Below are 108,242 nucleotides of genomic sequence, written 5' to 3' on the forward strand. Positions count from 1 at the left end.
TATTTCATTACGCTCGATGTTCAGTTTTCAAGGAACAAGTCGAATCTTAACGATTCTATTCTTTTAACTCGCTGCCCCGTTACCGAAGCAGGAATTACATCTTACCGCATTCCGCCTTCGCTTGCAACCCACAATGTTTTCCAAGTTGTCGTCTTACCGATGATCTTGGAGTTTGTCGGTCGCATTCGCTTCAGCGGCGCGAGAAATAATGTACCACGGATCGGCAGGGGTTTGCAACAGGTATTATTTTACATCATTAAAGAAGGTTCGATGCCCGCTCTCTCCTACATAAATTGTTGACTTTTATATTCCGATAAACTAACTTGGTGTTAGAGTCTTTTATTTATGTCGGAGGTGTTCTCCATGCGCGAGAATCCTATGCCTTATATTAAAGCCAATCAAACGGGAATCGTTCTGTTCGTTCTCCTCGCGGCGGCATTCCAACAGCCTTGGGTTTTGGCCGTTCTGTGGCTTATTCAAATGACCGGTCTCGCCACGAGCGGCCGATGGAACCTGTTCGTCCGCATCGCGAAGCCGTTCCTTCGCACGGATGGACGCGAGACGCAAGCCGAGGAGCTGACGCGCTTCAACAATTCGCTGGCCGTTCTTTTCCTGACGCTGTCCATCCTTTTCTTCGCCGTAGGCTGGACCGTTGCCGGATACGTTTTTGCCGCGTTCCTGTTCTTGGCCGCCGGAGTCGCCCTTCTCGGTTATTGCGTCGGATGCACGATCTACTTCCAATACAAGCAAATACGACATAAGCTTAAGCACAGTTGATCTTTAACATAACAAGGCCCTCTTCGTTTCCAAACGTCGAGGGCCTTGTTGCTTGCCGCGGCACAATAATCCGGATCCATTATGCCGCCTCTCCCATTCGCTCAGGCATCCAAAGCCGAAGAGACGCTCCTCCTCCTCCTCCTCGATCCCCTTTCGCATCTACTGAGCGAAAGGGAGAGGCTCGCTAATGAGCTTGAAGCTCATGAGTAGCCCCCGCCCCTCCCACTCCGCCGTATACATAAAAGAGGCGGCTCGGGGCCTTCTCCCCGAACCGCCTCTTCCTTTATTCCAAGCCGAGCAGCCGCAGCAGCTCATCCTCGTCCTCAAGCACCGGCACGCCAAGATCGCGGGCCTTCGCCAGCTTGCTGCCCGCGCTCTCGCCGGCGATGACGAGATCCGTCTTCTTGGACACGCTGCCGGACACCTTGGCCCCGAGCGCTTCCAGGCGCTTTCCCGCCTCGTCGCGAGTCATCTTCGTCAGCGTGCCGGTCAGAACGACCGTCTTGCCGAATAGAGGGTGGCTCGCGTCCGCGGTCTCCGCGGCAGGCCGATCGGCCTCCGCCTTAACGCCGGCGGCCCGCATCCGGGCGATGCTCGCCTGCATAAGCGGATCGCGGAAAAAGCCCGCGATGCTCTCCGCGACGATGCCGCCCACGTCCGGCAGCGTCATCAGCTCCTCCGCGTCCGCCGCCATCAGCTTGTCGAGGTCGCCGTAATGATCGGCCAGCGTCTTCGCCGTCGCCTTGCCCGTGTTCGGGATGCCGAGCGCGTTCAGGAACGCAGCCAGCTCCCGCGACTTCGATTTCTCGATGGCCGCCAGCAGATTGGCCGCTTTCTTCTCGCCGAAGCGCTCCAACCCTACCAACTGCTCAAGAGTCAGGCCGTACAGGTCCGCCGGATCGCGAACCTCCAGCTGATCATAGAGCTGCTCCGCCGTCTTGCCGCTGAACGTCTCGATGTCCATGCAATCGCGCGAAGCGAAATGTGTGATGCGGCCGACGACCTGCGGCTTGCAGCCTAGACGGTTGTTGCAGAACAGATGAGCGCCGCGCATCTCCAGGGGAGAGCCGCAGCCCGGGCAGACGGTCGGATAAACGATCTCTTGGCCGACTTCGGATTCCTCCGCTTTGCCGAGAATTTCGGGGATGACATCGTTGGAACGACGGATGAACACCCGGGTGCCCAAGCCGTACTTGAGGTTTTTCCTCTCGATGTCCCCGATGTTGTTGAGCGTGCAGTTCTGCACCGTTACTCCGGCCAGCTCGACGGCTTCCACGCGCGCGAGAGGCGTGATTTTCCCCGTTCGTCCAACTTCCCAGGACACGGATTCGAGAACCGTCGTCGTCTCCTCCGCCTCGAACTTGTAAGCGATCGCCCAGCGCGGGAACTTGTCCGTATAGCCGAGCGCTTCGCGCGTGGCGAAGTCGACGATCTTGATGACGGCTCCGTCGATCAGATAGTCCAAGCTATTACGGCGTTCGGCGATTTGGGCCAGCTCCGCGGAAAGCTCCGCGAAGTCCTTGAAATAACGTACATAGGGATTGACGGGGAACCCGCTCCCGCGGAGAAAATTCATCATCTCCCGATGATCCCGGAAGCCGATGCCGTCCGTATAGCCGATATTATAGAAAAAAGCGTCCAGCTTCCGGGAAGCGGTCACGCGAGGATCGAGGTTGCGAAGCGCTCCGGCCGCCGCGTTGCGGGCGTTCTTCAGCGGCTCCTCGGCGGTCTCGTTGTACCGTTCCAGCACGGAGAGCCGCATAATCCCCTCGCCTTGCACTTCAACCGTTCCCTCCGTAAAAGGAATCGTAAGCGGCACCGAGCGAATGGTTTTCACTTGAGCGAGAATTCCTTCTCCGACGACGCCGTTGCCCCGCGTAGACGCTTGCTCCAAGCGTCCGTCCCGATAGGTCAGGTTCAGGGTTAGCCCGTCATACTTCAGCTCGACGACGTACTCCGGCTCCGGGAGAGGGCGATCGGGATTCTTCGCGTTGTAATCCGCGATAAGCTTCTTGACTCTCGTCTCCCAAGCCGCCAGATCGTCCGCGTCCTGGGCCTTGTCCAGACTCCACAGGCGCGAGAGATGGCGATGGGGCTCGAAGCCCTTCAGAATATCTCCCCCGACCCGGAGCGTGGGCGAATCCGGCAGCGTGACTCCACTCTCGGCCTCAAGGGCCGTCAATTCGTCGTACAGGAGATCATACTCCTTGTCGCTGATCGTCGGCTGGTCTTCCGTATAGTAACGGTGGCTATGCTCATTCAGAAGCTTGACCAGCTCCGTCATCCGCTCTTGCGAATCCGCCATGGGAAATAACCCTCTCTTCGAATAAGAATCGGTCCTAAATCTTCGTAACGGGAGCAAAAGCCGCCAGCAGCCGCTTCACTCCGATCGGAGCGTTAAAAGCAATGGTAAGCTCGGTGTCGTTGCCCGTGCCCTTCACCGCGACGACCGTGCCGACGCCCCACTTGGCATGCTGCACCTTGTCGCCCGCCGAAACGGCGAGACCGCCGCCGCCCGCGGCCGCCGGCTTAGAAGCTCCCGGCTGAGGCGCGACGCGCGCGCCGCCCGATGACGCTCCGCCAGCCGGCGCCCCGAAGCGAGGTCCGGCCGGCTGCCCGGAAGCAGGACGGCCGCCGAATCCGCCGCCTTGCGCGCCGAAGCCCGGAGCCCCGCCGGAACGCGCTCCCGCTCCGAAGCCGCCCGCGCCCGCTTGCCCGCCTTGCCCGTACGAGCCGAAGCGAGGCCCCGCTCCGCCGGTCGCCGCTCCGCCACCGCCTCCATAGCCCGGCCGCGCCCCGAAGCCGCCTCCATAGCCGCCGGATCCGCCTTGGCCGCGGCCCTCGGACATCTCCTTCAGCTCGTCCGGAATCTCCTGCAGGAAACGCGAAGGCAGGTTGTTGCTCGTGCGCCCGTAGAGCAGGCGCATTCTGGCGCAGGTCAGATACAGCTTCTTCTCCGCTCTGGTGATGCCGACATAAGCGAGCCGCCGTTCCTCTTCCATCTCGTCGTTATCCAGGAAGGCCCGGCTGCCCGGGAAGACGCCTTCCTCCATGCCGATGATGAAGACCACGGGAAACTCCAGTCCCTTGGCGCTGTGCATCGTCATAAGCACGACGGCGTCGCCGCCGTCCTCTTCCTCGTCGTTCATCGAGTCGATATCGGCGATAAGCGCCAGGTCCGTCAGGAACGCCACGAGCGACTTGTCGTCGCTGCGCTTCTCGAACTCCTGGGTAACGGACAGGAATTCCTCGATGTTCTCCAGCCGCGCCTTGGATTCCAGCGTATTCTCGCGGATGAGCTCCATCCGGTACTCGGTCATCTCCAGCATTTTCTCCGTGAGTTCGGTTACCGAGAGATAGTCCACCATGGCCGTCAGGTTCGCGATCAGATAGCGGAAGCCAGACAACGCCGTCTTGGCTCGGCCTTGAATATCGACCTGGAACAAGCCGTCCCCGAGAATTCCGTCCCCTTCGCTCAGCAGGCTATAAATAGAAATTCCGCGCCGGGTCGCTTCCTCCTGCACCTTCGCCATCGTCGTGTCCCCAAGCCCGCGCTTCGGAACGTTGACGATCCGATTCAGGCTGATGTCGTCGTCCGGGTTGGAGATAAGACGAAGGTAGGCCAGAATATCCTTGATCTCCTTGCGGTCGTAGAACTTCGTGCCGCCTACGATCTGATAGGGGATCTCCGACTTGATCAGAATTTCTTCCATCACCCGGGACTGGGCGTTCGTCCGATAAAGGATAGCATGATCGCCGTAATGCTTGCCGTTCTGCCGGCCCCGCTTGATCTCTCTGGCGACGAAGTACCCTTCCTCGTGCTCCGAATCGCCTTGGTAGACCGTGATCTTTTCCCCGCCGTCCTGATCCGTCCATAGGTTCTTCGCCTTGCGCCCCATGTTGTTCTTGATGACCTGGTTGGCCGCTTCGAGGATGTTGGAGGTGGAACGGTAGTTCTGCTCGAGCAGGATCGACGTCGCTTCCGGGTAGTCCTTCTCGAAGTTGAGGATGTTCGTGATGTCCGCGCCGCGCCAACGGTAGATCGACTGGTCGCTGTCGCCGACGACGCAGATGTTGTGGTGCTTGTCCGCCAGCAGCCGGCACAGCATGTACTGAGCCCGGTTCGTGTCCTGGTATTCGTCGACGTGGATGTACTTGAACTTGTTCTGGTAGAAGTCTAGCACTTCGGGAACTTCTTTAAACAGCTTGATCGTCATCATGATGAGGTCGTCGAAGTCGAGGGAGTTGTTGCTCATGAGCCGCTTCTGGTATTGGGTATAAATCTTCGAGACGATGGTTTGAAAATAGTCCCCGATGCGCGATTCGTACTGTTCCGGAGAGACGAGCTCGTTCTTGGCGGCGCTCATCATCGCTTGGACCGCCTTGGGCTCGAATTTCTTCGTGTCGACGTTCTGTTCCTTCATGATGGTACGGATTACGGACAGCTGGTCGCTCGAATCGAGGATGCTGAAGTTCGAGGTGAAGCCGATCCGTTCGATGTCCCGGCGCAGAATCCGCACGCACATCGAGTGGAAGGTGCTCACCCAGATATCCCGTCCCGACGGGCCGACCAGCTTCGAGACCCGCTCCTGCATCTCGCGCGCCGCCTTGTTGGTGAAGGTGATCGCCAGTATGCTCCAGGGCGCGGCAAGCCTCTTCGCGATGATGTAGGCGATCCGGTGCGTCAGCACGCGAGTTTTGCCGCTGCCCGCGCCCGCCATGATCAGCAGCGGCCCTTCCGTCGTGACCGCCGCTTCCTTCTGCTTCGGATTCAATCTTCTTACCGCATCGTCTATGTTCACCTGTTGATTCTCGGATGGATCCACCGGTTCAAAAAACATGGTCTTGCTCCTTTACGCTGAATTTCACCGCTTCGACCGTTCCGAGCGCCGCGGCGAGATCGTCGTAGATCGCGTTGCCCACGATGACCGTATCCGCGGCGCGGCCGGCTTCGCGCGCCTGCTCGGAAGTGCGAATGCCTCCCCCGTAGAAAAGCCGCGCCTGCCGAAGCTCCCCGCGGACCTTCCGGACCAGCTTCATGTCGCCGAAAGCTCCGCTGTACTCCAAGTATACGACCGGCACCCGCCACAGTCGATCCGCCAGTTGGCCGTAAGCGACGGCACGGGAATCCGAAATCCCGCAATCCGCCCCCGACACCCTGGCCGCCGTCGATTCCCCGTTCAGCACGATATAAGCTTCGCCCGCCACCGAATCCCAAGGCAGAAAAGCCCCGAACTCCTCGATGGCGCTCGTCTGGTGCCCAATCAGCCAGTCGGTATCCTTGGCATTCATTACCATCGGAATAAAATAGCCGTCGAAGCCCGGAACGGCGCACTCCGGATCGGTCAGCTCCAACGCGCAGGGCACCTCGTAGCGGCGTATTCTCGCCAGAAGGTCCACCGTATTCTCGTAGGTTACGCCGCTCGATCCGCCTACGAGGATGGCGTCGGTGCCGGATCGGCACACGGCTTCGAGCGCCTCGTCCGAAATCTCGCGATCCGGATCGAGCTTGAACACGTGCCGCCATTCGTTATAAAAAGAAGGGAATGCGATCATGCGTTCCTCCATGACGTTTACCCCTAGTCTACAGGAATTCGGCCGATCTTCCAAGACGGGCGCAAACGAAAAGCCGCCCGATCCCGCCGCGGCGGGAATTCAAGCGGCATGTGCTTCATGCGCGTATTCGTTTCGTATGTTTGCGCGAACGGTTTTACTTCTTCAAAGCCAGGTCGTTCCGCAGCTTCTCCAGCAAGTAAGCCCGAACGTCGCCGCCGAGATCCGGACGCTCCAGCGCGAAGTCGATGATCGTCTTCAAATAGCCGAGCTTCTCGCCCGTATCGTAACGCCTGCCCTCGAACGCGTAGGCGTAGATCGATTCTTGGCCGAGCAAACGGAAGATCGCGTCGGTCAGCTGGATCTCCCCGCCCGCGCCGGTATTCTGCGTCTCGAGCAGATCGAAGATGGCCGGAGTCAGAATATAACGGCCCATAATGGCAATATTAGAAGGCGCGCGCTCCGGAGCCGGCTTCTCCACGACCCCTTGAACGCGGATCATGGAGCCCTCAAGGTTCTCGCCGCTCGCCGGATCCACGATCCCGTAGCGCGAGACCTCGTCGTCCGGCACTCTTTTGACCGCGAGCACGCTGCTCTGGACTTCATTGAAGACGTTGATCATTTGCTTAAGGCAAGGCTCGTTATCCGATTGGACGATATCGTCGCCCAGCAGAACGGCGAACGGCTCGTTGCCGATAAACTTGCGGGCGCACCAGATCGCGTGCCCGAGCCCCTTCGGCTCCTTCTGGCGAATATAGTGGATATCCGTCAAGTCGGACGCCTTCTGAACCTCGGACAGCAGATCGTACTTGCCCTTGGTCAGCAGATTCTGTTCCAGCTCGAACGAGCTGTCGAAGTGATCCTCGATCGCTCTTTTGCCCTTGCCGGTAACGATAATAATGTCTTCGATTCCCGATGCGACCGCTTCTTCGACGATATATTGAATCGCCGGCTTGTCTATAATCGGCAACATCTCTTTGGGCATGGCTTTGGTTGCCGGCAGAAAGCGGGTTCCTAGCCCCGCGGCCGGAATAATCGCCTTGCGGATTTTCATATGACCTTGCACCCTTTCCTAACCTGTAGGCTCATTCGACGACGGGGACAGCGAGTCCCAAACCGTCGGAAGCTCGGACGGAACGGCCCGCGAATCGGGGAGCCGCCCCACTCCGATACAGACAACTCCTTGCGAATTTAACAATACAGCATCGAGCGCGTTGCGTCCATCCAGCAGGATCGGACGTTTCATCCATTGTTTGAACTGCTCCGGAGTAATCTTGCGGAACTCCGGCCATTCCGTGACGAGGATCGCGGCATCGGCGCCCAGAAGCGCCTCCTCCGCCGATCCGCATAGCTGCACGGCGTTCGGAAGCGCCTGCCTAGCCTCCTCGCCCGCAGCCGGATCGTACGCGGTCAACTGAATCCCGTTATGGCGCCGCAGCAATTCCGTGGCGAGACGGATCGACGGCGCCTCTCTCGTCTCCTCGCTGCCCGGCTTGTAAGCGACTCCGAGGAGAGCGACCCGTCGCCGAGAAGGCCCGGACAACGCGGCCTCCAGCTTGCGGACCATCCGCAGCGGAAGCGTCGCGTTGGCGCGAAGCGCGGAAGCGAGCAGCGTCTGGGGCGCTCCGGCTCCCTCCGCCATGCGCACCAACGACCGGGCGTCCTTCGGAAGATGGGGTCCGCCGAAGCCGAGACCCGCCCCTAGATATTGGGAGCCGATCCGAGGATCGAGACCGAGCATTCTCTCGATGGCCGGATAATCGGCCCCGGTCTGTTCGGCGAGCGCGGCCATCTCGTTCGCGTAGGACATCTTCACGGCCAGAAAACCGTTCGCGGCCAGCTTGCCGAGCTCCGCGCTTCTCCGATCCATTCCCAGAATCGGCGCCGAGAAGCGGCTATGGAGAAGGCGCAGCCTCTCCGCCGTGTCTTCGTCATTGGAACCTATCACGATAAAAGACGGATCGAAGAAATCCCGAACCGCCGTCCCTTCCCTCGAGAACTCCGGAACGGAAGCGACGCTGATGTCGCAATGCTCCGGCAGACGCCGGCGAAGCCGGTTCTCCAGGCGATCCCCCGTCCCGACGGGAACCGCGCTTTTGACGACGACGATTCGTTTGCCGCTCCCCTGCAAGTCGGGCAGCCTGTCCACTGCCGTCCAGAGCTGGCCCAGCTGCAGGTTGCCGTCGTCCCCGGACGGCGTGCCGAAGGCGAGGAAGATTACCTCCGCGTCGCTGAACGGCAAATCTTGCCCGGAACGGAAGCTAAGCCTGCCTGCCTTGACGTTCCGGATAACGAGCGGCTCCAGCCCCGGTTCTTGAAACGGGACGACTCCGCCGTCCAACTGATCGATTAGTAAGTTATCGTAATCAAAGCATTCTACATAATGCCCAAGCTCCGCGAAGCCTGCTCCCGTAGTCAAGCCGACGACATTCATGCCTACAACCGCCAACTTCATGCGGCCACCCCTCGTTCCTATTAGTATTGTAGATGAAAACAGCCGCAAATGCGACAAATTCTGGAACCCATTCTAAGATTCCGGCGATTATCCGCTTGTCATGTAACCATATCCGTTTAACGAATTGTATCATTCGCGAGTAGTCGGTTCTTTCGAGTTATGTAAACGCAACGTTAACTCTTGCTTTCGTTTATATTTCGCAAAAAAAAGAAGAGAGACTCGCCGCCGCAAGGCGCGTCGTCTCTCCTTCCGTATCCGTTCAGCCGAGCTGCGCCGTGTCCAGCAGCCGGGATACCCTGGCGGCAAACGTGTGATCTCTCATGGTGCGGAGCAGCGCCCTCCACGCAATCCGCTGCCTCTCCTCCTCGTGCGTCAGGTAATGCTCCAGCTTGCCGAGAAGCTCTTCCACGCTGCCATAGGTAACGATCTCTTCATCCGGGACATAGTAGCTGCCGATATCTTCCCTGGCATCCACCAGCTGCAGGGTCCCGCAGGCCGAGATTTCGAAGGTTCTCGGGTTGGGCGAGGCGGCGGGAATAAGAATGTCGTTCTCGTTCCTCTCATCGTCGATAGCGCGGTGAATGTTGATCGCGATTCGATTCGCGCTGTAATTCTCCGCGGTCTCGAGCGGATCCATCCAACGGCCGGGCCCGAACGTTCCGTTAAAGGAAGGGGGAATCTCCAGCTGCTCCCACCAGTATCCCGAGATATGAAGCTTGCGATGGGAGAGGGCCGGCAGAATCGTACGGAACAGCTCCAGACGATTGCGATAGGCGCTTCCGATAAAGCAGACATCGCCGCGAAGCTCTCTTCTCGCATTGCGCGGTCGGTAGGAGCCGGGGTGAATGCCCAGAGGGAGGTTAACGACGTTGGCGGCCCCCAATTGCTGATAAACGGGGACGCAATTCCTCTCCGGAGTGAATACGTAATCGAACAGCGGCGCATAACCGGAGGTAAAGCTCATGTAATAGGGATCGTCCGTCAGCCAGACCGCCGTTCGTATTCCGTGCATTCTTAACAGTTGCACGTTCTCGGCTTCGAAACGGGTGCCGTCCAGCACGAGCACGAGATCCGGGCGTTCCCCTATCGCAAAGGGTACGACCGGGTCCGTCGGCTGCATGACCGTCGTTCTCTCGGCCGCCTCCGCCAGAGCGGCGGCGATTCCTTGGTCCAGTGAGCTGTAAGGAAGCTCCTTGCCCGATGCGACATAAAGGATATGGACAGGGCGTTTCTGCACGGGAAGCTGGGTTGCCTGCATGATCGCTTCGCACTGCCCCTGCCACCTTCCGTCGCTTTTGCCCTGAGCAGCCCCTTCCAAAAATCCGGCATTATAGGAGCTGGATGTGCGGGAACGCTTCGTTTTTCCGATCGGCATCTTCATCCCCTCCAGTATCTCTGCGTTCATGGGGCAGCTGCCAGTGCCCATCGCGTCTCGTCATTAATATATGAACGTTTGCCCTATTAGGCATGGATACTCGCCCGCCCGCGAATATCCAATTGCTTCTCCTATGCCTCCTCTCCCTTTCGCTCAGGTCAGGGGAGACAATCGTTAAGCGCCGTTTAACGAAAAGAAGCTCTGCGGGTCAACCTGAGCGAAGGGGAGAAGAGAGCTAATCCCGCACCTCGCCTAATGGATTGCCTTCGCGACCACCCCGTATCTATTCAAAAAAAAGACCCCCGGGCACAACCAATGCCCGAGAGTCCCTGAATTTGTCCGGCTAGAGAAGACCCGCCAGCTTCTGGCGGCCTTCCTCCAACCCTTCGGCAAACCCGATCTGATAGTTCGGCTCATACGCGTCGTTAAAGCCCTGAAGACGCCTGCTCTCCAATAGCCGAGCGCGGGCGTTCGCCAGGGAGCGAGGTTTGCCCCTGCGGTTCGGACGAACTCTCCGCTTCCCGGCTTTGCCCTGAAGCGTCCGCCCCGTCCGCTGCCGCCGATTGTTCGGAAGCCGTTCGTTCCGCGGCGACGGCTTCCGGATACGCTCCCGCTTGCGGCTGGCCTGCGGAACCTTCTTGGCCGTACCGGCCTTCGCCGTGCCGGTCTTCTTCGCGCCGACGGCCCGGCTCGCCGTTCCGGAAGCCGTCGGGGCTCCGACGATCGGTTTCGCCGTTCGGACGACGCGGATCCGCCCTCTGTGAAGCAGAAGACCCGCCGATCCGCTCCAACTGGTCCCTTCCCTCTTCTTGGATAGGATATCGATTGCCTCCCCGCTTGAATATGCTACAGCATATGTCCGCGGCCATTCGGTGACACTCGCCTCTCCTTATTTAACGAGCTGTCCGCGAGTCACGCCGAGCTGATTGGTCGCCTTCAGCTTTTTCCATACCTCGGTGCCCGAGACGCGGCCCTCCATCGCATCGCGATAGAGCTTCAGCACTTCTTGAACCTTCTCTCCCGACTCCTCCAGAAACTCGACCCGGTAGGACGAAACTCCAAGCTCGAGGAAGTTCTGCAGGTATTCCGCGCCGGACTGCTCGATCGCGTTATACACCGTGTTGCGGCAGCCTTCGTCCACCCGCACCGGATGGTTCATGCCGATCCGGTCCTGCAGGGACGCGCGCGACTGCTCGCAAGGGCGGCCGCAATTCGTGTAGTCCGTCCCTTCGCTGAGGAACGTGCAGTAAACGCAATGCTCCGTATGGAACATCGGCATATGCTGATGGATGACCAGCTCCAGGCGGGACGTATCCGCGAGCCGGAGCATGTCGACCATCTGCTGGATGTTCAGGTCGTAGGACGGGGTCACCCAATCAAGGCCGACCTCGCGGAACAGCTCGACCGTCTTGTGGTTCGAGACGTTCAGCGAGAAGTCGCCGATCAGCATCGGGTGTTCCTCGTTCGGTTTCTCCGCCCGTTCCTTCAAGTAGTAGTAGAGCGCCCCCGTATTCCGGACGAGCACCGCGTCGGGCTTCAGGTTCAGAATGTTGCGGTGGTAGCCGTTCTCTCCCGGCATATGGATGCGCGGCGTCGCGAGAGCGATCGGCTTGCCGGCCTCGCGGCAGATCGCGATCGCATCCGGGAATTGCTTAATGAACTCGAAGTCGGCGTAGATCATCGAGACGTCGGTCTTCACGGCGGCTTCTACTTGCTCCAGGGTACGGCACAGCGCCGTCATCCTCGGAGACGTAACCGGAGCCGGCGCTTTCTCTATCGGCGTCTCCTCCATCGGCAAGCGGGTATACTTCGGAGGCTGTTCGCGCAGCAGCTCCAATTGCAGGGCCGCCTCCCGGCGAATCCGGTTCAGCTCGCTCTTCGGAACGATGACCTCGCCTTCCAGCGACACCTTGAGCTGGTCGAGCCAATAGAGAGTTCCGCCCAACCGTCCGAGCTGCTCTTCCAGCACCTCTTGGCCGAGAGGACGCTTCTCCGCCTTCTCCAATGGCATCTGCGACTGCACGACAACGGTCGTCCCCTTGTCGAGATCGGTCCACAACGTACGCAACGGAGCGCCTTCGCGTCCTTCGACCGTAACGGCCGCAGGGAACACGCGGTAAGGCTTATCGGTCTCGAACGTGCCGCGCAGTCTCTTGTCCAGCGCCGGGTCGCTCGTTTTCCAGATCCTGTCGCCCTCGTGAAGACGGGTAAGATCGACGTCGTTGCGCCCCATCACGATCTCGATCCGGCTTCCTTCCGTCACTTCCCCTTCCAGCTTCAAGCCGCCGCGGCGAAGGTCATAAACGCGGCCGCCTTCTTCCTTCTTCGTCGGATCGCCGGCGTCGAACACCAGGCCGTCACCGCGCTTCAGCGGGGCTTCGATCGAACAGATCACGCCGTCCCTTAGAATTTTCTCGACTCGGCCCAGGTAGACCCCGCGGCTCTTCGGGAACGTTCCGTCGACGAGCTTCTTGTTGTTCGTGCCTTCCAGGAAGCCGTGCGTAAAGCCGCGCGAGAAGCTCTGCTGCAGCTCGCGAATCTCCTCGGCCGTCGGGCCGGCGTCGTCGCCGTCGAAATACTTATCGATCGCCCGGCGGTACTTGCTTACGACGTTGGCGACGTATTCCGGGCTCTTCAGGCGGCCTTCGATCTTGAAGGACGTCACGCCCGCCTCGATGAGCTCGGGCACCAGATCGATCGCCGCCAGATCCTTCGGAGACAGCAGATACGCGATATCTCCCATCGGCTTGTGAACGCCGTCGACCATCAGATCGTACGGAAGGCGGCAGGCCTGCGCGCACTCCCCGCGGTTCGCCGAACGTCCTCCCCATACCTCCGAGGTGAGGCATTGACCCGAATACGAAACGCACAGCGCCCCGTGCACGAACACCTCCATCGGCAGCTTCGCCTGCTCGCCGATCTTGCGGATCTGCTTCAAGTTGTTCTCCCGGCCCAGCACGACGCGCTCCAGGCCGAACGGCTTCGTGAACTCGACCGCTTCCGGAGAGGTAATCGTCATCTGGGTAGAACCGTGAATCGGGAAGTCCGGTGACATCTCCCGAATCATTTTGACCAGGCCGAGATCCTGCACGATAACCGCGTCCACTCCGGCTTCGATGCAAGCGTCGACCAGAATGCGGGCGTCGCGCAGCTCGTCCTCGAACACGAGAATGTTGAACGTCAGGAAGCCCTTGACGCCGTAGCGATGCAGGAATCGCATGATCTCCGGCAATTCCGCCATCTTGAAGTTGTTCGCGCGAGCGCGGGCGTTGAACTTCTCCACACCGAAGAAGATCGCGTTCGCCCCGTTCGCCACCGCCGCTCTCATGCATTCCCAATCGCCCGCGGGCGCGAGCAATTCGATATCTTCACGCCGTATAACGGCTTTGTCTGTCATTGCGTACGTACCTCCATACCGCCCTATCGGCGGTTAATTACCCCTAGTATAGCAAACCGGAAGCCGCCGGGACAAAAGAAAAGTCCGGAAGGAGCGCCGGAAGCGCTCCGTCTGGACTTAGCAAGACAAATATCTTATTGAAACTGGATAGACTGGGCTGCCTTGTTCAGCAGATCGAGGTTAAAGGCGCTGCCGTTTGCGAGGTCGTAAATCTGTTCGATAATGAACAAGTTCCCGTTATGGTCGACCATCGTAAGAATATTGCGGTAAGGGGTTCCGTTCAGCTCTTCTTCGTATACGATTCTCTTGCCGCTCTTGCCGGCGATGGTCACGTTTCCGTTCTCGATCATTTTGAAGCCGGCGGCGGTTTGCTGCTTATTTTGCACGAGCGACTGCACCGATTGATAAGCGGCGGAAAGGTCGGCAGGCTGTTCGATTACCGTAATCGAGAAGGTGGTGCCGTAATCGTTATATTGAACGTTTCCGCCTTCGAAGTCCTTGCTCGTTCCCGTCCAATGCTGCGGAAGCGTCACGCTAAAGGCGAACTTCTTGCTTGTCTTGCTTGTCGTTGCCGTCGCATCGAGAATATCGGTGCTGTCCTCGATATAGCCGATATTTTCATCGATCACAGCCGGGTCGATTCGGATCGAGTCCAATACCTTCTCGGCCATCGGCTCGTATTCGCTTTTCTTAGTTTGGAAGTAGGAGAATTCCGCATAGAAACGATGATTCCCCGCAAGCGAGAACAATTGATACTCGTCCGACCAGTTCTTCGTATCGTTCGAATAGGAGATCTTCAGCAGGATCGCCGGTTGACCGTTCCAGGTCACGTTCTTCCTTTCGATCTCCTTGTAAAAAGGAGTATCGAATAAATGCTTCAGCCGTTCAACGCGGCGATCCACCCACTTCTCCAGCGTATCGCCCGATACCAGGGACGTCACCTTGGCATACAAATACGCGTCCTGATCGCCGGAATAGTAAAACGGGTACGCTCCTGCATCTTCGTCTTTCCACCAATCGACAGGGAGCTCGACGCTCATTCCGTAATCGTCGTGCTCAAAGGCGATCTGACCGTCCGCGACCGCCGTCAGATCCTTCACCTTCTCGTCCTTCGGGTCGAAGGTCGTCCGGAAGCTATTCAGGATGCCGACTTCCTTCTCCAGCTCGGCGGCCGATGTCGTCTTCTTGCCGAAGACGACCGTATACAGTTTTTCGTTCGCTTGAAAGCTGCGGTATTGATAGAAGTAGCCCGTGGTGCTGTCCTTCGAAACGGCCTTGCTGTAGTCCTCTCCCGTTTGGATTGCGGGTTCATAACTAATCAGAGTCTCTTTTTCAAAGAAGTAGCTCAACATCTCTTCCTTTACTTCGGAGGAGGACAACGCGTTGGTGGCCTCCTCAACAAGGATGGCAAGGTAATAATCCTTGGCGACATCCCGGAACTCCAAGGAATCTCCGTTCGCGGACTGGTAGCTCTGAACCAAACCGGTCGGATAATTCATCGTCCAGCCATAATAGCTGTCCCCGATCTTGGTCTTGCCCGCGTCGGAATCGATCCCGGAGGCGCTCCCTCCGCTGCCCGTTCCGGCGGATGAGGACGTTGCGACCGAGATGACGATCTCCTTCGTCGCGGCGTTCGGCGTCACCGTCGCTCCGAACGCTTGCACGACGCGGAGGGGAACCATCGTGACCCCCTTCACGACAACCGGCGCGGAGACCAGAGCGGATTTTTGACCGTCCACCCAAGCCGTCTTGCTGCCGATCGTCAATACGATCGTATGGGTCAAATATTTAAGAGTTATGACCTTATTGTCTTTAAGCTGCAGAGAAGCCCCGAAGCTTTTCGTGATGACGCTGAGCGGAACGAAGGTCGTTCCATCCTTCTGGAAAGGAGCCGTAATCGCGACGGGATTGCCGTTCACCGTCATCTGGGCGCTGCCGACCTTGAGCTTGATCGAAATCCCATCGGTCTGGGTCACGCCCTCCGCCGCCAGCGCCGGAACGGTCAAGCCGAACATAAAGGATAGAATGAGCAGGAAGGATAAGATTGCTTTTGAATTCTTGGCTGTGACCATAATGTGGATGGACTCCCTTCTTAGTTAGCCGTGCTTGTCGTTAAAACAACCTTGCGAGTAACGAGGTCTCCGTCGGAGAGTAGCGTAATGCTTACCGATTGGCCGGGAATAAAGGTTTTCAACAGCTCGTTCAATTCCACGAGGGTCGAAACCTGCTTGCCGTTCACCGAATACAATTGGTCGCCATCCTTCAGGCCGGCCGCGGTCGCTTCCTTCGAAGCAACCTTCGTGACGACCATCGGGTCCTCCGTCGGAAGCCCGACCACCGCCGACCAGCTCTCTTCGAGCTCGACGCCGAGGTCCGCCCTCATGACCTTCCCGTATTTGTTGATCTGATTGACGATGTGCTGAACGGTGTCGGCCGGGATCGCGAATCCCATGCTATCGATATCAACGTCCACGAACTTCATCGAGTTGATGCCGACGACCTCGCCCTTCAGATTGACGAGAGGACCGCCGCTGTTGCCCGGATTGATCGCCGCGTCGGTCTGCAGCAGATTGTAATAGGAGGAGACCGAACGGTTCATGCCGCTGATGACCCCGACCGTAGCCGTATTCCGCAGGGAGAAGGATACTGGGGTTCCGAGCGCGATCACCGTCTCCCCGACTTCGACCTTCAGCGGAGACGCGGCGAACGTTGCCGGCTTCAGTCCGATCGCGTTGATCTTCACCAAAGCCAGATCGCTGGTCGAATCCATATATTTGCGAGTTCCTTCATACTCCTTCCCTTCTGAGGTGACGACGACGATATGATCCATCTCGCTAACGACGTGGGCGTTCGTTAGGATCAGGCCGTCCCCTTTCAGAATGACTCCCGTTCCATGAGCCAAGCTGAACCGGTTGGAGGAGCTCTCATCTTGCGGCTTGCCGATAATGGCTACGACGGATGGAGCCACTTTCTTGACGACGGAAGGCACGGGATCCGGCGCCGTGTACGTGTACTTCTTAGTTGCGGCATCGTAGGAACCCGTTCCTCCGGTCTGAGCGACGAGGGAGGAAGCCTTCACGTATACCTCGCCGTTAATGACGGCGGCATCCAGCGATACCTTGGACGGAGCGACCGCCTGAGCGCTGCTTCCCGCGAGCGATGCCGAGATCGCCAGCAAGCCGACGATCCACCTTCTGTTCCTTGACGCATTCATCTCTATCCCACTCCCCAAGCAATCAATTCCGAAAATATGGTAACGATATTTCATGGAATAATTTATCATATAAATGGTTTCAATAGTATGAAAATCTGACGTTTTTGCCCCAAAGTCTTATGAACGCCAAACAGGCCGGAGATCGCTCTCCGGCCTGCCGTTCCGTTCCTATTTAAATACGCTTAGCTTACTTCGTTTACCAGCCGCTGACCATCTTCACGTCCGCGATGAGGAAGACCACCAATGCCACGAGCGTGAACGCGATCGCGAATACGTTCTTCTTGCCGCGGTTCATGACCAACCGGACGAGTCCGATAACGAGCAATACTGTGAAAATAACCATGAAAACGTCGAACGGAGTAAACGTGCTTGCCGATTCTTCCGCTGCATTCGCCGCCAAAAACATGGGTGCGACCTCCTTTTATTCATAAGCTTCCCATTATCCTATATGTTATATTCCCGAAGCCGTCCACGCAAGTGCGAACTCGTCCCCGCAACACTTTTGTCACAAGTTTGTCACGGAATGTCTATGGCCTTTTGCCCCGAATGGGCTTATTTATCCGCGTCCTCGAAAATAAAAGATGTCCAATTTCGCCATATTTTATAACCCCTCCTCGTTCGAAGCAAAAGAAACGGATTAAAAATATTCATTTGACAGCCTCCGAGCGATCGCCCTATGCTACAGGTAATTCTTGATAGGGAGGGTTCCACAATGAGAGCAAGACCTGGAGCAGACGAGTATGGCGGCCACTTCGGGACGTATATCGAGCAGACCCCCGAAGGAGATTTGATTGAGTTATTGGCAAAGCAAGGAGAAGAAACGGCAGCTCTCCTCAGAGGCCTGACCGAGGAGCAAGCCCTGCACCGGTACGCCCCTGGCAAATGGAGCCTCAAGGAAGTGTTCGGCCATATCGCCGACAACGAACGGATCATGAGCTATCGCCTGCTAAGGATCGCCCGGGGCGATACGACTCCGCTGCCCGGCTACGACCAGGATATCCTGGTGCCGGGAGGAAGCTTCGATTCCTGGACGGTACAGCAGCTTGCGGACGATTACTCGGCCGTTCGGCAAGCGACCCTTACCCTGCTTCGCGGCCTCTCCGAGGAAGCCTGGCTGCGCAAAGGAACGGCCAGCAACACGGCGATATCCGTCCGCGCGCTGGCCTGCGTCATCTCGGGTCACGAGCTTCACCATCTCCGGATCGTCAAGGAACGCTACCTGGCGTAGACGGTCCCGCCGGATCTGCCCCCGGCCTTCCGGACGGTTGCTCCCGCGCTTCGGCGCGGGGCAGCACCCGGTACTTGAGCTCCTTCAGCTGCACGACGATGATGATGCTGATGATCACGAGCATAAACCACGAGCTAAGCTTCCCCAGATGAACGACATTCCAATGCCTCTCTTGATTCGGGTACGTCCACGCCCCTAGGAACGTCGAAATATTTTCCGCCAGCCAGATGAAGAACGCGATCAACGCATAGGAGACCAACGCATGCATGCGCAGCGTTCGCCCTCCGACCTTGAAGGTCACGACCGTCCGGTAGAAAATAACGAGCAGCCCCGCAAGGATCGCCCAGCGGAGGTCCGCCATGTAGTGGTGGGTGAAAAAGTTGGCGTAAATGGCGACCGCGATTCCCATGCTCCAGACGGCTTTCGGCCACCTCTCGAACCTTAGGTCGAAGCGCCGCCACGCTTGGCAGATGTAGCTCGCCACGCTCGCATACATGAAGCCGCTGTAGAGCGGAACCCCTCCCAGCTTGCTCCACGCCTCCTCGGGGTACGACCAGGAGCCCATATGCACCTTGAACAGTTCAAGGCCAAGGCCGATGAGGTGAAATAGCGTGATGACCTTGAGCTCGTCCGCGGTCTCCAGCCTCAGGGCGACCATGACGATCTGCATCGCCACGCAGATCAGCAGAATGAAATCGTACCGGGGAATAAAGGGAATATCGACGACCTTCGTCACCGCCATCGCCGAGAAAATGGCGACCGGAAACAAGCAGCACAGCGCCTGCGTCCATCCGAATAACAGCAGCGTGCGGATGGCCCTGCGTGCTGTGCTCATGCCTGCCTTACCCGAGTCGTCTTCGGATCGGCATAGGCCGCGGTCCCTTGCGTCGTTTCCGCGGAGAGCCCCTCCGCTTCCAGCAAGACTCCGGCCGGGTTGCCCCGCTCCGGCGCGGCGGAGAAAGCATCGTATCGATGAACGAGATAAGTCGGCAAGCGCTGCATCCTCCCCATTGACCCGGGGCCGCAAGCTCCCGCCTGCGGGCCCGGGTTCGTTGCCCCTAGAGTAGCACAGGGACATCCGATTGCTCAATGGAAGGACGGTCATAATATCCTGATCGAATGGGAGAGGCGGCATAGGGACTCATTGGTTCATGATCACACGCTTTCTTCCGAATGGGATGGATCGCCGGCGATCCGGTCGATCGCCCGTACGATTCCGTACAGCGCGAGGCACAACGCGACGGCGACGAACTCGAGCTGAACCAAGTACCACGGCCACGGTCCCAGCAGATCGAGCAGGGAGCCGCCGGACGGCTTGCGGGCCAGGAACATGAAGTTCGTGCCCGCCAGCCAATTCGCGATCGCGGCTGGCACCGCCAGCAGGTTCAGCCAGAGCACCGCCCGGAACGCGGAGCCGAGCGTCGGCCGGTACCTCTCCACCGCGGTCATGTATACGCTCGCCGACACGATGGCGATGTGGGCGATGAAGAAGTGGAAGTAGCGGAATTCCGGGAACGACTCCCTGAGATCCGGAGTGAGCAGCGCCTGCATGGCCCCGAGAAGACCGAGGAAGAAGGTCACTTCGTACAGCCGCCGGTTTCCCGTCAGCAGGAGGGCGACCGAGAACCACAGCATGATGCTGCATAATTGAAATGGCAAAGCGCCGATTCCCCAGCCGTCCGATATCGCGTACGACACTTGCAGGGACAGCTCGCTTCCGATCAAAACCGCAACGATCGCGAGCTTCACGGCACGGCCGATCCTCGGCCCTCTCAGCCTCGCCCGCAAGGCGACGATCGCCGCGACCGCGATAGCCGCGGCCGCCAAAGCGGCCCAATGCGCCGCATGAAACGCCTCGAACTCCATCGTTCTCCCTCCTTCCCGCATCGATAATCGCCTCGCCGGTTACAACCCCATTTTAGAAAAAACGCGCAAAAAAAATAGTACCATCTTTATCTGGTACCATTCGTTAGCCCTTCTTATTCTCTCCCTCTCCTGTCCGTTCGAACAACCCCATCTCCTTCGCCTGCCGGGCCGCGTCCTTCGAGGACTCCGTCCTCAGCTTCCGGAGGATGTTGCCCACATGGTTCTTGACCGTTCTTAGCGATAAGAACCGCTTCTCGGCGATTTGCGATTGCGAGTACCCTTCGTCGATCAGCTCGAGCAGCTCCAGCTCCGACGGCGTAATCAGCTCCCGAAGCTTCTTGGCCTCGAACTCCCGCTCCAGCCGCTTCAGCCGGCGGAACTCCTCCCGCATCCGCTCCGCGGCCTCCGGGCTGATCGGCGACTGGCGGCTTGCGGCCGCCCGCACCGCTTCGGGCAGCGCGTCGAAGTCGCTCTTGATCCGGTAGTCGATCGCTCCCGCCTGGAACGAGCGGAGGATCAGCTCCTTCTCCTCCATCGAGGTAAGCATGATGACCCGCGCCCCGGTCGCCAGGGCCGCTTCCTCCGCGAGCCGGATCCCTTCGGGTACTCCGTCCAGCATGATGTCCATGAGGATGACGTCCGCCCCGAGACCGCCGGCAAGCAAGGTTCCGCGAACCTCCTCCGCAACGCCGAACGAATAGACGACCTCCATGTCCGGCTGCCGGTCCAGATACGCCTTCAGTCCCCGGAGCCAGTCCCGGTCATCCTCCACGATCCACACTCGAATTCGCTCCAACGGCTTCGCCTCCTTGTGCCTTAATCTGTCCGATTCTCTCCGCCCTAACGGCCCTCTTGGGAAAAGTCAGATACGCGCCGGTGCCCTTGCCCAATCGGCTGTCGAGGTGCAGCATGCCTCCATGCTTGCGCATCACATGATAGGCATACGGCAGCCCCAGCCCGAAGTTCGCGCCTCCGCCGCGCGTCGTATAGAACGGCTCCAGGGCCCGCGCCGATTGGCGGCGATCCATTCCCGGCCCCGTATCCCGAACCTCGACGACGAGCTCCCGTTTCGTCTCCGTCATCCGAACGGCGAGCTCTCCTTGGCCGTCCATGGCTTCGATCGCGTTCGCGATCAGGTTATTCAATGCCTCGGATACTTGAGCCGGGTCCAACCGGCACCTCCACCCCGCCGGCGCCGAGACCTCCATTCGGACTTGGCCGAGCCGAGGGAAGTATGCATCCGCCGTCTTCCGGACCAAGTCGCCGAGATCGACATCGCCGGGCCGCAGCTCAAGCTCCTCGGTCCGGCGATGCACGCGGGAGATCATCTCCTGCATGTGGCCGGAAGCCCCGAGCACCGTCTCGATATCCTCCAGCAGCTCCGGCTGCGAAGTGCTCTGCGCGTAGGCTTTCATTTTCTCCCCGAACAGTTTGATCTTGCCGGCATCGTTCTTGATCGCATGGTTAAGGATGGCGGTCCCCGACGTTACGGCTCGCATCGCGGAATCCAATCTCCTTCGTTCCACGAGCACGCTCAGCCCCATGAACCCGTACGTGAACAAACCGAGGACGAACACGACGACGCCGAGCCCGACGAACCACGCGTTGTACACCCACATCCGCATCATCCCGAGGCTGGGCAGGATAAAATTCATGACGGCAAAGAAGACAACCGGCGGAAGAACGGACAAGCAGACGATCCAATAGTCGGACGACCAAGCGGCATGACGGGGCTTGCGCGTCAGAACGAGAAGAACCCCGACCGCTATGTAAGGCACCGCCCACCAGACGGCGACCGTATAGGCGATCGGCATTCGCTCCGTATAAGTCGGCGTGAACAGCAAGCAGCAGGCTATCGGAACGAGCAGCAGCGCCGGCAGCGCGACCGACAGCTTGCGCGGCAGCCGTCCCCCCCGGTAAGAGATCGCGAACAGGAGGAAAAAGTAAGGGACTCCGTAATAGGAGGAGACCGAAGACGCCGCCTGCACGTGATAGAGAATTCGCGTCCATTCCCCATACCGGCCCAAGCCGTCCAGATAAGGAATGAATCGCTCGTCGAGGACGGCGGCAAGCGCTCCGGTGCCGCCGAAGAAGGCGACCCCGCTTAGCCGGCGAAGCTCCGCCGAACGCCGGTCGGCGAGCAGCAGGAACGCCGATACCGCCCATAACGCGATCCATACGAACAGCATGCAGTGACCCCTTCCCGCCGATAACGTCGAATTGGCTAATCTCTACCTTTTTCGACAGATTCCCGCCATCCCCTTCAAGAGCTGCCGGCGAGCCTCTATTCCTTCCCGCTTATCCCGTAGAAGAACAAGTGAATCATATCCCCCAGGAACCGATCCAGGTCTCCGCTCTTCTCCAGCAGGTCGAGCATCGGCGCCATCTTCTCCTTCATGAATTGAATATAGGCCATGATCGACTCCGTCGATACTTTGTCCGTTATCTCGCCCCTCGCCTTGCCTTCTTCGATGAACCGGACGACGAGGGGAATGACCCGATCCCGGTACAGCGTCTCGATGAACGCCGCGCACTCTTGGTCCTCCAGGACCATCGTCTTGACGAAGTCGGGCGGGAACGAGCGGTACACCTCCCGGTCCGCCACCAATATATGCTGAACCGCTTCCTTCATCGTCAATTGGTCGCCGATAATGGCCTCGAATTCGTCGGTCGCCCGGACGACGCCGTCTTGGAACGTCTCTCGCAGAAGGGCTTCCTTGCTCCCGAAATAATTGTAGATCGTTACCTGCGAGACGCTCGCCCGCGCAGCGATATCGGCGACTCTCAGCTTCTTTGGCTCCGTCTCCCGGAGCATCTCCAGGACGGTTCGCTTGATCCTTAGCTTGATCTCTTCCGCTCTTCTCTCGAATCCGTTCATTCCTGCCTCCCGCAATGCCGTCTTATTTAATGAAATTATAACACACCTATATTTCACAACCTATTGACGGCCTTCTTAGACGGGAGTATCATCATTCGTGAAATATAAGCATAACAATATTTCATAAAATGGACTGCGAGGTGCGGTATGCTCATCGTCGAGGGGTTAACGAAAAGGTTTCCGAGCGGCAGAGGAATCGCGGACATCTCGTTCGAGGCGAAGCAAGGGGAAGTGTTCGGCTTCCTCGGCCCGAACGGGGCCGGCAAGTCGACGACGATCCGGCTGATCATGGGCTTCATGAACCCGGACCGGGGACGCGTGACGATCGACGGACGCGACGCGGGACGGCGCGCGGGAGACGTGCGGAGCAAGGTCGGCTATCTTCCCGGGGAGATCTCCTTCCTGGACGGGATGAGCGGCCGAGGGTTCCTGGATTTTCTCGGGGCGATGCAGCGAGTAGACAGCAAGGCCAAGCGGGAGCGCCTGATCGAGCGCCTGCAGTTCGACGCCGATACTCCCATTCGCAAGATGTCGAAGGGAATGAAGCAGAAGGTCGGCATCGTCGCCGCGCTCATGCACGACCCCGCCCTCGTCATCCTGGACGAGCCGACGACGGGCCTGGATCCGCTTATGCAGAAGACTTTCGTAGAGCTGATCCTCGAGGAGAAAAGAAGGGGGACCACGTTCCTCCTGTCCTCCCACAGCTTCCCGGAGATCGAGCGGACGTGCGATCGAGCGGCGATCATCAAGGACGGGCGGCTCGCGGCCGTCAAGGACATTCGCGAGCTGAGATCGCTGCAGCGCAAGCTGTTCGAGCTCGTCTTCGACAATGCCGAGGATGCCCTCGCCTTCAGCTGCTCCGGGATCGAAACGGCTTCGGTGGACGGCAGCCGGGTGGTCGTCGCCGTTCAGGGCGATTACGACGCGCTGGTCCGCGCCGCGGCGCGATATCCGCTCCGCAGCATCGACGCGGCCGCGCAGAATCTGGAGGACGTCTTCATGCACTATTACGACCGGAAGGAGATCGCGCCATGAACGTTCCTCTGCTAAGAAGGATGCTGACGACCCATTCCCGCGTCTTCCTGAACTATGCCTTCGGCTCCGCCTTCTATATCGTTCTGATGTTCTGGCTCTATCCGAGCATGGCGGACAACAGCGAAGCGCTGGACGATCTCATGAACGAGCTGCCGGACGGCGTCGTGAACGCGTTCGGCATCCAGAACGGCTTCGGCACGCTCGAGGCGTTCATCTCGGGAGAGTTCTACGGCCTTATCCTTCCTATTCTGCTTACGATCTTCGCCGTGAGCCTGGCTACCCAATTGATGGCGAGACTCGTCGATCGCGGCTCGATGGCGTACCTGCTCTCGACCCCGACCACCCGAGCCCGGGTCGCCCTCACCCAAGCGCTCGTGCTCGTAATCGGCCTGATCCTGATAGCCGCTGTAACGACGCTCGCCGGTTTCGCCAGCCAAGCCTGGATCATCGGCGACGGCTATCCGCTGAACGCCGAACGTTTCATCTCGTTAAACGTCGCCGTGCTCGCCCTCTTCTTCGCCATCGGAGGCGTCGCCTTCCTGATCTCCTCGCTCGCGAACGACGAGAAGCGGGCGACGGGCCTTTCGGGAGCGATCGCGTTCGGCATGTTCACCCTGGATCTTCTCGGCAAAATAAGCGAGAAGATCGAGTGGCTGCGCAGCCTCTCTCTCTTCTCGCTGTTTCGTCCCTCGGACATCGTGTCCGGACAGGGGGCTATCGGATTGGAGTTGACCGTTCTCTTCGCGATCGGCCTTCTTCTTTACGCGGCCGGGATCTACGGCTTCGCCAAGCGGGATCTCCCCTTATAAGGGAGACCCGATTCGGAGCGTCACCCGCGTCCCTTGGCCCCGGGCGCTCTCGATCTCCAGCTCCGTCCCGTAGAGCGAGCGGAGCCTGCGCCCGATATTGGCGAGTCCGACTCCCGTTCCCCGGGAGTCGCCCTCCGTACGGGCGGCATCCTCCGGCCCGGGCATGCCCGGGCCGTTGTCCGCCACTTGGACGACGATCGCGCCCGGCCCCGCGTATCTTGCCGTGACGGACACGCAGCCTCCCTCCAGCCGCTTCGTGGCGCCGTGGCGAACGGCGTTCTCCACGATGGGCTGGAGAATGAGAGGGGGAACGGGGACGTCCAGCCCCTCCTCGATGTCGAACTCCAGCTTCAGCCTCTCCCCGAACCGGATTTTCTCGATGAACAGATACGACCTTGTCTGCTCCAATTCCCTGGAGAAAGGAATAAGCTCCTCGCGATTGTCGAAGTCGAAGCTATCGCGCAGGAACAGGCTCAAGTGGTTCAGCATCTCGCGGGACTGCTCGATATTCGAGTAGCTGACCGAGATGACGGTATTAAGGGCGTTAAACAGGAAATGCGGCTTGATCTGCGCCCGCAGGAAGTCGAGCTCCGACCGCACGAGCTCCTTCGCGGAATGCTTCATGTCCAGCAGCGTGCGCACCCGAGCCTTCAGCTCTTCGGCCTCGACGGGCTTGCCCAGGTAATCGTTCGCGCCGGATTCGAAGCCAAGGAGACGGTCCTCCGTCCGGCTTCGGGCCGTAAGGATCAGCACCGGAAGCTCCGACAGAGAATAGCGGGCGCGAATGGCTCGGCATACCTCGTAACCGCTCATTCTCGGCATCATGAGATCCAGCACGACCAGGTCGATCTCCTTCCTGTTCTCGAGCAGCCGCAGCGCTTCTTCTCCGTCGCGCGCCGCCAGGACCGCGTAATTTTCCATGGTGAGGAGGTTAAGCAGCACCTGGCGGTTCGCCGCGTCGTCGTCGACGATGAGAATCGTCCGCCTATCTGCGGGAGAGGAGCCTTCTCGCGCTTCCACCGACTCCGCCGCCGCCGCGACAGCCGCATAAGGCCATGACGGCTCGGAAGGCGGATAGGCGGCAGGGCGGGATTCGCCTTCTTCCGTCTCGGCATCCTGCTTGTCCGCGATCGGCACCGTGAAGGTGAAGGCCGATCCTTCCCCGAGCACGGAACGCACGGAGAGGGCTCCCCCATGCAGCTCGACCAGCTTCTTCGTCACGCTGAGGCCAAGCCCCATGCCGCCGTAATCCCGGGCAATCGAGCTGTCCGCCTGCTCGAACGACTCGAAGATCGCTTCCTGCCGGTCGGCCGGAATGCCGATTCCCGTGTCCGAGACGGTGACCGCCGCCCAGCCGTTCTTCGCCTCCGCGGTTACGACGATTTCTCCCTCAAGCGTAAACTTATAGGCATTGCCGATCAGGTTGTACAAAATTTGCGTGAGACGATCCTCGTCCCCCAGAACCGCGGGCAGCTCGTCCGGCAGCCAATCGACCAACCGCAGCTTTTTATTTTCCAGGGCGGCATGCATCTCCAGAATAACGTTCACGAGGGCATTGAGGTTGACGGGCCCCTTGCGCAAAACGATCTCCCCGTTCTTCAGCTTGGAGAAATCCAGAATGTCTCCGACGAGGTTGGACATTCGCCTGCCCGAATTGACGATAAGAGACAGGTTGTTCTCCTGGTGCGGGGTAAGCTGCCCCGTCGCACCGTCCATCATGGATTGGGCGATGTTGATCATGCCGTGCAGCGGAGTCCGGAGCTCGTGGGACGTATTCGCCATGAATTCGTCCTTCAGCTTGTCGAGCGATTTGAGCTTCTCGGAAAGCTTCGCCACCGTCGTAAAGGCATTGGAAAACCTACCGGAGAGAAAGAGTAATTGGCACAGCACGAAGCCTACGAACGAGATCGGCTGGAGGGAATAGGCGACCATGATTCCCTCGTTATACAAGAAAGAGCCCAAGTTGATGACGAACAGGAACAACGCGCTGAATGCCATGAACAACGAGCCTTCCAATCTCCGAAAGGCGCTTGCGGCCATGATCCCCATCGAATAGAACATAAGCACGAAGCTAAGCAAGTAATAAACCCAATCCATGCCCGAGTACACCGCGGTCGGAGCGACGAGGATCAAGACGAAACGGGCCGCCAATTCCCATTCGAATATTCGGACGATCCTTTTCCTCGCGATTTGGGGGAACGAAGCCCAAGTATACTTAATAAGAAAATATTCCGAGAGAATGCCCGAGAGGAATTGAAGCTTGGTAAACCATTCGTACGGCATGTCCGAAAAGATGAGCCCCAACAGCTTATCTCCGTGCGTGAGCAGGTAAACGGAGTTAGCCAGGCAAGTCAGCCCGAACCATATCAGAGCTCCTTGATTGTCCGACCGCATGTGATAAAGGACAAGCAAGTAAGCGCCCAGAAGCAGCATAATGAAGCCCGTAATGGCATCCAGGGCTACGGTGTTATCCCGGTAAGTGACGACGGAGTCCTGATCTCCAAAATAAAGAGGGTGCGTAATCCCGCCCGAGGCGTATTGGTAATTGGCCACCTGAACGAGCAGCTGCAAGGTCTCTCCGTTCGCTTCGTAATACCGCGCGTAAGGAACGTTCTTCGCTTCCGTATCGGACCGGCTCTCTCCCGGATGGCCTCCCGAACCGATCTGAACGCCGTCCGCGAACAAGCGGTGGGAGGTCTTGATATTGTTCACGACAATGCCGTAGCGAGGGTCGTCCGTATGGGGAAGACGAATCGTCAATCGATAGGTGCCAAAGCCGTAGGAGGACGCCTTCCCTTCCTCGTCGGCAACCTTCCAGGAGGATGGAATATCCGCGTACCCGGTCAAGCGAGGCGCGCCGCCGCCGGCGGAGTCCCCGGACGCGAAGTCTTCCGGCGCGAGAAGCTGGTTGCCGTAAAACTCCCATTGGCCGTTCAGGGGAAGGATCCCTTCAAGCTCCCGATTCCCCCCCGACAGATCCAGAGTTCCTTGGGTCGCTTCGGGAGCATCGCTGCTGATCATGCGGTTGGAGAAGGTAAGATACCAACAGCCGGCGGCCAGAAACAGAATCAGCAGAACGGGGATTAACGCTTGCTTTGCGCGATACATGGTGGGGGTCTGCTCTCCTCTGCCTGCTTATCGGCTCCGTACTTCGATGCTTCCGTCCTTACGCGCCGCGACGACGGAGGAGGTCATGCCGACGAACAGCCCGTTCTCCACGACGGCCGGTATTTGGTTCAACCGGACGTTCAGGCTTGCCGGGTCCTCGATCTTGCCGAAGCGGCAGTCCGCGATCCAGTTGCCGTTGTCCGTCACGTAACGCTGCCCGTCCGGGGCCAACCGGATGACGGGATCGCCGCCCAGCTCCCGAAGCCGGTTCAGCGTGAGCCGCTCCGCGAACGGAACGATCTCGACCGGCAGCGGGAACGTCCCGAGCGTCGGGACCAGCTTGGATTCGTCCACGATGACGATAAAGCGGTCGCTTGCGGCCGCCAGCACTTTCTCCCGGAGCAGGGCTCCTCCGCCGCCTTTGATCAGATGAAGACGCTCGTCCACTTCGTCGGCCCCGTCGATCGTAAGGTCGATGCGATCGATCTCGTCCAGGGAGACGAACGGAATGCCCCATTCGCGGGCGAGCTCCTCGGAACGCATCGAGCTGGCCGCCGCCCGAATGGACAGCCCTTCCTTCACCCGCTCGGCAATGCGGCGGATCGCCCAATAAGCCGTCGAGCCGGTGCCGAGCCCGACCGTCATTCCGTCTTCGATCCATTCGACCGCTTTCTCGGCCGCGATTTTTTTCAATTCTTCTGCGTTCATGAGGATGCGCCTCCGTTGATGTTATGGTGAAAATAGTTTGCGAGCTCCGTTCGGTTGCGAAGGCCGTACTTCGAGAGCATCGAATTGACGTGCTTCTTGACGGCCGCTTCGCTGATGTACAGGCGAGAGGCGATCTCCGCGTTCGTGAGCCCCTTCATCAGCCAGCCGGCGACGTCCCTCTCCCGCAGCGTCAGCTCCGGGCTTGACACCGGCGCGGCTTCGTCGGCGCCGATCGCGGCGGGAGTTTCGTTCGCGCCGCGATTCAACCGATCCAGCAGCCGCCGCAGCTTTTCTCTCCGCGTGTCGAGGACGTAGGTGGGAGCGAGCTCCCCGCCGTAGTCCGAGTGCTCCGCACCGGGGAGCGGTTCGAATCCCAGGCTGAGCTTGCCCAACCGGAAATAATCGTGCGGAGGAGGCGATTCGACCAGCAGATGCCCGGCCAAGATCGGATCCAGCAGCGCATGGATGAGGTCCGAGCGAAGCTCCTCCCTCTCCAGATGGGCGAGGTCCATCGCATACACGTAGCGAATCCCCGTGTCCTCCTTGGACTCCCGGATCCGCTTGCTCTCCTCCGCCGTCAACGAGGCGATGTAAGCCCGGGAGACCGGAGCCCGGGCCAGCCAATCGTACGTTCGGCCGCAAACCGGAATGACGGCGAACAACCCGACGATCCGGCCTGTCGGACTGCGCAGCAGCCGGATCGAATCCGCACCCGCCGCCATCAGCTCCTCGAGCGGAACGAGCGCCAGACGGGCGCGGCCGAGCTCCGCGCCGAGCTCGAACCGGAAGCTCTCTCCCGACACCGGATCGGAGCAGAGCACCTTGCTCGGCTTCTCCTCCCTCAGCCTGCGGCGAACGTATTCCTTAGCCTCCCCAAGGTTCTCCTCGGTAAGAGGCTCCGTATAGTTCCTGGATTCCCTTGCATGGCGATAGTGAGCCCGCAGAACGGCATTGTCCGCGTAGCGAAGCCACTCGGCGAATTCCCGAAGGACATCCTTGCCCGACGAGAGCCCTTCCTCGAGCTTGGATTTATAATATTCCGCCGCCCGATTGCGATAGGCATCGCTGGTATCGGGCATCCGCTCGCGGAACTGGCGCTGCAGCGTCTCCCGCACAAGCTCCTGCAGCTGCCACCCGGCGGCGGTCCGGACGACGAACGACAGATCGGTCAAGCTCTGGAACCGCGTAGGCGGCACTTCTTCCCCGAGCACATGGGAGAGCAGCTCCTGGTGGAAGGCATGCACGGACGACGCCGCGAACAGCAAGCGGCGCAGCTCGTCGCTCGGCGCTTCCTTCAGCCAGCCGTCCAGCAGGGCCTGAAGCGGCTCCCCCGACGGCTTGTCTTCCGGCGGGAACGCCGCCCGGGGCGATTCCGCCGGAAGCGGGGTCAGCAGGGACAACGCCAGCGGATGTCCCAGCGTGCGAAGCCAGACCGAATCCGCCGCCGTCTCCTCCTCGATTCCCCACCTGCGCAGATAGCTTCGGATATCCTCGTAATCGAGCGCCTGAAGCGGGAGCCTCACGATCAGTTTTTTCCAAGCCGGCGCATGCTTCCATGGCCCTTCCAGCGGGAATCTTCCCGAGATGAGCACGAGCGTGTTCTCGTGAAGCCCCGGAAGGAAAACCGTCCTCACCCAATGATCGAGCGCTCCGATCTCCTCATAGCCGTCGAAGGCAAGCACGACCCGCCGTTTCTCCGCCAAACCGTTCAATAGCCTGTGGCATTTAACGAGAAGCGGATCTTCCGTCCGGTCGTCCTCTTCCGACTGTTCAATCAAGCTCTCAAGCAACCGCTCGGGCCGCCCCATGGCGTCGCGAATGTCCACGGAGAGATAGACTGCCCCCAGCTCTTCCGAGATTCGGGCATACCGGCCCAGCAGATAGGTTTTGCCCATTCCCGTCGAGCCGAACAGGTTCAGAATCCGCTCGTTCCGCTCCTCGAGGTTGGCGAGCCATTGCCGGAAGTATTCCAATTCGAACTCGCGGCCGACGAAGTGAGCGTCCATCATCTCGGCGATGCGCTCCCCGAAGGTCTGGCCCATCTGACAACAACTCCCGTTCCACCCCATTTTATCGAAAAGTATACTACCAAAGTAATCGAAAGGATAGAGTGTTCGCGCTTTCCCGCGTGGTACGTTTAGAAGCGAAACGTAGCATACAGGGGGAATACCGCATGAACGGATTGCTGTCCCAGGAAGCAAAAGAGAAGCTTCTCCGGAAGGACGAGATTACAGGCTCGGAGATTTTGCTGCGCACGCTGCTTTTGGAAGGGGTCGAATGCGTCTTCGGCTATCCGGGCGGCGCGGTGCTTTATATTTATGACGCCATGCACGACAACCCGGATTTTCGGCACTTGCTGACGCGGCACGAGCAAGGAGCCATTCACGCCGCCGACGGCTACGCCCGTTCCACCGGCAAGATCGGCGTCTGCCTCGCCACCTCGGGGCCGGGAGCGACGAATCTGGTGACGGGAATCGCCACGGCTTTTATGGATTCGGTGCCGCTCGTCGTCATCACCGGCAACGTCCCGACGACGCTGATCGGCACGGATTCCTTCCAGGAGGCCGATATCGTCGGCATTACCCAGCCGATCACCAAGCACAGCTTCATGGTTCAGCGGGCGGAGGATCTCGCTTGGACGCTCCGGGCGGCCTTCCGCATCGCCGGGACGGGCCGCCAAGGCCCGGTGCTCGTCGATATCCCGAAGGACGTGTCGGCCGAACGGACGGCCTTCGTTTATCCGACGAGCGTCGAGCTGCCCGGCTACTCCGAGGCGCCCCGGCCCTCCGCGGCCGCGATCGAGGAGCTCGCCGAGGCGATCCATGCCGCCCATCGGCCCGTCGTCCTCGCCGGAGGAGGCGTCATCTCCTCGGGCGCTTCGGCGGAGCTGGAACGCTTCCTCCGCCTGACGGGATTTCCCGTCGCGACGACGTTGCTCGGGCTCGGGAGCGTCGCCTCCGCTTATCCCGGCTGGCTAGGCATGCCGGGCATGCACGGCACCTACGCGGCGAATCAGGCGCTTATCGGCTGCGATCTCTTGATTGCCGTCGGCGCCCGGTTCGACGACCGGGTGACGATGAAACTCGACGGCTTCGCCCGCAACGCCCGGATCGCTCACATCGACATCGATGCCGCCGAGCTCGGCAAGCTGGTTCCGACCTCCATCTGCATCGCCGGAGATGCCAAGCAGGTCCTGGGCGAACTGAATTCGGTTCTGGAGAAGGAAGAGGACAAGCGAGCTCGACGGCTCGAGCAAATCTCTTCCTGGACCGACCATGTTCACCTGTTAAGCGAACGATATCCGCTTCAGTACCGGGATTCCGACACGACCCTTAAACCGCAGTACGTCATGGAGATGATCGCCGACACGACCGGCGGAGAAGCCATCGTGACGACCGACGTCGGCCAGCATCAGATGTGGGCGGCGCAATTCGGCCGCTACGTCCGCCCCCGCTCCTTCCTCTCCTCCGGAGGGCTCGGAACGATGGGCTTCGGCTTCCCCTCGGCGATCGGCGCCCAGATCGGCAATCCCGATCGTATCGTCGTCTCGGTCAACGGCGACGGCGGCATGCAGATGTGCTCGCAGGAGCTCGCGATCTGCGCGATTCATAACATCCCGGTCAAGATCGCCGTGTTCAACAACCGAACGCTCGGAATGATCCGCCAATGGCAGGAGCTTATCTATGAAGGCAGGTACAGCCATATCGATCTGTCCGGCAGCCCGGACTTCGTCAAGCTGGCGGAGGCCTATGGGGTCAAAGGCTTGAGAGCCTCGAGCAAGCAAGAGGCCGAAGCCGCCTGGCAGGAGGCGCTGAGCACGCCCGGTCCCGTTCTGATCGACTTCGAGATCGATCCGAACGAGCTGGTATATCCGATGGTTCCGCAAGGAGAGAAGCTTGAGAACATGATATTGGGGGATTTCGAGGATGACGGATTCCGATAAAAATTACCTTTCGCTCCTGGTGAGCGATACTCCCGGGGTGCTTCAGAGAGTGTCGGGGCTCTTCTCCCGAAGGAGCTACAATATCGACAGCGTTACGGTAGGGGGCTGCGAGAAAACGAGCTTCTCCCGGGCGATCGTCGCCGTGCAGGGAGACGAGCAGCGAATGGCGCAGATCGGCAGCCAGCTGAACAAGCTGATCGACGTCGTGGAAGTGAACCGCTTCGGAGCGGCGTCGGCCATAGCGCGCGAACTCATGCTCGTCAGGCTGTCGCCTCCCGCGGAGAAGCGGGCGGAGCTGCAAAGCCTTCTCGACCTGTTCCGCTTCCCTATCATCGAAACGGCAGTGGACAGCCTTATCGTCCAAGTTACCGGGGACAAGGAGAAGAACGATGCCTTCTTGGCGATGATAGCCCGCTACGGCATCATGGAGATCGTCCGCACGGGAGAAACGGCGCTTGCCCGTCATTGACAATCTTCGGCTCTAATCTCATAGACCAATAAAAGGCTGGCCTCTTTGCGGAGGCCAGCCTTCGTATTAGTTGGAGGAAGCCGCCATCGCCGCTTCCGTCCTCGCGCGATCGCGTTCCAGTACCGGACCCAGGTAGCGTCCGGTATACGACTTCGCGTTCTCCGCCAGCTGCTCCGGCGTGCCGGTGCCGACGATCGTGCCGCCGCCGCTTCCGCCTTCCGGCCCGAGGTCGATCAAGTAATCCGCCGTCTTGATCACGTCCAGATTGTGCTCGATAACGAGCACGCTCTCGCCGGAATCGACGAGCTTCTGCAGCACTTGCAGCAAGCGGTCGATATCGTCTGCATGCAATCCGGTCGTCGGCTCGTCGAGAATGTAGAGCGTCTTGCCGGTGCTGCGGCGGTACAGCTCGGCGGCGAGCTTCACGCGCTGCGCTTCGCCTCCCGACATCGTCGTCGACGGCTGGCCGAGCGTCATGTAGCCGAGGCCGACGTCCAGCAGCGTGCTCACCTTTCGGTGAATGCGCGGGATGTTCTGGAAGAACTCCGTCGCCGCTTCGATCGTCATCTCGAGCACCTCCGCGATGCTCTTGCCCTTGTACTTGACCTCGAGCGTCTCGCGGTTATAACGCTTGCCCTTGCAAACCTCGCAAGGCACGTAGACGTCCGGCAGGAAGTGCATCTCGATCTTGATGATCCCGTCTCCCTTGCACGCCTCGCAGCGTCCGCCCTTCACGTTGAAGCTGAAGCGGCCCTTCTTGTAGCCGCGCACCTTCGATTCGTTCGTCATCGCGAACACGTCGCGAATGTCGTCGAAGAGACCCGTGTAAGTCGCCGGGTTAGACCGCGGCGTCCGTCCGATCGGAGACTGGTCGATGTCGATGACCTTCTCCAGGTGCTCGATGCCGAGCATCTCCTTGTACTCGCCGGGACGCGTCTTGGCCCGGTTCAGGTCGCGGGCGAGCGTCTTGTACACGATCTCGTTCACCAGCGTCGACTTGCCGGAGCCGGACACTCCCGTGACGGCGGTAAACACCCCTAACGGGATCTTGACGCTCAGGTTCTTCAGGTTGTTCTCCTTCGCGCCCTTCACCTCCAGCCACTTGCCGTTCGGCTTCCGCCGTTCCAGCGGGACCGGAATGAACTTCCGGCCGCTGAGATAGGCTCCCGTCAGCGAGTTCTCGTTCGCCATGACCTCCTCCGGCGTGCCTTGCGCAATGACTCGGCCGCCGTGAACGCCCGCTCCCGGTCCGATGTCGATCAAGTAATCCGCGGCCCGCATCGTATCCTCGTCATGCTCGACGACGATCAGCGTGTTGCCGAGATCGCGCATATGCTCGAGAGTCTGGATCAGACGGTCGTTGTCCCTCTGGTGCAATCCGATGCTCGGCTCGTCGAGAATATAGAGTACGCCCATCAGGCTGGAGCCGATCTGAGTCGCGAGCCGAATGCGCTGCGCTTCGCCGCCGGACAACGTTCCCGCCGCGCGAGACATCGTCAAGTACTGGAGACCTACGTTCACCAAGAACCCTAGCCGATTGTTGATCTCCTTGAGAATAAGGTTGGCAATCTGCAGCTCCTTCTCATTAAGCTCAAGGCCTTCGAAGAATCGTTGAGCGTCTCCGATCGAGAGAGAGGTCACGTAGGAGATGTTCTCGCCCGCTATCGTAACGGCGAGCGTCTCCGGCTTCAGCCGATGCCCCTTGCACTTGCCGCAAGGCTGCGCGCTCATGTACTCCTCGATGAACTCGCGGATGCCGTCGGAAGCCGTGTCCCGGTAGCGGCGTTCCAGATTGTGCACGATGCCTTCGAAAGGCACGTAAGCGTCGCGGCTATGCCCGAACTCGTTCTCGTAGCGGAAGCGAACCCGCTCCCCGCCCGTTCCGTACAGAATCGTGTTCAGCTGCTTGTCGCTCAGCTCGGACACGGGCTTGTCGGTCGGGATGCCATAATGCTCGCAGACCGCGGCGAGGAATTGCGGGTAGTAGTTCGACGTGCTGCCCGCCCACGCCTCGAACGCGCCTTGATCGATGCTCTTGCCGCGATCCGGAAGAAGCAGATCGGGGTCGATGACCATCTTCGCGCCAAGCCCGTCGCATTCCGGACAAGCGCCGAAAGGCGAGTTGAACGAGAACATCCGGGGAGCCAGCTCCTCGATCGAAAACCCGCACACCGGGCAAGCCAGCTTCGAATTGAAAAGAAGCTCTTCCTTGTCGATAACGTCCACGATAACCTGGCCGTCGGACAGCTTGAGCGCCGTCTCGAGCGAATCGGCCAGCCGCGTCGCCACGTCTTCCTTCACGACGATCCGGTCGACGACGACCTCGATCGAGTGCTTCTTGTTCTTCTCCAGCTCGATCTTCTCTCCGAGATCGCGAATCTCCCCGTTCACCCGCACGCGCACGAAGCCTTGCTTCTGCACGTCGGCCAGAAGCTTAACATGCTCGCCCTTGCGGCCCGAGACGATCGGCGCCAGAATCTGCAGCCGGGTCCGTTCCGGATATTCCATGATCCGGTCCACCATCTGCTCGACCGTCTGGGAAGTAATTTCCACCCCGTGGTCCGGGCAATGCGGACGGCCGATTCGCGCGAAAAGCAGGCGCAGATAGTCGTAAATCTCCGTTACCGTGCCGACCGTCGAACGCGGGTTGCGGCTCGTCGTCTTCTGATCGATCGAGATCGCGGGCGAGAGGCCGTCGATCGAATCGACGTCCGGCTTGTCCATCTGGCCGAGGAACTGGCGGGCGTAAGCCGAGAGCGACTCCACGTAGCGGCGCTGCCCCTCCGCGTATATCGTATCGAATGCCAGAGACGACTTGCCCGAACCGCTCAGTCCGGTCAGGACGACGAACTTGTCGCGTGGAATGGTCACGTCGATATTCTTCAGGTTATGGGCGCGGGCGCCCTTGATAACGATGCTCTCGTTGGCCAACGATAAAGCCCCTTTCGATACGGTCACAGCGAAGCCAGCGTCACGCCGCGATAATCCGTTCCATAAGAATATGTGTTCCCATTCATTATAGCGGAGCCCTGATTAGGTTGCAAATGGAAATGATACGTTGTCGCGTCGCCCGATTGTGGATTACAATCTGTAGGTAGAAGACGGGTCCGCCGGTCATGCGTCATATCAAAGGAGCGTCCGCATCATGAATAACGATCTAAACCTGATAATCTCATACGCCAGGCTATCCGATTTGCCTGCTATCGTTGATATTTACAACAGCACCATCGCCTCGCGCAAAGTTACGGCCGATCTCGAGCCCGTCACGGTCGAGCAGCGCCTGCCGTGGTTCGAGTCGCACACCCCGGAGCGCCGGCCGATCTGGGTCGCCAAGAGCGGCTCGGAACTCCTGGCCTGGGCGAGCCTGAGCAACTTCTACGGCAGACCTGCCTACGACGGAACGGCGGAGCTTAGCGTCTATGTCGCGGAGAATGCCAGAGGCACCGGAGTCGGCACCCGCATCGTGGAGCACGTCTTCTCGGAATGCCCCCGCCTCGAGGTAAACACGTTGCTCGGATTCGTTTTTGCCCATAATGAACCTAGCATCGGATTGCTTCGCAAGCTCGGGTTCGAGCAGTGGGGCTATTATCCGGAGGTTGCGGTGCTGGACGGCGTCGCCCGGGATCTGGCCATATTGGGTAAAAAAATACAGAGAGGTGGAACCGCATGAACTTGGGATTGGAAAACAAATCCGTCTTCGTCGCCGCTTCCAGCAAAGGTCTCGGCAAAGCGATCGCGCTCGAATATGCCCGCGAAGGAGCCAACGTCACGATCGCCAGCCGCGACATGGCGCAGCTGGAGGCCGCCCGGGACGAGATCGCCTCGGCAACCGGCCATGCGCCGCACGCGGTGCTTCTGGACGTCAGGAACGCCGGCGATATCCGGTCCGCCATCCGCTCGGCCGCGGAACGGCACGGGGGACTGGACGTTCTTGTGACGAATGCCGGAGGGCCGCCTCAAGGCGGGTTCGAAGCCTTCGACGACGCAGGCTGGCAAAGCGGCTTCGAGTTGACGCTGCTCAGCGTCGTTCGCCTGATCCGCGAGGCGTTGCCTCAACTCCGCTCGGCGGCGGACGGCGGCCGCATCGTGAACGTCGCCTCCATGTCGGTTAAGGAGCCGATCCCTAACCTGATCTTGTCGAACGTCTTCCGCGCGGGCGTCAACTCCCTGGCGAAGTCTCTCTCGCTCGAGCTGGCGCCGGACCGCATCCTGATCAACACCGTCGCCCCGGGCCGAATCGGCACCGACCGAATTACCCAACTCGACAGCCAGCGCGCCGAACGCGAGAATCGGACCCTGGAGCAAATCCAGCAAGCCGCCAACGCCGCCATCCCGCTCGGCCGCGCCGGCACGCCGGAGGAATTCGCCAAGGCCGCCGTCTTCCTCGGTTCCTTCGCCAACACCTACATTACGGGTCAATCCCTCCTTGTCGACGGCGGCACCGTTCGCGGTTTATAACCATAAACGCATGAGCAGCTTGGGGATCCCTTCCTCCTTGCTGCTCTTTATCCAACAATCCAACTCCACGCACCGACAACCCACACTCTCGCCTCAAACTTCCTCACTTTCCTTTTCTCCCAATTCCTAACATTTCTCTGCCGCTATCTCGTCTCTCCCCTTCGCTCCCTCTAGGGTCTGCGATTCTCTCTTGCATACTCGCTCATTCGCAGGATTTCACGGTCTATTGAAACGGATGTCGACGATGGTAAGGGGGAGGGAACTCCCCGTTGTAGTCGGAAGGCGTGCGGAAACAAGGGGAGCGAATGGATCCCCAATAAATTCCATCATGCTGCACGTTTCTCCACTCCGCCCTCAGGGGTTGACACTCCCAGGTCTCAGCGGGTCAGAGCCCTTACCTTCCTTCGTTACACCTACTCAAGGGGTGGAGGTCGATCATGTTCAGTAAACGGGTCAGAGCCCTTTAGCGAAAGGAACGCGATCCTCGGTGCTTTCTTTGTGAAATCCTGCGAATGAGCCAACCGGCAAAAGGACGTCCACGGATGTGCGACTTACAGCGACAATTGGATTACACGGCGCTTCGCAAGGGGAAAGGAGGTTCGGTTCGGAATGGCTCTCCCGTATGCGCCATGGCCACAAGGATCCGCGCCAGTTTGCCGATTAGCTTGAATAAGGATCGTTGCTTCTTCATCCTGCACACCTCTACGTTATACTGATGCCACGCCCGAAAAGCAGGATTATGTTTCACCAACGACATGCCAGCCAAATAGAGGTACTTGCGCAACTGCCTTCGTCCGCGTTTGGAGATGGTTATTTGTCCTTTTCGCTTGCCGGAAGTGCTCTCCGCTAGGTTGAGCCCCGCCATGGATAGAAGCTGACTCCCATGCGCGTACCGCCTTAGATCGCCTGCGTTAGCCATAATCGTCGAGATATACAGCGGGCTCAACCCTTTGACGGAGCTGAACAGTTTCACGGGCACCGGGTCTTCCGCAAGCAGCTTGTCGATGTGTTGCTCCAATTCTTCCAAGCGAGCGGTGAGTTGCTCATAATCGGCGACTAGGTGTTTGATCTCCAGTTTGGCCTCTGCGTCCGCTTGAGTGTCTCCTATGGAGCGCTTGGCCGCGGCGAGCAGCGCTGCTGCCTTGCCAAGCCCAGTTCTCCCGCCAGCATTGCGCATGTTCACCTTCCACAGCTCAACCATTTCAGCGGCTGAATATTGCTTCACATCCGCTGGCAACGCAAAGGACTTTAGTGTCGCTAGTGAACGCGGCTGATCCCAATATTTGAACACGCTTCGGAATTCGGGAAAGTAGATATCGATCCAGCGCACGAGCCGGTTGCTCACATTAGCTCGCGCATCAGCCCAGTACTCTCTTTGGTTCACGATAACGCGCAGACGTTTGTAATACGGGGCTTGCGGGCTGTAGGCGCTGTAAAAGCCCCGTGAGACGGTATCTGCGATGACCCAGGCATCTTTCGGATCGTTCTTGGATTGGCTGTTGTCGTAGTTCTCCTTGTTCCGTTTGACGGTAAGCGGATTAACGAGAACAACCTCGATGCCTTGTTCCACTAGCCAGTCGGCAAGCGCCATCCAATAGTGTCCTGTAGATTCAAGGCCAATGATCCGCTCAGAGAGACCGTGCTGTCGACATTAACTGATGGATCCACCGGAGTAAGCGCTCGAACCCTTCTCGGTCGTTCTTAAACGAGAGGCCGTTCCCCTTTTCCATCCCACGAAAGTTGACGGCTCGCGCCACATGGGTTTCTTTCGCGATATCGATGCCCACCACCAAATGGAAAGTCGTAATTCGTTCTACTCGTTGATTATGTGCTTCGGATTGTTTAAACTTCATAGTAGAGCATCTCCTTGTACAGTAGGATTTGGGTGGCTGACCCGTAGACCCTATTGTACGAGGGATGCTTTTTCTATTCAAAGCCCATTTTCTCGGCTCTAACAGGAATTTCAGTCTTGCATTCTCTAATGCCCTCTGACAACCCACTATCTCAAATAACTTACTATCTCAACAGCCAATTCCATAACGCTATCCCAACGCTCTTCTCCAGCACTCTTTTCCAGCACGCTATTCCCATCACGCTATCCCGCTCTCATCTCGCTATCCCGCTCTCATCACGCTACCCCGCTCTCATCTCGCACCCCGCTCTCACCTCGCTATCCCTCTTCTCCCCTTCGCTCAGTTCCAGGATTGCCTCTTCCGGCCTCGTCCAACTCAAAAAACGGTTGCCTTTTTCCAAAAATATGCTATTATAAAATAAGAACAAATGTTCGTATCGGAGGCGAATGCGTTGATCGATTCCTATGAGGCGTTCCTGCTTGAACAAGGGGGCGAGGAAGCTTGCTTTGATTATTTCTTGCGCTGCCGTTGGCCCAACGGCTACCGTTGTCCCGTTTGCAATCACCGGATAGCGTACACGATCCGAACCCGCCGATTGCCTCTTTTCGAATGCTCGCGTTGCCATTATCAGGCCTCCGTCACCTCCGGCACTCTTCTGGAAGGAACGCGGACCCCACTGTCTAAGTGGTTATTTGCCATGAAGCGAATCATCGATCCTGCCCAAGGAATCAATGCCGTACAATTAGCCGAATTGGTACACGTTACCTATAAAACGGCCTATGCCATGCTGGACAAGATCCGGCAGTGCCTGCGTTCAATCGAGACGGATAAGCTCGCGGGGCGAATCGAAGCGGGTTTGGCCTTTTTTGGTCGGCCCAGCCTCTCTTACTTTGAGACCGCTGCACAGCGACCCATTGCGGTCGGGGTTTCCTTCAGCGAATCCGACCGTCCGGCCAGCATCGCCGTGATGGAGATTCCAATGGAACACATGCATTCAGGGACGATCGCTTCGATGGGACGCGAGCTTTTTAAGAGCCATTGCTTCGCGTCGGACCCTCTTAGCCAACAGAATACCGTTCACCATACGAAGTACCTGACACGTCGCCATTGCAAAACCTTGGTACCCATCTATCAAGCCGGCTTTAAGAGAATCAATGCGACTTATCACGGGGTTCATCCTCGCCACCTGTCCAAGTACTTGGCCGAGTTCGCCTTCCGTTGGAACACATTGCAGAATGGGAGCGACGGTCTTCTTCGAATTGCCCAGGCATGCTCCTCCCCAACCCTTGCCGCCTAACTTTATATTGTTAACAATCACAGCATTCCCCTTTCAGATAGACGCCTTCGATTCTTTCGATTTTAATTGGATTTCCTTAATCTTCATCTACCCGCTAGCAATCACAATTAATTCATTAATGGGGAAAACTGGCTCAGGAGGGGCTCTGGCAGTCTAACCTGAGCGAAGGGAAGAAGCAGCATAATTGGGCGAAAGGGAGCAGCAGCATAATCGGGGTTACTCTAGCGGGTTAGTAAGAGAGGAAGAAAAAGCACTGAGGAGTTGCTTGGCTGATATTAACCTGAGTAAAGGGGAGAGGCGGCATAAGTAGAACTGCCGTGATGACCTAGTCCTGAGTGTGGAGGAAAACCGACGCTGAGAGAGCTGCTTAGGCTGCCTTAACCTGAGCGGAGGGGAGAGGCGGCATAGGTTATGCGTGGGGAGGATTGGTAAGGTTATCAGCGGGCACGGGCGTAGCGAAAAAAAGGCCGGCCAGGGAGGTTCCCCCGGTCGGCCTGCGACGGCATTTCTTACATACCTGCCTTCAGTTCGAGAAGAGCGTCGCGGAGTTCGGCGGCGCGTTCGAATTGCAGGGACTTGGCCGCTTCCTTCATCTCGGCTTCGATACGCTGGATGAGGGATAGGCGGTCTTTCTTCGTCATCTTGTCGACGTTCTCCGCGCCGGTTAGGTAAGTGCTCTTCTGCTCGGCGACCTTCGTCGCTTCGATGACGTCCCTTACCTTCTTGCGGATCGTCTGAGGAGTGATGCCGTGCTTCTCGTTGTAGGCGACCTGGATGGCGCGGCGGCGTTCCGTTTCGCCGATCGCCTTCTCCATCGATTCGGTGATTTTGTCGCCGTACATGATGACTCGCCCTTCCGAGTTGCGAGCCGCCCGCCCGATCGTCTGGATCAGAGACCGTTCGGAACGAAGGAAGCCTTCCTTGTCGGCGTCGAGAATGGCGACGAGCGATACTTCCGGCAGGTCGAGACCTTCGCGAAGCAGGTTGATCCCGACGAGAACGTCGAACGTTCCGAGTCGAAGGTCTCGCAGAATGGCCATCCGCTCTAGGGTCTTGACATCCGAGTGCAGGTAATTGACCTTTATGCCGACTTCCTTCAAGTAGTCGGTCAGGTCCTCGGCCATCTTCTTGGTCAGCGTCGTGACGAGGACGCGCTCGTCCTTCGCGATCCGGTCGTGGATCTCTCCGAGCAGATCGTCGATCTGGCCCTTCGTCGGCCGAACCTCGATAATCGGATCGACGAGGCCGGTCGGACGGATGATCTGCTGCACCATCGTCGGGCAATGCTCCAGCTCGTATGGACCGGGCGTTGCCGACACGTAGATGAGCTGCTTCGCTTTCTTCTCGAATTCCTCGAATTTGAGAGGACGGTTGTCCTTCGCGGACGGCAGCCGGAAGCCGTGGTCGACGAGCACGGTTTTGCGCGCTTGGTCGCCGTTGTACATCGCGCGAATCTGCGGCAGCGTCACGTGGGATTCGTCGATGATCGTGATGAAGTCGTCCGGGAAGAAGTCCATCAGCGTATAAGGCGTCGCCCCGCGTTCGCGGAACGTCATCGGCCCCGAGTAGTTCTCGATGCCGGAACAGAAGCCCATCTCCGCCATCATCTCCAGATCGTAGCGCGTGCGCTGCTCCAGACGCTGGGCTTCCAGCAGCTTGCCGTCCTCGCGCAGCTCGGCCAGGCGCTCTTCCAGCTCCCGCTCGATGTTGACGAGCGCCAGCTTCATCTTCTCCTCGGCGGTTACGAAGTGGGACGCCGGGAAGATGACGACGTGATCGCGGTCGGCGACGATCTCGCCGGTGAGCGTGTCGATCTCGGTGATGCGTTCGATCTCGTCGCCGAACAGCTCGACTCGGATCGCGCGGTCGCTCCGCGACACCGGGAAGATCTCCAGCACGTCCCCGCGCACGCGGAACGTTCCGCGGACGAAGTTCAAATCGTTGCGCTGATACTGAATATCCACCAGCTTATGAAGGATCGCGTTGCGGGACTTTTCCATCCCGACCCGCAGGCTGAGCCGCAGATCGCGGTATTCTTCCGGGGAACCCAAGCCGTAGATGCAGGACACGGAAGCGACGATGATCACGTCGCGCCTCTCGAATAAGGACGAGGTCGCGGAGTGGCGGAGCTTGTCGATCTCGTCGTTGATGCTCGAATCCTTCTCGATATACGTATCCGTCGAAGGAATGTACGCCTCCGGCTGATAATAATCGTAGTAGCTGACGAAGTATTCCACCGCATGGTTCGGGAAGAACTCTTTGAATTCGCTGCATAGCTGAGCCGCCAGCGTCTTGTTATGGGCGATGACGAGCGCGGGCCGGTTCGCCTTGGCGATCGTGTGCGCGATCGTGAACGTCTTCCCCGTTCCGGTCGCGCCGAGAAGCGTCTGATGGCGTACGCCCGCGTTCAGGCCCGCGACCAGCTGCTCGATCGCTTCCGGCTGATCCCCTTGGGGCGAATATTCGGACTCCACCTTGAAGTTAGCCGGCGCATATTCGTATGACGTCTCCGACATTCCTGAAGCACCTCCGCAAAATTTTCTGCCGATCGAATGTATGTTCCCATCCCATTATAGCCTTAGCAAGCGATCGCGTCAAAACGCCTACTGCAATAGTTCTCCGTAAAGTATAATAGATTCAGCCAGGAAAATGGAAATCGCTAACGGAGGTAAAGCAATGGGATTATTCTCTTTCTTCAAAGGCCAGTTTATCGAGGTCATCGAATGGCTGGGCGGCCAAGATTCGATGGTATACCGTTTCCCCGCCTACGATAATTCCATCAAAATGGGCGCCAAGCTCGTCGTCCGCGAATCGCAGGCGGCCATCTTCATGAACGAAGGTCAGCTGGCGGACGTTTACGGACCCGGCACTTACACTCTTAATACGCAGAATATGCCGCTGCTGACCGCTCTGAAATCGTGGAAGCACGGCTTTAATTCGCCGTTCAAGGCAGACGTGTTCTTCGTCAGCACCGCCAGCTTCCCGAATCTAAAGTGGGGCACGACGAATCCCGTCATCATGCGCGACGCGGAATTCGGCATGATCCGGCTGCGAGGCTTCGGAAGCTATTCGATCCGGGTGAACGACCCCGCCCTCTTCCTCAGGGAGATCATCGGGACGAGCTCCAGCTTCGCCCCCGAGCAAATTGCCGGGTACTTGAAGTCCATCATCGTAACCGGAGTGAGCGACCGGATCGGGGAATCGAATATTCCCGTCGCGGATCTCGCATCCGCTTACGAAGAGCTGAGCCGCAACATCTCCAAGCTGCTGGAGCCGAAGTTCAACGCCATGGGGCTCTCGCTGACGGGCTTGCAGATCGAGAACTTAAGCTTGCCGGAGGAAGTCGAGAAGATGATCGACCGCAAGTCCTCCATGAACATCGCCGGCAACCTCGATCAGTATATGAAGTTCCAAGCGGCGGAAGCGCTGCGCGAAGCGGCGAACAATCCCGAATCGGGAGCGGCCGGGACGGGCGCAGGACTCGGTGCGGGCATGGCGATGGGGCAGATGTTCGCCCAGGCGATGAACGGCGGAGGATCCGCGAATTCGGGGCATTCTTCTACCGCGCCTACCCCGCCCTCCACGCCAAAGAAGAGCTTCTGCTCCGAATGCGGTCAGCCTCTGGCGGAGAACGCGAAGTTCTGCTCCGGCTGCGGGACGAAGGTGTAACGGACGATGACGATGGAAGCAACCTCATCATCGAAAGATCCGGTCACCTTCCCCTGCCCGGGTTGCGGAGGGCCGATGCACTTCGATTCCGAAGCGCAGGCGATGAAATGCCAGTTCTGCGGCCGCGAGGAAACGATCGCTGCCTCGGACGAGCAAGCTATCGAATACGATCTGGAGCTGGACGAGGAAGCCGACCCGAAGCGAACGGACTGGGGAATTAGGCAGCAAGCCGTCAAATGCCAGAATTGCGGAGGCGAGAGCCTGATTCCCCTCCTGCAAACGGCAACCTTATGCGCCTTTTGCGGCTCGCCCAAGGTGCTTCTTCAAGACGACTCGGCAGACACGATCCGGCCGGAGACGATGATTCCTTTTCAAATCTCCAAGGACGAAGCCGTCGCCTCCTTCCGCGCCTGGAAAAAGAAACGCTGGTTCGTGCCGAACGCCTTCAAGAAGGGGCAGATCGACTCGTCCCTCGCCGGCATATATATTCCTTACTGGACGTTCGACTCCGACACGTACTCCCATTATTCCGCCGAGCGCGGGGATTACCATTACCGCACCGAGACGAGAACGCGAACCGTCAACGGGAAAACGGAGACCTACACGGAAACGGTACGGTATACCGTCTGGCGGCACGTCTCGGGCGACTACGGCCGCTCCTTCGACGACGTACTGATTCCGGCATCGGGCCAGTATGACGGGGAGCTGCTTCGGAAGCTGGGAAATTTCCGGCTGGATAAGCTGACCGGTTACCTTCCGGAGTATCTAAGCGGGTTTATCGCCGAGAGGTATTCGGTCAACCGCAACGAAGGCTGGATACGAGCGCGAGGCCAAATGAACGACACGCTGCACCACGAGATTCGCCGGGAGATCGGCGGAGACGAGATTCGCGGCCTTAGCGTCGGCACGAAATATTTTAACCGAACTTATAAGCATATTTTGCTACCTATCTGGAACGCCAATTACTCTTACAAGAACAAGCCTTATCGATATATGGTAAACGGGCAGACCGGCCTCGTTTCCGGACACGTGCCGCGCAGCGCCGTGAAAATCGCTCTCTTCACGCTTTGCTGCATCGCGGTCGCCGTTCCGGTCATCTGGTGGATTCTGCAGAACGAATAGACGACAAATAAGGTCCGGAGCCTAGGCTCCGGACCTTGCTTTATGAAGCGACATGCGTTACACTTTATTTAGATGATTATCTAAATATCTAATTAGAAAGGTCGCATTCGCATGAACGACACGTTCAAGGCGTTATCCGATCCGACCCGGCGACAAATCATTCAGCTCCTTAAGGAAAGGGATCTGTCCGCCGGGGAGATCGCCGAGCATTTCTCGATCTCGAAGCCGAGCATCTCTCATCACTTAAGCATTCTCAAGAATGCCCGGTTGATCGAAGACGTACGGCAAGGACAGAGTATCATTTATTCCCTTAATATGACCGTCATTCAGGAGACGCTGGGCTGGTTTCTCGGAATGATGGGGACCAAAGGAGAAGATACCCATGACAAATCCTAAATTCGGCAACGAGCGCCCGCCTAGCTGGAGCAAAAGCGATACTTGGCAATTCCTCATCACTCTTGCCATACTCGCCGTCTCGTTCGCCTTGTTTAACCACCGTCTGCCGAGCGAAGTCGCTTCCCATTACAACGTCAACGGGGAAGTCGACAACACGATGCCCAAGTGGGGCTTCTGGCTTTTGTACGGCGCGATAGCGGTATTGCTTCCTGTTTTTATGACCGTCATGCGCCATTTCGACCCTCGCCGAAGCAACTATTCGCGATTCAAAAGCTATTTTACGTTGATTCGCTGGGGCTTCAGCCTGTTCGCTCACGTCATTTTCAACATGATTATCCTTAGCGAGCTCGGCTATTCCATTAAGGTCCCGAATGTCATCATCGGCGCCATCGGAGTGCTATGGTTTGTTCTCGGCAACCGGATGGGCCAGGTTAAGAGCAACTTCTTTGTCGGCATCAAGACGCCGTGGGCCCTTAGCGACGAAACCAATTGGAATCGCACGCATCGCCTGGCCGCCAGGCTGTGGGTAATCGCCGGAATCCTGATGTTCGCGGCCGCTTGGCTCGCCTCTTCGTTCTGGCTTGCCGCTGTCGTTCTGGTTTGCGTTGCGGGAAGCACGCTGATCCCGACGGCTTACTCTTATCTCCTGTACGCCCGCGGTCATAAAACGACTTGAGCGGTCCTATTCCACAAGCTTCAATCCGATAGCCGCCGCAACGACAAGCACGAGGAAAAAGATTCTCCGTCCATCGCGCGACTCTCCGAAAAAGAACATTCCCATGAGAGTCGCGCCGATGGTCCCGATCCCGGTCCATATCGCATAGGCGGTACCCATGGACAGCGATTGAAGCGAAGACGTAAGCAGGATGAAGCTGGCTAGAAATCCAACCACCAGCAGAGCAAGAGAGCTCGCATTGCGTTTCTCGTTCCAACGGTTTAGTCCCATGACGCCGACCACTTCTCCCAAACCCGCCAAAATCAGCAAGACCCACGCCACGTTAGTTCGCCTCCTTCGCCGCCGGTTCCGAATGACCCGCCGTTATCTTCAAACCCGCGATCCCTATAATCATGACGACAACAAGCGCCAGCTTGCCCCAGCTCAGAGGCTCGCCGAAAAAGATCGACTCTCCCAGCACCGTGCCCGCCGCTCCGATTCCCGTAAAGACCGCATAAGTCGTTCCTACGGGCAACACCTTCGTCACCAGGATCAAAGCGTAGAAGCTGAAAAAAATGACGATAGCGGTCAAAGCCCACGTCCACCAGCTGTTTGCGTGCTTTAAACCGGAGACCCAGCCGACTTCGCTAATGCCGGCCACGATAAGCAGCAGCCAATATTTGTTCATTGCATGCAACCTCCCCCATGAAGTTTATCCCATTCTCGAAAAATATGCGCGCAGGCAGGGACAAGCACGGCAAAAAGCCCGAGAGTATTCTCGCGCCGACCGCCGCAGCATGAACTGCGCCGGCCGACATCAAGGTACTCCCGGGCTTCTATCCCTCCGTGTACGCGTCCCTTATGAGACCGCGCGTTCCCTCTCGGACCGGCCCGGCCCGCCGCCTGCTTGGCGACTTGCCGCGGAACCCTAGGGAACTTCCGATGTCACTACATCCTATCAAGCCTAACCTGCCTTGTCAACTGTAGGAGGTGCTTATTTATTCTTGGAGCTTCGCGGAGGAAGCGCATCCGGATCGCCCTTCGACTCGGGCGAATCGGCGGTGCCGGCCGTATCCGACTCCGGCGCACGCTCCTTCGCGTCCTGGCCTGCCGCCAGCTCGCCGTTCGCTCCGCGGGCCTCGCCGATCGCGGCCGCGATAGCCTCCTGGCGCCCCCGGCGCCTTCTCGCTCCCGCCCGCTGCAGACCTTGCCAGACGGAGCCGGACCGCGGCGCGGCCACCCAATCGGCATCCTCGTCCGGAGCGAGGATAAGGCCGAGCTGATGAGGCTCGCCCGCGTAGCGGGCGCGCTGCACGAACTTCACGTGGCCTTCCCGATTCGCAACCTCCAACCGATAGTATGCCGCTTGGAGCTGGAGAGCCTCGTGAAGCTGCTCTTTGTCGCGTACCTTCTGCCCGTTCACCTTCAAGATTTTCTCGCCCGACTGGAGTCCCAGCTCGGACGCCGGAGTGCCCGGCAGCACGGCAAGCACCATGACTCCCCGGCCGTCCTGCGCGAACAAGGGATTCCGGCCCGCCTCTTTAGCTCGTCCCCACAGCAGCAGGCCCTCATGCAGCACGAAAGCCAGAACGGCTGCGATCAACGCGAGCGGCGACCAATACCAAGCCCCGACCGCTAGAGCGACAATCGCGACTCCGTATAGGATCAGCCCCCAGCTCATCTCGCGCGCCTTGTTCTCCGGCCATTTCGTCGTCGTCCGGTCGGTGAAGCCGATCAGCACCGGAAAGGCGAGCAGAGCCCATCCCGCCGCATTCCCGTCCAGGTCGAATAGCGGCGTCCACGGCAGCGTGAAGCCTTCCCCCGTTCCTGTCATTGGAACGAGCCACAGCAGAGGAACCGGCCACAGCCCCGACAGGGCAAACGCTCCTATCGGCTTGCCGCGCTTCCCTTCCAAAAACAAGGGAACGGCGAACTTGGAGGCCTGCCATCTCACGAGCAGCCCTTCCCCGATGTGGAGCAGGCCGGCGAGGACGAGCAGAGCCGGAACGTCGATGCCGAGCACCGCCTTGGCCGCCTCGCCGTCCGAAGCTTCCACTCCGCTCCAGTCCAGAACATACTGAAGCACGCCAAGCGCTCCCGCCCCGTACGCGATACAAACGTATCGAAGCCGGAATAACGCCAAGATGGGCAGCGCGATCCATACGCAGAGCAGCGTCGCTTCGTCCAACCGGCCGCCCGCTCCCAAACTTAATACAGATAAAATAAGCCCTGCCGCAAGACCGGCGAGCGTACGGTAAAAAACAACGGTGAGCGAGCTATAAAGCCGGACGTGAAACATGGTCCGCTGGAGCACGACCTCTTGCCGAGCGTGCCACCACGCCAGAAGAACGGCTATATAAAGATAAGGGGCGGCCAGCATGGCCATGAGCGCCTCGCCCGCTTCCCCTAACAATTCCATAAGAGAGTTCATCCCGCATCCCCCTTTCGCAGCCTACTGCCTATTCGACCTATTCGACGAGCCGGCTGCGAAATCCTTCCGGAAAATCCCTCCTCCGCGAGCTAGCCGCCGATCTTCTTCAACGCTTGTCCGTGAGCCGCCTGCCACTGAGGATCGTTCTCCAGCTTCTGCATTCGCAGGTATAAGGTATCCTCGAGCTTATCCGCCGTCGCGCCGTCGACGATCCCCGTCTCGGCCAGCTTCGCGTCCCGCTGGAACGCCCGCACCGCCAGCTCCGTCTCCGAGCTGAAGTACCCGTCCTCGCGGCCGGGCGAGTAGCCTGCCCCTTTCAGCATGAGCTGCAGGTTCCGCACGTCTTCGCTCGTCTCGTCCTTCTTGAGATCGTGCTCTCTCGACAGGACGGAGACCGAATAATAGTCCGGCATCGCAACGGCGATGTCCGGTTTGATCCCTTGCCCGTTGAGCCACGTTCCGTCGGGCAGCAGCCACTTCGATACGGTCAGCTTAAGCAAGCTTCCGTCTCCGAGCTCGTTCTCGAAGCTGATCTGAACGGTGCCCTTGCCGTAAGTTTGGCTGCCGACCAGGGTCGCTCCGGCCGATTGCTTCAGCGCCCCGGCCAAAATCTCGGAGGCGCTGGCGCTTCCTCCGTTCACGAGGACAACGATCGGATACTGCCTGCCGCCCGCCGAATCGTTCGTTCCCTTGGAGACGATTTGGTTCTGCTGGCCGAAGCCGTTCTCTTCGATCACGATAGTTTTACCCGAAGGAATAAAGAGCTTCGCGACATCCTCGACGGCGGTCAGAACCCCGCCCGGATTGTCGCGAACGTCGAGGATAAGGGCGCGGAATCCCGCATTCTCCAGCCCCTGCAGCTCCTGCTCGACGAGCTTCGGCGTGTCGAAGGTAAACTGGCTGATCCACAGATAGCCGATCCCGTCGGCTCCGAGCTCGCTGCCTACCGTCTCCTCCACGATCCGGTCGCGGATCAGCTCCAGCTCTAGGAGCCCGGCGACGCCGATTCTTTTGACGGTTAGCTTCGCCTTGGTGCCCTTGGGGCCGCGAATTTTCTCGATCGATTCGCTTAGGGACAGCGAATCCAGACTCTCTCCGTTCACGGAGAGAAGAATGTCCCCCGCTTGAAGGCCGGCCCGTTCGGCGGGCATCCCCGTCATCACCTTCTCGACGACGACGGCTCCTTCGATAATGTCCAGCTTCGCCCCGATCCCCGTGAACGTTCCCTGCACCGCATCCGTGAACTTGGAGGCGTCCGCCGAGGAATAGTAGGTGGAGTAGGGATCCCCTAGAGCCGAGACCATTCCTTGGATGGCTCCGTCGAGCAGCTTCTCCCTATCGAACGGAAGCAGATATTTATCCTCGATAAGCTCGAAAGCGTCGTTCAGCTTTCTCAGCTCCGAATTATTCCAGCCATTCTCCGTCTCCTCCGCCGAATTCGACGATCCGGAGGAGAACCCCGAGGCGAGGCTCCAACCCGTATTTCCCGATAAGCCCAGCGTCCCGATGGTCGCGATGACGGTCGTCAGAACCGTCAGCACCATGATCGCCAGTACCGTTCGTCCGCGAAACACCATGAAGACTCCCCCCTTTCCTTTTTATCATCTAATGAAATAGACGATCTCGCAAGCATCAAAAACGTTTTCTCGGCAAACGATGCCCTGGAGCCATCTTCCGGAAAGGAAAAAACGGCCGCTCCTCCCCCGCTTGCGCGAGAGACGGGAGCGGCCGCTCGTAGGTGAACTCTCTCTTCTTATTTCAGGTAAGGCGCGGGATTGACCGGTTCGCCGTTCTTCCGAACCTCGAAGTGAAGGTGGTAGCCCGTCGCGGTTCCGGTCTTGCCGACGAGGCCGATCTTGTCCCCTCGCTTGACCTCTTCGCCCTTCTCGACGAGAATTCCTCCGTTCAAGATATGGCCGTACAGCGTCCAAAGTCCGCCGCCGTGGTTAATGATAATCGTATTGCCGTATCCGCTCCACGTTTGGGCGACGATGACGACGCCCGATTCCGCCGCGTAGATCGGAGTTCCCTTCGGCACCGCCATATCCATCCCCGTATGAAGCTTGTTCTTCTGTCCCGAGACCGGGTGCGTTCGATATCCGTACGGAGAGGAGATACGATACTCGGCTCGCAACGGAACCCCGAGCTTGCCGCCTTTATAATAGTTCTTGATCTGGTTCTTCTTCTCCAGCAGCTTGGAGTACTCCTTGCCGAAGTCGATCAGAGCCTTCTCGGCTTCTTCGCTGATCTCTTCCGTCTCTTCGATCTGCTGGTCCAGCTGCGAAATGAGGACCTCTTTGGATTGCTCCTTGATCTCGAGGCTCGCCTTGCGTTCCGCCATCTCGCCGTAAAGCGCCTGAACCGCGGCCAGGTCGCTCTCCACCTGCGCTTTCTTCTCCTCGACAAGAGACTTGTATTCCTCGCTCTGGACGAGCACCTGCTTGTCCTGGTTCATGATCGACTTGAGCGCGTCGAAGCGGCTCAGGAAGTCGCTGAAGCTCGTCGAGCTCAGCAAGACTTCCAGATAGGATACGGTTCCGTTCGTATACATAAGCCGGATCCGGCTCTGCAGCATCTCGTCCCGGTTCTGCCTCTCCGCTTCGGCCTTCTCCAGCTCCGCGGTCGTCTGAAGCAGCTTCTCTTGGGCGGCGTCGATCTCCGCCTGCGTCTTTACCAATTCCATGCCCGCTTCCTGGATCTCGACGAGAAGGGCGTTGATATCTTCCTTGGTCGCGTTCTTCTTGGCGGCCAGCGCCTGGGCTTCCTGCTCCGCTTGCTTCTTCTCTTGGGTAGCCTGGTTCATCCGGTCCTGCAGCTTCTTGATCTCCTTCTCGATCTTCTGAAGCTCGGTCTCCGCATGGCTCTCATAAGGCTGAGTCAGAAAAACGACAGCGACCAACATGGCGAGGACCGCCAACAGCTTGCGCTTCACGTGATCTCTCCTCCCACACTCTCTTGTTGCTCGAACTATACCTTCAGGTATTTACGAACGGATACGACGCTTCCCCAAATGCCGAGCAAGGTGCCCAGAATGAGCAGCGTTCCGGTAATGAACCAGCCTACTTCCTGCACGCCCGCTAGCTTGATCAGCATGAGTCCCATGTCGTATTGGGCGGTGTCGATCAGCTGGGAATAGCCGAACATCAGGATAGCGCTCGTGATGGCTGCCCCGCCTAGACCGATAAGCACCCCTTCCACGAAGAAAGGCCAACGGATAAAGTTGTTCGTCGCGCCGACCAGCTTCATGATGCCGATCTCGCGGCGGCGGGCCAGTATCGTCATCTTGATCGTCGTCGAGATCAGGAACATCGCCATGATCGCGAGGCCGGCGACGATAACGAGGCCGATGTTGCGCACCGCGTTCGTGATCCGGAACAGCTTCTCGACCGTGCCTTGGCCGTAGTTGACGCCCATGATCGGGCGGTCGGCGTTCGCGTCGTTGATGGCTTGAATCTGCTTCGCCACGTAGGCGACGTTCTGAGGATCGAATACCTCGACGTCAAATCCGTCCGGAAGCGGATTGTTCTCGTTCTCATACCCCTGCAGAGCCGTCTTCGCGTTGTCGTCCAGGTTCTCCCTGAGCCGCTCGAGCCCCTCCTCCTTGGAGACGAAGGTAACCTTCTTCACCTCGGGAATGCGGCCGATCGTCCGGTTGATCTCGTCGATCCTTGCCTGCTCTGTTCCAAGCTGGACGTAAACGCGGATCTCGACCTGACTCTCGATCTGGGTCGCGAGCTTATCGACGTTGAGGGCTAACAGCATAAAGACGCCTAATATAAATAAAGAAACGATTATGGAGCCTACCGAGGCGAAGGACATCCAGCCGTTGCGCAGAACGTTCTTGAAGCCTTCTCTCAAGTGCCGAAGGAAGGTGCTAAACTTCATAGCCATACTCCCCTCTGATCTCGTCCCTGACGATGGAGCCGCGCTCGATCGCGATGACGCGCTTGCGCAGGCTGTTGACGATCTCCTTATTGTGGGTAGCCATGACGATGGTCGTTCCGCGGAAATTGATCTCCTCCAGGAGCTTCATGATGCCCCACGAGGTCTCCGGATCCAGATTGCCGGTAGGCTCGTCCGCGACGATAACCGCCGGATTGTTGACGATGGCGCGCGCGATGGCGACGCGCTGCTGCTCCCCGCCGGACAGCTGCGCGGGCAGGCTGTTCGCCTTGTGCTTCAAGCCGACGAGGTCCAGAACCTCCATCGTGCGGCGGCGGATCGAGCGCTTGGAGGCCTCGATGACTTCCATGGCGAAAGCGACGTTCTCGTAGGCCGTCAGCTTCGGCAGCAGCCGGAAGTCCTGAAACACGACTCCGATGTTGCGGCGTACGTAAGGAATCTTGCGCGGTTTAAGCTTGCCTATATTGAACCCATTGACGGACAGCTGCCCTTTGGTGGGCACCTCTTCCCGATAGATGAGCTTCATGAAGGTGGATTTCCCTGCACCGGAAGGCCCGACTATGTATACGAACTCATTGCGGTCGATCACAACATTGACGCCTTGAAGCGCGGAGGTTCCGTCCGGATAGGTCTTCCAGATGTCGTGCATTTCTATCACATGATCACTTCCTGTTTGTATTCAGACTTTAGATACTTCGACATCATGCGGGAAAATCCTCCCCTTGTCGATCCCTCTCTCCAACATCCACCAGGTCCGTTCGACCTAGAGGGCTTGTACGGCTTGATTTTCCGGATTTTTTTAAAATTTTCTAATCTGCACCAACAACAATGCCCTCTGGATAATCGTATATGATTATGCCAGTCTCTTTATGTTCTGGATTCCAATGGATGATTGGAGGGGTGCCCATGAGAAAATGGTGGATAGCCGCGATCGTCTTCGTCATCGTGGTCGGAGTGGGAGCCGGTACGGCCGGAGGGCGCGCGATTCGGGAAGGAGAAGATTTGCTCCCTGCCCGGCTGAGCGTCGGAGGCTTGCAGATTGGCGGCATGAGCTCGGAGCAAGCGCTGAAGCTTCTGCGGGAGCGCACGAGCGAGCTGGAGAAGGTCAAGGTTCGGCTGAAAGGGGATCCGTCGGAATCCTCCTTGCCGCTCGCCAAGCTGGGCATGAGCATCGAAGCGAAGGAAGCGGAGCGTGCCCTGGAGGCGTTCGGCAAGGCGAAATGGTATCAAAGGGGGAAAATGAAGAAGGAACTGCGATCGGAATACGGGTTTGCGGTGGCTTGGGATGAGACGGCGCTGAGCAGCGAAACGGCTCGGGCTTGGGGAGAGCTCGGGGCCTCGGAGCCTCGCAATGCATCGAGAACGATCACGGAGCTGGACGAGGTCGTCTACGCTCCCGAGATCATCGGAACGAAAGCCGACCTGGCAGCTTTGCGGGAGTCGATTGCCCATCTCGCCCCTCTATCGTTGACTGACGCCACTCCAACAGAATATGAGGTTGAGCTTCCGCTGGCGGAGGTCGTCCCCGAGGTGACGGTCGCCAGCCTGAAGGAGGAAGGCCTCGCGCGCAAAATCATGGAATTCTCCACCTCCTTCGAAACGAGCGGAGAAGGCCGTTCGCACAACGTCACGGCGGCCGCCATGGCGCTCGACGGAACGCTGCTCCTGCCCGGAGACGAGTTCAGCTACGGGGATATCGTCGCCAAAGCCGAGAAGGAATACGGCTACAAGGAAGCGCCCGTCATCCAGAACGGCAAGCTGGTCCCCGGCATTGGAGGCGGCATCTGCCAAGTATCCAGCACTCTTTACAATGCCATCATCCGAGTAGACGGCATCGATATCACCGAGCGCCGCAACCATTCGATTCCGGTCTCCTACCTCCCTCTCGGGCTCGACGCCACCTTCGCCGACGGGTATATCGACTTCCGGTTCAAAAACACGACGGGCAAGCAATTGTTGATCCGAACCGTCGTGAAGGATAAGGTGCTCACCGTGAAGCTGTTCGGCACCATGGACGAGAGCGTTCAGTACGAGATCGAGACCGTTCAGAAAAAGAGCGTCGCCCCGAAGACGGTGTACGTGTCGGACAGCGAGGTCAAGCTCGGCGGCTCGAAGGTCCAGCAGGCGGGCAAGGAAGGTCTCGTTATCGAATCGTACCGGGTGAAAAAAGTGAACGGGGAAGCCGTCGAACGCGCCAAACTCGCAACGAGCACCTACAAGGCGCAGAACGAGCTCATCGCCGTGAACCCGGCCGACTCCCGCCTGACGGGGAACGGCGGCTCCGACAGCGGGACCGGCAGCTCCAGCGGTGCCGTTGAGCTGGTGTGAGGCAAGTCGGCCACGCTTAGGTTAAAAGCCTCGACTCTCTTCATTATGCTTATGCCGCCTCTCCCTTTCACTCAGGACTGTTCTTAGGTCGCTTCGTTTTCGCTTGTGGGGGAGACGCTCGGTTGCGCTTTTCCACTTCGCTCCTAACACTATGTCGCCTCTCCCTTTCGCTCAGGATTGTTGCTAGATCACTTCGTTTCTGCTTGAGGGGGAGACGTTCGGTTGCGCTTATTCCCCTTCCGTTCCTAACACTATGCCGCCTCTCCCTTTCACTCAGGACTGTTCCCAGGTCGCTTCGTTTCGCTTAAAGGGAGACGCTCGGTTGCGCTTATTCACTTCCGTTCCTAACACTATGCTGCCTCTCCCTTTCGCTCAGGTTAGGGTCTTAGGGTTACTGAATTGCCGTTACAGTTCAGGTTCAGTAAAAGCCTCCACGTGCGAACCGAAGATGGATGGTGCAGGGAAGTGAGGAGCTGGGGAATCTTATGGGAGAAGACTAGCAGCGGGGTCTGGGGAACTTCATCACTCCCGTTACAAGACGACTAACCCTGAGCCAAGGGGAGAGGCGACACAGTGGGGTGAGCGGAGGGTGAGCGGAGGGTGAGCGGAGGGTGAGTGTGTAGGGTGAGTGTGGGGCGGTGTGAGCGAGCGTGAAGTGAGTGTTAATCGAGCGTAGGGCGAGAATGAGGCGTGCGTGGGGCGAGAATGGAGCGAGTGTCGAGCGAGCGTTTAGCGACATGGGAATGAAAGTTAGCCGAAGGCAGAATCCGAATAAATAACTTTTAAATGCAGCACGCATATAAAAAAACAGCCCGAAACCGCACCGGCGGGTCTCGGGCCTACATCGTACAACCTTTATTTGCTCTTCTCCGCGTACTCCTCGGCCCAAGCTTGCGTCTTGGCGAGTTCGGCTTCGGCGCGTTCGATCGCGGCGGCGACCTGCACGGAGGCCGTGCCTCCGTAGACGTTGCGCGCGTTCACGACCGTTTCCGGCTTCAGCACCTCGTAGATGCGATCGTCGAACAGAGTGGAGAACTGCTTGAATTCCTCCAACGTCAGGTCGAGCAGGAACTTGTTCTGCTGGATGCAGTACAGAACCGTTTTGCCGATGACTTCATGCGCTTGGCGGAACGGAAGTCCCTTGTTCACAAGGAAGTCGGCGATGTCGGTCGCGTTCGAGAAGTCTTGGTCGACCGCGCGGCGCATTTTGTCCTTGCGGACCTTCATCGTCTCGATCATCGGAGCGAACAGCTGCAGAGCTCCCTGCAGCGTCTTCACCGTGTCGAACATGCCTTCCTTGTCCTCTTGCATGTCCTTGTTGTAAGCAAGAGGCAGGGACTTCAGCACGGTCAGCAGACCGACGAGATTGCCGTATACCCGGCCCGTTTTGCCGCGGACAAGCTCCGGAACGTCCGGGTTCTTTTTCTGCGGCATGATGCTCGAACCGGTACAGAAAGCGTCGTCCAGCTCGACGAATTGGAACTCGGTGCTCGACCACAGGATCAGCTCCTCGCTCAGGCGGGAGAGATGGGTCATGATCAGCGAGGCTCCGGCGAGGAACTCGACGATGAAGTCGCGGTCGCTCACGGCGTCGAGGCTGTTCTCGTAGACGCGGCCGAAGTTCAGCAGCTTCGCCGTGTACTGGCGATCGATCGCGAACGTCGTGCCGGCGAGCGCTCCCGCTCCCAGAGGAAGGGCGTCGATCCGCTTGTAGCTGTCTTGCAGGCGCTCGATATCGCGGCCGAACATGGAGACGTACGCCATCAGGTGATGGGCGAACAGGATCGGCTGCGCACGCTGCAGATGGGTATAGCCCGGTACGATCGTGTCGAGGTTCGCTTTGGCTTGCCCGATCAGCGCCGCCTGGAGCTTGGACAGCATCCCGACGAACTCGACCACGCGCTTGCGCAGGTACAGATGCATGTCGGTGGCGACCTGGTCGTTCCGGCTGCGGCCGGTGTGCAGCTTGCCTCCGACCGGTCCGATCTCGTCGATCAGCGCTTTCTCGATGTTCATGTGAATGTCTTCGTCCGAAATCTCGAATTCGATCTCTCCGCGCTGGATCCGGTTGCGCACCTTCATCAGCCCGAGCTTAATCGTCTCCACGTCCTCGGCCGGAAGGATTCCGCACTTGCCCAGCATCGTGACGTGAGCCAGGCTGCCTTGGATGTCCTCCTCGGCCAATTCCTTATCGAACGTAATCGATGCGGTATATTCTTCGACCAGCTGGTCGGTTTTCTTCGTGAACCGTCCGCCCCACAGCTTGCTCATGTTCGTAATAGCTCCCTTCGATTACCCGTTCAGGCCGGAAGCGCCGTTCACTCCGGAGGATACCTTCAGGCGCAGCGCGTTCAGGCGAATGAAGCCGGTCGCGTCGCCTTGGTCGTAGGCCTGGGTCGGGTCGGCTTCCATCGTCGCGATGTGAGGGTTGTACAGGCTGACCGGGCTCTTGAGGCCGGCGGCCATGACGTTGCCCTTGTACAGCTTCAAACGAACGGTGCCCGTCACGTTCTTCTGGCTCTCGTTCACGAGCGCTTGGATCGCCAGACGCTCCGGAGCGAACCAGAAGCCGTTGTACACGAGCGAAGCGTACTTGGAGATAAGCGAGTCGCGCAGGTGCATGACGTCGCGGTCCATCGTCAGCGACTCCATTTTGCGATGGGCGGTGAACAGGATCGTGCCGCCCGGCGTCTCGTATACGCCGCGGCTCTTCATGCCGACGAAGCGGTTCTCCACCATATCCACGCGTCCGATGCCGTGCTTGCCGCCCAGCTCGTTCAGCTTCTCCATGACGGCCAGCGGGCTCAGCTTCTCCCCGTTCACGGTCACGCAATTGCCGCCTTCGAAGTCCAGTTCCACGTATTCCGCTTGGTCCGGAGCTTTCTCCGGGGAGACGCTCAGCACGTACATGTCCTGCACGTCGTCCGCGCTGGAGTCGAACCAAGGATCCTCGAGCATGCCGCTCTCGAAGCTGATGTGCAGCAGGTTGCGGTCCATCGAATAAGGCTTCGCCGCGGAGGCTTGAACGTTGATGCCGTGCTTCTCGGCGTAAGCGATCATCTCGGCGCGTCCCGGAAACGCGTTGCGGAACGCTTCATCGCGCCAAGGAGCGATCACTTTAATGTCGGGAGCCAGGGCGGCGGCCGTCAGCTCGAAGCGGACTTGGTCGTTGCCCTTGCCGGTAGCGCCGTGGGCGATCGCCGTCGCGCCTTCCGCGCGGGCGATCTCGACCATGCGCTTGGCGATCAGCGGACGGGCGATCGAGGTGCCGAGCAGGTATTGGCCTTCGTACAGGGCGCCCGCTTGGAACATCGGATAGATGAAGTCCTTCGCGAATTCGTCGCGCAGGTCGTCGATGTACACCTTGGAAGCGCCGGTCTTGATCGCCTTCTCTTCGAGGCCGTCCAGCTCCTCCTTCTGGCCGATGTCCGCGGTAAAGGTGATGATCTCCGCGTCGTAGGTTTCTTTAAGCCAAGTCAGGATGACGGAAGTGTCCAGGCCGCCGGAGTAGGCGAGCACGATTTTTTCTTTAGCCATGGGTGGGTAAACGCTCCTTCGTTATCTGGTCTATCGATCGTACAAAATTTACATGATCGCGGTCATGATCGCTTTCTGCGCGTGCAGGCGGTTCTCCGCCTCATCGAAGATTACCGAGTTGCGGCCGTCGATGACGCCCTCGCTCACTTCTTCGCCGCGGTGCGCCGGCAGGCAGTGCATGAACAGGTAATCGGAATGGGCGCCCTTCACGAGCTCCTCGTTGACTTGATAGTCTTTGAAGGCGCGTTCGCGCTCCTTCTGCTCTTCTTCGAAGCCCATGCTCGCCCAGACGTCCGTGTAGATGACGTCCGCGTTCTCGACCGCTTCGCGCGGGTCGCGCAGGATGTCGACCTTCGCTCCCGTCTCGTTGGCGAATTCGCGCGCCAGGCGAACCTGCTCGGCGTCCGGGTCGTAGCCTTCCGGAGACGCGCTCGCGAAGTGCATGCCCAGCTTGCTGGCGCCGATCATGAGGGAATGCAGCATGTTGTTGCCGTCGCCGATATAAGCGATCTTCAAGCCTTCCAGCTTGCCCTTCTTCTCGAACACCGTTTGGTAATCGGCGAGGGCTTGGCACGGATGCGATTGGTCGGACAGCGCGTTGATGACCGGCACGGTCGCGGAGCGAGCCAGCTCGACGACGTTGCGGTGACCGAACGTGCGGATGATCATGCCGTCCAGGTAACGGGACATGACCATCGCCGTATCGCGAATCGTCTCGCCGCGGCCCATTTGAATGTCGTTCTTGCTAAGGAACAGGGCGTGGCCGCCCAATTGGTACATGCCCACTTCGAAGGACACCCGGGTGCGGGTCGACGACTTCTCGAAAATCATCCCCAGAGTTTTGCCCTTCAGAGGCTGATAGATCTCGCCGTTCTTCTGCTTGCGCTTCAAATCGATAGCCAGGTCGATCAGGTAACGAATCTCCTCCGGCTTGTAATCAACCAATCCGAGAAAATCGCGGCCCTTCAGGCCATTAGCAAGCTCCTCCACGTTGAGGGTCGGATGCATGGCGATTCCTCCTTTGCTTCTCTATTTTTTGGCCGGCGTCCAGGGGACGACTAAGGCGTTTTAATTTAGTTTGTGGCAGCCGCCAGCTGTTCGGACAGGACCGAAGCCAGGATGCCGACCGCTTCGTCGATCTCTTCTTCGGCAATGAGCAGGTTCGGAAGCAGGCGCAGGACGTTCGGTCCGGCCGTGATGACGAGCAGGCCGCGCTGCTGCAGGGCGGCGACGATGTCCGCGACCGGTCCCGCGCACTCGATTCCGACGAGCAAGCCGCGGCCGCGCACTTCCACGACGTTAGGCAGGTCGTTCAGGGCTGCGCGCAGCTTGGAGATCAGAAGCTCGCCGGATGCCGCGGCGCGCTCGGGCGCTTGCTCGATCAGCATCGTCTCGATCGTGGCGATGATCGCCGCCGTGGCGATCGGCGTGCCGCTGAACGTCGAGCCGTGCGAGCCTGCCGTGAACGCCGGAATGAGCGGAGCCTTCGCCAGCATGGCGCCGACCGGGAAGCCGCTTCCGATGCCCTTGGCCAAGGTGAAAATATCCGGTTCGATGCCGTAGTGCTCGTAGGCGAACAGCTTGCCGGTCCGTCCCATTCCCGTCTGAATCTCGTCGAGAATGAGCAGGATGCCTTCGCGGTCGCACAGCTCGCGAACCTCGCGCACGAATTGCGGATCCGCTTCGAGCACGCCGCCTTCGGCCTGGATGAGCTCCAGCATGATCGCGGCCGTCTTGTCCGTGATCGCTGCCTTAAGTGCTTCGATATCGTTAAGCGGAACGTGAACGAAGCCGACCGGAAGAGGCAGGAAGCCTTCCTTTACCTTATCTTGGCCCGTTGCCGTCAAAGTAGCCAGCGTGCGCCCGTGGAACGATTGCGTGAACGTAACGATCTCGTAACGCTCGTTGCCGAGCACCTTCTGATGGTAACGGCGGGCGATCTTGATCGCCGCCTCGTTCGCTTCGGCGCCGCTGTTGCAGAAGAACACGGCGTCGGCGCAGCTGTTGTCGGTCAGCAGCTTGGCCGCTTTCTCTTGATTCGGGTTGTAGAACAGGTTGGATACGTGCCACAGCTGATCCAACTGATTCACGAGAGCGTTCTTCACCCGTTCCGGCACGTGCCCGAGACTCGTCACCGCGATGCCGGTCATGAAGTCGAGATACTCCTTGCCCTGGTCGTCCCACAGACGGCTTCCTTTCCCCTTCACTATGGTAATCGGATAGCGCGCGAATGTCGGAAACAAACTGCTCATCTCAATCTCTCCTTTCCAACCCTGTAATGTGATAAAAGATTAACCTCGCAAAATACGAGTTCCGATTCCGCCTTCGCGAACCGCGCGGCTCAGAACCTTCGGCGTCGCTCCGTCCACGATCAGGACTTCCTTCACGTCGCCGTGCAGGCAGCTCATGGCCGCTCGCACTTTCGGAATCATCCCGCCGTAGATCTCGCCGCTCGCGATCATCTCCTCGATGTCCGCGAACGTTACTTGCGGCAGCACCTTTTTCTCCCCGTCTACCGTCCTCATGATGCCGGGAACGTCGGTGACGACGATCATTCGCTCGACGCCCAGCCCGGAAGCGACCGCTCCCGCCGCCGTGTCGGCGTTGATGTTGTAGCGCTGGCCTTGCTTGTCGATGCCGATCGGAGCGATAACCGGAAGATAGCCCAGCTTCAGGATGCCCTCGATCAGCTCCGAGTTGACGCCTACGGTGTCCCCGACAAAGCCCAGCTCGCCGGCGTTCTCGACCGGCTGCGCCTCGATCAGGCGGCCGTCCGTGCCCGACAGGCCCAGCGCCTTCGCCCCGTTCTGCTGCAGCTTGCGAACGATCTCCTTGTTGATGCGCCCCGCGAGCACCATCTCGACGACCTCGAGGGTCGCTTCGTCGGTCACGCGCAGCCCGTTCAGGAACTTGCTCTCGATGTTAAGCTTGCCGAGCGTCTCGTTGATGGCCGGCCCGCCCCCATGGACGATAACCGTCTCCACTCCGCTCTCCTGCAGTTCCCTTATATCTTGGAAAAAAGCGTCCGGAAGGGCAGCCAGCGTGCTGCCCCCGCACTTCATGACGAATCTCTTCACTGACCGCGCCCCCTTACGTCCGGTAAGCGGCGTTGATCCGGACGTAGTCGTACGTCAGATCGCAGCCCCAAGCGACCGCTTGCCCGCTTCCGTAGTTCAGGTCGACGCGAATGGCAACCGTATCGCCTTTAAGGTAAGCGAGCGCCTCATCCTCGTCGAACGCCACCGGCCTCGACTGCTCCAGCACGGAGATATCGCCGAGCCGGATATCGACCGCGTTCACGTCGACCGGACGCCCCGCGCGGCCGACCGCCGCGATGATCCGGCCCCAGTTCGCGTCGGCGCCGAAAGCGGCGGACTTCACGAGGCTGGACCCGATGATCGTCTTAGCGATCGCTTGCGCGTCCTCGTCGGACCGCGCGCCGGTTACCGTCGTCTCGATCAGCTTGGTCGCGCCTTCGCCGTCGCGGGCGATCGCCTTCGCCAGAACCTCGCACACGTAGCGGAGGCCGTCCGCGAACGCCGCGAAATCCGGATGCTCGCGGGTCAGCTCCTTGTTGCCGGCCAGGCCGCTGGCCATCGCCACGAGCATGTCGTTCGTGCTCGTGTCCCCGTCAACGGTGATCATGTTGAACGTCACGTTGGTCGCTTCGCGAAGCAGCTCTTGCAGAAGTTCAGAAGATATCGAAGCATCCGTCGTTACGAAGCCGAGCATCGTCGCCATGTTCGGATGAATCATGCCCGAGCCTTTGGCCGCGCCGGCGATCGTCACTTCCTGCCCGTCTACGGTTACGCGGACGCAGGAGGTCTTCTTCACGAGGTCGGTCGTCAGGATTGCTTGGCAGAAATCGTCCGACCCTTGCTCGTTCGCCTGAAGCTTCTCCGGGAGCTTCGCGATGCCGGAGGACACCCGATCCATTTTCAACAATTCGCCGATAACGCCCGTGGACGCCACCGCGACTTGGTGCTTCGGAATGCCGAGAGCTTCGGCCATCTCGGATCGCATCGTCCGGGCGTCGTCTTCGCCTTGCTTGCCCGTGCAGGCGTTGGCGTTGCCGCTGTTGACCAGCATCGCGCGCAGCTTGCCTTCCTCCGCCAGGCTCTCCCGCGTCACCTGAAGCGGTGCCGCCTGGAACAAATTCGTCGTATATACGGCCGCCGCCGCGGCGGGGACTTCGCAAACAATGACTCCCAGATCGTGTCTGTCCGTTTTTTTCAGGCCGCAATGCAGTCCGCCCGCCTTGAAGCCCTTAGGCGTCGTGATGCCGCCCTCGATGATAGCGTATGTCTTCCCCATGGTCACTCTCGTTCCTCCGTTATGGGTCTATTATGGATAAACCGGCGTAAACAGCAGGCCCAGCGTCTCGTCCCAGCCCATCATCAGGTTCAGGTTCTGGATCGCTTGGCCGGCCGCGCCCTTCACGAGGTTGTCGATGACGGAGATGATCGTGATTCTCCCCGTTCTCGCATCCACGTTCATGCCGATGTCGCAGTAGTTCGAGCCATACACTTCCTTCGTCGCCGGATACGTCCCCGTCGGGCGCACGCGCACGAAGCGGCGGCCTTCGTAAAACTGCCGGTACAGCTCGTTAAAGTCGGCGCTCGTACGGCTTTTATCCGTCAGTGTCGCATACATCGTGCTCATAATCCCGCGAGTCATCGGAACCAGATGGGTCGTGAAGGTCGTCGTGACCGGCCTTCCGGCCGCGCGCGACAGAACCATCTCGATCTCCGGCGTATGCTGATGGACGCCCACCTTGTACGCCTTGAAGTTCTCGTTCACTTCGGAGTAGTGGTTCGCCATGCTGAGGCCGCGTCCGCCGCCGGATACGCCCGTCTTGGAGTCGATAATGATCGTGTCCGGATCGATCCAGCCCGCCTTAACGGCAGGGTACAGGCCCAGCGTCGTCGCCGTCGGGAAGCAGCCCGGGTTGGAGACGAAGTCGGCGCCCTTCACTTCGTCCGCGAACAGCTCGCTCATGCCGAACACGGCGCGGTCCAGGTAGCCCTGCTCCGGCGCGTCCTTCTTATACCACTGCGAGTAAACGTCGGCTTCCTTGAGCCGGAAGTCTCCGGATAGGTCGATCACCTTCAGGCCCGCTTCCAGCATAGACGGCACCAGCTTCGTGCTCACGCCATGAGGGGTCGCGAGGAATACGACGTCCGCTTTACTCTTCAGCAGCTGCGGATCGACTTCGTCCAGCGTGTCCGTGACGATCTCGTACAAGTGAGGAAAACCTTCCGAATAAAGAGTCCCCGCGTTGGACGAGGAGACGACCGAGGTGACCGTCACGTACGGATGAGCGGCCAAAAGGCGAATAAGCTCCACGCCGCCATACCCGGTGGAGCCGACGATCGCCGCGCGTACTTGAGTTCCGTGTGTCATATGCTATCTCTCCCATTTTAAGCCAGTTAAGAGGTTCCGATATTTAAAAAACGGCTAATCCGCCGAGCACGATCCGCAGGATGCCACAATTTCCTTCTATAGACAAACCTTTCTCATTGTAACGAATTCCGACTGGGAAGGGAAGTTCATTCGCCGATTCCCGCACAATGCCGAACGTTTTGGTTCCGAACGATAATTCTGTATTATTATACAACCGGAAGTGTAATTATACAATGGTTTTTGGAGTCTTTAAATGTGGATGAACCGTGACGTTATGCGGACCTATTCGGCCGACTCTACTTCCCGCAGCGCTTCTCGCCATCCGCGGATATCCCGAATCGGCGGTTTACCGAATAGGCGCGAATATTCTCGGCTGAAATGGGACGGACTCTCGTAGCCGACCTGGAAAGCGACAGCGGCCGCTTCGGAAGCTCCCGCCAGGAGAAGGCGCCGCGCTTCCTGCAGCCTCAGCCTCTTCTGATATTGGATCGGGCTCATCGCCGTCACTTCTTTAAAGTAGGTATACAAAGACGAGGAGCTCATGCGAGCTTCTTCGGCAAGCTCTTCGATGCGGATAGGCTGAGCGAATCCTTCGATTTCGAGGATGGTTCCATCGCTTCGATCGCCGTCCTTTTCGCAGATGCTTTTACTTTAGGATGTTTTGGAGGATTAGGCAAGAATGCTGCAGCTTCCGGCTACCGCCCCATTTCGAGGAGACCGCATAATGAGAAACATAGAAAGGAGAGATCAATATGAAAGAAAATCATGCAGCACCCTCCTCTTATGTCGGCATGTGGGTGACGAAAGACGGTTATATTCGGCACGAGCTGCTGCCCGGCGGGCGATACGACGAAGCCAGAGGCAATCGCAAAAGCGCCTATCAAGGCCGTTATGCCATCGAAGGCGATCACATCGAATACGTGGACGACACCGGGTTTACGGCGGACGGCGATTTTAGGGATGGAGTCCTGTACCATGCGGGCATGGTGTTATACCGGGAAGAGAAGGATGACGCGAAGGACTAATTTGAACGAGCTCGTCGTCCGGCCGTCGGCTCAGACGGCTTGATTGATGCGGGATCGTAAGAGAATGCAAAAAGAAGGCGTCTCCCGTACGGAGAGGCCTTCTTTGTTTTGCAAAAGTTATTTATTCGCTCGCTTCCGGCTGCTGGATCTGGCTGCGCAGGTAGCCGTCGATAAACGGATCGAGGTCTCCGTCCATGACCGCCTGCACGTTGCCCGTCTCGACGCCCGTGCGGTGATCCTTCACCATGCTGTACGGATGGAACACGTAAGAGCGGATCTGGCTGCCCCAGGCGATATCCTTCTGCTCGCCGCGGATGGCCGCCAGCTCCTGTTGCTGCTCCTGAATCTTCAGCTCATAGAGCTTGGACTGAAGCATCTTCAACGCTTGCTCGCGGTTCTGGATCTGCGAACGCTGCGTCTGGCAGGCTACGACTATTCCCGTCGGGATATGCGTCATCCGGATCGCGGAATCCGTCTTGTTGATGTGCTGACCGCCCGCGCCGCTGGCCCGGTAGGTGTCGACCCGTACATCCTCCATGCGGATCTCGATCTGAACGTCGTCCGGAATCTCCGGCACGACGTCGCAGGAGACGAAGGACGTATGACGGCGTCCGGAAGCATCGAACGGGGAGATCCGAACGAGGCGATGAACGCCCTTCTCCGCCTTCAGATAGCCGTACGCGTTATATCCACGAATCATGATCGTGACGCTCTTGATTCCGGCTTCGTCGCCCGGCAGATAGTCGAGCAACTCGACCTTGAAGCCGCGCTTCTCCGCCCAGCGGGTGTACATGCGGTACAGCATGGACGCCCAGTCCTGCGACTCGGTGCCGCCGGCTCCCGGATGAAGCTCCAGAATCGCGTGAGACTTATCGTAAGGCTGGTTAAGGAGCAGTTGAAGCTCGAACGCGTCGACTTTGCCCGTCAGGGCCTTCACGTTCGACGCCCAATCCGCTTCCAGCTCCTCGTCGGTCTCCTCTTCCAAGATCTCCTGCATCGCTTCGAGATCCTCGAGCTCACTGTTCAGGGCGCCGAATTGTTCGACGACTCCCTTGACCGCGTTCATCTCGGAGATGACGCCTTGCGCCTTCTCGTTATCGTCCCAGAAGTCGGGCGCGGACATCTTCACTTCGAAGTTCGCGATCATCTCCAGCTTGAGATCTAAGTCAAAGAGACCCCCTAAGTTGCTGGAGTCGCTTCGCGGTCTCGCGAAGATCTTGCTTTACCGAAGTATCGGCGATTGCCATGTTGAACCACCTCTTGAGGTTATTTTGGGGGACGGACGCGGCGAAACGGCGCCTACGCCGCTGCGATCCGAGCAGCGAAGCGCCGTTTCCAACCTTCCCTCTAGCTTATGCGTCCGTGACACAATTTGTATTTCTTGCCGCTGCCGCAAGGGCAAGGGTCGTTCCGGCCGATATTCTCGACCTTCTTGGCCGGGCGCTTCGGACCTGCTTCCGCCTTCGTGTCGACGGCTTGGCCTTCCGCCACCGCTTCGCGCTTCACGTTGCTCTCGACTTGCGCCTTCATGATGTACAGCGTGATCTCTTCTTCGATCCGCTCGATCATGGAGAGGAACATGTTGTGGCCTTCGAATTGGTACTCGCGCAGCGGATCGTTGCCGCCGTACGCGCGAAGGTGGATGCCTTGGCGCAGGTGATCCATCGCGTCGATGTGGTCCATCCACTTGCTGTCGACGGCGCGAAGCACGACGACCTTCTCGAATTCGCGCATCGTCTCGGTGCCGATGTTCGCTTCTCTCTCGTCGTAGTACTTGTTGACGCGATCGAAGAGCCACTCGACGAGCTCATCCTTCTCCTTGCCCCAGATGTCATCCTTCGTGATGCTATCGTCAGGCAGGAAGTTCTTATGAGCGTAGGCGATCAATCCTTCGAGATCCCAATCCTCCGGAACCTCTTCGCCCGGGCAGTGGTTCTCTACCGTGCGTTCCACGACGGAGCGGATCATGCCGGTCACGATCTCGCGGATATTCTCCGAATGGAGAATTTGGCGGCGATCCCCGTAGATCTTCTCCCGCTGCAGATTGATGACGTCGTCGTACTGCAGGACGACGCGGCGGGCATCGAAGTTGCTGCCTTCTACCCGCTTCTGGGCGGACTCGATCGCGCGGGTGATCAGCTTGCTCTCGATCGGGGAGCTCTCGTCGAAGCCGAGGCGCTCCATCATGCCCATAATATTGTCGGCGCCGAACCGGCGCATCAATTCGTCTTCCATCGACAGATAGAACTGGGACGAGCCCGGGTCGCCTTGACGGCCCGCGCGTCCGCGCAGCTGGTTGTCGATCCGGCGGCTCTCATGGCGCTCGGTGCCGATGATGTGCAGGCCTCCGAGCTCCGCCACGCCCTCGCCGAGAATAATGTCCGTACCGCGGCCCGCCATGTTGGTGGCGATCGTCACGGTTCCGTGCTGTCCCGCGCTCGAGATAATGGCGGCTTCCTCGGCGTGATACTTGGCGTTCAGCACCTGGTGCTTGATACCTTTCTTCTTCAGCATCTCCGAGACGCGCTCCGAATTCTCGATGGACACCGTGCCGACGAGAACCGGCTGGCCGGTCTTGTGGCGCTCGACGATCTCGTCGACGACCGCCTTGAACTTGCCGTTCTCCGACTTGTAGACGACGTCCGGGGAGTCCGTCCGAATGTTCGGGCGGTTCGTCGGCACCTGCACGACCTCGAGGCCGTAAATCCGCTTGAACTCTTCTTCCTCCGTCTTCGCCGTACCGGTCATGCCGGCCAGCTTGCGGTACATCCGGAAGTAGTTCTGGAACGTGATCGTTGCCAAGGTCATGCTCTCGTTCTGAACCTGGAGCCCTTCCTTCGCTTCGATCGCTTGATGCAGCCCGTCGCTATAGCGGCGGCCGGCCATCAGACGGCCCGTGAACTCGTCGACGATGACGACTTCGTCTTCTTGAACGACGTAGTCGACGTCCCGCTTCATAATAAAGCGAGCACGCAGCGCTTGGCTGATATGGTGGTTCAGCGTCACGTTCTCATGGCCGAACAGGTTATCGATATTAAACGCGCTCTCCGCCTTGCTGACCCCTTGGTCCGTCAGCGAGATGCTGCGCATTTTCACGTCGATCGTGAAGTCTTCCGTCTCCTCCAGACGCGCCACGAAGCGGTCCGCCGCATAGTACAGCTGCGTGGACTTCTGAGCCTGTCCGGAGATAATAAGAGGCGTCCGCGCTTCGTCGATGAGGATGGAATCCACTTCGTCGATGATCGCGAATTGAAGAGGACGCTGCACCATCTGCTCCTTATAGAGCACCATGTTGTCGCGCAGGTAGTCGAAGCCGTATTCGTTGTTCGTGCCATAGGTAATATCGCAAGCATAAGCAGCCTGCTTCTCTTCATGGCTGAGGCCGTGAAGGTTGCAGCCGACGGTCATGCCCAGGAACTCGTACAATTGCCCCATCAGCTGGCTGTCGCGCTGCGCCAAATAATCGTTGACGGTGACGACGTGCACGCCTTTGCCTGCAAGTGCGTTCAAATATACCGGGAGCGTGCCGACGAGCGTCTTCCCTTCGCCTGTCTTCATCTCGGCGATCTTGCCGGAATGAAGTACCATGCCGCCCAGCAACTGCACGTCGAAATGACGCATCTTGAGCACGCGCTTGGAAGCCTCGCGAACGACCGCGAACGCCTCCGGCAGCAGGTCGTCGAGCTCCTCGCCCTTAGCCAAACGGCCTCTGAATTCGTCCGTCTTGGCGCGAAGCTGCTCATCGCTTAATCCCGTAAAAGAAGATTCCAATCCATTGATCTGTTCGACGGTCTTCATGAGCCGCTTGACTTCACGTTCGTTGGGATCTCCAAACATTTTTTTCACTATTCCGAGCATAGTCTACCCCTTCCCTCTGTGCGGGTAAAGCCGTATCTACTTATTTTAACAGTTATATAGGGGGCGGGCAAGGAAGGGAGGCCGGATGCCGAATATAGGCAATCCGAGGAGTGCGCGTCTTGGGAAATAGGAAAGCCTGCGTCCTCGCGGCTCCATCGGAGCCGGCGGGTCACAGGCCTGTTGAACGTTCTATTTATTCAGCGGACTCGATCAGTCCGTATCTTCCGTCGCTTCTGCGGTAAACCACGTTCACCTCTCTGGTGTCGGAATTCGCGAACACATAGAAGTTATGTCCAACCATGTTCATCTGGAGGATCGCTTCCTCGACGTCCATGGGCTTCAGGTTAAACCGCTTCGTGCGGACCAGTTCGTACTCGTCTTCCTCTTCGAATGTCGCGAGCGCCGCCGCGCCCCTTGAACCGGTTCCATATTCCTCCTTGAACAGAGCTCTGGACGATCCGTCTTGGCGAAACTTGCGGTTGACCTTCGTCTTGTGCTTGCGAATCTGCCGTTCCAGCTTGTCGGTCACCAGATCGATCGAGGCATACATGTCCTCGCTCTTCACTTCGGCCCTAAGCAGAACGCTTGTCAAAGGAATCGTGACCTCGACGGCATGCAAGCCCTTGGTGGCGCTTAGCGTTACCTGCGCGTCGGATAAGGGAGGTGCTTCCAAATACCGTTCCAACCGGCTCAGCTTCTTCTCGACGTATTCCCGAAGAGCGAGAGTGACTTCCATGCGCTGACCACGAATGTTGTATTTCATAGGCATTCCTCCTTTGCGTGCCTTCATCATACCACATCAGGAGGGGCCGAATCATTACATTCCGATAATAATTTTGAATTATTTGAAAACTTGGCTCGGAAAGTGTAAAACTAATAGTAAGCGGTTTCATAGTTTCGTGGTAAGAGACGTAGCGGGAGCGGATCGTCCCCTCTTCGAACGCAACAAGAAACCCCGGATCTCTCCGGGGCTGGGTGGCCGGCAAATCGTTACGGTAACCGGTTCTTTCTCTATCCCTTTATGCTAAGGTGACGCAGACGCGCCAATGATTACGCTTTAACGACGTTTGCTGCTTGCGGGCCTCTTGCGCCTTGCACAATGTCAAACTCGACGGATTGGCCCTCTTCAAGGGACTTGTATCCGTCCATTTGGATTGCGGAGAAGTGTACGAACACGTCGCCGCCTTGCTCTGTCTCGATGAATCCATAACCCTTCTCTGCATTGAACCATTTAACTTTACCTTGCATGTGCTGAACATTCCCTTCATTTTCAATTGACATAGGCGATTTGGCCTGGCCCACACCCCGAATATACCATTAGGGATTTATTGGTGTCAATGGGGTAAATGTAAGCGGTAACATCTAATTTCTTTAATTGTAGAATGTCCCCAATAGGTCTGCAGTCTCCCTTACGGAAGCGATCACATATTCGACATCATCATTCGACATCGCCGGGAAAAGGGGTAGGGATAACGCGGTACGATAGTACTCCTCGGAATGAGGAAATGCTTCTGCCGAGTAACCTTTGTCGCTGTAATAGGGTTGGCGATATATGGGTATGTAATGCACTTGAACTCCCAAGTTCCGGTCTCTAAGCTCCGCGAAAGCCCGGTCGCGCCCGCCTGCGAAGATAGTCTCATCCCAACGAAGAACGTACAGATGCCAGCTGGATTCGGCTGCCGGATGCTGCTTGGGGACGATTAGGCCTGGAATGCTCCGGAAAGCCTCGTCGTACATCCGAGCGATCTCCCGCCTCCGCTCGACGAAGCGATCCAGCTTGTCCATCTGGGAAGCGCCTAATGCCGCCTGCAGATCGGTCATCCGGTAGTTGTATCCAAGCTCTTGCATCTCGTAATACCATGGGCCGTCGTTGCGCGTTAGTCTCTTCGGATCCTTAGTCGTTCCATGAGAACGGAACGTAAGCAGCCGATCGCGGTATTCCTCGCTATCCGTGACGATGACGCCGCCTTCGCCCGTCGTCACGTGCTTCACGGGGTGGAAGCTGAACATCGTCATATCCGCCCATGTGCCGACTTTCTTGCCTGCGTATGACGCTCCGAGAGAGTGGGCCGCATCTTCGATCAGGATGAGACCACGGTCATGTGTCAGCATGGATAGCCTATCCATCTCGGCCGGTTGTCCCGTTAGGTCGACGGCGATGATCGCTTTGGTACGAGGAGTAATCGCCTTCTCCGCGCTGATCGGATCCAAATTGTAGGTGACCGGATCGATATCCGCGAATACCGGAGTCCCTCCCTGGTAAAGCACGCAGTTGCTGCTCGCCAGAAAGGTAACCGGAGTCGTGATGACCTCGTCGCCAGGGCCGATACCTGCTGCGTGACAAGCGCCATGCAGGGCAGCCGTGCCGTTACAGAATGCTACCGCGTATTTCGCCCCGACATATTCCGCTATTTTCCGTTCGAATCGCTCGATGGCAGGTCCTTGGGTAATAAAGTCCCCGCGAAGAACATCTACGACCGCTTGAATATCATCTTCGTCGATGAGCTGCTTGCCGTAAGGGAGAAGCGTTTCCCTCTTCGTTGTCGTCATGCCCTGCACCTCAAATCAAGTTAGTCGTGCGAATCCAGTCCTCGGTGCGCCGGATGCCTTCCTCCAGCGTCACTTGCGGCGTCCATCCGAGCAGCCTCTTTGCTTTAGAGGAGTCGCACAGAAGCTTCGCGATTTCGCTTTGAGGGTGAATATGCTCGACATGCGCGATCCGGGCCGGGTCCTGCATGATCATCTCCGCCAGCTCGTTGATCGAAATATCGCGACCGAGTCCGGCATTTACGATGTGGCCGTTCACCTCGTTCGAATATCCCGCCTGTACGACAAAGTTCGCGCAGTCTTCGACATAAAGCAGGTCTCGGGTCTGGGTGCCGTCCCCGTAGATTTTGATGTCTAGTCCTGCAACTTTATTTTTGAGGAAAATGGCGACAACGCCGCCTTCGCCCCCCGTCTTCTGATAGGGTCCATATGTATTGAAAGGCCGGATAACGACAGCCGGCAAGCCGTAGGCATAATAATAGGAGAGAACCATATTCTCCGCCGCAATCTTGCTGCCCGCGTAAGGGGATGCCGGCTTGATCGGATGATGCTCCGCGATGCCCGTCTCCTCCGTGCAGCGATCGTACACCATGCAGGTGCTCATGAACACGACCTTCACGTTGTGCTTACGGCATTGCTCCATGATGTAGAAGGTGCCGACCGTATCGTTGTTAAAAGTCGTTCGAGGATCGTCGATGGAATCCTGTACGTTGATCGAGGCACCTAGGTGGTAGCAGATGTCGAATCGGTGCTCGGCGAAGAGGTTGGTTAGCAGAGATTCGTCCAGGATCGAACCTCGGATAAATGCTCGGAGTCCCGGGTGGCTGCCGAACTCCTCGATGTTCGCTTCTCGGCCATTGGACAGGTCGTCCAAAATCCAGACAGAATGACCGTCGTTCAACAGCTGCTTCGCCACCCAGCGGCCGATAAAGCCGGCACCTCCGGTTAGTAGGATGTTCATGGTGTTCTCTCCTTGCTTATTTGTTGTCCAATGCTAACATTGCCGCCAATACGGGACTCTCCGTGCGCTCTGCATCGCTGGCGGTTAACTCGAACGCCTTCCGTGTCATTTTCAATAGTGCTTGAGGCGATTTCATGGCTCGCTTAATTGCTTCAGAATAGGTTGCTTCATTGGTATCGCCGCTCTCGCCCAGATATTCAATGGCACCCATACGAGCCGCATATCGAACGCTCTCTGCTTGATTGTCCGCAACGACCGTTACGGCCGATGGAAGTCCTAGGTAGCAGCGCTCCCACATGCCGACGCCTCCCGCCCCCAACGCGAAATCCGCATTCGCGATCAGTTCCGCCATGTTCTCCGCCTGGACATGCAGCGTGACATGTGGTAGAGGTTCGCACATCGCTGCGATCTCATGGTGAAAGGGATTGGATGAACCGATAACCACGTCCGTATGGAAAGAAAGGTCGTCGCTAGGCAAATGCTTTAGCGCTTGCAGGGCCTTCGCCGTCTCATTAGTCGGATCGCTGCCTCCAAAGAAGACAAGCATTCTCTCCAACATGCCGATACGAGCTCTCAGCGTCCTCCTCGCCTCGTAGAAGGAAGGGCGAAGCAGCAAAAATCGGGGACCGAGCAACTGCAAGCAATGTGGCGGAACAAGTTTATTATAGCGTGTTTCCATTTGCTCATAAGCGTTCTGGTCGAGGAGAATATCGCAGTCATGAGGGCGGTTGGCCAGATCGTCGATAACGAGCATGTGCTTGGCGTAAGGACCTACAGCTGCTTCCCACTCTTTATCGATTCCATAATGGTCGATTATAAGCCAGTCGGGCGATTCAATTGATTTTGCCAAAATCGTCTTCGTGGCTGCAGCGTCAACTTCCGATCTAAATTCGCCATTTTTCGACTCGATCCATTCGACAGAATAACCCTTATCTCGAATATATTCGCCAAGGTGTCCGGGAAGCCTCCTGCAGATGAAGATGGACTCCATGTTATAACGACGCAAGCTGTCCGCCAAGGTGAGGCATCTTATCACGTGCCCCGTGCCGATTGCGGTAGAAGCGTCTATCCGGAAGTAGGCTTTACTCATTTGGAATGCACCATAACAACGAGGGACAGCGGCCCCAATGCATTTACCTGTTCCTCTTCGCAAATATCGAGAACCATCTTACGGAAGCCGTGAATATGTTCAAAATTCTTGGTGAAGGATTGAACCAGCTTCACGGCCAGTTCGGCGTTGATTCCGCCATGATGGGCGGCCATTCCGATTAACTGCGTGCGAAGCAGCGAATAAATGATCCCAAGGTAGCTCGTATTCTCGAAGAAACCTCGGTTATTGGTTAACGGAAAAGCCGTCGAATAAATATAATTCACGAGATAATTTTCGAACAAGTACTCATACTCTTCGATAAACGGCCGATAATACTGCTTCTCTACCTTACCGAAGTACTCGGTAAATTGAGCCATATCCGCGCCATTGACTTCTTGCATGCCTGCGATGTAATCATTAAGGCAATCACCATACCGACGATTATGCCACAGCTTCTTCTCGAGGATATTCAGCAGAATCCGGTTAGTGAGCTTTAACTGAAACTGTGGATCCGCAGGGAAAGAGGCTTCCAGATCCAATTCGCTTCCCCGCTCCAGACTGGCCATGACATTAGCGATATAGCCGGCAGCGTTCGACGCCTTATTCTGGGTCAAGTAATCTTCGACTTGGTCCGCCAAAACCGCCAATCTCATGAATCGGTGCTCCAGGCTAAAACGACGGTCCTGAAGAAGCCGGATGGCCGCAATCCTGATTTCCCAGAAAGAGTTGGCCAACGGATTGCTCGTATTCTGAGTAGCGAACTTGGAACTGATCTGCACGTTGCGCCAGGTTAACTTCGGCTCATAAGAGAACTGGATGCCTTTCGGGTTTAACAGAACGACTCGGGCCGCTTCCGGACAAGAGAGCTCGGTAGAAACTTCTTGAACTCCATTTACCATGTTGACTACGCGCGGGTAAGTGGCGCAAGTTCCCGACAAGTAGTCTTCGCCAATGGCTGCTTGAATCGAACATAAGCCGCCATCTAGAAATCCGCAGTTGCCCGTTGTCGAATTGATATTCATGCGGGCATAATCATGCGGTTTTCTCTGATCTAGAGGAGTTTCGATCAGCTCGGTTGCGAATTTTTTGCTTAATTCTGGATGATCGACCCTTTTATACTTCTCGAAAGTGTCTTTGTCGACACTAACTCTCCACCCGGCACAACAAGTATCCTCGCAAGCGGAACCGATGCATTTGAAATCTCGCATATAATCGGGCATTAAAGCTGTTTCGCCTGTCGACATATATTATTCCATCCCCTTCGATATAAGTTGCTATGCTAAATGACTGGCTTCTGTTCGATATGAGAGTTTAACGCGGCAACTTCGGGGTTGCGGTTCAAGTATTCGACGATCTCCGCAGAGGAAACTAGCTTATTGCCATCAAAGGCATCGGCTACTGTACGACAGAGAGCATAATCCTCCTCCGTGTCCAGCGTGATCCTCAAATCCGGATACCGAAGCGTTGAGGGAATTTCAACTGGCGTTGTCACGAACTGCTCCGGGTACTCTTTCGCATAGTAAGTGACATGCTCCCGGTGTCGGGGCTCTCGGCCTAGTTTGTCCATTCGTAATAGGGCCTCGTAAGAGACGAGTTCCACAACCAAGCCTCTCGGCAGCTCCCCGTTCCATACAATCGCGTCTGAAGGTTGCTGCCTCATCGCCTCCACAAACAAGTCTCCCAATTCATAATCGACGAACGGACAATCCCCTGTCACTCGCATGACATAATCCGGATTATATGGTTTGGCTGTATCCACATAACGAGTTAAGACATCGTCCTCCGGCCCTCGATAGCACATTACTCCATATTCGGCACACCATTGCTGGATCAGATCGTCCTGGGCAAGATGCGAGGTTGCCACGATAACGTCTAGTATATTCTTAACTTGTCTGCAGCGGGAGACGACGTAATCGAGCACCATTGTATCCCCGAGCGGCATAAGGACCTTGCCCGGTAGTCGGGATGAGCCCATTCGGGCTTGAATGATAATGAGGGTTTTCATGAGTTTTCAGCTCCAAGTCAATTCACCGTATGTTCCCTATATCGGCTAACTACAATTGAAACTATTATAGCACTCTTAAAAAGGGAAATTTCCAAAACAAAAAAGCCTCCGCCATTAACGGAAGCTACAGTTCCCTAATCTTACTTATATTAAATCCCAATCCAACGCCGTCCCCATCTTAATATCCCGTTGCGCAATTCGGCCCAAAACCAAATCATAATATTTAGGCGCAAGGCCGGAACCTGGTCGGATAGCTCGAACATTATCGCTGCTAAACATCTCTCCCGCCTTCATATCCTTCACAACATATAGAGAACGACGATGCTTCATGGAAGGCTTCTCGTCTAGAGTAGGACCATACTGAATTTGTCCAAGACTCTGCCAAGCCCTCTCTGACTCTTCCACAAGGGCCTTCATCTCGTGCGGCTCCATCGAGAAAGCAGAATCCACACCGCCTTCGGCTCTCGATAATGTGAAGTGTTTTTCGATAACCGTTCCTCCAAGCGCCACACTGGCCACGCTGACTCCGATACCCATCGTATGATCCGAGATTCCGACTTGACAATTAAATAATTGGCTAAGATGCGGCATCGTGTGCAAATTTGAATTCAATGGCGAGGCTGGATATGTGCTCGTACATTTGAGCAGCACTAGATTCTCACAGCCAGCATCTCTGGCTGCACGCACCGTCTCGTCCAACTCGGCAATGGTCGCCATCCCCGTAGAGATAATTAAAGGCTTGCCGGTACTAGCCGCCTTGCGAATCAGAGGAAGATCCGTGTTCTCGAACGAAGCGATCTTGTACGCTGGAGCATCCAATGTCTCAAGGAAGTCAATCGCCGTTTCGTCGAATGGAGTACTGAATGGGATAATCCCTCGCTCCCGGCAACGGTTGAATATTGCTTCGTGCCATTCCCATGGCGTATAAGCCAGTTGATAAAGCTTATAAAGTGACGCCCCTTGCCACAGATTGGACGGGTCATCGATAAAGAAGTCGCCCTCGTCGATATCGAGCGTCATCGTATCCGCGGTATATGTTTGAAGCTTAAGGGCATCCACGCCCGCATCAGCAGCAGCATCAACAATCGCAAGCGCGCGTTCGAGTGATTGGTTGTGGTTGCCGGACATTTCGGCTATGACGAAGGGTTTTTGTCCAGGGCCGATCCATCGGCCGAAGACTTGGAAGGCTTGAAACATGGTTTTCTCTCCCACTTTTATCTTTTGACTGCAAACATAAAAATCGATCTTCCCATTTCAATTGCAGCAAGGGATTCATACAATTTGGCAAGTTTGTCCCAACGACCTGTCTTTATGAATGCATGTTGAAACTGCCGAACGAAAGGATTTACCATCTTCTTATCCACTTCGTTTGAATAATAGTTATGACCGCCAAGCAGAAAAAACTCCAAAGGGAAATTGGTGGTACGATATTTCTCTTCGAATCCGCACTTTCTCAATAATCCACTTAAGGTTGTAAAGGAGAAATAGTTTATATGATCCGGTCGTACGATCCAATGAAACTTTTCTTCATAATACTCTTGATACGCTAATTGTCCGACACTGAAATCATTAGGCACGCAAATTCGAAGTACACCTCCGGGAGCCATTGCCTCGTAGACTTGCCTTAGAAGTTCAGTAGGATCTGCAATATGTTCAAGAACAAATTGGATATTTACGAATGACAAGTTATCCAATCTAAGACTTCCTAACTCTTCTGCGAATTGTTGATGAACAGTAATTCCAAACTTTCGAAGATATTCCGCTGCATCTGAATTAGGTTCGATAACGCTAGTATTCCAATGGTGATTGATGTAATATTTACTTAAAAGATCATTGCCGCATCCGATATCAAGCATTTTCAACGGAGTTGACTTCTCGGCTGGTAATAATCGATTTACTCTTTGAAAGATCCCTTTGTATGAGCCGTTGCTCGATACCTCTTCTAATTTTTGGACTACAAAAGCTTCGTCAACATCTTCGTATTTAAATGGTTTTACTTCAGAATAATATTTACTACTATAATAACTATTCAGGTCTGACCTTGTTGGAATCGGATCCACATGAATAAATCCACAGGTTTTACAATCAATCACAAGAGTTCCTTCATTTTCCCAATACCGTACGTATTCATGTTTCACTCGGCTCATTGTAAATGGTCTCACGTCCTCGGGTAAACAACCTTCATTTGGTATCATTGATATTCAACTATGATCCTACAAAGATTGCCTCGTCATATCTTAACATCTTCAATCCTGCACGGTACGGATAAAGAGTATTAGGCTCTTGTCGATAATCAGCCTTAAGGAACTTCGCATAAGGAATTCCCGCTTCGATTGTAAGCGGAACTCCGCCACCAAATCTCGGATTAACCTCAATAAAATAGAATCTGCCCGTACCTTCTTCTTTAATGCCTTGAATCGTAGCAGGTCCAAACAGTTTAAGTTTGCTGAGCAACTCTAACGTTAGGCTAGTTACTTCCTCATCAATCACGGTTATAGACTTACTGACTTCGCCAGCTCTTACTTCTAGACGCAATCTCGGAACAACAGAAAGAACTTGGCCGTCTTCAGCTACAAACACATCGATGCTATATTCCTGACCATCAATGTACCTTTGGAAAATCGGATTGCTTACTTTATTCGAATAAAACCCTACTTCTTCATGAGTAGCAATAAAGACTTGTTTCCCACCCATACCTGTACACGGTTTTACAACCCATTTAGATAAAGAGTCAATATTCCTTTCATTATTCAACGTATCCGGAGTTAGTATTCCGTTTTCTTTAAAAAAACATGCTAAATTATACTTATTTAGGCATATACGCAGTGAATCCTCATTTGAAACAAAAACTAATGTCCCAGAATCGTTAAAGCGTTTCTTCAGTTTCGACAATTGAATCAACTCTGGCTCAAATAAAGGAACTAAAAACCCTATTTCACGCATAAGACATATTTCCATCAACCTATCGTAGTATCCTTCCTCATTATAGCGAGGAACTTCATGAATCATTTTTACAAGACCTTGCGCTGCACATTCATCAGCTCTCAAATCAGAACCTTCTAAATCCCACCCGTAACTTATAAAATGTCTGGCTAATTGCACTCTGCGGCCTATTGCCGTTAACAATAACTTCCCCATAATATAACCCCTGCGATGAAAAGTACTACCTTTTAGCTGGGATCGCGTACAATACGGTTTCCCAGGGGCCTCTATGATGATGGCCGAAATAATATGTATAACGATGTTCTTTAAACATCTCTTCAATAAGCAATGGCAGCTCGAAGATATCTTTAGGCTTGTGATACAAACATATTTGAAGTTTGGGTGCATGCTTCTTTATGGTTTGCTCAGCCCCTAAAATCGCAACAAGTTCACTTCCTTCAATGTCTAATTTGATGAGATCTATTCTCTTGATCTGAAATTCATCGACAATATTGTCTAAAGAGTTTATACGGATATCCTCTGTAACCTCAGAACTATTATTAACAATCCTGTAACCTGCTGGATTTTTAGGATTTCTTTTATTTAAATAAGCAAAATTTCTTTTATCCGCAAGTCCTTCACCTATAGGAGTAACAACTTGACCAAGTTGATTCTCCTTAATAAAGCTTGTTAATTTTTCGAAGGTATCCTTACAAGGTTCAAATGAGTATATTCTTAAATTTCCACTTTGCTTATCCATGAATTTCTTTACTGTATCTCCAATGAACGCACCTCCATCAATGACTGTTTCATGCTCTACAGGTTGAACATGAGGATGGAAGTATTGCTGATAAGGCGCTACAAATAAATCATCGGGGTTTCTAGTCAGCCTATATAGCATTACGCCTTCAAATGCAGATCTTGAATCGTCGTCTGACAACATGTTATATACCTGTTCTATAGGTTCTAAATTCGACACGACCGAATCATCATAACTAAAGATTAGCTTGTTGCGTACTTCCAAACTATTTAATTGTTCATTGATTTCCTTACTCCACTGACTACTAATTATCACCAAAGAATTTTTATAGTTAGTTTGTAACTCGTGTGGTGGAACAACCTTGATGTCATTTATTACTTGTCCCCATTTATCACTATTGTTATCACTAAATGCGACTACGTTTACTTCCTTTTCTACAAGAAAGGCCAATGTTCTTCTGCCGCTGGACCCACACCCGAATATAACGACATTTTGATTTCCACTTGCGACTTCTATAACCTTCTCCAACCATTGAATATGTTTAAACACGAATTGCCCTCCTAAACCAAACATAATATTAAGTTTCTGTAGATCTCTTTCTGCTAGAAGTACCCTATACAAGCATTACTTTATAAAATAATCCCTTTATAATCCAATCGGTTTATGATTTGATGCCACTTCATTAATTCTGTATACCAATTTAGAGTTATGGTTTCGGGTGTACGTTGAATACTCCCACTCTCCAATGCTTCATATATCTCCAATGCCCCTCTAGTTGCCGTCCATTGCGCCTTCCAACCAAGTACGCTCTCCACTTTATCGAATCCAACCCTATAGGATCGATGATCTGGATCGCCATACCATTCAATCGTTATTTCTTTAGGAATGGCTCGTACGATTTCTTCGGCTAAATCCCCTAATTTGTAGTTATTCTCATCGGAACCGACATTGAAAATTTCGCCATTAATTATATTAGAATCCGCTTCTATCAATAAACACATTAAATCAGTTGTATCTTGCACGTGAACCATCGGTCTCCACTGGTTTCCATCACGCATTAGTGGAATGACTCCTTTATCCCAAGCTCCATAGACCATGCCATTAATAGCGAGATCAAACCTCATTCTTGGAGAAACTCCATAGACCGTTGCTTGTCGAATAACTGTTACGACAAAATCATCGGAGGCAAGGGGCAAGATTCCCTGTTCTGCCTTTTCATTAGCCTTTGCGTATGTTGTGAGAGGATTAGTCTCCGAACTCTCGTCAACGATTTCATCCGCACCTCTAAATCCGTAAATGCTGCAGGAGGAAGGAAGAATATACCTCCCCACCCCGTATTTTTGGGCTTGTATGGCAGAGTTGACTCTAGAAATGTGATTTACTTGATAAGTCGCTTCTTGAAAGAGCTCACCGCTTGGATCATTTGAAATTGCCACTAAATCGATAACTGCATCAACAGCAGCAAAATGATTAGGATCTAACCAACGGGTATCGTCTTTAATAATCATTAGGTTCGGGTGCAATTGCAGCTTCTCTTCCCCAAAGAAAAAGCGATCAATTGCTTTCACTTTATAACCAAGGTCTAACAATTTTGGAACAAGAACACTTCCAATATATCCACCAGCACCTGTCACCATTATCGTTTTAGCCATTGTTCGCAGTCCTTTCATCTTTTGCAAGAATGATATCCTTCAAATATCTCCCATAATCGTTATTCAATTCTCGGGAATGTTTCATTAATGTTTGCTCATCTATATAGTTCATTCGGTAAGCAATTTCTTCAAGGCAAGCAATTTTTAACCCTTGTCTTTTTTCCATCATTTCAATAAAGTGTGCCGTTTGTATTAAAGAGTCATGAGTGCCCATGTCCATCCATGCGAATCCACGGCCCAACAACTCAAGATACAATTTATTCTGATTTAGATAAGCTACATTCACATCATGGATTTCATACTCTCCTCTAACTGAAGGACGAACGGATTTAGCGATCTCAATGACATTGTTGTCATAAAAGTAAAGCCCTGTAACAGCGTAATCGGACTTAGGATACAGGGGCTTCTCTTCTAAACTAATTACTTTCCTATCTTTATCGAACTCGACTACACCGAATCTGGAAGGATCATTAACTCGATAACCGAAGAGTGTAGCCCCTTCTGTTCGAGACTTAACTTGATGTAATAACTGTGGAAAACCCGTTCCATAATACAAGTTATCGCCTAAGATAAGAGCAACAGAATCTTTTCCGATAAAATGTTGGCCTATTAGAAAAGCTTGGGCAAGGCCGTCCGGAGAAGGTTGAACTGCATATGAAATATTTAATCCTAATGGGCTACCATCACCGAATAATTGTTGAAAAAAGTGTTGATCATACGGAGTCGAGATAATTAAAATATCTTTAATTCCCGCTAGCATCAATACTGATAGTGGATAATAAATCATAGGTTTATCATACACCGGAAGCAATTGCTTAGTGATAACCTTAGTTAAGGGAAATAATCGTGTCCCTTTGCCCCCCGCGAGAATTATGCCCTTCATTGCCATATCTCCTTTGTTATCGGCAACTGTATTTAAACTATTAATCCTACAATTTCTGTGATAATGTGTGTATGGTCGAAATCTCTCATATTAAATCATAAAATCTTCATTATAGCTTCCGAGTTCAACCCATCGAAGTAATGAACATTTTCGACAAAATCCATTTTCACCAACTGAGAAGAAATATCTTTATAGTACATACTACAGATAAAAACGCTAAGTTCGGTTTTATCTTCGGATAGAAGTGCAGAGGGTGCTAATATCGGTAGCTGCTGAAAATGATTCCCCTGGCGATTTGTGTCATTATCCACGCAGTAGGCTACTTGAATACCCAGTAATCCGCATAACTTAATGAAATTTACAGCAAATTGACCTGTTCCGAATATAACCACCTTCTTGTTATTTTTGCGATAACGTACTCGTTCAGGCATAAGATCGGCAAGGATTTCCTTGGCAGCTTGTTCATTGTTTACTTTAATCTTTTCAATAGCAAGTAGTATTCGATACCGAGAAATCGCATTATGGATATCTTCATGGTATGCACCTTCAAAATAATGATCAAATTGTTGTAGCATGAAGATCTTCTTATTCAAATGTAATTCCAGTTCATCATAATGCTTTAAAGACCAAATTCCTTGCGAATGAATTCGATAAACGCTCATTTCTTCATTTAAGAAACCAATAGGACCATGATGGGAATTAAGAATATGCAGAGGTCTGTCACCAATAGGCAATTCAAAATACCATTCCGGAAATTTGCGGAACAAGCCTGTTTTAAACATGACCGAGGAGGAAGGTATAAAGTAATCATTAAATAAGTCATGGATGGTTATTTGCTCAACTGTATTCGAAGATGGGGGCATAGCAGCAGTAAAACTCTTGCTCTCCTCGTTAAAAACCTTTGTTCGGTGATAAGACGACGACAATTCCGGATTTTGTTTCATAAAGTCGACTTGTTTTTGAAGCTTCTCCTTCGAACACCAATAGTCATCCCCGTCTAGTATGGCAGTATACATGCCTTGACAGCGCTCTATGATTTTCGAGAAATTCCGTTGAGCCCCTAAATTTATAGTATGATAGAAGGGCTTAATAATTTGCGGATAACTTTTATGCCACCTTTCAATGATCTCCGTAGTTCGATCGGTGGAACAATCATCCGCGATTATGAGCTCGAATGGGAAGTCCGTTTTCTGCGTGACTACACTCTCAATAGCTTGTTCAATGTACTTTAGATGGTTAAAGGTAACCATATATACACTTACGGTCGGGCCTAAGAGATTCATGTGAAATTCCTCTATGGTCTTTTAATTATTCGGATGTATTAATTTTGAACAAGCTTTAGGATTGGTATCTCAAGCTCCATGCTGACTAAGGTTTCTTTCCCAGTCTCCATTAGTTTCTCGTAATCAAAACCATTAATAAAATGCTTATCGATTTCAAGGCCCATTTCAACAAGTTGCTCGGATATGTCTTTGTAATACATGCTTGCAATGATTATGAGAGAATCATCAAGAGACCTACTATTAATTTCATCCGGACTTATTACAGATGCTCCTTCAAATGATTCTCCCCATTTCTTACTGTTATTATCCAAGAAGTATTCTACTTCTACATCTAAGCTTCTCAACATATTTAACACTCTTTTAGATGCTTCGCCTGTTCCAAACACGGCAATTGACTTCTTGGCGAACCGACTATGAATTGATACATTGCTCTTAAGTTTATTCATAATTTTTAAAAGTGATAGTTCTTTGCTAGAGTTTTCACCTAAATAATAACGATAAAAATTAATTAGACTCGTCATCCTACTAAAGATGCTTTGTTGGATTAGATGATCATACTTGTACTTCGTTTCTTGATTAAACTTTAAGTAGACCTCAATGTATTTCTCCGTATTGTAAATTTGTCGCTCTTTTTTGGTTGAAGACCAAATCCCTCCTGAATGTTCCCGATACGCAGCCATATTATACCCAATGTAACCAATATTTCCGTGGTGAGCCAATAAAAGATTCAATGGAGCATCACTCATTGGCAGATTCTCAAACCATTTCGGTATTTCTACTACCACATGGTTCCGAAACATAATCGAAGATGTTGGAATGAAATTCGAGAATATTAAGCTATTCACGGTTAATTTTTCTTTGCGATAGCGTTCTGTCGAATGTGTCTCATAAGGTTCAAACTCCCCTGTTTCTGAAAATACTGTCCTGGGATGCCAACAGATCGTACAATCCGAATTTTTCTCTAAAAAATCCACTTGTCTTTGTAATTTTAAAGAATGTGTCCAAAAATCATCACCATCAAGAATGGCAACATATTTACCAGAGCATAATTTTGTTATATTAGTGAAGTTTTTCTGCGCTCCGACATTCACTTTATTTATATTCGCTTTAATTTTATGAGGGTATTTCTCTGCATACTCTTGGATGATTCGTGCAGTTCCGTCAGTAGAGCAATCTTCGCAAATTACCAGCTCGTAATTGAAATCCGTCTCCTGTTCGAGGACACTCTCTATTGCCTCTCTTATAAACCTCTCATGGTTGTATGTAACCATAAAAACAGAAACCATAGGATTACCCATCTACGATTACCTTCCTTAATATGTGAGAAATGGATTCGGCACCATTATTCTCTAACAAACTCCCGTAAAAGGGAAGACATAAAACTTCTTTCGATGCTTGCTTTGCTACCGGTAGATTCGCTACCGCAGAAGAAGGCAAATCTCTATAACATTCAAAATCACTGCACAACGGGTAAAAATATCTTCTTGTGAAAACATTATAATTCTTGAATTTATGATATACTTCATCCCGAGTTCTTCCGCATCTCTCGGCATCAATTCTTATCGCAAAGTATTGATAGCTAGAATGTACACTCTCATCTGATGTATTTACTATCTCTACCCCATCGAGACGATCCACGACTTCCTTATAAATATCGAATACTTTCATTCTTTTTTTCTGCTCTTCCTCAACCATATCTAATACCAACAACCCTACCGCACTTTGGACCTCATTTAATTTTGCATTAAATCCCGCCATAACTACTTCTTCTTCGTTTTTTATTCCGAAATTTTTAATCAAGTTAAGCTTATCCATCAATTGTTCATCTTTATAGCATAAGGCTCCGCCCTCTATGGTATTGAACAACTTGGTGGCATGGAAGCTGAACATTGTCATATCACCAAAATTTCCAATTCCTATTCCATCTATCGTTGTCCCGAATGCGTGTGCAGCATCATAGATGACCTTTAAGTTATACTTATCTGCAATTTCTTGTATTTTCACGACGTCACATGGATTACCATAGACATGTACCCCCATTATCGCCGAGGTTCTCGGAGTAATCATTTCTTCAATTCTTGCTGGATTAATGGTTAGATCTACTGGATTAATATCGCAAAATACGGGAGTCAGATTGTTCCATACTAGGGAATGGGGCGTCGCTGCGAAAGTAAACGGAGTTGTTATAACTTCACCCTCTAAGTCCAATGCCCTTGACGCCGCCATCAGTGCTAATGTTCCATTGCTAAAAAGTGTAGTATTGGATACCTTCAAAAATTCTGTAATTCTTTCATTCAATAAACGATGTTGCGGCCCCATGTTGGCCACATACTTAGATGCCCATATCTCGGATAACTTCTCATGAAGTTGATTCAAATCAGGAAGTACCGGCTCAAATACATATACCGGCTTTTCAAACTTTGTTATTGATAGTTGCATTGTTCCAGCTCCATTCTAGTTAGTTTCTCCACTCTAGCAATGATTCAATTGCGCTCACTTCAAACACCGGAATCTTTAGCTCGTAAGAAACTTGCTTCCTTTCAGAGAATGCATCATCTATAAAGATTGCAGGAAATCGAGTAATATGATCGCATTTGCGATCTTCGCTTTTCAACCAAATAACGGTATTGAACAAATGGTCTATTTTAAACTTTCTAAGCGAATCGTAAATATCCCCACGGTGTTTTGAAATTAAATGAATTTGTTTCCCCTTGTTCATGCATTGGTAAATAAAAGCAATCGCTAAAGAATTTACTTTGTTATCGATAATTATTGTATCGTCCAAATCTATGTAAACGTGTTGATATTCTACACCCAATTCATATCGATTGAACAAGGAACGGTCAAGTCTGATCTCAAATTTTTGATTTATGATTTCTATCGGAAACTTTAGTTGATTGAATAAACTAAGCAGAGGGATATTTACTCCTTGATTTCTATAAAGCCCCATTCCGCCAGCTATTCTCGGGGCTATCTCCATTAACACAAGTTCCCCATTACTACGTTCTTTAACTTGAAAGAACCACGCTCCATTTAGCGATAGCTTGGAATTAATGGTTTCTGCAATTTCAATAAATCTCAATTGTTCGACCGGGAAAGTCTCTACGCTAATTCCGTTTGAAATTCTATTTCTAACACGGGCTCCGACAAATTTTAATTCCCCCGTATGATCCGAGAAGCAGTCTATTGTATATTCTGGGCCGGGGAGATACTCCAGAATAAGAAGATCCGATTGTTGATTATAATAAAAATCCAGTTCTGCTCGGGTGTTAACCTTTTGCGTTCCTTTTGATCCTTGCCCGACGTCCGGTTTAAGGAACAATGGAAACTTGAGATCCGGATTATCTATAGAGAATTCAAGAGGTACATTTACGATCCCTTTGAAATACTTATAGGTTTCCCCTTTAGAACGACATATTCTACAAGATTCATAGGGAGATGTAATGACTTTGGCATTGATTTTAGCCTGATGTTGTGCCATAAATACCACAACACTATCATGCGCTGGGTAGATAAAATCGATTTCATTCTGATCAATAATTTCATTAATACTATCAATAAAATTAGGATCATTTATAAAAGGAACGTCCTCAATATAATTCTCAAATACAAACTTGCCGTGGTTGGAAGATACGCTTGAAGCTCCAAACATTCGAACATGAATGGAATGGCTCAACGCTCTATTGATCTCAAGTGCGATTTCTGAACCGCAAGGAAATATTAGTACATTTTTTTTCAAGATTCCCCTCCCCTTCTCGCGCGCATTTTGAGTTAGTATTTCCCATCACAACCGCACATTCGAATACTCTCTTTTACTTTTGACTTTAATGCTTCTCTCGCAGGTACCAAATAACGACGAGGGTCGTTCTCTGCTTCATATTGGCGGAAATAATTCCTTAGTGCTTCCGAGTATACATTTCTGATTTCCGTGGCTATATTCATTTTGCTCATTCCTAGAGAAATCGCACGTTTAACTTGAGCTTCTGGAATACCCGAACCGCCGTGCAGGACTAGAGGAATTGATACCATGCTTGCAATTCTTTCTATTCGTTCAAAGTCAATATTCGGTTCTTGTTTATATATTCCATGTGCCGTTCCAACAGCGGGGGCTAATGAGTCTACCCTAGTTGCTTCTACAAATTCTAAGCACTCATCCGGGTCGGCCAATCTCATTTCTTTCTCGCTAACGATTATATTGTCTTCAGTTCCGACAATTTTACCCAATTCTGCTTCTACATGTACTTTGTATTTTTGGGCGAAATTAACTACCTGCTTGGTTCGAGAAATATTCTCCTCCAATGAGAAATGGGAAGCATCTATCATCACCGAAGTATAACCTGCACGGATACAATCAGATATGATTGTAAAATCACTACAATGATCAAGGTGCAGGGCAATCGGTAGCTCGTTTACCTCTGCTGCAGCACGAACATGGGCAACAATGTAGTTTGCCCCTAATTGTTTTACCGTTCCCACTGATGTTTGAATAATGACAGGCGCTCTTAACTCTTGAGCTGCCTCAATTACCCCTTGTAGCATTTCGAAAGTGTAGACATTGAAGGCTGAAATACAATAGTTTTGCGCCTTTGCTTTTTGTAGCATTTCTGTGGATGACAAGAGCATCACAAAGTCCCTCCTACTGAAGCCCTATGGCTCTGGACTTCAAACATTCCCAAACCCTGTAAATCCAATCGATATTTTTTCCAACAATAACTACGTAAATCAAAATTTCGATATTATTAATCAAAGCAAATATTGATATTAGAATATAGATTAAAAAAATATCAAACGCAGGAATAATGCCTTTAGACATAACCCACTTCTTCCAAGGCGAACGAACTATTGCATGAGTGCGCAAGAAGGGAAGAATAAAGAAATGTACAATGAATATATCCAAGTATATTGTTCCAACAAATACGACTTTTAAAAGACTATGAACATCTGCCACATAAGCAAGAGAAACGAACAATAAAAGACGAACTACTTGATCGACGAGTTTATCTAATTTAGCTCCGAGAGGAGTACACTTATTTGTTAAACGCGCTAAATTTCCATCAACGCAATCTAATATATAGTGAAGTTGCAACAAAACAGCACCTAGAGCAAGCTCATTCACGCCAAAACAAAGCGAGGCTGTAACCCCTAGAATACCGGCAACGATAGTAACAAAATTGGGAGAAAGCTTAAGGTCATAAGCAATCTTAGTAAAGAACGGATCAATAAGATGAGCATAATACCGGTTGGCAATATACTCGTGAGGCCTTCTCTGTTGCACAATATACTTGCTTCGAAATCTTCGATACTGATCAACTAACATCAGCGACCCTCACACTCTTTCTAAGATCGGGAATCTGTCAATCTGTTATTCGAACAACTGACTCAATGAACTTTGTTTAAAGGACTGTACAGCCTTATTATAATCTTCGACGAAATCGATCTCGTTCCAATATTCGCCCGTAATATCGGCTATAGCAAACAATTCTTTCTGCTCGTTGATTAAATCTTGAAGCGCCACTTCAAAGAAAGCCTTAAGATTTTGGTCCTGCATTTGCTTCCTTGTTGCTTCCTTTAGTACGGGCAATGCTCGGTTACTGATCTTGGCAACCCCGATAAACTCGCCCAACGCTTCTTCTGCAGTCATCGTTTTGTTAATAAAATTAATTTTGCCATTTTGGTCAAGGGATACCTTCATTTCCTCTTCGCCGCATCGCTTAATGTCTACTGGCAAAATAATATCCCCTTTGGTTTCTTGAATACGATTAATGATCGAAAGGTCAAAGATGGTATCAGCATGCGAATAAAAGAAATCGCCTTTCAAATATTCCATCCCCATCCAGAACGAAGCTAATACATTAGAGAACTCATAGAACGGATTATAAACAGTTTTGATATATGGAATATCTTTAACGTGACTTTCGATAAGATCGCTTCTATAACCGGTTACAATGATGACTTCTTCGATCTCTAGTCTTTTGTAAATAGCTAGTTGGTAATCAAGCAGCTTGTGTCCGTTAATCTCAACAAACGACTTGGGCCGGTTCACATTCATCGGAGCAAGTCTCGATCCCTTGCCAGCCGCCATGATGATAGCCTGCATTCTTTAGCTCTCCTTATAATGATTTTCGATATATCAGTTCAGCAATATCCTTGATACCGCCAATTGGATCATTTGTTAAGGAACCTCTTAATTTACCGAGCATAACGGGGATATCTTTCTCGTAGATCCCCAAATCCTTCAGTCTAAGGTCAAGTCTTAAATCCGACATAAATTGAATAATATATTTATATAATTGCTCTTCGGCCAATGTATCATCATCATCAAAGTTAAGCTGCAAAGCTAATTCTCTTAGCCCCGCTCTATCGTAGTACAGATATAGTTCTAACCAGGCTGGATATAGGGCCGCTAACCCTCTTGGGTGACTCGTATCTGTAAGCGCACCTATCGGATATTGCAAACGATGAGGCAAGCAGGTTGATGAATTAGCCAGATTGATGCCCATAATAAGACTCGCGTAAGATAGTTCTCTCCTTGCTGCTTGATTTGAAAGATCGATCGCTAACAGAGGTAAATAATGAAATACTTTCTTACAAGCTTGTATAGACTGGAACTTTGTTAACTGGGAGGATTTGCGAGATAAAAAAGTTTCAATAGCATGAGTCATTATGTCAAATCCTGTTTCAATCGTTAACTGAAGCGGAGCTGTATAGGTTAACTCCGGATCCACAATCGCTATATCCGCAAGTAAAACTTCGCCTCTTAGCCCATCTTTTACACCACTTTTCTCATCGGTCACGATGGCTCCCATGCTTAACTCCGAGCCTGTTCCAGCTGTTGTAGGAATCTGAATTAACCCTAACCTTCGTTGAGTTAAATCTTTAGCTCCGTTTAATACTTCTTCCGTGAATCCATTTACGTAATACATCGCTGCTGTAGCTTTAGCAGCATCTAATACACTGCCTCCGCCCAAGCCAATTAGGATTTCAACTTCGTTTTCTTTTGCTACTCTTACTGCCGTATCAATTTCACTTACTTTGGGGTTAGGACTAATATTATTAAACACGAAACACTTAATTCGATGGGCCTCCAATTCTTTTAATATTTTTGTTAGATGGCCGAATCGAATAGCAGATTGTTTTCCGGTCAATATTAGTACTTTCTTATTTTCCGGAATAATTCTCTTTAAGTGACGAATACTCTTCTCTCCAAAAATTATTTCCGTATTTACATAAAGGCGAGACCCTCCCATTTCGTACATCCCCTATAAGTTTTCAATTTTTTCTTGCCGTTCCGAATAGATCCTCTTAACGGTCGTAATCCGCTTATTGAATAAAGACTTCAGAGATAAATAACTCTCCTTAAACAACTCGAACATTTCATTGTAAATTTGCTGATTTTTGTAGTTGGGCATAATAATCATACGTTCTCTAACGCAAGCAGCCGCTCCATCAAAAATCGAAGAGTACTGTTTCGTTCCAAACCCAACCAATATAGCCGCACCTAATGCCGTTGTCTCAAATTCATCCACCACTATGACTTCCATATTTGTTACATCTGCTTTGATCTGTGAGATCAGGTTCACTCTAGCCAGACCTCCGGATAATCTTATTCTTTTCACGGACATATCAAACTCTTGCATTACTTCGATAATCTGTCGAATGACATAACCCGTGCTATCAAAGACTGCTCGCGCCATATCCCTTCTCATATGAGTTCTTTCAATCCCAAAAAATACTCCTCGTGCGTCCGTATCCCATAAAGGCACTCTTTCTCCCATTAAGTAAGGCAAAAAAACGAGGCCATGAGCCCCTTCAACACTTTGTCTTGCTTCCATCTCCATAACTTCATATGGATACGTCTCATTGCTATAGTAACATTGTTTAACCCACTCAATCAGGCCGCCACCCAAGTTGTTAGATCCCCCCACAATATTCAATCCGATTGATTGAAATGGGGTTGCCAACAACCGGTTTTTTGGATCTTTAATATCTTTTCGTGTAAATGCTCTTAAAGATGTGACCGTGCCCGATACATCACAAACTTCACTTTCGTCTTTTGGGCCACTTCCTATAAAGGCACATATTGCATCATATGAGCTAACTACTACACTCACATCTTCGGCGAAGCCAAACACCGTTTTCATCTCGGTTGTTAAATCACCAATAACCTGCCCTGCGGGCACCACATCCGGCAGGGAACTTAAAGGTATCTCCAGTTTGTGTAACAGTTTTACCGGGTATTGTTTACGATGTATATCATAATGATATTTCTGGGCATTAAACTCATCCGTTACATATTCTTTTGTAAGCATCCCTATAAAAAAATCGTTAGGTGATAAGAACTTATAAGTTCTCTCATAAATCTCTGGTTTGTTATTTTTTATCCATAATATCTTAGGTAACATTAAGTACGGGTCGCAAGCTAGACCGACATTCTGATAGGTTTCTTGAAATTCTGCCAATCCGGAAATATTATCGCTTTCGAACTGTGCTCTTGTATCCGAGACCATGATGGCATCACATAGCGGTTCCCCTGTAGGTGATATGGGAAGCAAACAAGAGGATGAGCTAGTAACTGTAAAATGCCTGACACGTTTTCTAACGTTGGCATCTTCAATTGTCGCTTTAATAACCTGAAGTGCTTTTCTCCACCACTCTTTTCCATCCTGAGTCACATAATTGCCTCTAATTTTTGTCTCAATGGGAAGGCTTGAAGAAGCTAACTTATTTCCCTGCTCATCAAAAATAATACTCCTAATGCTTTTCAGCCCCATGTTTAGCACTAATGTCCCCATGCGAACTCACCTCACTGCTGTATGACATTACCAAATGTATTTTCTCTCACGGATAGAAAGAAAGGCTGCTAAATTGAATAAATTCTTTTCTGTACTAGCGATGAGGTCATTTCGAATGCTAACTCGTTTAATAAGTTCTTCCCTTAGCCTGTAATAATTTTCAATTATATGAGCGATCTGATCCGGTTGCATTATTCTTTTAAAATGCGCATGATCGGCCCCTCTATTGTTGAAGGTAATTTCGCCGTTGCAATCAATATCAAAGAAATTAAGCAAGTTACTATGATTGGTCGAATCTATTTGGTATGCGTACATTTCCATTCCACAGTTGCTAACAATCAGATGGTAATGATTGTTGGTTATAGAGAAGGACTTTCTTAATCCTACAGGACCGGCATCCAGTATGGAGCTATCTCTTTGATTGCTTAATAGATTTCTAGAGAATACATGCCGATTCCGAACCTGATTAATATCGACTCCCGAGTAAAAAAATACCGATTCATCAGTTATGTCCAATAAACTCAGGATGGTCTGCCTTAAATCAATCAGACTAACCAAATCTGAATTCATGGACGGCTCACAATCTGCATTATAAATAAAAGCAGGGGTTTTAATAATGTTTGTATAGGGTTCAATCGCATGACAAAACCCCTTATTTAAATCATGTGTCCATAACTCATCGCCGTGATCCCCAAATCCTACGATAATTGTGTTCTTCATCAGATCATACTTCTCTAGAATTTCAATAACACATCTGACAGTCTCATCAACAGAACGGTACCCTAAGCTTCTTCTTTCAAAGAAATTCTTCCCTTGATTTTTATAAGCGTCGCTATAACCCAGGTGGCTAAGAATATCCCATATATATATTGCGAATGGTTTGTTGTTTTCTACAGCTATAAAGTCTTCAATATCTAAAATGAAATGCTCGAACGAGGGAGCCCATTTAAATTCGTCTCCATTGCTGCTCCACATATCATACTTTTTAATATCATCTCTCCAAATTTTAGGATAGCCGATCCCCATTGTCCTATAAAACTTGTTATTTAATAGGTCAAATAAATTTTCTTGATAATTTGTTGGTTTCAACAGCTCATCGAAAGAAATTGAATTATCAATTTCAAAGTCATTTCCATGCAAGAAATCAGTTAACGCCATTAAAGAAGAGGTGGCCGTAGAGAAAAAGTTCTCGTATACTATCGATTTCGACATAACCTCCACTAAAAAAGACAAATTAGCCCTCTCTTGTTGAAATATTTCATTCGATAAGCTCTCTAAGTGCAATACAATTAAATTTTTTCTATTATCACTCATGCAATATTCCTCTCCCCCAACTTTCCAGCTACACAAGCTGTTCCTCTAAGAGCCACTTTCGAAGAGTTTCTTTATGAATTGGCGTCCTTTCAAATGTATGATCGGAAATATCCATCTCTTGCCCCATTCTTTCTGCAAATTTATTGTTAGAAGGTAAAATAAACATCTCTTCGGTTTCAATCACTCTCAGTTTCTCCTCGTCTGTCATTAATTCCTCAAAATTCTTTTCTCCTCGTCGAATACCAATAGTCTCAATTAATATAGACTCCTGGATTTTGTATCTTTTTCTCACTTCCTCAATTAGAACTTCTGCCAAATCGCCTAATTTAATTACTGGCATTTTAAGAACAAAAACCTCTCCCCCCATTGCTTGGGAATGGGCTTTGACAATTAGTTCGATCGCCTGGTTAGGAGTCATCATATATCGAACCATCTCTGGATTCGTAACCGTTATCTTACGGTCATTAATAATTTGTTTAATAAATAAGGGTATGACTGACCCTCTCGACCCCATAACATTTCCGAATCTAACCGAAGTAAATACGGTCCTTTTGGAACCCATTTGATTACCTGCCGTTGATATTAACCGCTCGGCCGTTAATTTTGTTGCTCCATACGTATTGGTTGGGGAGATTGCCTTATCTGTGCTCGTAAACAGAACTTTGCTTATATTATTTTGGATCGCTGCTTGGATCACATTTTGTGTACCGACTATATTTGTCTGAACGGCTTCGAATGGATTGTACTCGCATGCGGGCACTTGTTTCATAGCTGCAAGGTGAAAGACATAGTCAATGTCCTCCATTGCCCTTGAAAGGCGATTAACATCTCTAATATCACCAATAAGATATCGAATATTTTTATAACCATTAAAAATTTGCTGCATCTCAAATTGCTTATATTCATCGCGGCTAAATACACGAATCACCGCAGGCTGGTCTTGCAGCAAGCGGCGAATTAAATGTTGTCCAATCGTTCCGGTCCCCCCGGTGACGAGAATTTTTTTGTTTTTATAGGAGCTCATTGTGGAGTCCCTCTCTTTAATAACAATTTGATTAGTAATTATGATCTCAGACGACAAAGCGCCTCCGCTGCCATTTCCTGCAACTTCGGAGTGACCTCCAGCATCTCGTTTACGATCTTCCCGACATAAGTCTCGAACATTCGCGATTTACCAATGAGAGTTGTCTCGTTAACAATTAAAGAGAGATGGCTGTCGAAATAATGCAACTCATTCGGGAGAATTGATTCATACAAAGCCTTGAAACTATCTCGATTTACGACAGAGGACCATTTATCCTCAATTGCCTCCAATGCTCTGGCACATTTATCAGGGTTCGTCCGGCTCCATTCAGCGAGCTTCGTGATAAGTTTCCTAATTCCAATTAATTCTTGGTGATAGGAAGCAAGGTCTGCAGGCATACCTTCAACTCTTTTGTTGATGCTTGCGACTCGTTCTTGACCATATCCTTCTGCCATAAAATTAAAATCAAAACTAATAAAAGCTGGTAAACGAGACGTCTCCCGTATGTATTCTTCTATGGGCATCTGCTCTGCCCCATTAATTCGGGCGCCTACGGAAGAGGTATTAATGAAACGAGTATTCGGATAAAGGGATATGATCTCAACAGTATTCCTTAAAAGCACCGCGTACGACGCGGTCGTTCGATTGTGAGTACCACAAACGTTCTCTACCAGTACATCAGCTTTAGAAACCACCCACTTCTGCCCCTGCTCACCGAAATGAGTAACACCAGGAGCATAATGAACTTCTCCGGGGAAGGAGAAATCTTGACCAGCAAATACAACCTCTTGGCACCCCATATATACTGCCGCTTGAATGGCTAGCCCCGTAACGGAGGCGCTAGAGCGGAGTACCGGATCCTCTTCCGATATCTCCATGTAATGCTTGCTTACCAAATCGGATGTGTCATAATAATGAATCAGGCCGCCTCTCATGACGTCCGTCACCCGGTAATTTGTAGTCGGGGAGTAGAGCATAGGAACCGTTCGCGATTCTGAATCTGTGAATACCTTCTCTACGATCGCGCCGCCGTCTGCCATGACTACGATATGAGGCTTAATACCATGATGAAGCAGCGGTTGAATACTTGTACCCGCAGCGATTATGAGACATTGATCATGAAGTGTCTTAATGCCTTCTACGGCTTCCGTCAGCGAAGGACCTGATCCGACAATCACAGCAGGAACTCCCATGAACCGATCTTTTAATACTCGCAGGGGTACAGAAGATAAATTAGTCGCTAGATGGTTAAGACGATTTTGCAGCCATTGTTCCTTGTATCTATTTCTAGTACTGTAGTTGACTTTAAACTCGGAAACGAATGTTGGAAATTCCTCTCGAAGAGTAGAGATCTCCTCTTCATTCGTTCTTGCATAATATGGGATATATAAGAAAGCACAGGCCCCCTGTGCATGCGTACAAATAGGATAGATGAGCTGACGTTTCGCTTCGGCGGTCAACCCTACGGATAGTGCCTTTAGATTCGGATGGCACAGAATATCCGCCATATTCTCGGTTGCCAATGAGATGCGGAACAATTCCGCATCTGGCTCATATAAGTAAAACCATTTGGAAGGGAAATAGGTTAAAAGAAGCTGTAAATGGTGCCCCATACCAAGACCGTATAGCAGCACATGTTCATGCTCGGAAATCGAAGAAGCAATAGCTTGCAGCCAACTTGCCGTTTCCATTCCAGTATGTTGAGGATCGTACAAAAAATCATTAACATCAGAATCAAGTTTAATCTCTATATTAGTCAGGCCATCTTCCGATAGGAATGCTCGATACTTATCCGATAAGGATATCTGTTTAACTACGGAATAAGCAAAGGGGAACTTATCATTTAAATGTTTTAGATTCGATTCAAATATCGTCATAAAATGCCCATCCTATTCGGTCAAATGCTATATTCTTTATATCGGTACATTAGGCCATATTTATAAAAGGTAATTTTTCACTACTCATCTTAATAGCGCGTTTTCAATAAAATCGATAACATTTGAATCTATTTCGTCGTCAAATTTCCTTGCAAATAACGCGTCTCCATTGAATAAATATCCAATGTCATCCATTATAAGAGTAGTAGCATGCCTAAGTATGTTTTCTGTAGACTCCATACGAATAAACCGCATGTTCTTCTTCAGAACGGTAGCAGCGAACGGGCTATTCATGATTAAGGTAATAAAAAAATACTCATCCGGCAAAAAAGTATAACGGTAGTAATCCTGCATCTCAAATGATAAGTATGAAGTAGTAGCATACTCCGCGAATGCACGAGAAATAATTCTCCACTGAGAACTGTTGTATTGGACGATATGAGAGGAAAAATATTGTTCGAACGGCTTCCTATGTCCAATTCTTTGAAAGCCATCAATATCTTCAATGCAATATCTGTTTTGTAAATTTACAACTTTCTCTGGATCCACTTTATCAAATAAAAAGTAATTGTTTTGGTGCCCTGATAAAAATTTACTTACCACGGTTTGCGAAGCAAGTGGAAAATCTTGACCACTTAAATTGATATAATGGTTCCAATCCCCGCTCCAGCTCAATAAGTATCGAATTGCATCTAATTCTACTTGTACCAATGACCAACCGCCCCAACTTAAAGCTCGAGAAGGAAGTATTCTAATATTTTCATTGGACTCAGCTAAATGATTAACGAGTTCAATTAGAACCTCGTCAGCCTTCGAATCCGCATGAATAAGGTATAGATTGTCTTGAGAATATATAGCATTCATTAGTCGTAGCAACATCGTAGGTTTATGATGAGCCATAATAAAGTAAGCAATAGACATCTAAGCCTGTCCTCCTGGAATGCAAAAGAGGCCGCCATACAGCGACCTCTCGATTGCTTTAAAAAATGGATTAACGAAGCAGGGACAGAACGCCTTGCGGTTGGGAATTCGCTTGAGCCAGCATCGATTGAGCGGCTTGCAGCAAGATATTGTTCTTCGTAAGGTTAACCATTTCCTTAGCCATATCCGTGTCACGGATACGAGATTCAGCAGCCGTCAGGTTCTCAACGGTCGTGCCGATGTTATTGGAAGTGTACTCCAGACGGTTTTGCTTAGCACCCAGCGTACCTCGAGCCGTGGACAATGCCGTGATTGCCGTGCTGACAGCCGCAAGAGTCGTTCCAGTAACGGAGAAGGTGAGAGCATCGATAGCAATCGTGTCAGCAGCATCGTTGTAAGCAACGTTAACAGCGCTTTTGATTGAGATACCGTTGAAAGTCGTCTTGTCCAAGATGTTCGTAATTTGAGAGTTCAATTCACCCAACTCGGTATCGATGTTGCCCTTATCTTCGTCAGAGTAAGTGCCGTTAGCCTTCTGAACGTTCAATTCCTTCATGCGAACGAGCATTGCGGAAACTTCGTTCAGAGCACCTTCAGCCGTTTGTACGAAGGAGATACCGTCTTGCGTGTTACGTTGTGCTTGCTCAAGACCACGGATTTGACCGCGCATCTTCTCGGAGATCGCGAGACCAGCAGCATCGTCAGCAGCGCGGTTGATGCGAAGACCGGAAGACAGCTTCTCCATGTTCTTGCCTGCAGCCGTGTTGTTCAGACCCAGGTTACGGTGAGTGTTCAGCGCGTTAATGTTGTGATTGATAATCATGATTTATTTCCTCCCTGAAATATAATTTCCCACTTCCCTGTGGGAGATTGATCTGAAGGTCGGCCGCCGATTCAGATCGATCTGATATGTATATCGACAGCGTCTTACATTTTATTTAGAGAATTTCAAGAATTTTTCTAAGAAAAATTTACAGTCCGGAGACTGGTTGCTTAACCGCTTCCCCCCAAGCCTCTCTAAGCTCTAGGAGATGGTTGAGAACTTCTTCGGCAATGGAGACATCCTTCTTAATATTGGCTTGAATGAGCCGGTGAACAAAATATTCGTATAGAGATAATAAATCCTTGGCAATAGGATAGTCATAATTCAGTCCGGCAATGAGCTCATGCACGATCGCTTGAGCTTTAATCAAGCTATTGTTCGCCAATTCGATATTTCGTTTATTAATGCCTTCAATGCCTAATCTGACGAACCGAATCGCCCCATCGTATAGCATCAAAAGCAACTGCGGCCCGGATGCCGTCTGGACGGAGGCTTGTTGATATTTCTGATAGGGATTGTTAATCATCGACCTGCTCCTTTGCAGTTAAAGAACGGTATTGTCCTTTATATCGGCTTGTTCTTTCGAAAGTTGAAGAGCAGCCACGCTTATTCGCGTGGCTGCCTTTCTTATCGCCGTTTATCGAACATGAAGCCTTCAATTCCCCCATAACTATCGTTATAGTAGGCGTTCCTCTGTCGCCTGGTCTCATCTACCTTACGCATTCCAGCCTGGGCTTCCTGCTTATGACTTTCCATCTTGGACAGCAATCCCGTTTCATATGGAGCCAAGGTATGTATCCGACGCTTCTCTTGCTTAGCGATCTCTGGGTTGCTCTCCAGAAAATCAACCAACTGCTGCCTCAGTTCGACAAAGTTTTCATATTCCGTATAGTCTGCATCGCATTCAGGACGACTTAGTCGATGCGTTTCCTTCTCGATATGCTCAAACAATATTAGAAATTCCGTAGATTCTCTCATGTCTTAGGAAGAGAACAAACTGCTAGCCTGGGAATTTAATTTATTAACAGCAGTCTCCATGGAAGAAAATTGTTTATAGTAGTTATTCTCGATGGTAACCAGACGATCTTCCCATAAGTCGATTCGACGGTCGAGGTCAATCAACTGGGTACCGATCAAGCTCGATGGATTGAATACTTCGGTCGTGGAGGTGCTGCTTCGGGAAGTACCGGCCTTCTCCGCTAAAGAATTTAATGCCGTTTGCAATTCATTGTACATCCGGTTAAACAGTCCACTATCTGGAGTAGTTACTAGCTTCGATTTAGTCGCATCGGTTTCCTTCGTATTCTGGGTAAAGAATCCTATCACCTGCTCCGGATTCTTCTCAAGCGCCTCGATCAGCTTATCTTCATCCAAATGCAGCTTACCCTTCTCCGACCAGGACCCCGTTGTAATCCCGAGGCTAGTAATATTGACATTCGTTCCGTTTACATTAACATCTGTAATGGTTCCCAGTCTCAGATTGCTGACAAGCGAGGAAAGAATGGTGTCATTCTTAAGAATACCGGACTTCGCCTTCTCTTCCCACAATTTAATTTCCTCTTCCTCCATGTCCTCTTTTTGTTCGTCCGTAAGAGGCTGGTAGGTGAGAAACTTCTTCTCTGATAACTTAGGATTTATCGCATCGAGAATATCATTGTACGCAGTAATATAAGATTTGATGGATTCGACGACTTTGCTTGTATCCATTTTCGTCGTAATAGTACTTGCGATTCCTTCGGACTTCGCGTTCAAAGTGTAAGATACGCCGTTCTCCGTGAAAGAGTTGCTCGAGCGTGACGTCCGAATCCCGTTAATAGTAACATCAGCGTTAACACCAGATGTTACATCAGCTTCATCGAGTTGGAATTTATTCGTCAACAGATCACCGCTGAAGGTAAGCACGCCGTTCTCGCCTTGTGTCTTCGACGTCAGAACGAGCTTCCCCGAAACGTTATCAAAGTAGGCGGTTGCATTGACTTTGGAATTCTTGTTAATCGTGTTTATTACGCTGGCAAGCGTATCCGTACTTTTAAACGTTATGGGCTCGCCATTGATTTCGATCGTGGTATCGCCAGTGGCTAAATTCAATTCCGCCAAGGATTTGCTTATATCCACATTAGTACCGATGGAAGCACTCGTAATCGTAGCCGCCGTCGCCAGGCTGTGAACTTCGATCGTCGTCGTTCCCGCTACGGCTCCCGTCTGCGCTTTAGCAGTTACGGCCGTCGTATTCCCCGCAACCGAAGAGGCCAACGTATTGAGATTACTGCTTAACTTCAAGTTAGCTAATTTATTGTTGCGTAGATCAACCATCTTAATCGTTATATCCCGATAAGCTTCTTGCTGCCACTCCAACTTCGTCTTCTGCTGATTCAGCTTGTTTAACGGTTCTCTCTTGGCCGTCATCAATTGCTTGATAATGGTATCGGTGTCCATACCGGTGGCCAAGCCGCCGAGTCTGATTGAACTCATGTTGTCTCCTCCTTATACCTTCTCGTCAATGATAATTCCCGCTATCTCCATCATCTTGGCCACGACGTCCAACGTCTTCTCCGGAGGGATTTCTCGAATGAGTTCTCCCGTTTCCTTGTTGACTACTTTAATCATGACTGCATGCGTTTTTTCATGCACCCGCATTTCGACGGAGGTTTCAGGTCCTTGCATGGCTTTTACCGCCTTTTCGATGGCCCGGTAAACCTGTTCTTCTCCAATTGACAGGGTTTTGCCCGTTTGCTCTTGGTTTCTCAGCTTGGTAAATGTAGGCTGAAGCTGAGGCTTAGGCTGATTCTCAGCCACCGGCACGCTTTCTCGCGCAACAGGTTTAACAGGCGTAGGTGCAATTGGTGGCTGCACCGAATTACCCGTCACTTGGCTTCCCATGCTCATACCGCTCATCGTCATCGCTCCTCGTCACGTCAATACTCGTTAAGTACTATATCGGCGAGTTCCCATCTGGTTGTTAGATATTCATACCAGTTCTGCATGCCATATGGAGGAATGAGCGGGCAGCATCGCTAGGCTAAGATTCGGACTTCGTCTGCTGAATCCCCAACATACGCAAAGCCTCCGCCAACTCTCCTGCATTGTGCGGAAGCTCAGACGCTTCCTTGTTCGTTTCCCTGATGGACACCATTAATTCGGAGCGGACGATCTGCACATGGGGCGGAGCCGAAATTCCCAGTTTAATGTGATCGTTGTAGATCCCTAGAATCGTAATTTCGATATCGTCCTGTATAAGGATGGATTGTCCTTTCTTGCGTGTAAGCACAAGCATAGCCGCTTATCCCCTTCCTGCCGATCCGGTTGTTAAAGGGAACAAGCGATGTCGCACCTCATACTCGGAACTGCTGCTGAGGACAACCTGTTGGCCTAGTCGATCTTGGGAATTAAGAACAACGGGAGCCACCAAATTCGCAGTCGCTTCTTTCAATTCCCCTCTAATGCTTACAATTACTCGAATAAATAGCGAATCCTGCGAAGGGTCCCCTAAATCCGCCAAAGCTTGGTCGGATAGCTCAAAAGAATAATTCGGAAAAAAGAGAAAAGGATCGACTAGAATAAAGGCAAGTTCCCCTTCCTCGGCCGATTGCAAATATTCGAAAGGGGCATGTTCTTCCGGGCGTACGAAGAAATACTGCCTCCGTTCCTCGAACCCTGGGATCCCCTTGGAAAAAAGGAATACTTCATCTTCGCGAACGGTCAATTCGCCGAATCGAGTTGTCACGATCTTCATGCTACTTCCTCCATTTAATTCCTCGACATATGCAGGAAAGCCGTGAGCGTATAGCCACTCACAGCAGAAATGATCCTCAACCAATCACATCGATGGCAGGGGGAGTTATGGTGACCTTCGGATATTGTTTCATATAATAGTTGACATATTCCCGGTTGTATTGAATGTCTGGCCGGAAGGTCTGTACGTCGATATTCACTTCGCCTGGAGTGACTTGAATATCCAGATTGGTCGGGGTATATCTCAACTTCGTATTGTCCGGCAAAGCAGGACCATACACTTGCAAATCCGGAGCCCCCTCCATAAATTCCTGAATTGCGTAATCCGGCAGCGGATTTTGCTTGATTCTTAAATCGCCGATCGTATTCCCTTTCTCCACGATAAAGACCAAGTTATCGGCCGCAATTTGCTTATACTGGCTATAAATCCGATTCCAGAATCTCTCCGGGGATCCGCCGTCGATAGCATCATTGGTCAACGTCATATCGATCTCCAACGTACCTGCTCCATTGTTCTGGATATCGACGACTGCTTTGCGGGATTCCACATTCACTTGGGGTTTATGTGTCTTGATATCATATTTGCCCAATTGCCCTTCGAAGGCTAGAATGGCGGGATCGCTATGAATCGATATTTGCCCGATCATACTTTATCCCCCTTATCCCTTAGTTCAGAAAATCGACCAATGTAGGCGTAATAATCTTGGCGCCGACCGATAGGGAAGCCTGATAAATACTATCGTTAACCTTCGCCTGGATGATGAGTTCCTCGTACTCCGCGTCCTCAACCTTGGATTGAAGGGTCTGCAGGTTCAAATTCAAATCATCCAGCCGGGACTGGACCATCTCGACCCGGTTCACCCGCGCCCCCACTTGGGCTTGCTGAGCGAGGATTTTGTTCGTTCGGGTCTCCAATGCGGCCATTTGTACCTTCAGATCGTCCATGTCTGGGCCTTTCAAATCCTGGATCATCTTGTCGATGACATAGAAAGCATTGTCATCTTCGTTCTTAGGGGCAGTTGTGCCGCTTGGCGGATAGCCGAATACGTCATTTCCGCTGAAGCTGACGTCCATGTTTACGCCGGTGCTGATCGTATAAGAGATCTTCCCGCTGTCCGTGACGACTTTCCAAGGCTCCGTGGAGCTGTAAGGCTTCTGATCGACCAATTGCCCGTTATAGATGTACTTGCCCTTGAAGGTTGAGTTCGCAATATTAAGCAATTGACCCTGAAGCTGTTCCATCTCGGCCGCTATATTGTCCAACCCGACTTGCGGATTCGTCTCGTTGCTTGCCTGAACCGCAAGTTCCTTGATCCGTTTGAGCACGTCGCCGGTCTGGGTCATAATCGTATCGTTGAAATCGAGAACCGAAGCCGCATAGTCCGTGTTTGTCTGCATACGCTCGTTAACGGTCAAGTCGCTTCGATAACGAAGCGCATAAGTGATGCCGACCGGGTCGTCCGAAGGCCGGTTGATATTCCGCCCGGTGGACAGCTTCTCCTGCATCCCCTGCATTCGGGTTAAGTTCGTGTTGATGTTGCGAAGCAGCTGGTTCGTAATGCTGCCCTGCGTGACTCTTCCTGCCATGTCTTCGCCCCGTTTCCCTAGGTTAGATCAAACCTTATCTTCCGACAACGCCGGTTCCGTTGATTATCCGATCCAGCATCTCGTCCACCGTCGTCATCATCCGGGCGGCAGCGTTGTAAGCATGTTGGAATACCACCATGTTCGACATTTCTTCGTCGAGCGATACGCCACTGACCGAGATTCTCCGTCCATCGACCTGATCCACGACGGACTTCGAGTTCGTCGCCTGGCGAGACGCCGCTTCCGTTTGAACGCCCAATTGGCCGACCATCCCGCGGAAAAACGAGTTTGCGCTCGTCTTTGTCAGGTCAGCTCCCGCCGTTACGGACGAAAAGTCGATGGATACATCGCCGAGCTGCGAGATAATGAGAGCCAGACCGTTGTTCCCCTTAACCGGCAATTCCGTGCCACTGCTCGTTACCGTACGCATGGAAGAAGCGATCAGGCTCGCGTTTTCCTGAATGCTCTTCGATAACGAGAAGTTCGCGGCCGTCAGCTGCCCGCCGTCGGAGGCCACGAAGAAGTCTCCTCCCGCCGTCAACGGAGTGCCTAGCGAATATCCCAGCTTATGAAGTCCGTTTAAACCCGCGACCGTAACCGTGAGATCCTCCTTCAGGGTTCGCGCCTCTCCTGTGTAAGGAACATCGTTCAGAACTGTACCTTCAGGAAGCACCGAACCTGCCGGAATCGTAACCGTTATATTGCCGTTCGCCAATCCGCTCGCCAGCGTGTCAAGCTGCTTCTTGTAATCGGCAACGTAGACATCGCGCGAGTAGATCATTCCGTAGATCTCTCCGCCGGTCAGATCGGCGTTGAACAGCCCTTGAATGGTCGCCGCGTCTATCGCGGTGGCAGCGTCGCCGTTCACGAGCTGCGTCGCCCCGATCGAGATCTGGTAATCCCCGTTCTCGGCCTCCGCGACCGTGATATTGGCAATGCCCGAGAGCTCGTCCGCCAGCAGATCGCGTTGGTCGCGCAGATCGTTGGCGTTGTCGCCGAGCGCTTCGATGCGCCGAATCTGACCGTTCAGTTCGGCGATCGTCGAGGTGATCGTGTTAAGCTGCGCGGTCTTCACGGCAATATTCTCCGTGAGATCGTCGGACAGATCGGTCAACTGCTTGCTCGTTTGGTTAAAAGCATCTGCCAGCGATAGCGCGTTCTCGCGAACGAGCTTGCGCGCCGTCTCGTCCTCGGGAGATTCGGCGAGATCGTTCCAAGAGTTGAAGAAGTTGTCGATAGCGGACCGCAGGCTCGTGTCGGACGGTTCATTGAATACCGTCTCCAGCTTCTCCAACGTGTCCTGCCGGATCGTCCAGTTGCCGAGCGTCTTGTTCTCGTTGCGGTATTGCAGATCCAGGAACTTCTCCCGGATGCGCGTAACCGAATCGTACTCGACGCCGGTACCGATCTGTCCCGCTGCCGTGGATTTGGTCAAGCCGATCGCTTCGATCGGCCTCGAAGCTACCATGTTCACCGTCTGACGGGTATATCCGGCCGTATTGGCGTTCGCCACGTTATGGCCGGTCGTCTGCAGCGCCGTTTGTTGGGTCATCAGGCTTCGCTTGGCCGTCTCCAACCCCATAAAAGTCGATCTCATCCCTTAGCCTCCTATGCATGCTCGCAAGCTGCCAGTACCATCTTCCTTCTATGCACGAGAATCGAACATCCGAGCCCCCGCTCCGTAACCGTTGTAATTCGCGGGCGGCTTGTAAACGACATCCTGATCCTCCGATCCCGTAAGAAGCCCGATCGTGAACTCGTTGAAATCTACCGCTTGGCGCAGCAGCTCCAGGTTCTGTTCGTTCAAAGCGCTCAATCGGCTTACGGTCTCGACCAACCGATTCCCCAATTCTTCAAGCCGTACCTTGTCGCCGACGTTGGTCTCGAGGCGAACAAGGCTTGACATGCTCATTCCGGGGTTAGCGGCTACCCCTTTGCTTACGCAATATTGCGCGACCGCCTTCTGCCTAGCTTGTTCTGCTTCTTGAACAAGGCGAAGAAGGCGGGACTCCTTCGTCGTCAGTTCAGGGAGACGGCTCACTTCGTTGCGGACGACAGCCTCCCGTTTCTGCTCCCCTAGTTCAATCAGAGCTTCGTGCTGCTCCTGAAGCAGCTCCATCGTGCGGAACAGCTCTTTAATGGCCATTGTCATTCCCCTTCCAATCGTTTCGAAGTCCGGTTAACTTAGCGAATGAAGGGCAAAATCCGTTCTGCCAGCTTGTCCGTATCGACATAATAAGTCCCCGTAGAAACTTCCTGCTTAAGAGATTCTATCTTATGTGCCCGGGCCGCATCCGGCGTTTTCCCTTGCAAGTCCAACAACTCCTTGGCTTCCGCCGATATCTGAACCTCGTCCTTGCGCTTCTTGCCGACCGCCTGGTCGGGACGCGCTTCCGCGGCCTGCTGATAAGCCTGATACATGCCGACCCGTTGGGTTTGATTAATCTTCATCCGAGATCACCTCATAAATAAAAAGACCGAAATACCTATGTTGGTATTATCGGCCGCAATCTTCTAAATGTTTATAGATCAATTATTCCCTGTCTCTCAGGCGTTCCCCTATGTAGGCGCCGCTGCTCTTCTGCTGCCCGAGCCCATTCCTGTCCCGGCTCGTCGCGTTGTTCACGTCCTTGCTCAACCGATTCCGGCAATTGTCGCACATGTTGCCTTCCCGGATAAGCACCCCGCACACCTCGCAAGGATAGGACAAATTCGGCGCATTGTAGAGCGAAATCCGGCCTTCCTTGATGAACCGCGTGATCTGCTTGACCGATACCCCCGTATCCTCGGACAGCACCGTGATCGTCGCGCCTTTATTCTTCCTTAAATATTCGATGCACGCCTCGTATTCCTTCTCTAAGTCAGCAGAACAATTAGGACAGATGTCGCGGAAGTGACGAGCGAAAAGCCGGCCGCAGCGGGGGCAATTAGCCAGATCCACGTACGATTCCTCCAATCTCGACAAAGTTCGATCGAATTAACCACTTTAAGTCATTCTATAATACTAAATTTTACATGTAAAGAATAGAGCATTATGGACTAGACGCTACGATCTTGCCCACATCGCCCCATACACTTCGCTGTCCGGGTAAGCGCTCTTCAACGCCAGCGAGCATTCCGTCATCGTGCTTCCGGTCGTGTAGATATCATCCACAAGAAGTATGCGAACCGGATACGGGGGAAAAGGAAAAGCTTCCGACGGATGTCCTATGGCTGGAGGAGGCTCGATGGCCGCGAACGTCCCCTTCATGTCCTCGATCCGATCCTTGCGGCCTTTGAAGCTCTGCTTCCCCGTATGGCGGGTACGCTTCAGAAGCCGCCGATAAGGGAGACGGTAAAGCCGCGCGAGCTCCATGGCGATCCGCTCCGCCTGGTCGAAGCCTCGGTCCTCCAGCCTCCGCTCGGCGATCGGAACGGAAGTGACGACATCGAAACGCACCTCATTAAGCAGAGGCTCGGCGGCCGCCGACAGCATCGCGGCGAGCGCGGGCTCCAGCTTTTCCAGCCCTCTGTACTTGTACAGGGCGAGAAGCTCTTTCATGGCCGCATCGTAGCGGACGGCTCCCCGGACCTTGACGAACGGGCGATTCGGTCGCCGAAGGCAGTCCCCGCAGCGCTCCGGCCGGCCGCACACGGGACAGGCGATCGCGACGATCCAAGGGATTCGGCTTAAACACTTCGAGCAGAAACCTTCGAGTAGAATACGGCGGGAGGCGGGATGCCGAATCGGAAGAGCCGTCCTGGCCGACCCGCCCGCCGACGACTGGCCGCAAAGCAAACACGCCTGCCCTCTTGGCTGCAGCAACGAATGCAAAACCGCGCTCCAACTCACGCCCTCTCCCCCTTCGGCCTCAGATACCCGCTCCTTCGCGCGATCCGGTTCATGGACCGAATCTGCCTGACGGCCGTGCTTTGCGACTTCGTCGCGTACGGCGAGCAGAAAAAAACGCGCCCGAACGGATCGTCCGCGGATCGCCCCGCCCTTCCGGCCATCTGGACGAGCGAGGCTTCGTCGAAGGTCGATTGATGCGCCCCGAGTATGAATACGTCGCTCCTAGGGATCGTCACTCCGCGCTCCAGAATGGTCGTCGTCACCAACACTCGGAACTTGGCTTGGCGGAAAAGCTGCACTTTGGAGACGCGGTCGGGATCGCTGGAATAGGTTCCTTCAATCTCGGCCGATTGGATTCCCAGCTTGGCGGCATGTCCCCTCAATAGAGCGACAAGGGGAGGAACATGTTTGATGTAAGGAACGAAAAAGAACGTCTGGGCCCCGCGTCCGACGGAAGCCGCCAGCCATCTTAGCAGTACCGCCGGCAGCTCCCGCCGTTGAATCAGCCTGTTCACGGGAGGGATGTTCAGCCGCTTAGGAACAGGAAGAGGGTGCCGGTGGTAACGAACCGGCACCCGAGCGCAGGGCGTGCGCCCGCTTCGCACCTCGCGGCGAAGCTTGGCAGGCGGGGTCGCGCTTAGCAGCACGGTAGCCCCTTGCTTCCGGCGTGCTTTCGTCGCCGCATAGTGCAGAACGGGGTCGTTATGGTAGGGGAACGCGTCTAGCTCGTCCACGAGCACCAGATCGAACGCCTGCTGAAAACGAAGCAGCTGGTGGGTGGTCGCGATCGTGAGAGGAGCGTTCGTCCAGCGATCCTCGCTTCCTCCGTAGAGGACGGCTTGCCTGACGTCGGGGAACGCCTTCTGCAGACGCGGGGCCAGCTCGAGCACCACGTCCCGGCGAGGCGTGGCGATAAGCGCCCGGCCGCCGGCTTGAAGAACCGCAGCTAGCAGCGGGAAAATCATCTCCGTTTTGCCGGCGCCGGTCACCGCCCAGAGCAGGAAGCTTCGCTCCGGCGCGGCGAGCGGGTCGGCGGACCTCCGCCGACTCAAGGCGCGCCGCGCCGGAGCCTCGCCGCGCAGAAAGCGCAAGGCCGCCTCGGCCGCGCTGCGCTGCGCGGGACTGAGCCCCCAGCGATCCGTGAGCGCCGGGGGAAGCGCGGCTAGCGCCGCGCCCGGCTGCTCGGCGCCCAGCGCGAGCAGCTCGCATTCGCGGCTGCGGCCGAGCGGGGCGCATGCCTCGCAGACGGCGCAGCCGCTTCGCCCGCACGAGGCGCACCGCGTGCGGCGCATGCGCTCTTCGCCGCTGCCGCAGCGCCGGCAGCGGAGCCCGGGGCGGCGGCGCTTGGCCGATGCGCCCGCCGCCCGAGGCTCGATCGCGGCCGCGAGGCGCACGGCGCCGCGCAGCGCGGCAAGCTGCAGCGCTCGAAGCGCCGCGTCCTCGGGCAGCGTCGGCACCGCCTCCGCCAGCATGGCCGCCGCCTCTTC

Annotated in this window: 96 protein-coding genes, 2 pseudogenes and 1 riboswitch; of the genes and pseudogenes, 16 read left to right on the top strand and 82 right to left on the bottom strand. The window is 54.0% G+C overall.

Annotated features, from left to right (window positions below; translation table 11 throughout):
• Both H7B67_RS30615 and H7B67_RS00005 read left to right on the top strand, forming a co-directional pair.
• The coding region (locus H7B67_RS30615; protein ID WP_221468626.1) for a hypothetical protein at positions 1-300 on the top strand (300 nt) is incomplete at its 5' end.
• Positions 301-363: 63 nt separating this feature from the next.
• A complete protein-coding gene (locus H7B67_RS00005) occupies positions 364-777 on the top strand; it encodes a DUF4395 domain-containing protein (RefSeq protein WP_185117751.1) in 414 nt (137 codons plus the stop codon).
• A 283-nt stretch (positions 778-1,060) separates the two neighbouring features.
• On the opposite strand, the gene ligA is transcribed toward H7B67_RS00005, so the two are convergent.
• The 11 genes from ligA to H7B67_RS00060 all read right to left on the bottom strand — a co-directional run bounded on the left by ligA (position 1,061) and on the right by H7B67_RS00060 (position 17,177).
• On the bottom strand, positions 1,061-3,082 hold the full coding sequence (gene ligA, locus H7B67_RS00010) for an NAD-dependent DNA ligase LigA (RefSeq protein ID WP_185117752.1): 2,022 nt from the start codon (positions 3,080-3,082) through the stop codon (positions 1,061-1,063).
• Between the two features lie 34 nt (positions 3,083-3,116).
• Positions 3,117-5,618 (bottom strand): DNA helicase PcrA, encoded by a 2,502-nt coding sequence (pcrA, locus tag H7B67_RS00015; RefSeq protein WP_185117753.1) that lies wholly within the window; start codon positions 5,616-5,618, stop codon positions 3,117-3,119.
• The gene (pcrB, locus tag H7B67_RS00020) at positions 5,608-6,345 is read right to left on the bottom strand and encodes a heptaprenylglyceryl phosphate synthase (protein ID WP_245363112.1); all 738 of its coding nucleotides are present in this window, start codon (positions 6,343-6,345) and stop codon (positions 5,608-5,610) included. Before pcrB ends, pcrA begins: the two co-directional genes overlap by 11 nt.
• A 142-nt stretch (positions 6,346-6,487) precedes the next feature.
• The gene (gene galU / locus H7B67_RS00025; RefSeq protein ID WP_185117754.1) at positions 6,488-7,384 is read right to left on the bottom strand and encodes a UTP--glucose-1-phosphate uridylyltransferase GalU; all 897 of its coding nucleotides are present in this window, start codon (positions 7,382-7,384) and stop codon (positions 6,488-6,490) included.
• Positions 7,385-7,402: 18 nt separating this feature from the next.
• Positions 7,403-8,785: a UDP-glucose dehydrogenase family protein gene (locus H7B67_RS00030; protein ID WP_185117755.1), complete on the bottom strand. Its 1,383-nt coding sequence runs from the start codon at positions 8,783-8,785 to the stop codon at positions 7,403-7,405.
• Between the two features lie 259 nt (positions 8,786-9,044).
• Complete coding sequence (locus tag H7B67_RS00035) at positions 9,045-10,160, bottom strand: CgeB family protein (RefSeq protein ID WP_185117756.1); 1,116 nt, start codon at positions 10,158-10,160, stop codon at positions 9,045-9,047.
• Between the two features lie 425 nt (positions 10,161-10,585).
• Positions 10,586-10,951 carry a hypothetical protein gene (locus H7B67_RS00040; protein ID WP_185117757.1) on the bottom strand — a complete coding sequence of 122 codons (366 nt, stop codon included), beginning with the start codon at positions 10,949-10,951 and terminating at the stop codon, positions 10,586-10,588.
• 98 nt (positions 10,952-11,049) lie between these two features.
• Entirely contained in the window at positions 11,050-13,557 is a 2,508-nt protein-coding gene (locus H7B67_RS00045) for a U32 family peptidase (protein WP_185117758.1), read from the bottom strand.
• Positions 13,558-13,691: 134 nt separating this feature from the next.
• Complete coding sequence (locus H7B67_RS00050; protein WP_185117759.1) at positions 13,692-15,629, bottom strand: stalk domain-containing protein; 1,938 nt, start codon at positions 15,627-15,629, stop codon at positions 13,692-13,694.
• 20 nt (positions 15,630-15,649) lie between these two features.
• A complete protein-coding gene (locus H7B67_RS00055; RefSeq protein WP_185117760.1) occupies positions 15,650-16,771 on the bottom strand; it encodes a S1C family serine protease in 1,122 nt (373 codons plus the stop codon).
• A 196-nt stretch (positions 16,772-16,967) separates the two neighbouring features.
• On the bottom strand, positions 16,968-17,177 hold the full coding sequence (locus H7B67_RS00060) for a hypothetical protein (RefSeq protein ID WP_185117761.1): 210 nt from the start codon (positions 17,175-17,177) through the stop codon (positions 16,968-16,970).
• Positions 17,178-17,483: 306 nt separating this feature from the next.
• Here H7B67_RS00060 and H7B67_RS00065 point away from each other — a divergent pair, with 306 nt between their 5' ends.
• Positions 17,484-17,999, top strand: a complete 516-nt coding sequence (locus H7B67_RS00065; RefSeq protein WP_185117762.1) for a DinB family protein — start codon at positions 17,484-17,486, stop codon at positions 17,997-17,999.
• On the opposite strand, the gene H7B67_RS00070 is transcribed toward H7B67_RS00065, so the two are convergent.
• From H7B67_RS00070 to H7B67_RS00095, 6 genes are all read right to left on the bottom strand, one after another.
• The gene (locus tag H7B67_RS00070; protein WP_185117763.1) at positions 17,977-18,834 is read right to left on the bottom strand and encodes a DUF817 domain-containing protein; all 858 of its coding nucleotides are present in this window, start codon (positions 18,832-18,834) and stop codon (positions 17,977-17,979) included. The two genes, H7B67_RS00065 and H7B67_RS00070, sit on opposite strands and share 23 nt — an antisense overlap.
• Positions 18,831-18,992: a PhzF family phenazine biosynthesis protein gene (locus H7B67_RS00075; RefSeq protein WP_185117764.1), complete on the bottom strand. Its 162-nt coding sequence runs from the start codon at positions 18,990-18,992 to the stop codon at positions 18,831-18,833. The genes H7B67_RS00070 and H7B67_RS00075 overlap by 4 nt, the downstream gene beginning before the upstream one ends.
• A 162-nt stretch (positions 18,993-19,154) precedes the next feature.
• The gene (locus tag H7B67_RS00080; protein ID WP_185117765.1) at positions 19,155-19,865 is read right to left on the bottom strand and encodes a YwaF family protein; all 711 of its coding nucleotides are present in this window, start codon (positions 19,863-19,865) and stop codon (positions 19,155-19,157) included.
• Between the two features lie 103 nt (positions 19,866-19,968).
• Positions 19,969-20,661 carry a response regulator transcription factor gene (locus tag H7B67_RS00085; protein ID WP_185117766.1) on the bottom strand — a complete coding sequence of 231 codons (693 nt, stop codon included), beginning with the start codon at positions 20,659-20,661 and terminating at the stop codon, positions 19,969-19,971.
• On the bottom strand, positions 20,627-22,054 hold the full coding sequence (locus H7B67_RS00090; protein WP_185117767.1) for a sensor histidine kinase: 1,428 nt from the start codon (positions 22,052-22,054) through the stop codon (positions 20,627-20,629). Before H7B67_RS00090 ends, H7B67_RS00085 begins: the two co-directional genes overlap by 35 nt.
• Before the next feature lie 95 nt (positions 22,055-22,149).
• Entirely contained in the window at positions 22,150-22,743 is a 594-nt protein-coding gene (locus H7B67_RS00095; protein WP_185117768.1) for a TetR/AcrR family transcriptional regulator, read from the bottom strand.
• A 147-nt stretch (positions 22,744-22,890) separates the two neighbouring features.
• Between H7B67_RS00095 and H7B67_RS00100 the strand changes: the two genes are divergently transcribed.
• Together H7B67_RS00100 and H7B67_RS00105 are read left to right on the top strand one after the other, a co-directional pair.
• On the top strand, positions 22,891-23,778 hold the full coding sequence (locus H7B67_RS00100; RefSeq protein WP_185117769.1) for an ABC transporter ATP-binding protein: 888 nt from the start codon (positions 22,891-22,893) through the stop codon (positions 23,776-23,778).
• Positions 23,775-24,587 (top strand): ABC transporter permease subunit, encoded by an 813-nt coding sequence (locus H7B67_RS00105; RefSeq protein ID WP_185117770.1) that lies wholly within the window; start codon positions 23,775-23,777, stop codon positions 24,585-24,587. Before H7B67_RS00100 ends, H7B67_RS00105 begins: the two co-directional genes overlap by 4 nt.
• Here the strand turns inward: H7B67_RS00105 and H7B67_RS00110 are convergent.
• Genes H7B67_RS00110 through H7B67_RS00120 form a run of 3 tightly spaced genes read right to left on the bottom strand, consistent with a single transcriptional unit; the run spans position 24,582 to position 30,445 of the window.
• Complete coding sequence (locus H7B67_RS00110) at positions 24,582-27,695, bottom strand: ATP-binding protein (RefSeq protein ID WP_185117771.1); 3,114 nt, start codon at positions 27,693-27,695, stop codon at positions 24,582-24,584. The genes H7B67_RS00105 and H7B67_RS00110 overlap by 6 nt on opposite strands.
• Before the next feature lie 27 nt (positions 27,696-27,722).
• On the bottom strand, positions 27,723-28,403 hold the full coding sequence (gene rpiA / locus H7B67_RS00115; protein ID WP_185117772.1) for a ribose-5-phosphate isomerase RpiA: 681 nt from the start codon (positions 28,401-28,403) through the stop codon (positions 27,723-27,725).
• On the bottom strand, positions 28,400-30,445 hold the full coding sequence (locus H7B67_RS00120) for a helix-turn-helix domain-containing protein (RefSeq protein ID WP_185117773.1): 2,046 nt from the start codon (positions 30,443-30,445) through the stop codon (positions 28,400-28,402). The genes rpiA and H7B67_RS00120 overlap by 4 nt, the downstream gene beginning before the upstream one ends.
• A gap of 131 nt (positions 30,446-30,576) precedes the next feature.
• Between H7B67_RS00120 and ilvB the strand changes: the two genes are divergently transcribed.
• Both ilvB and ilvN read left to right on the top strand, forming a co-directional pair.
• Positions 30,577-32,346 carry a biosynthetic-type acetolactate synthase large subunit gene (gene ilvB, locus H7B67_RS00125; RefSeq protein WP_185117774.1) on the top strand — a complete coding sequence of 590 codons (1,770 nt, stop codon included), beginning with the start codon at positions 30,577-30,579 and terminating at the stop codon, positions 32,344-32,346.
• Entirely contained in the window at positions 32,330-32,815 is a 486-nt protein-coding gene (gene ilvN / locus H7B67_RS00130) for an acetolactate synthase small subunit (protein ID WP_185117775.1), read from the top strand. The genes ilvB and ilvN overlap by 17 nt, the downstream gene beginning before the upstream one ends.
• Before the next feature lie 66 nt (positions 32,816-32,881).
• On the opposite strand, the gene uvrA is transcribed toward ilvN, so the two are convergent.
• Entirely contained in the window at positions 32,882-35,746 is a 2,865-nt protein-coding gene (gene uvrA, locus H7B67_RS00135) for an excinuclease ABC subunit UvrA (RefSeq protein WP_185117776.1), read from the bottom strand.
• 214 nt (positions 35,747-35,960) lie between these two features.
• On the opposite strand from uvrA, the gene H7B67_RS00140 reads away from it, so the two are divergent.
• Both H7B67_RS00140 and H7B67_RS00145 read left to right on the top strand, forming a co-directional pair.
• Positions 35,961-36,485: a GNAT family N-acetyltransferase gene (locus H7B67_RS00140; RefSeq protein WP_185117777.1), complete on the top strand. Its 525-nt coding sequence runs from the start codon at positions 35,961-35,963 to the stop codon at positions 36,483-36,485.
• Positions 36,482-37,273: an SDR family oxidoreductase gene (locus H7B67_RS00145; RefSeq protein WP_185117778.1), complete on the top strand. Its 792-nt coding sequence runs from the start codon at positions 36,482-36,484 to the stop codon at positions 37,271-37,273. The genes H7B67_RS00140 and H7B67_RS00145 overlap by 4 nt, the downstream gene beginning before the upstream one ends.
• A 568-nt stretch (positions 37,274-37,841) precedes the next feature.
• Here the strand turns inward: H7B67_RS00145 and H7B67_RS00150 are convergent.
• Together H7B67_RS00150 and H7B67_RS30695 are read right to left on the bottom strand one after the other, a co-directional pair.
• Positions 37,842-39,126, bottom strand: a pseudogene (locus tag H7B67_RS00150) (IS110 family RNA-guided transposase).
• Between the two features lie 280 nt (positions 39,127-39,406).
• Positions 39,407-39,751, bottom strand: a complete 345-nt coding sequence (locus tag H7B67_RS30695) for a hypothetical protein (RefSeq protein WP_245363117.1) — start codon at positions 39,749-39,751, stop codon at positions 39,407-39,409.
• Between H7B67_RS30695 and H7B67_RS00155 the strand changes: the two genes are divergently transcribed.
• Positions 39,644-40,423 carry a transposase gene (locus H7B67_RS00155; protein WP_425353877.1) on the top strand — a complete coding sequence of 260 codons (780 nt, stop codon included), beginning with the start codon at positions 39,644-39,646 and terminating at the stop codon, positions 40,421-40,423. The genes H7B67_RS30695 and H7B67_RS00155 overlap by 108 nt on opposite strands.
• Before the next feature lie 509 nt (positions 40,424-40,932).
• On the opposite strand, the gene uvrB is transcribed toward H7B67_RS00155, so the two are convergent.
• Complete coding sequence (uvrB, locus tag H7B67_RS00160; RefSeq protein WP_185117780.1) at positions 40,933-42,939, bottom strand: excinuclease ABC subunit UvrB; 2,007 nt, start codon at positions 42,937-42,939, stop codon at positions 40,933-40,935.
• A 160-nt stretch (positions 42,940-43,099) separates the two neighbouring features.
• Between uvrB and H7B67_RS00165 the strand changes: the two genes are divergently transcribed.
• From H7B67_RS00165 to H7B67_RS00180, 4 genes are all read left to right on the top strand, one after another.
• On the top strand, positions 43,100-44,092 hold the full coding sequence (locus H7B67_RS00165; protein ID WP_185117781.1) for an SPFH domain-containing protein: 993 nt from the start codon (positions 43,100-43,102) through the stop codon (positions 44,090-44,092).
• Positions 44,093-44,098: 6 nt separating this feature from the next.
• On the top strand, positions 44,099-45,214 hold the full coding sequence (locus H7B67_RS00170; RefSeq protein ID WP_185117782.1) for a TFIIB-type zinc ribbon-containing protein: 1,116 nt from the start codon (positions 44,099-44,101) through the stop codon (positions 45,212-45,214).
• A gap of 111 nt (positions 45,215-45,325) precedes the next feature.
• Positions 45,326-45,610: an autorepressor SdpR family transcription factor gene (locus tag H7B67_RS00175; RefSeq protein ID WP_185117783.1), complete on the top strand. Its 285-nt coding sequence runs from the start codon at positions 45,326-45,328 to the stop codon at positions 45,608-45,610.
• A complete protein-coding gene (locus tag H7B67_RS00180; protein ID WP_185117784.1) occupies positions 45,597-46,286 on the top strand; it encodes an SdpI family protein in 690 nt (229 codons plus the stop codon). Before H7B67_RS00175 ends, H7B67_RS00180 begins: the two co-directional genes overlap by 14 nt.
• A gap of 6 nt (positions 46,287-46,292) precedes the next feature.
• Here the strand turns inward: H7B67_RS00180 and H7B67_RS00185 are convergent, their stop codons facing one another.
• The 7 genes from H7B67_RS00185 to ftsE form a co-directional block, all read right to left on the bottom strand.
• A complete protein-coding gene (locus H7B67_RS00185; protein WP_185117785.1) occupies positions 46,293-46,607 on the bottom strand; it encodes an SMR family transporter in 315 nt (104 codons plus the stop codon).
• A gap of 1 nt (position 46,608) precedes the next feature.
• Positions 46,609-46,953 (bottom strand): DMT family transporter, encoded by a 345-nt coding sequence (locus H7B67_RS00190; protein WP_185117786.1) that lies wholly within the window; start codon positions 46,951-46,953, stop codon positions 46,609-46,611.
• A gap of 135 nt (positions 46,954-47,088) precedes the next feature.
• Positions 47,089-47,208, bottom strand: a riboswitch (guanidine-I (ykkC/yxkD leader).
• A 51-nt stretch (positions 47,209-47,259) separates the two neighbouring features.
• Positions 47,260-48,696, bottom strand: a complete 1,437-nt coding sequence (locus tag H7B67_RS00195; RefSeq protein ID WP_185117787.1) for a PDZ domain-containing protein — start codon at positions 48,694-48,696, stop codon at positions 47,260-47,262.
• 89 nt (positions 48,697-48,785) lie between these two features.
• A complete protein-coding gene (locus tag H7B67_RS00200) occupies positions 48,786-50,273 on the bottom strand; it encodes a S41 family peptidase (RefSeq protein ID WP_185117788.1) in 1,488 nt (495 codons plus the stop codon).
• Between the two features lie 176 nt (positions 50,274-50,449).
• Positions 50,450-51,628 carry a peptidoglycan DD-metalloendopeptidase family protein gene (locus tag H7B67_RS00205; RefSeq protein ID WP_185117789.1) on the bottom strand — a complete coding sequence of 393 codons (1,179 nt, stop codon included), beginning with the start codon at positions 51,626-51,628 and terminating at the stop codon, positions 50,450-50,452.
• Between the two features lie 35 nt (positions 51,629-51,663).
• Positions 51,664-52,581 (bottom strand): permease-like cell division protein FtsX, encoded by a 918-nt coding sequence (gene ftsX / locus H7B67_RS00210; RefSeq protein ID WP_185117790.1) that lies wholly within the window; start codon positions 52,579-52,581, stop codon positions 51,664-51,666.
• Positions 52,571-53,257, bottom strand: coding sequence for a cell division ATP-binding protein FtsE (gene ftsE / locus H7B67_RS00215; RefSeq protein ID WP_185117791.1), 687 nt, complete (start codon positions 53,255-53,257; stop codon positions 52,571-52,573). The genes ftsX and ftsE overlap by 11 nt, the downstream gene beginning before the upstream one ends.
• 248 nt (positions 53,258-53,505) lie before the next feature.
• Between ftsE and H7B67_RS00220 the strand changes: the two genes are divergently transcribed.
• Positions 53,506-54,927 (top strand): VanW family protein, encoded by a 1,422-nt coding sequence (locus H7B67_RS00220; protein WP_185117792.1) that lies wholly within the window; start codon positions 53,506-53,508, stop codon positions 54,925-54,927.
• 855 nt (positions 54,928-55,782) lie between these two features.
• On the opposite strand, the gene argH is transcribed toward H7B67_RS00220, so the two are convergent.
• From argH to H7B67_RS00260, 8 genes and pseudogenes are all read right to left on the bottom strand, one after another.
• Entirely contained in the window at positions 55,783-57,198 is a 1,416-nt protein-coding gene (argH, locus tag H7B67_RS00225) for an argininosuccinate lyase (protein ID WP_185117793.1), read from the bottom strand.
• Positions 57,199-57,219: 21 nt separating this feature from the next.
• Entirely contained in the window at positions 57,220-58,464 is a 1,245-nt protein-coding gene (locus H7B67_RS00230; RefSeq protein ID WP_185117794.1) for an argininosuccinate synthase, read from the bottom strand.
• Between the two features lie 48 nt (positions 58,465-58,512).
• The gene (gene argF, locus H7B67_RS00235) at positions 58,513-59,472 is read right to left on the bottom strand and encodes an ornithine carbamoyltransferase (protein ID WP_185117795.1); all 960 of its coding nucleotides are present in this window, start codon (positions 59,470-59,472) and stop codon (positions 58,513-58,515) included.
• Positions 59,473-59,537: 65 nt separating this feature from the next.
• The gene (gene argD, locus H7B67_RS00240) at positions 59,538-60,716 is read right to left on the bottom strand and encodes an acetylornithine transaminase (RefSeq protein ID WP_185117796.1); all 1,179 of its coding nucleotides are present in this window, start codon (positions 60,714-60,716) and stop codon (positions 59,538-59,540) included.
• 39 nt (positions 60,717-60,755) lie between these two features.
• The gene (argB, locus tag H7B67_RS00245) at positions 60,756-61,526 is read right to left on the bottom strand and encodes an acetylglutamate kinase (RefSeq protein ID WP_185117841.1); all 771 of its coding nucleotides are present in this window, start codon (positions 61,524-61,526) and stop codon (positions 60,756-60,758) included.
• A gap of 28 nt (positions 61,527-61,554) precedes the next feature.
• Positions 61,555-62,778: a bifunctional ornithine acetyltransferase/N-acetylglutamate synthase gene (gene argJ, locus H7B67_RS00250; protein WP_185117842.1), complete on the bottom strand. Its 1,224-nt coding sequence runs from the start codon at positions 62,776-62,778 to the stop codon at positions 61,555-61,557.
• 30 nt (positions 62,779-62,808) lie between these two features.
• Positions 62,809-63,867, bottom strand: coding sequence for an N-acetyl-gamma-glutamyl-phosphate reductase (gene argC / locus H7B67_RS00255; RefSeq protein ID WP_185117797.1), 1,059 nt, complete (start codon positions 63,865-63,867; stop codon positions 62,809-62,811).
• 282 nt (positions 63,868-64,149) lie between these two features.
• Positions 64,150-64,455 (bottom strand): annotated as a pseudogene (locus tag H7B67_RS00260) (helix-turn-helix transcriptional regulator); the annotation flags it as partial.
• Positions 64,456-64,619: 164 nt separating this feature from the next.
• Between H7B67_RS00260 and H7B67_RS00265 the strand changes: the two are divergent.
• Positions 64,620-64,892: an Atu4866 domain-containing protein gene (locus tag H7B67_RS00265; protein WP_185117799.1), complete on the top strand. Its 273-nt coding sequence runs from the start codon at positions 64,620-64,622 to the stop codon at positions 64,890-64,892.
• Between the two features lie 121 nt (positions 64,893-65,013).
• Here the strand turns inward: H7B67_RS00265 and prfB are convergent.
• From prfB to H7B67_RS00480, 43 genes are all read right to left on the bottom strand, one after another.
• A protein-coding gene (prfB, locus tag H7B67_RS00270) for a peptide chain release factor 2 (RefSeq protein ID WP_221468627.1) occupies positions 65,014-66,139 on the bottom strand; the annotation gives its coding sequence in 2 pieces (ribosomal slippage) (positions 65,014-66,060 and positions 66,062-66,139; 1,125 coding nt in all).
• 100 nt (positions 66,140-66,239) lie between these two features.
• Entirely contained in the window at positions 66,240-68,750 is a 2,511-nt protein-coding gene (secA, locus tag H7B67_RS00275; RefSeq protein ID WP_185117800.1) for a preprotein translocase subunit SecA, read from the bottom strand.
• Between the two features lie 193 nt (positions 68,751-68,943).
• Entirely contained in the window at positions 68,944-69,513 is a 570-nt protein-coding gene (gene hpf / locus H7B67_RS00280; protein ID WP_185117801.1) for a ribosome hibernation-promoting factor, HPF/YfiA family, read from the bottom strand.
• Between the two features lie 287 nt (positions 69,514-69,800).
• Positions 69,801-69,998: a cold shock domain-containing protein gene (locus tag H7B67_RS00285; protein ID WP_185117802.1), complete on the bottom strand. Its 198-nt coding sequence runs from the start codon at positions 69,996-69,998 to the stop codon at positions 69,801-69,803.
• Between the two features lie 123 nt (positions 69,999-70,121).
• Complete coding sequence (gene pseC, locus H7B67_RS00290) at positions 70,122-71,300, bottom strand: UDP-4-amino-4,6-dideoxy-N-acetyl-beta-L-altrosamine transaminase (RefSeq protein ID WP_185117803.1); 1,179 nt, start codon at positions 71,298-71,300, stop codon at positions 70,122-70,124.
• 10 nt (positions 71,301-71,310) lie between these two features.
• Positions 71,311-72,258, bottom strand: coding sequence for a dTDP-glucose 4,6-dehydratase (locus H7B67_RS00295; protein WP_185117804.1), 948 nt, complete (start codon positions 72,256-72,258; stop codon positions 71,311-71,313).
• A 16-nt stretch (positions 72,259-72,274) separates the two neighbouring features.
• Positions 72,275-73,348 (bottom strand): UDP-2,4-diacetamido-2,4,6-trideoxy-beta-L-altropyranose hydrolase, encoded by a 1,074-nt coding sequence (gene pseG / locus H7B67_RS00300; RefSeq protein WP_185117805.1) that lies wholly within the window; start codon positions 73,346-73,348, stop codon positions 72,275-72,277.
• Positions 73,345-74,592, bottom strand: coding sequence for a flagellin lysine-N-methylase (gene fliB, locus H7B67_RS00305; protein ID WP_185117806.1), 1,248 nt, complete (start codon positions 74,590-74,592; stop codon positions 73,345-73,347). Before fliB ends, pseG begins: the two co-directional genes overlap by 4 nt.
• Positions 74,593-74,627: 35 nt before the next feature.
• Positions 74,628-75,353 carry a cytidylyltransferase domain-containing protein gene (locus H7B67_RS00310; RefSeq protein WP_185117807.1) on the bottom strand — a complete coding sequence of 242 codons (726 nt, stop codon included), beginning with the start codon at positions 75,351-75,353 and terminating at the stop codon, positions 74,628-74,630.
• Between the two features lie 144 nt (positions 75,354-75,497).
• The gene (gene pseI / locus H7B67_RS00315) at positions 75,498-76,550 is read right to left on the bottom strand and encodes a pseudaminic acid synthase (protein ID WP_185117808.1); all 1,053 of its coding nucleotides are present in this window, start codon (positions 76,548-76,550) and stop codon (positions 75,498-75,500) included.
• A gap of 17 nt (positions 76,551-76,567) precedes the next feature.
• Positions 76,568-77,500: a class I SAM-dependent methyltransferase gene (locus H7B67_RS00320; protein WP_185117809.1), complete on the bottom strand. Its 933-nt coding sequence runs from the start codon at positions 77,498-77,500 to the stop codon at positions 76,568-76,570.
• Between the two features lie 58 nt (positions 77,501-77,558).
• Positions 77,559-78,491: an ATP-grasp domain-containing protein gene (locus H7B67_RS00325; protein ID WP_185117810.1), complete on the bottom strand. Its 933-nt coding sequence runs from the start codon at positions 78,489-78,491 to the stop codon at positions 77,559-77,561.
• A 25-nt stretch (positions 78,492-78,516) separates the two neighbouring features.
• Complete coding sequence (locus H7B67_RS31210) at positions 78,517-79,584, bottom strand: FkbM family methyltransferase (protein ID WP_185117811.1); 1,068 nt, start codon at positions 79,582-79,584, stop codon at positions 78,517-78,519.
• 80 nt (positions 79,585-79,664) lie between these two features.
• Complete coding sequence (locus H7B67_RS00335) at positions 79,665-80,687, bottom strand: NAD-dependent epimerase/dehydratase family protein (protein WP_185117812.1); 1,023 nt, start codon at positions 80,685-80,687, stop codon at positions 79,665-79,667.
• Complete coding sequence (rfbA, locus tag H7B67_RS00340; RefSeq protein WP_185117813.1) at positions 80,680-81,570, bottom strand: glucose-1-phosphate thymidylyltransferase RfbA; 891 nt, start codon at positions 81,568-81,570, stop codon at positions 80,680-80,682. The genes H7B67_RS00335 and rfbA overlap by 8 nt, the downstream gene beginning before the upstream one ends.
• A 95-nt stretch (positions 81,571-81,665) precedes the next feature.
• The gene (locus H7B67_RS00345) at positions 81,666-82,853 is read right to left on the bottom strand and encodes a glycosyltransferase (protein ID WP_185117814.1); all 1,188 of its coding nucleotides are present in this window, start codon (positions 82,851-82,853) and stop codon (positions 81,666-81,668) included.
• Between the two features lie 38 nt (positions 82,854-82,891).
• The gene (locus H7B67_RS00350) at positions 82,892-84,151 is read right to left on the bottom strand and encodes a glycosyltransferase (protein WP_185117815.1); all 1,260 of its coding nucleotides are present in this window, start codon (positions 84,149-84,151) and stop codon (positions 82,892-82,894) included.
• Complete coding sequence (locus H7B67_RS00355; RefSeq protein WP_185117816.1) at positions 84,144-85,292, bottom strand: DegT/DnrJ/EryC1/StrS family aminotransferase; 1,149 nt, start codon at positions 85,290-85,292, stop codon at positions 84,144-84,146. The genes H7B67_RS00350 and H7B67_RS00355 overlap by 8 nt, the downstream gene beginning before the upstream one ends.
• A 19-nt stretch (positions 85,293-85,311) precedes the next feature.
• Positions 85,312-86,592, bottom strand: coding sequence for an ATP-grasp domain-containing protein (locus H7B67_RS00360; RefSeq protein ID WP_185117817.1), 1,281 nt, complete (start codon positions 86,590-86,592; stop codon positions 85,312-85,314).
• Between the two features lie 32 nt (positions 86,593-86,624).
• On the bottom strand, positions 86,625-87,476 hold the full coding sequence (locus H7B67_RS00365; protein WP_221468628.1) for a class II fructose-bisphosphate aldolase: 852 nt from the start codon (positions 87,474-87,476) through the stop codon (positions 86,625-86,627).
• A 13-nt stretch (positions 87,477-87,489) separates the two neighbouring features.
• Positions 87,490-88,170: a CDP-alcohol phosphatidyltransferase family protein gene (locus tag H7B67_RS00370; protein WP_245363123.1), complete on the bottom strand. Its 681-nt coding sequence runs from the start codon at positions 88,168-88,170 to the stop codon at positions 87,490-87,492.
• Positions 88,171-88,215: 45 nt separating this feature from the next.
• A complete protein-coding gene (locus H7B67_RS00375; RefSeq protein WP_185117819.1) occupies positions 88,216-88,950 on the bottom strand; it encodes a phosphocholine cytidylyltransferase family protein in 735 nt (244 codons plus the stop codon).
• A 13-nt stretch (positions 88,951-88,963) separates the two neighbouring features.
• Positions 88,964-90,100: an iron-containing alcohol dehydrogenase gene (locus H7B67_RS00380; protein ID WP_185117820.1), complete on the bottom strand. Its 1,137-nt coding sequence runs from the start codon at positions 90,098-90,100 to the stop codon at positions 88,964-88,966.
• A 12-nt stretch (positions 90,101-90,112) separates the two neighbouring features.
• Positions 90,113-91,645 carry a xylulokinase gene (locus H7B67_RS00385; protein WP_185117821.1) on the bottom strand — a complete coding sequence of 511 codons (1,533 nt, stop codon included), beginning with the start codon at positions 91,643-91,645 and terminating at the stop codon, positions 90,113-90,115.
• 27 nt (positions 91,646-91,672) lie between these two features.
• Entirely contained in the window at positions 91,673-92,959 is a 1,287-nt protein-coding gene (locus H7B67_RS00390; protein ID WP_185117822.1) for a sulfatase-like hydrolase/transferase, read from the bottom strand.
• Between the two features lie 28 nt (positions 92,960-92,987).
• Positions 92,988-93,983, bottom strand: a complete 996-nt coding sequence (locus H7B67_RS00395) for an SDR family NAD(P)-dependent oxidoreductase (protein WP_185117823.1) — start codon at positions 93,981-93,983, stop codon at positions 92,988-92,990.
• A gap of 38 nt (positions 93,984-94,021) precedes the next feature.
• On the bottom strand, positions 94,022-95,860 hold the full coding sequence (locus H7B67_RS00400) for a motility associated factor glycosyltransferase family protein (RefSeq protein WP_185117824.1): 1,839 nt from the start codon (positions 95,858-95,860) through the stop codon (positions 94,022-94,024).
• Between the two features lie 84 nt (positions 95,861-95,944).
• Entirely contained in the window at positions 95,945-96,781 is an 837-nt protein-coding gene (locus H7B67_RS00405; protein ID WP_185117825.1) for a beta-1,6-N-acetylglucosaminyltransferase, read from the bottom strand.
• A 70-nt stretch (positions 96,782-96,851) separates the two neighbouring features.
• Positions 96,852-97,604, bottom strand: coding sequence for a flagellin N-terminal helical domain-containing protein (locus H7B67_RS00410; protein WP_185117826.1), 753 nt, complete (start codon positions 97,602-97,604; stop codon positions 96,852-96,854).
• Positions 97,605-97,752: 148 nt separating this feature from the next.
• On the bottom strand, positions 97,753-98,130 hold the full coding sequence (gene fliS, locus H7B67_RS00415; protein ID WP_185117827.1) for a flagellar export chaperone FliS: 378 nt from the start codon (positions 98,128-98,130) through the stop codon (positions 97,753-97,755).
• 101 nt (positions 98,131-98,231) lie between these two features.
• Complete coding sequence (locus tag H7B67_RS00420; protein WP_185117828.1) at positions 98,232-98,555, bottom strand: hypothetical protein; 324 nt, start codon at positions 98,553-98,555, stop codon at positions 98,232-98,234.
• 30 nt (positions 98,556-98,585) lie between these two features.
• Complete coding sequence (gene fliD / locus H7B67_RS00425; protein WP_185117829.1) at positions 98,586-100,076, bottom strand: flagellar filament capping protein FliD; 1,491 nt, start codon at positions 100,074-100,076, stop codon at positions 98,586-98,588.
• 12 nt (positions 100,077-100,088) lie between these two features.
• Entirely contained in the window at positions 100,089-100,499 is a 411-nt protein-coding gene (locus H7B67_RS31215; protein ID WP_342592343.1) for a flagellar protein FlaG, read from the bottom strand.
• Positions 100,500-100,623: 124 nt separating this feature from the next.
• A complete protein-coding gene (gene csrA / locus H7B67_RS00435; RefSeq protein ID WP_185117830.1) occupies positions 100,624-100,878 on the bottom strand; it encodes a carbon storage regulator CsrA in 255 nt (84 codons plus the stop codon).
• Between the two features lie 6 nt (positions 100,879-100,884).
• Complete coding sequence (fliW, locus tag H7B67_RS00440; RefSeq protein ID WP_185117831.1) at positions 100,885-101,337, bottom strand: flagellar assembly protein FliW; 453 nt, start codon at positions 101,335-101,337, stop codon at positions 100,885-100,887.
• Between the two features lie 76 nt (positions 101,338-101,413).
• Positions 101,414-101,983 (bottom strand): DUF6470 family protein, encoded by a 570-nt coding sequence (locus H7B67_RS00445; RefSeq protein WP_185117832.1) that lies wholly within the window; start codon positions 101,981-101,983, stop codon positions 101,414-101,416.
• A gap of 19 nt (positions 101,984-102,002) precedes the next feature.
• Positions 102,003-102,923, bottom strand: a complete 921-nt coding sequence (gene flgL, locus H7B67_RS00450; RefSeq protein WP_185117833.1) for a flagellar hook-associated protein FlgL — start codon at positions 102,921-102,923, stop codon at positions 102,003-102,005.
• Positions 102,924-102,957: 34 nt separating this feature from the next.
• A complete protein-coding gene (flgK, locus tag H7B67_RS00455; RefSeq protein ID WP_185117834.1) occupies positions 102,958-104,520 on the bottom strand; it encodes a flagellar hook-associated protein FlgK in 1,563 nt (520 codons plus the stop codon).
• 48 nt (positions 104,521-104,568) lie between these two features.
• A complete protein-coding gene (locus tag H7B67_RS00460; RefSeq protein ID WP_185117835.1) occupies positions 104,569-105,069 on the bottom strand; it encodes a flagellar protein FlgN in 501 nt (166 codons plus the stop codon).
• Positions 105,070-105,107: 38 nt separating this feature from the next.
• Complete coding sequence (gene flgM, locus H7B67_RS00465) at positions 105,108-105,374, bottom strand: flagellar biosynthesis anti-sigma factor FlgM (RefSeq protein ID WP_185117836.1); 267 nt, start codon at positions 105,372-105,374, stop codon at positions 105,108-105,110.
• An 82-nt stretch (positions 105,375-105,456) separates the two neighbouring features.
• Complete coding sequence (locus H7B67_RS00470; RefSeq protein WP_185117837.1) at positions 105,457-105,864, bottom strand: TIGR03826 family flagellar region protein; 408 nt, start codon at positions 105,862-105,864, stop codon at positions 105,457-105,459.
• Between the two features lie 105 nt (positions 105,865-105,969).
• Positions 105,970-106,755: a ComF family protein gene (locus tag H7B67_RS00475; RefSeq protein ID WP_185117838.1), complete on the bottom strand. Its 786-nt coding sequence runs from the start codon at positions 106,753-106,755 to the stop codon at positions 105,970-105,972.
• Positions 106,752-108,242 (bottom strand): ATP-dependent helicase ComFA (locus H7B67_RS00480; protein WP_185117839.1); only part of this gene is annotated, 1,491 nt, incomplete at its 5' end. The genes H7B67_RS00475 and H7B67_RS00480, both read right to left, overlap by 4 nt.

This window comes from Cohnella thailandensis (assembly GCF_014212135.1).
Lineage (GTDB): Bacteria > Bacillota > Bacilli > Paenibacillales > Paenibacillaceae > Cohnella > Cohnella thailandensis.

What these genes read in the sequence shown, in the direction of transcription:
- H7B67_RS00325 (WP_185117810.1), bottom strand. Translation starts at nt 78,491, where the DNA reads ATGGGGAAGTTATTGTTAACGGCAATAGGCCGCAGAGTGCAATTAGCC.
- H7B67_RS00405 (WP_185117825.1), bottom strand. Translation starts at nt 96,781, where the DNA reads ATGTCTATTGCTTACTTTATTATGGCTCATCATAAACCTACGATGTTG.
- H7B67_RS00200 (WP_185117788.1), bottom strand. Translation starts at nt 50,273, where the DNA reads ATGGTGTTTCGCGGACGAACGGTACTGGCGATCATGGTGCTGACGGTT.
- H7B67_RS00320 (WP_185117809.1), bottom strand. Translation starts at nt 77,500, where the DNA reads ATGAGCCGAGTGAAACATGAATACGTACGGTATTGGGAAAATGAAGGA.
- H7B67_RS00140 (WP_185117777.1), top strand. Translation starts at nt 35,961, where the DNA reads ATGAATAACGATCTAAACCTGATAATCTCATACGCCAGGCTATCCGAT.
- H7B67_RS00265 (WP_185117799.1), top strand. Translation starts at nt 64,620, where the DNA reads ATGAAAGAAAATCATGCAGCACCCTCCTCTTATGTCGGCATGTGGGTG.
- H7B67_RS00090 (WP_185117767.1), bottom strand. Translation starts at nt 22,054, where the DNA reads ATGCTGTTCGTATGGATCGCGTTATGGGCGGTATCGGCGTTCCTGCTG.
- H7B67_RS00385 (WP_185117821.1), bottom strand. Translation starts at nt 91,645, where the DNA reads ATGGGGACATTAGTGCTAAACATGGGGCTGAAAAGCATTAGGAGTATT.
- H7B67_RS00380 (WP_185117820.1), bottom strand. Translation starts at nt 90,100, where the DNA reads ATGGGAGGGTCTCGCCTTTATGTAAATACGGAAATAATTTTTGGAGAG.
- H7B67_RS00375 (WP_185117819.1), bottom strand. Translation starts at nt 88,950, where the DNA reads ATGCAGGCTATCATCATGGCGGCTGGCAAGGGATCGAGACTTGCTCCG.
- ilvN (WP_185117775.1), top strand. Translation starts at nt 32,330, where the DNA reads ATGACGGATTCCGATAAAAATTACCTTTCGCTCCTGGTGAGCGATACT.
- H7B67_RS00005 (WP_185117751.1), top strand. Translation starts at nt 364, where the DNA reads ATGCGCGAGAATCCTATGCCTTATATTAAAGCCAATCAAACGGGAATC.
- secA (WP_185117800.1), bottom strand. Translation starts at nt 68,750, where the DNA reads ATGCTCGGAATAGTGAAAAAAATGTTTGGAGATCCCAACGAACGTGAA.
- H7B67_RS00095 (WP_185117768.1), bottom strand. Translation starts at nt 22,743, where the DNA reads ATGAACGGATTCGAGAGAAGAGCGGAAGAGATCAAGCTAAGGATCAAG.
- H7B67_RS30695 (WP_245363117.1), bottom strand. Translation starts at nt 39,751, where the DNA reads ATGGCAACGCGAGCATTCGAAAAGAGGCAATCGGCGGGTTCGGATCGT.
- H7B67_RS00365 (WP_221468628.1), bottom strand. Translation starts at nt 87,476, where the DNA reads ATGCTCTTGTCATCCACAGAAATGCTACAAAAAGCAAAGGCGCAAAAC.
- fliB (WP_185117806.1), bottom strand. Translation starts at nt 74,592, where the DNA reads ATGTCGACAGGCGAAACAGCTTTAATGCCCGATTATATGCGAGATTTC.
- hpf (WP_185117801.1), bottom strand. Translation starts at nt 69,513, where the DNA reads ATGAAATACAACATTCGTGGTCAGCGCATGGAAGTCACTCTCGCTCTT.
- H7B67_RS00335 (WP_185117812.1), bottom strand. Translation starts at nt 80,687, where the DNA reads ATGGCTAAAACGATAATGGTGACAGGTGCTGGTGGATATATTGGAAGT.
- H7B67_RS00230 (WP_185117794.1), bottom strand. Translation starts at nt 58,464, where the DNA reads ATGGCTAAAGAAAAAATCGTGCTCGCCTACTCCGGCGGCCTGGACACT.
- uvrB (WP_185117780.1), bottom strand. Translation starts at nt 42,939, where the DNA reads ATGTCGGAGACGTCATACGAATATGCGCCGGCTAACTTCAAGGTGGAG.
- H7B67_RS00055 (WP_185117760.1), bottom strand. Translation starts at nt 16,771, where the DNA reads ATGAATGCGTCAAGGAACAGAAGGTGGATCGTCGGCTTGCTGGCGATC.
- H7B67_RS00110 (WP_185117771.1), bottom strand. Translation starts at nt 27,695, where the DNA reads ATGTATCGCGCAAAGCAAGCGTTAATCCCCGTTCTGCTGATTCTGTTT.
- H7B67_RS00460 (WP_185117835.1), bottom strand. Translation starts at nt 105,069, where the DNA reads ATGGCCATTAAAGAGCTGTTCCGCACGATGGAGCTGCTTCAGGAGCAG.
- pseG (WP_185117805.1), bottom strand. Translation starts at nt 73,348, where the DNA reads ATGAGTAAAGCCTACTTCCGGATAGACGCTTCTACCGCAATCGGCACG.
- fliW (WP_185117831.1), bottom strand. Translation starts at nt 101,337, where the DNA reads ATGAAGATCGTGACAACTCGATTCGGCGAATTGACCGTTCGCGAAGAT.
- H7B67_RS00065 (WP_185117762.1), top strand. Translation starts at nt 17,484, where the DNA reads ATGAGAGCAAGACCTGGAGCAGACGAGTATGGCGGCCACTTCGGGACG.
- H7B67_RS00175 (WP_185117783.1), top strand. Translation starts at nt 45,326, where the DNA reads ATGAACGACACGTTCAAGGCGTTATCCGATCCGACCCGGCGACAAATC.
- argB (WP_185117841.1), bottom strand. Translation starts at nt 61,526, where the DNA reads ATGAAGTGCGGGGGCAGCACGCTGGCTGCCCTTCCGGACGCTTTTTTC.
- H7B67_RS31215 (WP_342592343.1), bottom strand. Translation starts at nt 100,499, where the DNA reads ATGAGCGGTATGAGCATGGGAAGCCAAGTGACGGGTAATTCGGTGCAG.
- H7B67_RS00345 (WP_185117814.1), bottom strand. Translation starts at nt 82,853, where the DNA reads ATGAATCTCTTAGGCCCGACCGTAAGTGTATATATGGTTACCTTTAAC.
- pcrB (WP_245363112.1), bottom strand. Translation starts at nt 6,345, where the DNA reads ATGGAGGAACGCATGATCGCATTCCCTTCTTTTTATAACGAATGGCGG.
- fliD (WP_185117829.1), bottom strand. Translation starts at nt 100,076, where the DNA reads ATGAGTTCAATCAGACTCGGCGGCTTGGCCACCGGTATGGACACCGAT.
- H7B67_RS00180 (WP_185117784.1), top strand. Translation starts at nt 45,597, where the DNA reads ATGACAAATCCTAAATTCGGCAACGAGCGCCCGCCTAGCTGGAGCAAA.
- argH (WP_185117793.1), bottom strand. Translation starts at nt 57,198, where the DNA reads ATGAGCAAGCTGTGGGGCGGACGGTTCACGAAGAAAACCGACCAGCTG.
- H7B67_RS00080 (WP_185117765.1), bottom strand. Translation starts at nt 19,865, where the DNA reads ATGGAGTTCGAGGCGTTTCATGCGGCGCATTGGGCCGCTTTGGCGGCC.
- H7B67_RS00190 (WP_185117786.1), bottom strand. Translation starts at nt 46,953, where the DNA reads ATGAACAAATATTGGCTGCTGCTTATCGTGGCCGGCATTAGCGAAGTC.
- flgK (WP_185117834.1), bottom strand. Translation starts at nt 104,520, where the DNA reads ATGAGATCGACTTTTATGGGGTTGGAGACGGCCAAGCGAAGCCTGATG.
- H7B67_RS00195 (WP_185117787.1), bottom strand. Translation starts at nt 48,696, where the DNA reads ATGAACTCTCTTATGGAATTGTTAGGGGAAGCGGGCGAGGCGCTCATG.
- H7B67_RS00070 (WP_185117763.1), bottom strand. Translation starts at nt 18,834, where the DNA reads ATGAGCACAGCACGCAGGGCCATCCGCACGCTGCTGTTATTCGGATGG.
- ftsX (WP_185117790.1), bottom strand. Translation starts at nt 52,581, where the DNA reads ATGAAGTTTAGCACCTTCCTTCGGCACTTGAGAGAAGGCTTCAAGAAC.
- rfbA (WP_185117813.1), bottom strand. Translation starts at nt 81,570, where the DNA reads ATGAAGGGCATAATTCTCGCGGGGGGCAAAGGGACACGATTATTTCCC.
- csrA (WP_185117830.1), bottom strand. Translation starts at nt 100,878, where the DNA reads ATGCTTGTGCTTACACGCAAGAAAGGACAATCCATCCTTATACAGGAC.
- H7B67_RS00370 (WP_245363123.1), bottom strand. Translation starts at nt 88,170, where the DNA reads ATGTTAGTTGATCAGTATCGAAGATTTCGAAGCAAGTATATTGTGCAA.
- H7B67_RS00030 (WP_185117755.1), bottom strand. Translation starts at nt 8,785, where the DNA reads ATGAAGTTGGCGGTTGTAGGCATGAATGTCGTCGGCTTGACTACGGGA.
- argF (WP_185117795.1), bottom strand. Translation starts at nt 59,472, where the DNA reads ATGCATCCGACCCTCAACGTGGAGGAGCTTGCTAATGGCCTGAAGGGC.
- pseI (WP_185117808.1), bottom strand. Translation starts at nt 76,550, where the DNA reads ATGTTTCAAGCCTTCCAAGTCTTCGGCCGATGGATCGGCCCTGGACAA.
- H7B67_RS00220 (WP_185117792.1), top strand. Translation starts at nt 53,506, where the DNA reads ATGAGAAAATGGTGGATAGCCGCGATCGTCTTCGTCATCGTGGTCGGA.
- H7B67_RS00045 (WP_185117758.1), bottom strand. Translation starts at nt 13,557, where the DNA reads ATGACAGACAAAGCCGTTATACGGCGTGAAGATATCGAATTGCTCGCG.
- H7B67_RS00145 (WP_185117778.1), top strand. Translation starts at nt 36,482, where the DNA reads ATGAACTTGGGATTGGAAAACAAATCCGTCTTCGTCGCCGCTTCCAGC.
- H7B67_RS00120 (WP_185117773.1), bottom strand. Translation starts at nt 30,445, where the DNA reads ATGGGCCAGACCTTCGGGGAGCGCATCGCCGAGATGATGGACGCTCAC.
- H7B67_RS00310 (WP_185117807.1), bottom strand. Translation starts at nt 75,353, where the DNA reads ATGAAAACCCTCATTATCATTCAAGCCCGAATGGGCTCATCCCGACTA.
- H7B67_RS00390 (WP_185117822.1), bottom strand. Translation starts at nt 92,959, where the DNA reads ATGAGTGATAATAGAAAAAATTTAATTGTATTGCACTTAGAGAGCTTA.
- H7B67_RS00395 (WP_185117823.1), bottom strand. Translation starts at nt 93,983, where the DNA reads ATGAGCTCCTATAAAAACAAAAAAATTCTCGTCACCGGGGGGACCGGA.
- H7B67_RS00285 (WP_185117802.1), bottom strand. Translation starts at nt 69,998, where the DNA reads ATGCAAGGTAAAGTTAAATGGTTCAATGCAGAGAAGGGTTATGGATTC.
- argC (WP_185117797.1), bottom strand. Translation starts at nt 63,867, where the DNA reads ATGACACACGGAACTCAAGTACGCGCGGCGATCGTCGGCTCCACCGGG.
- H7B67_RS00170 (WP_185117782.1), top strand. Translation starts at nt 44,099, where the DNA reads ATGACGATGGAAGCAACCTCATCATCGAAAGATCCGGTCACCTTCCCC.
- fliS (WP_185117827.1), bottom strand. Translation starts at nt 98,130, where the DNA reads ATGATTAACAATCCCTATCAGAAATATCAACAAGCCTCCGTCCAGACG.
- H7B67_RS00165 (WP_185117781.1), top strand. Translation starts at nt 43,100, where the DNA reads ATGGGATTATTCTCTTTCTTCAAAGGCCAGTTTATCGAGGTCATCGAA.
- H7B67_RS00035 (WP_185117756.1), bottom strand. Translation starts at nt 10,160, where the DNA reads ATGCCGATCGGAAAAACGAAGCGTTCCCGCACATCCAGCTCCTATAAT.
- rpiA (WP_185117772.1), bottom strand. Translation starts at nt 28,403, where the DNA reads ATGAACGCAGAAGAATTGAAAAAAATCGCGGCCGAGAAAGCGGTCGAA.
- ilvB (WP_185117774.1), top strand. Translation starts at nt 30,577, where the DNA reads ATGAACGGATTGCTGTCCCAGGAAGCAAAAGAGAAGCTTCTCCGGAAG.
- pseC (WP_185117803.1), bottom strand. Translation starts at nt 71,300, where the DNA reads ATGACGACAACGAAGAGGGAAACGCTTCTCCCTTACGGCAAGCAGCTC.
- H7B67_RS00105 (WP_185117770.1), top strand. Translation starts at nt 23,775, where the DNA reads ATGAACGTTCCTCTGCTAAGAAGGATGCTGACGACCCATTCCCGCGTC.
- H7B67_RS00410 (WP_185117826.1), bottom strand. Translation starts at nt 97,604, where the DNA reads ATGATTATCAATCACAACATTAACGCGCTGAACACTCACCGTAACCTG.
- argJ (WP_185117842.1), bottom strand. Translation starts at nt 62,778, where the DNA reads ATGGGGAAGACATACGCTATCATCGAGGGCGGCATCACGACGCCTAAG.
- H7B67_RS00100 (WP_185117769.1), top strand. Translation starts at nt 22,891, where the DNA reads ATGCTCATCGTCGAGGGGTTAACGAAAAGGTTTCCGAGCGGCAGAGGA.
- galU (WP_185117754.1), bottom strand. Translation starts at nt 7,384, where the DNA reads ATGAAAATCCGCAAGGCGATTATTCCGGCCGCGGGGCTAGGAACCCGC.
- argD (WP_185117796.1), bottom strand. Translation starts at nt 60,716, where the DNA reads ATGAGCAGTTTGTTTCCGACATTCGCGCGCTATCCGATTACCATAGTG.
- H7B67_RS00445 (WP_185117832.1), bottom strand. Translation starts at nt 101,983, where the DNA reads ATGATCGGGCAAATATCGATTCATAGCGATCCCGCCATTCTAGCCTTC.
- H7B67_RS00060 (WP_185117761.1), bottom strand. Translation starts at nt 17,177, where the DNA reads ATGTTTTTGGCGGCGAATGCAGCGGAAGAATCGGCAAGCACGTTTACT.
- H7B67_RS00050 (WP_185117759.1), bottom strand. Translation starts at nt 15,629, where the DNA reads ATGGTCACAGCCAAGAATTCAAAAGCAATCTTATCCTTCCTGCTCATT.
- H7B67_RS00400 (WP_185117824.1), bottom strand. Translation starts at nt 95,860, where the DNA reads ATGACGATATTTGAATCGAATCTAAAACATTTAAATGATAAGTTCCCC.
- flgL (WP_185117833.1), bottom strand. Translation starts at nt 102,923, where the DNA reads ATGGCAGGAAGAGTCACGCAGGGCAGCATTACGAACCAGCTGCTTCGC.
- flgM (WP_185117836.1), bottom strand. Translation starts at nt 105,374, where the DNA reads ATGAAGATTAATCAAACCCAACGGGTCGGCATGTATCAGGCTTATCAG.
- H7B67_RS00295 (WP_185117804.1), bottom strand. Translation starts at nt 72,258, where the DNA reads ATGAACATCCTACTAACCGGAGGTGCCGGCTTTATCGGCCGCTGGGTG.
- ligA (WP_185117752.1), bottom strand. Translation starts at nt 3,082, where the DNA reads ATGGCGGATTCGCAAGAGCGGATGACGGAGCTGGTCAAGCTTCTGAAT.
- H7B67_RS00355 (WP_185117816.1), bottom strand. Translation starts at nt 85,292, where the DNA reads ATGCAACTATCAATAACAAAGTTTGAAAAGCCGGTATATGTATTTGAG.
- pcrA (WP_185117753.1), bottom strand. Translation starts at nt 5,618, where the DNA reads ATGTTTTTTGAACCGGTGGATCCATCCGAGAATCAACAGGTGAACATA.
- H7B67_RS00350 (WP_185117815.1), bottom strand. Translation starts at nt 84,151, where the DNA reads ATGGGTAATCCTATGGTTTCTGTTTTTATGGTTACATACAACCATGAG.